Below are 112,458 nucleotides of genomic sequence, written 5' to 3'. Positions count from 1 at the left end.
CCACGCCCACGATGCGTCCGGTCGCCGTCGACACCAGGACGGTCTCGACACGCTCAGGGATGACCGACGACACCTGCAGCCCGATCACGTCGCGCCCGAGGCGATCGGTGGTCTCGCCGCGGACCGTCACCCCGCCCGCATCCGTCAGGAGGTCGAGGAGCGTCGCGTGCTGTTCGTCGTCGAGGGTCCAGTACTGCAGCAGTCCCGTGATCGCGGCCAGCAGCTCGCCCGACGACGACTCGGCCGTGACGCCGAACGGGGCCAGTGCCGCTTCCATCTCCGCCGGCGTGCTGCCGTGGAGGTTGCGCACCTCGGCGGGGAGGGCGAAATCCTCCGGTGGGGTGACGACCGTGTCGATGACCTCTCCGGGCTCGTAGGGACTCGGGTCCACGCCGTCCGGAAGATCATCCGTCCAGGAGGAGTCGGCCGCGATGATCGTGGACGTCGCCGTCTCGCCGGGGCCCCAGACGAAGTGGATGTCCTGCGGGACGATCTCCACGCGCATCTCCGTCATGTCCACGCTCCATCCCCACACGATGGTGCGCACGCTCGACTGCTGCACGACGTCGGGGAGCGCGGCCAGACGGTCGGTCGCCCTCTCGATGACGTCGGCGAGCGCGGGCGCGGGGGTGTACTGCAGCGGAGGCGGGGTGAGGGCGACGGCCCGCTGGGCGGGGCTCAGGACGCTGACGGCCACGAGCGCCGCGACGGCCAGGGCCACGGTCGCCGTGGCGATCCCGGTCCACAGCAGGCGCGGATGCCGCTGCCGTCGTGTCGGCCGGTGGGTGCCGCGGATGATGTTCTCCCGCACGGCGATGTCGGCGGCACTCGGGCGTGAGCTGCCCGCGGCGCGGGGCACCGGGTCGGCGGCGCGGAAGATCCGGTCCAGGTCGTCGTCCGAGGAGGTCATCGCGGGCCGCCTCCCTCGAGCTTCTCACGGAGCTTGGTCCGCGCCCGGGTCAGCGTCGTCCACACGGCTCCCTCGCTGGTGCGGAGCACCTCTGCGACTTCCCGTGCACTCAGGTCGTCCCAATAGGTGAGGACGACGACCTGGCGCTCGCGAGCGCTGAGCTCGGCGATGGCCGTGCGCACCGCCAACGCCTCCAGGGGGTCGAGCCCGGGCCCCGGGGCCTCCACCCCGCGCACGAGCGCCTCCCAGGCGCGCTCCTTGGAGCGGGTGCGCCGGGCACGATCACGGATCTTGTTGTCGGCGGTCCGCAGGAACCAGGTCACCGGCATGGGGTTCGACGGATCGAGCTTGCGCCAGGCGACGACGAACACCTCGGCCGTCAGCTCGTCGACTTCTTCCTGGTTGTCGACGAAGCACTCGAGATGGTGGCGCACTCGAGACCAGTGCTCGTCGAACAGGCGCCGGAACACCACGTCCTTGTGGTCACCGCCGTGTCCCGATGCCGCGGCAGCCGCGTTCGTCCTGCGCCGGCGATTCGGCACCCACGCGGCCCGCATCGACCGCTGCGTCTCCGGGGAGTGGCCGGCGAACACCAGGGGGCGGGAGTACCCGAGTCGAAACATGGGCTCCTCACTCACATGCCGGTGTCCGGTCGTTCCAGGCTATCCACGGTCACAGGCGGCGGCGAAGGGAAGGAGCGCTGGCATGCTTCCACCCTCACCCGGGATCGTCCGAGGTCCTGCGCGATCGCCTCCGCTCTTTGGGCCGGGAACCACGTTCCTTACAGACTTTCTGCGTGTCCGACCCGCGCCGTGATGAGGGCGGAAAAGCGCCGCGACCTCCGCCAATAATGGCTCTGGCCGCACGGTTCGCGGCCCGAGAGGAGCAGTTGTGGCGGCGATCGAGATCACGAACGTCCGATTCGAGGGACGCGTGCGCGGGCCGGAGGTGATCACCGCCTATAAATGGGTCTCGCGGGAGAGCGGCAGGGTCGACTGGACGGACCGGCCGACCATGATCACCTGGATCGACAACGGGAACAAGGCGTTCGTCGGGCGGGGGTACAGCCAGGTGAACGTCGCCATCGTGCGTCCCGCCGACGGGGAGCCGTATCTGCGCGCGTTCGCGGACGACGCGTGGAACAACGACCTGGAGAACCTGCCGCCGTTCTGAAGACTACGTTGGACCCCATGAACACGACCGACAGCCGCGGGAACGAGCGTCACCACGCGGTGGATCGGCTCGCGATCACGGCCATCGTGGTGTCGATCCTCGTCCTGATCGGGGGGATCACCTTCACCGTGCTCGGCCTCATCGTGGGTCGCACGGACGGACGCATCCTTCTCGGAGTCGTCCTGCTCCTCGGCGGAGCGATCGCACTCGCGTGGGGCGTCGGGCGTCTGAGGCGCCTGGCGAGCCTCACCCCCGATGCCATCATCGATCCGGGAGCGGATCCCGAGCGCTGACCGCGGCGGTCGGCGGGCTATGCGTCGGTCGGCGGGAGGAGGCCCGTCATCCGGCCTTCGCCCGTGCGGACCGCAATGGCCTCGAGATCTTCGTTCCCTTCCCAGTCCGTCGGGATCTCGATCACGCTCCGGCGCCGGAAGCGCACGATGTCGCCATTGGACACCTCCGGCTCGTCCGATGAGCGGTAGGGGTCGTCGATCACGCCGGTGAGTTCGTCGCCATCGACACCGGTGATGCGAGCGTAGGGGCTGACGATCCACCCCTTCGAGTAGTCCTCGAACTGCTGGATCTGGATTCGAACGACATGACCGGGGGAGAGAGCCTGCAGGATGGCGGGGTCGAGCAGCCATCCGGACCAGTCGCTGAGACCGTCGTCATGGGTCGGAATCTTCCATGAGCGTTCTTCCATAGGCACAGCGTAGGCCTGCGGTATCCGGATGGGCCCTGCTGCCGGGCAGCCGCGCACACAAGAAGCGCCGGTCGGGACCAGGCCCGACCGGCGCTTTCTCTCTACGAACTGTTCGCCCTGAAGAACGAACAGAACTCGCTGTGCGCGAGGGGGGACTTGAACCCCCACGTCCTTACGGACACTGGCACCTGAAGCCAGCGCGTCTACCATTCCGCCACTCGCGCGAGTGTCTTGTTCTGAAGAACTCAACTTTCCGAGGATATCACGCGATTTCACCCTCTGTTGCACACCCCTGGGAGGCGATCGGCGGCGTTCCCCCAGGACACCTGGCTACGATGTGTCTACCGGTCGGCATGCCAGAGGAGCCCAGTGGGACTACTTGACAGCTTTGAGAAGGGTCTCGAGCGCGCAGTGAACAGCGCGTTCGCGAAGACCTTCCGCAGCGGCATTCAGCCGGTGGAGATCGCTTCGGCGCTCCGGCGTGAAGCCGATACGAAGGCTGCGGTCGTGAGCCGCGACCGCATCATCGCGCCCAACAGTTACGTCGTACGTCTCAGCACCGACGATGCGGAGCGGATGCTCGGCCTCGGCGGCGCCCTCACCGACGAGCTGCACGCTCTCCTCACCAAGCACGCCAAGGCCCAGGGCTACAGCTTCGCCGGCCCGCTGTCGATCAACCTCGAAGCCGACGAGAAGGTCGCGACGGGCACCGTGCGCGTGAACTCGGGCACGGTCGAGGGCCGGGTCAGCTGGCAGGCCGTGGTCGACGTCGACGGCCGCCGCCACTCGATCTCGCGGGCGCGCACCGTCATCGGCCGCGGCACGGATGCCGACATCACGATCGCGGATGCCGGGTCGAGCCGCAAGCACGTCGAGATCCTGTGGGACGGCGAGCGCGCCATGCTGCGCGACCTCGGCTCCACCAACGGCACCAAGGTCAACGGCCAGAAGCTCCGTGAGGCCGCCCTGCCCTCCGACACGACCATCACGATCGGACGCACCGACCTGGTGTTCCGCATCGTCCCCGTGGCCAGCCCGTCGCGTCCCGCGCCTCGGGGCGACGACGCCACCCGAGCGTTCGGAGCCCTCGGTTGAGTGAACTGATCCTCCTCCTGCTCCGCATCGGGTTCCTCGTCCTGATGTGGTTCTTCGTGTTCGGCGTCGTCTACTCGCTGCGCGCCGACCTGTTCGGCGTGCGCGTGCGCAAGCTCCCGGCCGAAGCCGCGGCGGGCGTCTCCGCTCCCGCACCGGCGGCGGCCCCCGCGTCGAAGCCGGCGTCCTCCCGCCCCTCGAGCGGACCGGCCACGGTCGCGACGGCGAAGCGCCTGGTGATCACCTCGGGTCCGAAGGCCGGTCTCGAACTGCCGCTCAGCGCCGACTCGCTCACGATCGGCCGCTCCAGCGAGTCCGCCCTCGTGATCCGCGACGACTACACGTCCAGCCACCACGCCCGACTGATGCTGCGGGGCGACAGCTGGGCGATCCAGGACCTCGACTCCACGAACGGCACCTTCGTCGCAGGGCAGCGCGTGTCCGGCTCGCCCGTCGCCCTCTCGCTCGGCACGCCCATCAAGGTGGGCGCCACGACCTTCGAGCTGCGAGCCTGACGCCGGCATGGTCTTCGAGGGCTCGAGCGTCGCGATCTCCCATACCGGGAAGGTCCGCTCCAACAACCAGGACTCCGGATACTCCGGGGCGAACCTGTTCGTCGTCGCGGACGGCATGGGCGGCCACGCCGGTGGAGACGTCGCCTCGAGCATCGCCATCCAGCGCCTGGAGCCCCTCGACCAGGCGTACGCCTCCCCGGAAGACGCGCAGGCCTCGCTGCAGGCGGCCGCGACCACAGCGGCGGGCGACCTCATCCGCGCCGCGAAGGACCGCCCGGAACTCGCCGGCCTCGGCACGACCGTCAGCGCGATCATCATGGTCGACGAGTACGCGGTCATCGGCCACATCGGCGACTCCCGCATCTACCTGTACCGCGACGACGCGCTCACCCAGATCACGGCCGACCACACGTTCGTGCAGCGCCTGGTCGACTCCGGCCGCATCACTCCGGAAGAGGCCCGTTACCACCCGCGCCGCTCGGTGCTCATGCGCGTCCTCAGCGACATGGACTCCGATCCCGAGCTCGACATGTTCGTCATGCACACCCAGCCGGGCGACCGCTGGCTGCTGTGCTCCGACGGCCTTTCCGGCGTGGTCGACGAGCCGCACATCCTCAAGGCGATGCAGCTCGGGCTCGCTCCCGGCCGCACCGCGGACAACCTCCTCAAGCAGGCCCTCGACGGCGGAGCTCCCGACAACGTCACGATCGTGCTGGTCGACGTCGGCGGACAGCACCCGATCCACTCGGGCACCCCGACCATCGTCGGTTCCGCGTCGAACCCCGATGGCGTCTACGTGCCGCCGGTGCGTCCTCCGCGCGGCAACTGGCTGCACCCGGTGCGTCAGGCCGCGAACGAGCCCAGCCACTTCGAGCCCGCGCCCGAGTACCTCGAGGAGCTCATCGAAGAGGATCGCCGTCGCGCCAGGCGTCGACGTCTCGGCTGGATCGCCGGCGCCCTCGTGGTCGTCGCGATGCTCTGCGTCGCCGCGTTCGCCGCGTACAGCTGGACCCAGACGCGCTACTTCATCGGTGCCGACGACGACAGCGTCGTGATCTTCCAGGGCGTGCAGCAGAACATCGGACCGATCACCCTGTCCACCCCGATCCAGGACACCGACATCCTCCTCGCCGACCTCCCGCCCTATCAGCGCGCCTCGGTCGAGAGCACGATCACGGCACGCTCGCTGTCCGACGCGATGGCGATCGTCGACCGCCTGCGCGCGGGGGCCGAGGCGAACGCGATCCCGCAGACCCCGCTGCCGACGCCTCTCCCCACGCCGAGCGAGACCCCGACCGGGGGTGCAGGATGAGCACCGACGTGCAGGCGGACACCACCGTCATCAAGGCGCTGAAGCGTCTCCGGATGCCGCAGACCCAGCGCAACCGCGAGTTCTGGCTGCTGCTGTTCGCGTGCGCGATCAGCGGCGGAGCGCTCACTCTCGTGCAGCTGGGTGCTCTCGGCGTCATCGACCCGATGATCCTCGCGATCGGCGGCGGCCTGGCGGCCCTCGCGTTCGCCCTGCACATCGTGCTGCGCTTCGTCGCCTCCGACGCCGACCCGTTCGTGGTGCCGATCGCCACGCTGCTCACGGGCCTGGGCATCGCGATGATCTACCGCATCGACATCGCGTTCAAGAACACCGGGTGGAACGCATATTCCACCAAGCAGCTCGCCTGGACCGCGATCTCCCTCGCGGGTGCCATCGCGGTCGTGATCCTGCTGCGCAACTACCGGATCCTGTTCCGCTACACGTACATCTTCGGCCTCGCCGGAATCCTGCTGCTGCTGCTGCCGTTCGTCCCGGGTCTGCGCATCCCCGACGCCAACGCCGCCGTGTGGGTGTCGCTGGGCGGCGCCTTCGCCTTCCAGCCCGGTGAGCTCGCCAAGATCTGCCTCGCCATCTTCTTCGCCGGCTACCTGGTGCGCACCCGCGAGAGCCTCACCTCCGTCGGCAAGCGGGTCCTCGGCATCACCTGGCCGCGCATGCGCGAGCTCGGACCCGTGCTCGTCGTCTGGCTCATCTCGCTGGGCATCATCGTCTTCCAGCGCGACCTCGGCACCGGAACGCTGATCTTCGGCATGTTCGTCGCGATGCTCTATGTCGCGACCGGCAAGACGAGCTGGGTGCTCATCGGCCTCGCCCTCGTCGTCGCCGGTGTCGCCGTCGCGACCCAGATCCTCACCTACGTGCACGGCCGCTTCATCAACTGGCTGTTCCTGTTCGATGCCAACCAGGTCGACCCGGACGTCGCCGGCTACCAGCCCATGCAGGGACTGTTCGGCCTCGCGCGCGGCGGACTCATCGGCACCGGCTGGGGCCAGGGCCGCCCCGAGGTCACCCCGCTCGCCCACAGCGACTACATCATCACCAGCCTCGGCGAGGAGCTCGGGCTGATCGGCCTGTTCGCGATCCTCTGCCTGTACATGGTGTTCGTCAGCCGCGGCATGCGCATCGGCCTCGCCGGTCAGGACGACTTCGGCAAGCTGCTCGCCACCGGGCTCTCGTTCACGATCGCGCTGCAGGTCTTCATCATGGTCGGCGGCGTCACGCGACTGATCCCGCTGACCGGTCTGACCACGCCGTTCCTCGCCGCCGGTGGATCGTCCCTCGTGGCGAACTGGCTCATCGTGGCCCTGCTGCTGCGCATCTCCGACGGCGTCCGCCGCCAGCCCCGGGTGGTGATCGGCTGACATGACCAAAGAACTCCGCCGCCTCAGCATCATCATGCTGTTCATGTTCATCGCGCTGTTCGCCGCGACCAGCTGGATCCAGGTCGTCGAGGCCGACAGCCTTGCGCAGAACAGCCACAACAAGCGCACCCGTCTCGACAGCTACGAGATCCAGCGCGGATCGATCATCGTCGACGGCGCCGCGATCGCGAACTCGGTGCCCAGCGACGACCGGTACCAGTTCCAGCGCGTCTACACGGATGCGCCGATGTGGGCTCCCGTCACCGGGTACTTCAACGCCGCACTCGATTCGCGGACCGGCATCGAGCAGGCCATGAACGCCGACCTCTCCGGAACCGGCGCGAACGCCTTCCTCGGTGAGGTGGAGCGCATCCTCTCCGGCCAGCCGCAGCGCGGATACAGCGTCGAGCTGTCCCTCAGCGCCAGAGCGCAGAAGGCGGCCTACGAGGCCCTCGGCGGCCTCAAGGGCGCGGTCGTCGCGATGGACCCGAAGACCGGTCGCATCCTGGCGATGGTCTCGACCCCCGGGTTCGACACGAACCTGATGGCGACGCACGATGCGAACGCCGCGAACACCACGTTCGACCAGCTCGTCGCCGACCCGAACAAGCCCCTCTCCAACCGGGCCATCGCCGGCGACCTCAACCCTCCGGGCTCGACCTTCAAGATCGTCGTCGCCGCCGCCGCCTACGCGACCGGCGAGTGGACACCGGAGTCGACCCTGCCGAACCCGATCTCCTACACGCTCCCGCAGTCCTCCAGCCGCGTCTCCAACGCCTGGGGCGGCAAGTGCGGTCCCGGAGCCACGGTCACGATCGCCGAGGCCATCCGCCTCAGCTGCAACATCCCGATGGCCGAGCTCGCGGTCGAGCTCGGCGACGACACGATCCGCGAGATGGCGGAGAAGCTCGGCTTCAACAAGTCCTTCGAGACCCCGCTGAAGTCGACGCCGTCCAGCTACCCGCGTGCGCTCGACGACGCGCAGACCGCCCTGAGCGGATTCGGTCAGGGACAGGTCACCGCGACCCCGCTGCAGATGGCGATGGTGTCCGCCGGGATCGCGAACGACGGCGTCGTGATGAACCCCCGGATGGTGGATGCCGTGATCGGCAACGACCTGTCGGTCATCAAGGCCTTCGAGGACAGCGAGTTCGGCCGTGCGATGGAGGCCGACGTGGCCGACGACGTCACGTCGGCCATGGTCGCGAGCGTCGCTACGGGCGCGGCCCAGGGTGCAAGAATAGACGGGATCGACGTGGCCGGTAAGACGGGCACCGCAGAGAACGGAAACAGGCCGCACACGTTGTGGTTCACCGGTTTCGCACCGGCGAACGACCCCGCGGTCGCAGTAGCGGTCGTCGTCGAAGACGGCGGCGGACAGGGACAGTCAGGAAGCGGCGACACCATCGCTGCTCCGATTGCGAAGAAGGTCATAGAGGCGGTGCTGGGCAGATGAGGCCGACGCAGGGTGTGTCGTTCGGTGGTCGTTACGAGCTGCAGTCGCGTATCGCGATCGGTGGCATGGGCGAGGTGTGGGAAGCGACGGATCACGTCATCGGACGTACCGTCGCCATCAAGATCCTCAAGGACGAGTACATGGGGGACCCCGGGTTCCTCGAGCGGTTCCGCGCCGAGGCGCGGCACGCAGCTCTCGTCAACCATGAGGGCATCGCCAGCGTGTTCGACTACGGCGAGGAGAACGGCAGCGCCTATCTCGTCATGGAGCTCGTCCCCGGCGAGGCGCTCTCGACCGTGCTCGAGCGGGACGGTGCGCTGAGCGCCGACAAGACGCTCGACATCGTCGCGCAGACGGCATCCGCCCTGCAGGCCGCGCACGCCGCGGGCCTCGTGCACCGCGACATCAAGCCGGGCAACCTGCTGATCACGCCGGACGGCCGCGTCAAGATCACCGACTTCGGCATCGCCCGTATCGCCGACCAGGTCCCGCTCACCGCGACCGGTCAGGTCATGGGAACGGTGCAGTACCTGTCGCCCGAGCAGGCGTCGGGCCACCCGGCGTCGCCCGCGACCGACACCTACTCGCTCGGCATCGTCGCGTACGAGTGCCTGGCGGGCAAGCGTCCGTTCACCGGCGAGTCGCAGGTGGCCATCGCGATGGCCCAGATCAACGAGCAGCCGCCGCCGCTGCCGCCGACCGTGCCGATCCCGGTGCAGAACCTCGTCATGGCGATGATCGCCAAGAAGCCCGCCGACCGTCCCTCGTCCTCCGCGACGGTGGCTCGGGCGGCGCAGGCGCTTCGTCGTGGCGACCTGAACTCCGCGGCGATCGCCGTCCCCGCGATCGCGACCGGCGGCATCGCCGGCGACGACGACGCGACCCGGATGCTGACCGCATCCGGCGACGACGGCACCACGCGCATCCTCCCCACCACCGCACAGCTCCCCACCGAGGACGCTGCGGAGGAGGAGAAGAAGAAGAAGAAGCGCAGCCCGTGGACCTGGCCGCTGATCGCCCTGATCGTCCTGTTGGCGATCGCGCTCGGTGGCACCGTCTGGGGGATGCTCGCGAACCAGGGCAACGGGGACGCCGACGCCACGCCCAAGCAGAGCAGCTCGTCCCCGCCTCCGTCGACGCCGTCGACGCCGCCGCCGACGACACCCGAGGAGACTCGCGTCGACGTCACCGCGCTGAACCTGAACGGCATGGACTGCGGCGGCGCCACGTCGACGCTCAAGGGCGCCGGGTTCGACAGCGAGATCACCTGCGTCGACGGCGATCCGGCACCCTCGGATGCCGAGGTCGGCAAGGTCTACCGCGTCGACCCCACGGGCAACGTCGAGAAGACGCAGCCCATCACGCTCACGGTCTACGCAGCACGGACGGCCATTCCGACGCCGACCGACACCCCGACCATCACGGGCGACCCGGTCGCCGGCAGCACGGTGACCATCTCCTGGGGCACCGGATTCACCTGCCCGAGCGGCACCACGCTCTCGGGGTATGTCGTGTCGCTCCAGAACGGCACGTTCGTGTCGGGCGGTCCCAACTTCCAGCCGACGCAGCGCAACACGCAGGTGAAGGTCGGCGACACCGTGGGTCAGCAGCTCCTCGTCACCTACCAGGGCATGTGCTCCGGTGGCGACCAGCGCACCTCGGCCGCCTCGCCGCCGCTGTCCGTGACGATCGTCGCCGCGCCCGACCCGGGCGAGGGCGACGACGGTGGCGGCACCGACGGGTAGCCTTTAGTCCAGCTCAGCAGCAGTCGTTTTCCAGGGGGTAGTACGTGTCCACAGAGCCACGGGTCATCGCGGGTCGATACCGCGTCGACGAGCTCATCGGGCATGGCGGGATGGCGAAGGTCTACCGCGGGTACGACCTGACCCTGGGGCGCGAGGTCGCGATCAAGATCCTCGACCCCGAGCTCGCCCGTGACACGGCGTTCCGCACGCGCTTCCGGCTGGAGGCGCAGGCCGCTTCGCGGATGTCGCACCCGTCGATCGTCCGCGTGTTCGACGCCGGCGACCCCTCGGCCAGCGACAGCTCCTCCGACGAACCGCCGTACATCGTGATGGAGCTCGTCAAGGGCACGCTGCTCAAGGACATCATCTCGGCGGGCCCCGTGCCGGTGGCCGATGCGGTGCGCTACGTCGACGGCATCCTCGAGGCCCTCGACTACTCGCACCGCGCGGGCGTCGTGCACCGGGACATCAAGCCCGGCAACGTCATGGTGACCGACAAGGGTCAGGTCAAGGTGATGGACTTCGGCATCGCCCGAGCCGTATCCGACTCCTCCTCGACCGTGGCCGAGACCACGCAGATCATCGGCACCGCCGCGTACTTCTCGCCCGAGCAGGCGAAGGGCGAGCCGGTCGATGCCCGCGCCGACCTCTACTCGACCGGTGTGGTGCTGTACGAGCTGCTCACGGGCCGCCAGCCGTTCCGCGGAGAGTCGCCCGTCGCGGTCGCCTACCAGCACGTCAGCGAGACGCCGATCCCGCCGACCGAGGTCAACGAGGACGCCCCCGGCGCGCTCGACCCGATCGTGCTGCGCGCTCTCGCGAAGGACCCCTACCAGCGGTACTCGGATGCTGCGCACTTCCGCGCCGCACTGGACGCGGCCGTCACCGGGAACGCCCCGACGCGCAAAGAGCTCGGGGCCCTGACCAGCGAGCTCTACGGACCGAGCCCGCGCCAGGCGCAGGAGACGGCGCGTTCGCTGCGCCAGCTCAGCACCGACACCACCATGACCAGGACCCAGTCCGGCCCGCCGGTCGCCTGGATCTGGGCGGGTGTGGCACTGCTGGCCGTGCTGCTGGCCTCGGTGCTGTTCTGGGTCGTGACGATCAGCGGGCGTCCGTCCGAGATGCCCAGCACGTCCCGCGTGATCCCGAACCTCGTCAACGTCTCCTCGGAGCGCGCGCAGGACGACCTGGCGAAGCTCGACCTGGCGTCGACGATCGTCTTCGAGTCGAGCGCCGAGATCACCGAGGGGAACGTCATCAGCACCGACCCCGAGGCCGGCGTCTCGGTGGAGGAGGGCACGACGGTCACCGTCCACGTCTCCTCCGGTGTGGAGACCGCGGTGGTGCCGAAGATCGAGGGCATGACGCTCGCGGACGCGACGAAGGCACTGAAGGCCGCCGGCCTCGAACTCGGCACCGTGATCCAGCGCAACGACAAGGCCCTGCAGGCGGACACGGTGATCTCCTCGAGCGAGAAGCCCGAGTCGGAGGTGGCACCGGGCACGGTCATCAACCTCGTCGTCGCCAGCGGCAAGGTGACTCTCACCGACCTGGTCGGCTGGACGGTCGACGCCGCCACCACGAATCTCACCGATCTCGGGCTCACGCCCACGCCGGTGGAACAGGCCGACTGCCCCGCGACGGACCCGCCGACCGTGCAGTCGATGTCCGTGGCGCCGGGTGACGTCCCGATCGGTTCGCCGGTCGAGCTGCGGTTCTGCACCGGCGACTGACGCCCCTCGCAGATCCAGCCTGCGACCACCGTCAGCGGGACAGCGGGTGCAGACTCTCCGCGCGCGCCACGGCGTCGCGATCCCCGCACAGTTCCAGCCAGTTCGCCAGCAGACGGTACCCGCCTTCGGTGAGGACGCTCTCGGGGTGGAACTGCACGCCGCGCATCGGCAGGTCACGGTGTTCGAGCGCCATGACCGTCCCGTTCTCGGTCCACGCGGTCACGATCACCTCGGCGGGAAGGTCGGCGGCCGCGAGAGCCAGCGAGTGGTACCGACCGGCGTCGAACGGCGAGGGGATGCCGGCGAACAACGCCGATCCGTCATGCTCGACGGGGGAGACCATCCCGTGCATGAGCTCGGGCGCCGCGCTCACCGGAGTGCCGAAGGCCGCGCCGATGGTCTGGTGCCCGAGGCACACGCCGAGCGTCGGCATCCGCAGCCGCGCGGCGATCCGCACCGCCTCGAGAGAGACCCCGGCATCGGCGGGCGCTCCGGGGCCGGGGGAGAGCAGCAGGGCGTCGTGGTCGGCGAGCATCCGCTCGAGGTCCGCGGCGTCGAGGGCGCCCGACTCCACCAGCTCGGTTTCGGCGCCGAGTTCGTGGAGATAGCCGACGAGCGTGTGCACGAAGCTGTCGTGGTTGTCCACCACGAGGACCCGCGTCATTCGACGTCGACCTCACCCGGGGCGATGATCGGGCTCACCCACGGGAACACGTACCAGAACAGGCCGTAGAGGATCGCGGCCACGACGACCACGAGGATGAGGACGCGCAGCCACCACGGACCGGGCAGCAGGCGCCAGATTGCGGCGTACATCAGTCTTCTCCCTCGTCGGCGTGCACGATCACACGGATGGCGCGGCCGGAGGAGGCGGCGTCTCGGTCAGAGCGGTCGGGGGTCCCTCGGCGCGAGGCTGGAAGCTCTCGAACACCCCGTAGGCGACGATGCGTTCGGCGAGGGAGTAGAGGGGGGAGCAGGCGGTGAGCGTGATGTACTGCTCACCCGTCTGCTGCTCGGGCATCTGCGGCACGTCGGCGAGCACATCGGTCTGCGTCGGCTTGACGTACTCGAGCGTGCGGAAGCGGTAGGTATACCAGCCGTCGGGGGTCTCGACGACGATCGCGTCGTTCAACTGCAGCTTGTCGAGCTGGTTGAAGGGCTTGCCCCAGGTGGTGCGGTGACCGGCCATCGAGAAGTTGCCGACCTCGCCCGGCATCTTCGAGTCGGTGTAGACGCCGATCCCCTTCTGGTCGAGGGTACGGGCGCGACTCGTCCCCCCGTAGATGCCGAAGTTGTAGTCGGAGCCGAAGCGGGGGATGTGCATCTGTCCGAACCACTCCGCGTCGGCGGGTGCCGCGGGAACCGGCGGCACGTAGGTCGGGGTGCCGTCGTCGCCCTCGACGACGGGCGGAAGGTCGGGCGCCTCCGCCTGTGCGAGCTGCTGCGAGATCGCCGCACCCTCTTCGTTCTTCTGGGCGCTGATGATGATGTCGCCGATCCACATCTGCCAGGCCACGAACAGCAGGACGATCACTCCCGCGGTCAGCAGAAGCTCGCCGAGCACGCTCGCGAAGGTGGCGCGAGAACGCGGTCGTTCTCGCCGCGGGCGTCGCCCCCCAGGCACGACGGATGCAGTCATGCCGTGATCATATCCGGGAACGCTGAACGGATGCCGCTGGTCACCGGACGTCCAGGGCCCTCGCCGCCTCGTCGGATGACAGGCGACATGGGTACAATGACGGCATGGCACGTGACCGTAAGACTGAAGAACCCGCCGTCGAGCGCGCCGAAGGCGACGCCGCTCCCAACGCCGTGTGGTTCAAGCCGGTGATGATCGGCTTCATGCTCCTCGGTCTCGTCTGGATCCTGGTCTTCTACATCTCGGGCATGCAGTTCCCGATCCCGGGGCTCTCCAACTGGAACCTGGCGATCGGCCTCGGCATCGCACTGATCGGCTTCCTGATGACCACGCGCTGGCGCTGACGCCCCTCCCACCTCTCGAAGAAGGCCCTCTCGCATGGCGAGGGGGCCTTTTTCACATCTGCCCACAGGCCGTCCCCAGAGTTATCCACAGATCTCTCCACAGCCTGGGGAGAATTACACGGGTGTTATTCACAGGGGTTAACAACCCTGTTAACAACTCCGGATCAGGCCAGAAGGATCAGCGGCGGGACGAGGAAGACGACCACGAGCAACACGATCGTGAGCGCGACGAGCGACACGATCTGCCAGATCCGCTGCTCCGGTCGCTTCGTCTTGACGTAGATGAAGGCGATGAGGGCGCCGATGAGCAGGCCGCCGAGGTGCGCCTGCCACGAGATCCGTCCGCCGCCGAACACCAGGCCGTAGACGAAGTTGATGCCGAGGATCACGAGGAGCCCGGTGACGTTCGCTCCGATGTGACGGCCGACGATGAGGAGCGCCGCCATGAGTCCGAAGATCGCTCCGGAGGCGCCGACGGTCGAGGTCAGGGGCGCGAGCACCGCGACCATGACCGACCCGCCGAGACCGCTGATGAGATAGAGCGCGAGGAAGCGGGCCCTGCCGAGCATGGGCTCGAGGCTCTGGCCGAGCATCCACAGGGCGAGCATGTTGAGCGCCAGGTGGATGAAGTTGCCGTGCGCGAAGACGGCTGTCAGCAGCCGCCACGGCTCGAAGGGGAGCGGCGACAGGTTGGGGTACAGGTACGGCGACGCGAAGAACAGCTGGTCCGTGATCTGCGGGCCGATACCGGGGATCAGCTGCAGCAGTCCGATGAAGGAGGTGACGGCGAGCAGGACGTAGGTGACGATGGGCCGACCGCTGCGGGTGATCGCCATCGCACCGCCGCTGCGGCTGCCCCAGCGGCGCTCGGCCTTCTTCTGCGCGGGGGTGCGGTTCTTGCGATCCGCGTTCATGCACTCCGGGCAGATGACGCCCACGGGCGCCGGTGTCTGGCACTCGGGGCAGATGGTGCGCATGCACCGCTGGCAGAGCACGAAGCTCTGCCGATCCGGATGCCGGTAGCAGAAGTTGTCGCGATTGCTCGTGAACTCAGGCGTGGTCATCCGGATCGGCCGCAGCTGTCGTCAGGCCGCGACGATGTCGATCGACTGCAGCACGACGGGCTGGTTCGGGCGGTCGCCCGAGCCGGTCGGGACGGCCGCGATGGCGTCGACGACGGCCTTGGAGGCGTCATCGGCGACCTCGCCGAAGATGGTGTGCTTGCCCTGCAGCCACGGCGTCGGGTCGGTGGTGATGAAGAACTGCGAGCCGTTGGTGCCCTCGGGCTTGCCCGTGATGGCGTTGCGACGGAGACCGGCGTTGGCCATGGCGAGGATGTAGGGCTCGTTGAAGTTGAGCTCCATGTTGATCTCGTCGTCGAAGTTGTAGCCGGGGCCGCCGACGCCCTGTCCGAGCGGGTCGCCGCCCTGGATCATGAAGTTCGGGATGATGCGGTGGAAGATGACGTCCTTGTAGAGAGGGCCCTCGCCGGGCTTGCCGGTGGCGGGATCGGTCCACTCCTGGGTGCCGTCGGCGAGGCCGACGAAGTTCTTGACCGTCTTCGGGGCGTGGTCACCGAAGAGGTTGATGACGATGTCACCGTGGTTGGTGTGCAGGGTTGCGACATGAGAAGCGTGAGCCATGCCCTCATTCTCGCAGAGCTTCCGGTGAGTTGGCCGAGGTACGTACATCCGATCGCTCGATGACGCAAGGCCCACGCGATTCCCTCCCTGCATCCAGCCTCTCGTGGCAAGATGGGGAACCCGTACTCCAATGGACAGGAGAGCATCGTGAGCCTCAGCCGCAAGCGGAAGAAGGAACTGCGTCGTCTTCAGAACGACGCGAACCAGCTCTGGGAGAACCAGCAGGTGCTCGTCGGTCACGCCGCCGATGTCGCCCGAGAGGCGGGCCGTCAGCTCGGCAACCTCAATCGTGAGCAGGTCGTCCCGGTCATCCAGGACACGTACAACCGCCGTGTCGCCCCGGTCGTCGACCGTGGCGTGAAGATCGGCAAGCACGTCGTCGACGACAAGTTCGTCCCGATCGTGGGCGGTGTCGTCGGTTCGGCGCTCACCGCGTGGGACGTCGCCAACGCCAAGCGCCACGGTGTCGCCGTGCAGGTGCGCAAGGCGACCGCGCCGCAGAAGAAGGGTCCGGGCCTCGGCTCGGTCATCGCGATCATCCTCGGCGCTGCCGCGGCCGTCGGCGTGCTCTACGCCGCATGGCAGGCACTGCGCGCGGATGATGAGCTCTGGGTCGCGGACGACCCGCTCGCCGCACCCGACGCGTGACTCCGTCTGATCTCGCCTCCGTCACCTCGGGTGACGGAGGCGATCAGCATGCGCGGGTCCGGGAGGCCGCCGCGGCCCGCGACCTGGACATCGAGATCCGCGAACGCCCGGCGGCCGGCAGCCTGTTCGAGGCGGCCGAACTGCTCGGCATCCCACCGTCCGGCATCGTGAAGACCCTCGTGGTGAAGAGGTCGGACGACACCTACCTGTTCGCCCTCATCCCGGGCGGGCGCTCGATCTCGTGGCCGAAGTTGCGCGCACTGGTGGGCGTGAACAAGCTGCGACTGCCCGAGCCGGAGCTGGCCCTCGCGGCCACCGGCTACGAGCGGGGCACCATCGTGCCGATCGGCAGCACCACCGACTGGCCGATCTACGCCGACGAGACCATCGTCGGCCAGCGGATCGCGATGGGTGCGGGGGCCCACGGGTACAGCCTGTTCGTGGAGGCCGACGACCTCATCTCCGCCTACGGCGCCACGGTCGCCGACATCTCGGTCCCCGAGAACCGCTGACCGTCCGACCCCGTTCGTCGAGCGTGTAGCGCGGACGAGACGTCAGAGGATGCCGGCCATGCGCATGGCGATATCGACGAGCTTCACGCGCTGCAGCTCCGCCACCGCCTTGCGGGGGAACCACTCGGCCATGTCGGTCGAGCCGTCGGTCTCGAACCGGAGCTTTCCCCCGGTGACCTGGGCGCGGTAGACGATGCGCAGGGTGTGCAGCGGATCCGCCGCCTTCTGCACGCGTCGACCGGCGGGGATCACCCGCGAGTGGATGCCGAGGAGCTCGCCGACCTTCACGGTGTAGCCGGTCTCTTCGCGGAGCTCGCGGCGAACCGCATCCTCCGGCGACTCACCGGGCTCGAGCCCGCCGCCGGGCATCGTCCACGCGACGCGGCGTCCCTCGGTCCAGCGCGCCAGCAGCAGCCGTCCGTCGTCATCGGTGACGACCGCATACGCCGCGACACGCAGGTCCATGGGTCACACACTATCCGTCGCCGGAGACCGGTGATGACCGCATGTCGGAGCGCCCTTCCCGCGATCGATCACGAATCGAGAAGCACACCGGCGCCCGGCGTCCGTAGTGTGATCTTCACACCGGCACCACGTCGAGAGGACCGATCATGGCCGAGAAAGAGAAGAACTTCAGCGCCGAGGAACGCGAGGCCATGCAGGCCGCCGCGAAGGAGGCTCGCACGCGGCGTTCCCGGGCGAAGAAGTCTCCGGAAGAGCTGAGAGCCGCGGGGGAGGCCGACATCAAGGAGGCCATCGAGAAGCTCACCCCCGAGGACCAGGCGCTGTCCAACAAGCTGCACGCGCTCGTCTCGGAGGTGGCCCCCGAGCTGGTGCCGCGCACGTACTACGGCATGCCCGCGTGGGGCCGTGACGGGAAGGTGCTCTGCTTCTTCCAACCGGCCAGCAAGTTCAAGGTGCGCTACGGCACGTTCGGCTTCGAACCGATCTCGAACCTCGACGACGGCACCGTCTGGCCGACCGCCTACGCGGTCACCGACCTCACGAAGGCCGACCTGGAGTTCCTCGCCGAGCGCATCCGCGTCGCGATCAGCTGACCGCTGCGCAGAAGAGGGTGCGCGGCCACACGGGCCGCGCACCCTGCGTTCCGCCGTTGCTCAGCCGTTGATGATCTGCGGCACCGCGACCGACTTGAGCCCCTCGACCCCGAACTCGAGGCCGTAGCCCGAGGACTTGTGGCCGCCGAACGGGATCATCGGATGCACCCCGCCGTGCGAGTTGATCCACACGGTGCCGGCCTGGATGCGCGCAGCCACCTTCCGCGCCTCCTCGCGCTCGCCCCAGACGGAGGCGCCGAGCCCGACGTCGAGGCCGTTGGCGCTGGCCACCGCGTCATCCACGTCGGTGTACCGGATGATCGGGAGTGCCGGGCCGAACTGCTCCTCGTCGACGAGAGCCACCCCGTCGGTCACATCGGCGACGAGGGTGATCGGGTAGAACAGTTCCCCGAGCTCCGTCGCCGGCGCTCCACCCGTGACGATGCGGCCGCCGTTGCGCGCGGCATCCTCCACCAGGTCCCGCACGATCTCGAACTGCGCACGGTTCTGCAGCGGGCCGAGCACGTTCTGCTCCTCGAGGCCGTTACCCATCGGCGTCTGCCGCGCCACGTCTGCCAGCGCCTCGACCACCTCGTCGTAGACGGAGTCGTGCACGTAGAGCCGCTTGAGGGCCGCGCAGGTCTGGCCGGTGTTGATGAACGCGCCCCAGAACAGGTCCTGCGCGATGGCCGCGGCATCGACACCGGGCAGCACGATCCCGGCATCGTTCCCCCCGAGCTCGAGCGTGAGCCGCGCGAGGTTCTGCGCCGAGCTCTCCACGATGCGGCGTCCGGTCGCGGTCGACCCCGTGAACATGACCTTGCCGATGTCGGGGTGCGAGGCGATCCGCGCCCCCACCTCGCGGTCACCGGCCACCCCGATCAGCACATCGCGGGGGAGCACCTGGTTCATGACCTCGATGAGCGCGAGGACGCTCAGGGTCGTGTATCCGCTCGGCTTCACGACCACCGTGTTGCCCATGCGCAGTGCCGGCGCGATCTGCCAGATGCCGATCATGAGGGGCCAGTTCCACGGTCCGATCGCGCCGACCACACCGATCGCGCGGTAGTGCAGCTCGGCATGGGTCTCGCCGTCGTCGACCACGACCTCCGGCTCCAGCGGCGTCGCGGCGGCGGTGCGGAGCCAGGCCGAACAGGCCCCGACTTCGAAGCGGGCGTTCGGACCGTTGAGCGGCTTGCCCTGCTCGCGGGACAGCAGTCGTGCCAGCGGCTCGGCGTTCGCGTCGATGGCATCCGCCACACGGTGGAGCAGTGCGCTGCGTTCCGCGTGCCCGAGTGCATCCCACGCCGGCTGAGCGGCCTTGGCACGCTCGACCGCGGCGTCGAGCCCCTCGACCGTGTGCACGGGTGCTCGACCGATGGGTTCGCGCGTCGCCGCGTCGACCACTTCGCGGCCCTGTCCCTCCGGTGCGCCGACGCGCTCCAGCAGGGCGGCCTCATCCAGAACCGGGGCGATATCCGACATCACTGTCTCCTCACGATGGGTCGCACGACACGGTTCGTCGTGCAGTTCGAGTCTGTGCTCGGGAGTCGAGCGCGGTTTGTCTGCCCGTGCGGGGCGCTTGTCGGTCCGTGATCGAACCGCGCCGGGGGAGCTCGGCTCAGTGCCCTCCGCCGCGGTACGGACCGACGACCGCCAGACGGTCGAGGTGCGCGGCCATCGAGAAGTGCGGATCGATGCCGGCCTCCTCCGGCTCTGTGGCGAGACGGGCGGCCCATTCGCCGAGCACGGGCGCGAACTTGAACCCGTGCCCGGAGAGCCCGGTCACCGTGACGACCCGCGCGCTCTCGCTCACATCGACGATCGGCGTGCGATCGGGCGTGTAGGCGCAGTGGTGCACGCTGGAGCGCACCGGCTCGGGGTTCAGCGCGGGGAAGAACTCCTTCGCCTGCTGCCCGATCTTCACGAGCTCGCGCCGCGTGTACTCCCGGGGCACCTCGTCGACGTCGCGGGCGACCGGCCAGGTCGGGTTGCTGCTGGCCTTGATGGAGTAGCCGTCGAGGCTCGGTGCCCCGAAGAAGTGCACGGGGCCGACGTCGCGCAGGAAGGCCGGGAAGCGCTCCGGGAGGAAGTCGGCGATCTCCCTCGGCATGAACCAGGTCAGTCCGAGCACCTGCAGGCGCAGGAGGTCCCGCAGGCGACCGTCCAGCCGGGTGGACCACGATCCCGAGGCGAGGATCACGGTGTCGGCCCTGATCGCCTCGTCCGGGGTGCGGACCACGACGCCGCCGTGCTCCTCCTCGATCGCCAGCACCGGGGAGTTGAAACGCAGCTGCGCACCGGCGGCCTCGGCGAGATCGAGCGCGGCCATCAGCGACACCTCGGGGCGGATGCCGCCACCGTGATGGTCGAGCACCCCGACGTCGCCGTCGTGCACGTTGTGCTGCGGATGCGCGCGACGCAGCTCCTCGGTGTCGTAGAGGGTGTGCGGCAGGTCGAACTCGCGCACGGTGTCGAGCGTCGTGCGCATCTCCACACGGTCGGGCTGGGCGATCGACAACGCGCCCACCTCGAGGTACAGCTCCCGGCCCGACTGCTGCTCGAGCTCTCGCCACAGCCGCCGCGACTCCTGGAGCATCGGCACGTAGAGCCCGCCCTCGTGATACGCGGTACGGAAGACACGCGACTCCCCGGCATAGGAGCCGCGGTCGTGCACCCGGCCGTACTGCTCGATGCCGATGACCTCGACGTCGTCACGCTGCGACAACCGCCACGCGGCGAGCGCGCCGACGGCGCCCAGTCCGACGATGACGATCCGCTTCCTGACCTGCGCGCTCATGACGCCTCCTGACGACTGATGGATGGGGGACGGATGCCGGTCATGCGAGGGCCGGGGAATCCCAGAGGAGCAGCTCCGTGCCGATGCCCTCGGCCACGGCTCGGCGGTACACGACGGTTCCCCACGCGACGTCCTCCACGGGCATCCCGCCGACGGAGGAGAGGAAGATCTCGTCCTCGCTCCGGCGGCCCTCGGCCTCGCCGCTCATGATCGCCGGGAGGTTCTCGAGCGCGTCGTCGCCCACATCACCCGAGCGGATGCGATCGAGCAGGTACATGCCGTGCAATCCGATGTGCTCGTGCGCGGGGTGCGGCACCTCTTCGCTCCACGCCTCGTACAGGCCGCGGAAATCGGCGATGTGTCGAGCACCGTGGAGCAGCTCGTCGTCGATCATGATGTCGGCGGGGAGGCTCACCAGGGCACCCGGCTTGAGCCACCGCTTCTCGATCCGCACGTAGTTCGCCGACCCCGCCGGCGTGGTGGGCGCGATGGTGACCAGGTCGCTGTCCCGCACGGCCTCCTCGACGCCGTCGACGACCGTGACCGACGTGAACTGCGGATACTCGCGCCGCACCCACTCGACGAAGGAGTCGATGCTCGACCGGCTGCGACCGGCGACCTTCAGGGTGTCGAGCTCGGGGCGCACGGCCACGAAGGCCTCGAGCGTGGTCCTGTTCATCACGCCGGGCGCCACGATGCCGACGCTCCGGGCATCGGGGTTCGCGAGGTGACGGGCACCGACCCCCGGCACGGCGCCGGTGCGATAGGCGCTCAGCAGGTTGGCGGACATGTGCGCGAGCGGGGCTCCGGTGTCCTTGTCGCTCAGGGTGAGCATCAGGATCGACCGCGGGAGTCCGTGCTCGCGGTTGGCCATGTTCGACCCGTACCACTTGCATCCGGCCGTCTGGAAGGAGCCGCCGAGGTAGGCCGGCATCGCCATCATCCGGCGGTGCGGACCGTCCAGAGGCATCCCGTCATGGGTCGACTCCGCGGGGAAGGTGACCATCGCCCCGTGCGAGTTCCCCTCGGGGCCGCCCATCCGATAGTCGCCGGCGTCGACGAGACGCAGTGTCTCCTCCATCACGTCGACGCACAGGGCCATGTCCGTCACCCCCGCCGCGATCGTGTCCGGTTCGGACAGATAGCGGAACGTCAGTCGGGTGTCGGAGGTGCTCACTGGTTTCCTCTCGTCGCTTCGACCACCGGGTCGCCCAGGTGCGGGTTCTCCGGGAGCTCGGTGCCGTGGCCGATCTGGCGATACACCTCCGGCCGGGCCCGCCGCAGCCACAGCGCCCAGACGACGGCCAGGGCCGAGGGCACCAGGAGCACGGCGGGAAGGATGAAGGTCGTCGGGGTGGACTCGGCCTGACCGAGCAGCACGTCCCAGTTCAGGAGGATCAGCACCCACACGATCGCCAGGGCCACGAAGGAGATGATTGGCGCGACGAGCCTGCTCCCGGCGCCGACCTCGCGCTGATCGCGGCGGAAGAACCCGATCACCGCGACGGAGACGAGCACCAGGAGGAGCACGAGACCGAACGCGCCCAGGTTGGTGAGCCATGTGAAGAGCGTGATCACCGGGTAGGGGCCGTTCTCCGGGTTCCAGCCCTGCTCCCCGATCGCGAAGCCGACGATGACGAGGACCGCGATCGCGGACTGCAGCAGCGACCCCGCCCACGGTGCCCCGCTCTTGGTGCGGACGGTGCCCAGCACCCGGGGCAGCACGCCCTCGCGTCCGAGCGAGAACGCATACCGGGCGACCGCGTTGTGGAAGCTCACGAGGGCCGCGAACAGACTCGTGATGAAGAGGATCGACATCACATCGACCCAGATCACGCCGAGGTGCTCCGCGACGAAGTTGAAGAACAGCGGGGGACCGGCCTCCTCGGGGGAGATGCCGGCGGGGTCCGTGATCTTGCCCGGGCCGACCGCGAGGGCGAGCGCCCAGGAGGAGAGGGCGTAGAAGAGGCCCGAGACGCCGACCGCGAGGAAGGTCGCGCGCGGGATGGTGCGCTTGGGGTCCTTCGACTCCTCGCCGTAGATGGCCGCCGACTCGAACCCCATGAACGCCGCGATGCCGAAGGCGAGCACCGCTCCGACGCCGGGGACGAAGAGCGCCGACGGAGTGATGGGTGCGGCGGTGAAGCCCTCCGCGGGATTGCCGAACGCGAACAGGTCGAACACGATCACCGCGACGAACTCGAGCGCCACGAGCACGCCCAGCACCTTGGCCGAGAGGTCGACCCGATGCACGCCGAGCACCCCGACGAGCACGATCGTGAGGATCACCCACACCCACCACGGGGTCACCCAGCCGGTCTTGGACTCGATGAAGGAGCTGATCTGGAACCCGAGCATCCCGTAGATGCCGATCTGCATCGCGTTGTACGAGAGGAACGCGAGCACCGAAGCGCCGACGCCGGTCGGGCGGCCGATGCCCTGTGCGACGTAGGCGTAGAACGCTCCTGCGTTCGTGACGAACCTGCTCATGGCCGCGTAGCCGATCGCGAAGATCCCGAGGGCGACCGCCAAGACGATGTAGCCGAAGGGGATGCCGTCGACGTGCGTGACCGCGTAGGCGCTGGTGACGCCGCCGGCGAGGACCGTCAGCGGCGCGGAGGCCGCGATGATCATGAACGCGACCGCGAAGACGCCGAGACGCCGATGCTCGGCCGTTCTCGTCGTCGACGTTGTGGGTGTGGACGTCACCATGGCGCAGCTCCTTCGATGCTCGGGTATGTCCTCATACTCGCCAGGGCCGCGCGTCGTCGATTGACGGCGAGAGCAGAACACTTGTCTACGCGGGCACAGCGGCCGGATGCTAAAATGCAGCATCGTATATGATCGGCCACAGTGGGGTGAGCCTTGATGCAGAGTCTGTCGTTCCTCGACTACCGCCATGCGGTGTCCCGCGCGGTCGTCGCGCTCGATGTGACCGCGCCCGAGCAGGATCGCTTCCGCGGTGCGATCGACGCCACCGCGGCCGGCGACATCCACGTCTTCGCGATCGACGCCGACGGGCACGGCGTGCACCGCACTCCCTCCCTCATCTCCCGCGCCCCGCAGCAGTACTTCAAGTTCTCCCGCATCGAACGCGGCAGCGGACTGATCGTGCAGGACGGACGGGAGACCGCTCTCGGCAGCGGTGACATGGCGCTGTACGACACCGACCGCCCGTACTCGCTGCTGTTCGACGACGCGGTGCAGATGTCGGTCGTGATGTTCCCGAAGGTACTGCTCGACATCCCGGCGGAGGACACCAGTCGCATCACCGCCACACGGCTGAACGCCGGCGGAGCACTGGGCGCGATGGTCGGTCCGTACCTGGGCTCGCTCGCCGAGGGCGCCCATCATCTCGACAGCCGCATCGCGCGGCGGATGCTGCGGACCGCGGTCGACATGCTCAGCACGGTGCTGGAGGCGAACCTCGCCGCGACCGCCGGCCCGGTGAGCGCCCACTCCACGACGCTGACCCAAATCCTCACGTACATCGACGTGCACCTGGCCGACAGCGAGCTCTCCCCTTCGCAGATCGCGGCGGCGCACTTCATCTCGGTGCGGCACCTGCACGCGATGTTCAGCGAGCAGGGGTCGACCGTCTCGACCGTGATCCGCCGACGCCGACTGCAGCGCTGCTACGACGCGCTCATCGACCCGTATCAGGCGCACCGCTCGATCGCCGAGATCGCGATCGCCGCCGGCTTCGTCGACCCCGCGCACTTCAGCCGAGTCTTCCGCGCCCACTACGGGGTCCCTCCCCGCGCGGTACGCACGAGCTGAGCCGCATCGCAGGATCGGGGTGCCGACCGCGCACCCGCGCAGTAGCGTTGAGGCCGTGAGCACACTGCCCTTCCCCGCCTCCGTGTACGCCGCCCGCCTCACCCGCGCCGCCTCCCTCGCCGCGGACGCCGGACTCGATGCGATCGTCGTCGGTCCCGGCCCCGACCTGCAGTATCTGGTGGGCGTCGAGGGCGACACGATCGAGCGCCTCACCGCCCTCGTGATCGGCCCCGACGTCGCGCCCACGGTCGTCGTACCGCGGATGGAGCTCGCGAAGGTGCGCAGCACCGCAGTCGGCGAGCTCGGACTCGCGGTCTCCGACTGGGTCGACGGCGAGGACCCGTACGCGCTGGTCACCGCCGCCGTCGGCACGGTGTCGCGGGTCGGCGTCTCGGATGCCCTGCCCGCGCTGCACGTGATCCCGATCGGCGAACGCCTCGGTGTGCGCCTGGAGCTCGCGACCCCCGTGCTGCGCGAGGGCCGCATGATCAAGGACGCCGAGGAGATCACCGAGCTCCGCCGGGCCGGAGACGCCATCGATGCGGTGCACCGCCGCGTGCACGAATGGCTGCGGGCCGGACGCACGGAGCGCGAGGTGGCGGCCGACATCGCCGAGGCCATCGTCGCCGAGGGCCACCGCACCGTGGAGTTCGTGATCGTCGGATCCGGACCGAACGGCGCCGACCCGCACCACGAGGTCTCCGACCGGGTGATCGAAGAGGGCGATGTCGTGGTGGTCGACATCGGCGGTGCCGTGCCCAGCGGGTACAACTCCGACAGCACCCGCACCTACGTCGTCGGCACGCCCTCCCCCGCGGCCGCCGAGCGCATCGCGGTGCTCGTGCGGGCACAGCAGGCGGCGGTGGACGCCGTGCGCCCCGGGGCCACCGCGGCCGAGGTGGACGCCGCTGCTCGGAGCGTGCTCGCCGACGCAGGACTGGGCGAGGCGTTCCTGCACCGCACCGGTCACGGCATCGGGGTCTCGGTGCACGAGGAGCCCTACATTGCGCCGGGCAACGACCTCGTGCTGCGCGAGGGCATGGCGTTCAGCATCGAGCCGGGCATCTACTTCAGCGGCGAGTGGGGCGCCCGCATCGAGGACATCGTCGTGGTGACGGCCGAGGGCGGCGAGCGGCTGAACGTCGCCCCGCACGAGCTGACGTCGGTCGGCACCCGCTGACCGGCATGACGCCCGGAGCGGAGGAGCCGCCTCCGGCGAAGGCGAACCGCGCGCGGTCGGGGCGTTCGCGTCGCTCGCTGCGGCTGCTCGTCACGCTGCTCCTCGGCGCGCCCGTGGCGGTGCTCCTCATCTGGCCCCAGGCGTTCGGGGTGCAGCAGGCGTTCGGTGTCTCGCAGCTCATCGCGTTCCGCGCACCGGTCGCGCTGATCCTCGGGATCGGTGCGGCGATCTGCACGGCGGTCGCACTGTTCCCGCGTCGCTGGGGCATCGCCGCGGGCCTCGCGATCGTGCTCGGGGCGGCTTCGCTCGGGAACGCCTCCGTCCTGTTGATCCGCGGGTCCGCGAACACGCTTCCGCAGGGTGATCTCACCGTGCTCGTGTGGAACACCCAGGGCGGTGCCACGGCGCCCGACGAGGTCGCCCGCCTCGTGCTGGAGACCGGGGCCGACGTCGTCAGCCTTCCGGAGATGGATGACGAGGCGGCGGCCGAGGTCGCGCGTCTCGTGACCGCCGACGGCCACCGGATGCTGCCGCACACGACGCGGGGCGAGAGCGGCGACTCCTGGATCCCGACATCGCTGCTCATCGCGGAGGATCTCGGCGCGTACCGGATCGACGAGGCGGCAGGATCGACGCCCGGCCTGCCCAGTGGGGTGTGGCGTCCGGTCGACGGGAGCGGTCCGACCCTCGTGGCCGCGCACCCGCTCCCGCCGCTGCCCGGCACCATGGACGAATGGCGGGCAGGTCTGCGCTGGGTGGCCGCGCAGTGCGACGCTCCCGACGTGATCGCCGCCGGTGACCTCAACGCCACGGTCGACCACCTCTCCGGACTGGGGGAGGACGGAGGGCTCGTCGGACGGTGTCATGACGCGGCGACGGAGGCCGGCACCGCAGCCGCAGGAACCTGGCCGTCGACGGTGCCGACCTGGATCGCGGCGCCGATCGACCACGTGCTGGTGGGATCCGACTGGACCGTGCGCGGTGCGCGGGTCATCACCACCACTGGCCCCGGCAGCGACCACCGGGCGATCGTCGCGGTACTGGACGCGCGCTGAAGCCGGGCTTCGCCACCCGCCGCGATACCATCGCCCCATGCGCCGCCGCCGCAAGCTCTCCTCCGCCACCGCCTCTCCGGCGACCCGTGCGCGATACGCCAAGCGGCGGCAGAATCGGCTCGCCCGGGTCGACAACGATCTGACCGACACCGAGTGGTACGAACTCATGGACGCCTGGGGCGGATGCGCGTACTGCGGCGGCGAGGGCGCTGCCCTCCAACGCGACTGCATCCAGCCCATCTCCCGCGGCGGTCGGTACACGCTCGAGAACGTGGTCCCCGCCTGCGCCTCCTGCAATGCGAGCAAGCACAACGACGAGGTGACCGGGTGGCTGCGCCGCAAGAAGCTCGATGAGCGCACCTTCCTGGTCCGTCATGCCACGATCCTGCGGGAGCTCCGACCCGTCGAGTGACGGGCCGGAGCCGCCGGGTCAGCGCTGAACGCCCTCCAGCTCGTCATCCGCGATCACGGGTGACTCCTCTTCACGGAAGTCCACCACCGGGGGCTTGCGACGGAATCCTCCGGTGAGCACCGCGAGCAGGACGATTCCGATCGCCACCCAGATCGCGCCGGCGATCAGCGTGGTCGACGACAGGCTCGTCCACAGCCAGATCGTCATCCCGAGCCCGATCAGCGGGGCGACGAGGTAGGCGAAGACCGCCTTCGTCCCGCGCTTCCTCCGGTCGATCCAGTAGAGCTTGATGACCGCGGCGTTCACGAAACCGAAGGCGACGAGCGCGCCGAAGCTGATCACCGAGGCCACGATGTCGAGCGGGAGGAACAGCGCGCCGAACGCGCCGATGAGTCCCACGATGATGATCGCGATGAACGGCGTGCGGAAGCGGGGGTGGATGCGTCCGAACACGGTCCGGGGGAGCTGACCGTCTCGTCCCATCGCGAACAGGATGCGCGAGACGGACGCCTGCGACGTGATGCCCGATGCGAAGGAGCCGGCGACGTAGGCGGCCGTGAAGAACGTGAACAGCGCGGTTCCCCCGATGCGCAGCATGATGTCCTTCGCCGCGGAATCGACGTTCTCGAAGTTCGCGAAGTCGGGGAACACCAGCGAGGCCACCCACGCGGTGACGATGAAGATGAGTCCGCCGATGACCGTGGTGAGGATGATGGCGCGGGGGATCGAGCGCGTCGCGTCCTTCGCCTCCTCCGACAGGGTGGAGACCGCGTCGAAGCCGAGGAAGGCGAGGGCGAGCATGGCGGAGCCCGCGACGATCAGCCCGGGGTTCAGGCCCGGCTCGAAGAACGGCGCCAGGATGTCGACCGGATCGGCGGCTCCGGAGAGGTACGCGATCGCGGTGCCGACGAACACGACGACGAACACGATCTGCACGCCGATGAGCGCCACGTTGACGCTGGAGACGAGAGTGATGCCGATCACGTTCAGCACGGTGACCAGCAGCATCGACGCGACGACCCAGACCCACAGCGGGATGGCGGGGAACGCGGCGTTGAGGTAGGTGCCGATCATGAGGTAGTTGAGCAGCGGCAGGACGAGGTAGTCCAGCAGCAGGGTCCAGCCGGTGAGGAAGCCGAGGTGCCGGCCGAAGGTGCGCTGCGTGAACGTGTACGCCGACCCGGCCGACGGGTAGGCACGGGTCATGTTCGCGTAGCTGTAGGCGGTGAAGAGCATCGCCACGGTCGTGACCAGGTAGGCGCCGGCGATGTGGCCGTCGGTGGTCTCGGTCACGATCCCGTAGGTCGTGAAGACGGCCAGCGGCAGCATGTAGGCGAGGCCGAACAGGACCAGGCTCGGGGTGCCGAGCTTGCGGGAGAACGTACCGCCGGTGGCAGGCGTGGATGAGGGCGCGGACATGATCCTCCAGGGGTTTCTGAGCACGACTCTGTGCCCACGCGGCGAAGGCGTCGCGTGAGTGCGGACCTGGTGTCCGCCGTAGCGGGAAAGCGCTATCCGAACGATACACCCCGCCGGGATCCACGCAAGGGGAAGTTTCGGAGCCGAGGTCCGGGAGTTGTTAACAGCCTTGTTAACAGGTGTGGAGAACCCGGGCGTCGACACCGACGGGCCGCGCGGATCCGCGGCGAGGTCGTGCGGACGCCGCACCGCAGATGACCCGATCGGACGTCGCTCGCCCGGAAACGGGAGAAGCCCCCGGCATCTGCCAGGGGCTTCGTCTTCCTGTGGAGCCTAGGAGATTCGAACTCCTGACATCCTGCTTGCAAAGCAGGCGCTCTACCAACTGAGCTAAGGCCCCGTGAGGGGATTTCTTGAGTTAAGGAGTGGGGCTACCAGGACTTGAACCTGGGACCTCTTCATTATCAGTGAAGCGCTCTAACCGCCTGAGCTATAGCCCCGTCAACCTCCAAGACTTTACCGGAGAATCACGGAAAATCCGAATCGAGGGCGAGGACCCCGTGGAGCCCTCGCCCTCGACGGGGTTCAGCGTCCCGGTCGGATGGTCGCGGTGCCGGCGGAGAGGGAGACGTCGATGGTCCGTCGCGCACTCGAAGCCTCGTCGATCTTGGCGTTCAGGGTGCCGGCGCTGATGTCCTGCGTGATCGCGTACTCGACGTCGGGCACGGTCAGATCGAGCGATCCCGCGCTCACGTCGATGCTGGTCTGCGACGGCGGCGTGCCGGTCAGCTGCACCGTCAGGTCCCCCGCCGAGACACCCAGATCAGCCTGGTCGACGCCGTCGAGCAGGATGTCAGCCCGGCCGGCGCTCATCTGCACGTCGAGCTCCCTGGCGGCACCTTCCACGTCGAGCGCACCGGCGCTGACGCTGACATCGAGGATGCCGAAGTCTCCGACCACGTCGAGGCTGCCGGCGTCGAGGGTGAGGTCGGCGTCGAGCTGAGCTCCGCGCAGGCTCTCCGGCAGCGTGAGCACCGCGATCTCCTCGTCGCCGAACCAGTTGCCGAACCACCAGCCGAACACGCCCTGGGGGCTCTGGACGACCAGCTCGTCGCCGTCGCGCTCGAACGTCCAGGCCGTGCCGCGGCTGTTGGTGATCGCGAGCTCCGCCTCGTCGACGTCTCCGAACTCGACGCGCATGCTGCTCGCGTCGGCGTCGAGGTCGATGCTCTCGATGCCGTCGACGCCCACCGTCTGCACGGAGTCGGGTCGACTGGACGAGACGATGGTCCCGGCCGCGGCCGCCGCGGCCGTGCCACCGGCTCCCAGCAGGGCGAGTCCGCCCACGACGGCGGTCACGACCATGACGGCCGTGGCGCCGGAGGAGCGACGGGCACCGGTCGTGTCGGTCGGGGCCGGCTGCGGGGCTGCCGGCTGCGGGGCCGACGTCTGCGGCGGGGAAGGGGGCGGCGGGGTGAGCGGCGTGTGCTCGTTCGGGGCGCCGTTGTCGTCGGTGGTCATCGTGCCACTCCTGTCTGGCCGGTCGGCGGCGTCGGGCCACCGGTGTTCTCGATGTGGGCGAGGGCTGCGAGCACGCGGCGGTTGCCCGACTCGTCCTGCTCGAAGCCCAGCTTCTGGAAGATGGAGGTGATGTGCTTCTCGACGCTGGCCTCCGAGAGGAACAGCAGTCCGGCGATCGCCTGGTTCGACTTCCCCTCGGCGATCAGGGCGAGCACGGTGCGCTCGCGTTCGGTGAGCCGCAGCATCCGATCGTCACGGTTCCGTCGCGTCAGCAGCTGCGCGACCACCTCGGGATCGAGCACGGTCGCGCCCTCCGAGATCCGCTGCACGGAGGCGAGGAACTCGGCGACGTCGGCGACGCGATCCTTCAACAGGTAGCCGAGTGGGCCGCCCTGCGCCGCGATCAGGTCCGATGCGTACCGCTCCTCGACGTACTGCGAGAGCACGAGGAGCGCGAGCGACGGATGCGTCGACCGGAGGCCGAGCGCGGCACGGATGCCCTCGTCGGTAAAGGTCGGAGGGAGGCGCACGTCCAGGATGCACAGGTCCGGCGCGGTGTCGACGACGACGGTCTCGAGACCCTCGATGTCCGGGAGAGCGGCGACCACCTCATGGCCGGCGTCTTCGAGCAGACGGACCAGGCCCTCGCGCAGGAGGACCGAGTCCTCGCAGATCAGGATGCGCACGGTACGTTCACCTCCAGGCTGGTCGGCCCGCCCTGCGGACTGTCGAGACGGAACGTCCCGCCCGCGGCCAGGATGCGGTTCGCGATGCCGTCGAGGCCACCACCCGGCTGCACCTGCGCGCCGCCGATGCCGTTGTCCTCGACCCGCGCCCAGAGCGTGTTGCCCTCGCGGAGGCGCACGATCACTCGGGCCTCGCTGGCCCGGGAGTGCTTCGCCGCGTTGGTCAGGGACTCGGCGATCGAGAAGTAGACGGCGGCCTCGGCCTCGCGACTGCAGCGGCCGTCCATGCGTACATCGAGGTGCACGGGGATGTGCGACCGCCCGGCGAGAGCTGAGAGAGCAGCGTCGAGGCCACGGTCGTCGAGCACGGAGGCGTGGATGCCGCGGGCGAGCTGCCGCAGCTCCGTGATGGCCGCCTTGGTCGACGTGTGGGCTTCGTTGATGAGCTCCTTCGCGGCATCGGGATCGTTGTCGATCTTCTGCTGCGCGAGTCCGAGCGTCATCCCGACCGAGACGAGGCGCGGCTGGACGCCGTCGTGCAGGTCCCGTTCGATCCGCGTGCGCTCCACGTCCGCGGCACGCACCGCTCCCTCCCGCTGCGCGGTCGAGGTGCGCACCCGCTCGGTCAACTCGATCTCCTTGCTGCGGATCACGATCGCGAGCGAGAGCGTGCGGTGCAGGAGCGCGAGGCCGATCATCCCGACCACACAGGCGGCGATGCCGAGGATGCCGACCAGCGGCGCCCAGGCGACGGGGATGCCGCCGCCGCCGAACGGTCCCATCACGGATTCCGCGGCGGTGAGCGGGGCGAAGGAGATGATGATCGACCAGACCAGGCCCCAGAAGAGACGGAGCACGACGAAGCCGAGCACGGCGGCGATCGCGAAGTTGGCGACGGCGCGCCACATGCGCCCGTCGATCGCCTGACGTCCGAGAGCACGGAGCCAGCCGCCGAACCCGGGACGGTCGCGCGGCTGCAGTCGCAGCGGGGCGATCGGGGTGCGGTACAGCGAGCCGACGCGCGCCACCTCGAACCAGCCCAGCCCGTAGAACGCGTAGACCAGCCCGACGAGCAGGACGAGGCCGACGCCGGCGGCGAAGAGGAGGCCGAGGCCGGTGCCGAGGAGTCCGCCGAGCATGCCGAAGATGGCGCCACCGAGGGCGCCGACGCCTGCGAGATGCAGGATCGTGAGGAAGATGCGCAACGGCGGCTTCACCGCCGTTGCGGGAGCCGGGGTCGCAGTCTGAGTGGTCATGCTTCCAAGGTACGGCGGGGCCGTCGGGCTGGACACCGAGTCATCCGGACACTCGGCTTCGGGTTTTCCGTAATGCCTGTCACGTGATTCCCCTCCTCGGGACGCCTTTCTGCTTCACTGGGGGCATGACAGCCCATGAAGGCGAGCCGCACGGCACGGGTCTCGGTCAGCGACTGAACTGGCTGCGCGCGGGAGTGCTCGGCGCGAACGACGGCATCGTCTCGGTCGCCTCGCTCGTCGTCGGTGTCGCCGGCGCGACCACCGACAACGCCGCACTCCTCACCGCGGGCATCGCGGGACTCGTCGGCGGTGCGATCTCGATGGCACTCGGCGAATACGTCTCGGTGAGCAGCCAGCGCGACAGCGAGCGCGCCCTGATCGCGAAGGAGCGGGAGGAGCTGCGGACCATGCCGACCGCCGAGCTCGCCGAGCTGACGCAGCTCTACCGCGACCGCGGGCTCACCGAGGAGACCGCGCACCAGGTGGCGAAGGAGCTCACGGCGCACGACGCGCTCTCGGCCCACCTGGAGGTGGAGCTCGGCATCGACCAGAACGACCTGGTCAATCCCTGGCACGCCGCGATCTCGTCCGCGGTGGCCTTCACCCTCGGCGCTCTGCTTCCCCTGCTCGCCATCCTGCTGCCGCCGCCCGAATGGCGCGTGCCCGTCACCTTCGTCGCCGTGCTCCTCGCCCTGGCGGTGACCGGAGCCGTCTCGGCCCGGATCGGCGGCTCGGCCCCGGTGCGCGCCTCGATCCGCCTGGTCATCGGCGGGGCGCTCGCCCTGGCCGCGACGTGGCTGATCGGCACCCTGCTCGGCACCACCGGCGTCGTCTAGCCGCACCCCGGGAGACGACGAAGGGCGGATGCCGGAGCACCCGCCCTTCGTCGTCGTTCCGGAGAACGCTGGAGCGTCAGTTCGACATGAAGCCGACGAGCAGTCCGCCCGTCACCTTCACGGCGAGGTTGTAGATGCCCGCGACCACGGCGCCGAGCACCGTGAACACGATGAGGTTCAGGATCGCGACGACGGCCGCGAAGGCCATCACCTGCGGCAGACCGACGACCGCCGACAGCACGAACGCGTTGTCCGTGACGCTGGCGAGGAACTTCTCGGCCGTGGTCATGATGTTCGTCGCCTGCAGCACCAGGAAGATGAGGAAGAACGAGACCATCGTCACGACGGCGAGGGCGACCGCGCCGAGGAACGACAGCTTCACGGCCGACCAGAAGTCGACGTAGACCAGACGAAGTCGGACCTGCTTGCCGCTGGTCTTTCGTGTGGACTTCTTCGCCAGCTTGTCGGCAACTGTGCTCATGCGTCTGTATCCTCGGGGGTCTGTGTCGTCTGGGGGGCCTCGGTATCGGCATCCGCATCCGCCTCGTCTTCGGTGAGACCACGCTCACCGTTACGGGCGATGGCAAGGATGCGATCGGCCTCCGTCGTCCGGGCGAACACCACTCCCATGGTGTCCCGACCCTTGGCGGGGACCTCGGCCACGGCAGAGCGTACCACCTTGCCGCTGGACAGAACCACCAAGACCTCGTCGTCCTCGGCGACGATCAGACCGCCCGCGAGAGTGCCCCGATCGTCGTTCAACTTGGCGACCTTGATGCCCGTTCCCCCACGTCCCTGGACGCGGTATTCCTCCACCGCGGTGCGCTTCGCGTAGCCGCCGTCGGTGACCACGAACACGAACTTGCCCGGCGCGGCGACGGATGCCGACAGCAGGCAGTCCTCGTCGATCTTGAACTTCATGCCGCGCACGCCGGCCGTCGCACGGCCCATCGGACGCAGCGCCTCGTCGGTCGCCTCGAAGCGCACCGACATGCCGCGGCGGCTGATGAGGAGGATGTCGTCCTCCGCGTTCACGAGAAGTGCGCTGACGAGTTCGTCCTCGTCGTTCAGGCGGATCGCGATGACGCCGCCCTGACGGTTGGTGTCATACGCCTCGAGCCGGGTCTTCTTCACCAGACCCTCGCGCGTGGCGAGGACCAGGTAGTCCGCCACCCCGTAGTCGCGGATGTCGAGCACCTGAGCGATGCTCTCGTCCGGCTGCAGCGCGAGCAGGTTCGCGACGTGCATGCCCTTCGCGTCGCGACCGGCCTCCGGCACCTCATAGGTCTTCGCGCGGTACACGCGGCCCTTGTCGGTGAAGAACAGCAGCCAGTGGTGCGTCGTGGTCACGAAGAAGTGCTCGACGATGTCGTTCGCCCGCAGCTGCGCACCCTTGACGCCCTTGCCGCCGCGGTGCTGCGAGCGGTAGTTGTCGCTGCGCGTGCGCTTGATGTAGCCCTCGCGCGTGACGGTGACGACCATCTCCTCCTCGGCGATGAGGTCTTCCATCGAGACGTCGCCGTCGAAGCCGTGCAGGATGTGCGTGCGACGCTCGTCACCGAAGCGGTCGACGATGCCGGTCAGCTCCTCGCGGATGATCGTGCGCTGACGACCCTCGTCGGCGAGGATCGACTTGTAATCGGTGATCTGCGCCTCGAGCTCGTTCGCCTGGTCGATGATCCGCTGCCGCTCGAGTGCGGCGAGGCGACGCAGCTGCATCTGCAGGATCGCGTCGGCCTGGATCTCGTCGATGTCGAGGAGCTTCTGGAGTCCCTCGTTCGCATCCGCCGTGGTCTGCGACCGACGGATGAGGGCGATGACCTCGTCGAGCGCGTCGAGCGCCTTCAGGTATCCGCGCAGGATGTGCATGCGCTTCTCGGCCTCGCGCAGACGGAATTCCGTGCGACGGACGATCACGTCGATCTGGTGCGCGATCCAGTGCGTGATGAAGCCGTCGATCGCGAGGGTGCGCGGCACGCCGTCGACGATCGCGAGCATGTTCGCGCCGAAGTTCTCCTGCAGCTGCGTGTGCTTGTACAGGTTGTTCAGCACGACCTTGGCGACCGCGTCGCGCTTGAGCACGACCACGAGACGCTGACCCGTACGATCGGACGACTCGTCGCGGATGTCGGCGATGCCGGTGATCTTGCCGTCACGGGCGAGGTCGCCGATCTTCACCGCGACGTTGTCGGGGTTGACCTGGTACGGCAGCTCGGTGATGACGAGGCAGGTGCGGCCCTGGATCTCCTCGACGTTGACGACCGCGCGCATCGTGATCGAGCCGCGACCCGTGCGGTACGCCTCGTGGATGCCCTTGGTGCCGAGGATCTGCGCACCGGTCGGGAAGTCGGGGCCGGGAACGCGCTGGATCAGACCGTCGAGCAGTTCCTCGCGGGAGATCCCGGGGTTGTCGAGCGCCCAGAGAGCGGCGTCCGACACCTCGCGCAGGTTGTGCGGCGGGATGTTCGTGGCCATGCCGACCGCGATGCCGACCGAGCCGTTGACGAGCAGGTTCGGGAAGCGGGCCGGGAGGACCGTCGGTTCCTGGGTCTGACCGTCGTAGTTGTCGGTGAAGTCGACCGTGTCCTCTTCGATGTCGCGCACCATCTCGAGCGCGAGCGGGGCCATCTTGGTCTCGGTGTATCGCGGAGCGGCGGCGCCCATGTTGCCGGGGGAGCCGAAGTTGCCCTGACCGAGAGCGAGCGGATACCGCAGCGACCACGGCTGCACCAGTCGCACGAGGGCGTCGTAGATCGCCGAGTCGCCGTGCGGGTGGTACTGGCCCATGACCTCGCCCACCACACGGGCGCACTTCGAGAACGACTTGTCGGGACGGAATCCGCCGTCGTACATGCCGTAGATCACACGGCGGTGCACGGGCTTGAGTCCATCGCGGACGTCGGGGAGCGCGCGCCCCACGATGACGGCCATCGCGTAGTCGAGGTAGCTGCGCTGCATCTCCGACTGCAGGTCGACCTGATCGATCTTGCCGTGGTCGTGTTCCGGCTCGGTGCGTTCTTCGTCAGTCATCAATCAATCTCTCTGTCACACATCTGGTCTGAGCCCGCGGGGCGTCAGATGTCGAGGAAGCGGACGTCCTTGGCATTGCGCTGGATGAAGCTGCGTCGGGACTCGACGTCCTCGCCCATCAGCACGCTGAAGATCTCGTCGGCTGCGGCGGCGTCCTCGATGGTGATCTGCTGCAGGGTGCGCGTGGTGTGATCCATCGTCGTCTCCCACAGCTCCTTCGGGTTCATCTCACCGAGACCCTTGTAGCGCTGGATGCCGGCATCCTTCGGGATCCGCTTGCCGTTCTCGATGCCGTGCTTGAGCAGGGCATCCCGCTCGGCGTCGCTGAACACGTACTCGTGCGCCGAGTTCGACCACTTCAGGCGGTACAGCGGCGGCATCGCGAGGTACACGAAACCGGCCTCGATGAGACCGCGCATGTAGCGGAACAGCAGCGTGAGCAGCAGCGTGGTGATGTGCTGACCGTCGACGTCGGCATCCGCCATCAGCACGATCTTGTGATAGCGCGCCTTCTCGATGTCGAACTCTTCGCCGATGCCCGTGCCGAAGGCCTGGATCATCGCCTGGACTTCCTTGTTGCCCAGTGCCTTGTCGAGACGTGCGCGCTCGACGTTGAGGATCTTGCCTCGGAGGGCCAGGATCGCCTGCGTGTGCGGGTCGCGACCCTGCACCGCGGAACCACCGGCCGAGTCACCCTCCACGAGGAAGATCTCGCTGATGGACGGATCCTTGCTCGTGCAGTCCTTGAGCTTGTCCGGCATGGCCGCCGACTCGAAGACGCTCTTGCGGCGCGCGGTCTCCCGCGCCTTGCGGGCGGCGAGGCGGGCGGTCGCGGCGTCGATCGCCTTGCGGATGACGTTCTTCGCCTGGTTCGGGTTGCGCTCGAACCAGTCGCCGAGCTGATCGCCGACGACCTTCTGCACGAACGCCTTCGCCTCGGTGTTGCCGAGCTTCGTCTTGGTCTGACCTTCGAACTGCGGCTCACCGAGCTTGATCGAGATGACCGCGGTCAGGCCTTCGCGCACATCGTCGCCGGAGAGGTTGTCGTCCTTCTCCTTGAGGAGGTTGTTCGCACGGGCGTACTTGTTGACCAGGGTGGTCAGCGCCGCGCGGAAGCCCTCCTCATGGGTTCCCCCCTCGTGGGTGTTGATCGTGTTCGCGTAGGTGAAGACGTTCTCGGTGTACGAGGTGGTCCACTGCATCGCGACCTCGAGGGAGATCTTGCGCTCGGTGTCCTCCGATTCGAAGGCGATGATCTCGTCGTTGACGACCTCGGCGTGACGCACCTTGTTGAGGTACTCGACGTAGTCGACCAGACCGCGCTCGTAGAAGAACACGTCGCCCGGCTGCTTGGTGACGGTCGCGCCGTCCTCCTCGGCCTCGTAGGCGGAGGACTCGCGCTCGTCGCGCAGCTCGATGCGCAGCCCCTTGTTGAGGAACGCCATCTGCTGGAACCGCGTGCGGAGCGTGTCGTAGTCGAACTCGATCGTCTCCGTGAAGATCGACGCGTCCGGCCAGAACGTGATGCTCGTTCCGGTGTCTTCGGTCGCCTCGCCCTTCTCGAGCTTCTGCTGCGGGATGCCGCCGTCGGCGAAGCTGTGCCGCCAGACGAAGCCCTTCTGCTTGACCTCGACGTCGAACCGCGTCGAGAGCGCGTTCACGACGGAGGATCCGACGCCGTGCAGTCCGCCGGAGACGGCATAGGCGCCGCCGCCGAACTTTCCACCGGCGTGCAGGATCGTCAGCACGACCTCGACGGTCGACTTGTTCGGATCGGACGAGTGCGGGTCGACGGGGATGCCACGGCCGTTGTCGACCACGCGGACACCGCCGTCGGCGAGCATCGTCACGAAGATCGTGTCGGCGTAGCCGGCCAGGGCCTCATCGACGGAGTTGTCGACGATCTCGTACACCAGGTGGTGCAGACCGCGCGGACCCGTGGATCCGATGTACATACCGGGCCGCTTGCGCACGGCCTCGAGGCCTTCGAGGATCTGGATCGAATCGGCGCCGTACTCACCGGGCTGCTTCGCCTTGGGTGCAATGGTGCCCTCGGTTGCGGGGGTTCCCCCGGTGTTCGATTCCGTCTCGTCAGCAGGGGATTCAGGCGTCATCAGAGGGCATTCTCCACATCGATATCACGAACTCCCATTCTAGCGGAGTTTCGTCGGGAAATGCCGCTCAACGGCCGTGTGTGCCCCTCTGAGCGTTTCGGACCCCTTGCGTGGTGCCCTACCCGTAGGTATCGCGCGGACCCCGTCCTGGAACGGCTCTGGGACCCCATTTCCAGGAGGGAACGTCCGGTCCGATGAAGCGCAGGTTCTCCACGCCGGCGTCCGGATACCGTCGGCCGATCTCGGTGAGAATCGTCGCCCGCATGAACTGCAGGTTCTTGGCCCAGGCCGTCGAGTCGCATTTCACGGTCAGCAGACCGCGCTCCAGCGACACCGGCTCGGAGTGCTTGGCCGTGTCCGCGCCGGCCAGATCCGCCCACTGTCGGACCAGGTCTTCACGGGCGAGAGTGATCTGCCACCCGGAGTCGCGACTCAGCTTGTCGAGCACATCGCCGAGGGCGCCGGGATCCCGGCCGGGGGTGAAGGGCGCGTTGTCGTCATCGGTCGTGACCCGACGCTTGCGCTTCCAGCTCTTCGAGCTCGGCTGCAGACCGCGGAGACGGAGGTACGTGCCGACGGTCTCCGGAACGTCGGCGGCCGGGGTCGATGCGGTGTCAGTCATCGTCTCCCGGTTCCTGAGCCTGCTCGCTGGCCCGCTCGTCGCTGATCGTTCCGGCGCTGATCCGCACCACGTGGGCGTGAAGCACCTCGGGGATATCCTCCTCCACCGCCGCGGTGACCACCACCTGCTCGTATCCCGCGGTCAAGGCGGCGAGCCGCTGGCGTCGGTCGGCGTCGAGTTCGGCGAAGACGTCGTCGAGGATCAGCACCGGATCCCCGGCGGGGGACTCGCTGCGCAGAAGCTCGGCCGATGCGAGTCGGAGAGCGAGCGCCACCGACCAGGATTCGCCGTGTGAGGCATACCCCTTCACGGGGAGATCGCGGACTCGGAGCACCAGGTCGTCACGGTGCGGTCCGGTCAGGGTCAGCCCGCGGTCGATCTCATTCGACCGCTTCGCCGCCAGCGAGGCGCGGAACAGGTCGGCGATATGGGCCGGGTCGAGCATGTCGACGGGTGCGGCATCCTCGGCATCGGCTGCATCCTCGTCCTCCTCGGGATCGCTGCCGCGCACCGACAGCGCCCACTCCAGGCGAGGTCGGTGATCGGCGCCGGCGATCGCCTCGTACGCATCGGCGACCGGCTGCTGCAGATCCGCCGCCAGACGCTGTCGCGCCGTGATGATCTCCGACCCGAGCGCGACGAGCTTGTCGTCCCAGACATCGAGCGTGCTCAACCCCTCGCCACGGATGCCGCGAGCTCGTGCGGACTTCAGCAGGGCATTGCGCTGTTTGAGCACCCGGTCGTAGTCGGCGAGCACGGCCGCCATCCGCGGTGTGCGCTGGATGAGGAGCTGGTCGGAGAATCGACGACGCGCCGAGGGGTCTCCCCGCACGATCTGCAGATCCTCCGGCGCGAACAGCACGACATGCGCGTAACGCGGCAGCTCGTTCGGCTTCGACGGCGAGCCGTTGATCCGCGCCTTGTTGGAACCCTGCCGGTTGACCTGGACTTCGGCGAGGACACGACGCTCACCGTGGGAGAGGCGGGCACGGATGACCGCGAACTCCTGGCCGTCACGGACCATGGGCGCATCCGACGACACTCGGTGGGAACCGAGCGTCGCAAGGAACACGACCGCCTCCGCCAGATTCGTCTTGCCCTGCCCGTTACGCCCCACCAGAACGTTCGGGCCACGGTGGAGCGTGAGTTCAGCGGTCGCGTAATTGCGGAAATCGACCAGACTCAGGTGCTCCACAATCACGGAGTCAGCCTACCTTCGGGGTCTGACACGGAGACTTCTCTGACTTCTGTTCGTGTGGGTCGCAGGTGGCGATGCACCCTTCGCTCGCAGAGCGGGGACCCTCCCGCTTCGCGGGCCCCTCCCGATGCTCGCTCCGGGAGCACCGCCACCTGTGACAGTTCCGGAGTTCTACTAACGGCTGATCCGGGAACGTTTCAGGTATGTCCGGGAACGTTCCGGGGAGGTGGGAGGAGGAAGGTCAGCGGAGAAGGAGGTTGGGCTGAAGGAGGTACTTGAACGAGTCGAGACCGGCCTGGTCGACCGAGGTCTGGCTCGTGATCAGCACGGGGCTCAGCTTGTTGGCGTTGTCGCTCGACGTGAACGTCACGCGCACGAACTCGCTCTTCACCGCACCGAGAGCCTCGATCAGGTACTGCGGGTTCAGCCCGAGCGTCACCTCGTCGCCACCGGACAGGATCGCGTCGACCGACTCGGAGGCACGGGCGTGCTCGCTGCCGGAGGCGTCCATCGTCACGCTGTCGTGGGAGAACGTGAACCGCAGCGGAGCGGCACGGTCGAGCACCAGCGACACGCGGCGGACGGCCTCGACGAGGTCGGCGGTGTTCACGACCGCGTAGTGATCGGTCTGCTCGGGGAACAGGCGGCGGACCGGCGGGAAATTGCCCTTGATCAGCAGCGATGTCACGGTCTTGTTGCCGGCGGTGAAGGCGATGATCTCGCGGTCACCCGCTCCGGAGAACGCGACCTGGATGGTGCCGGCGTGGCCGAAGGTCTTTCCGACCTCGAGCAGCGTGCGGGCCGGGACCAGGGCCGTCGCCTCGACGGCCTCCCCGTCCCACGGCACGTCACGCAGCGAGACGCGGTAGCGGTCGGTGGCGACCAGGCTCAGGTTGTGACCCGAGACCTCGAGCTGCACACCCGTGAGCACGGGGGTGACGTCGTCACGCGACGCCGCGAACCCGACCTGCGCGATCGCCGTGCCGAAGTCATCGGCCGGAACGACGCCCGATGAGCCGCTGACCTCGGGGATCGACGGGTATTCCTCGACCGGCATGGCCGCGAGGGTGAATCGGGCGGAGCCGCAGGTGACGGTGATGCCGCCGTCTTCCTCGACCGCGATCTCGATCGGGGCGTTCGGGAGACGGCTGGCGATGTCGGAGAGAAGCCGGCCGTGGACGAGGATCGTGCCCGGAGTGTCGACGGTGGCTTCGATGGTCGTGCGAGCGGATGCCTCGTAGTCGAACGCCGAGAGCGTCAGACCGGATCCGTCGGCTTCGATGAGCACTCCGGCAAGGATCGGCTGCGGATTCCGCTGGGGAAGCAGCTTGACGACGAACGACACAGCCTCGCTGAAGACATCGCGGTTGACCTGAAACCTCACGGGTGCTCCCTTGTCGTCGAACTGTGACGCGTTGTCGTCGTCCCTGCCGGTGCAGGGCTTCCCATGCTAGCCCCACAGTCCGGCGTATCCCTACGCCGGAGTTCCTGTCATCCGTTCGCCCGGTTCTCCCCACCGTCTGGTGATCGGATCGCGCCTTGAATGACTTAACTCCTTAACGGTGTTAACAGCTGTGGATACTGTGGATAAGTCGGTGGATAGCAAGAGCGAGTAGGGAACTACACAGTTGTCAGTTGTGGAAACCCTGAGGAATCCGCGGGTTACCGGCAGGTGGGTCGATCCGGACCCCCTCGGAGTTATCCACAGGTTTGGGCGATCAGCCCACATTCGTCCCGATGGAATCCACGGTCATCCACAAGTTATCCACATGTGCATAGAGGCATCTATCCGGCAGTCAGAATCCCTGTCGGGCACACAAAAAAGTGGAGGTGGGCACCCGATCAGGTGCTCACCTCCACTTTTTCTGAAGACTCGGCGCGTCAGCGTCTTCCGAGCTGCGTGGTGATCTCGGTGACCTGGTTGTAGATGGAGCGGCGCTCCTTCATGAGCTCGCTGATCTTCTTGTACGCGTACATGACGGTCGTGTGGTCTCGGTTGCCGAACAGTTGACCGATCTTCGGGAGCGAGAGGCTGGTGCGTTCGCGGCACAGGTACATCGCGATCTGCCGTGCGGTGGCGATCTGCTGGGAACGGCTCGAGCCGTACAGGTCGTCGACGGTGAGCTTGAAGTACTGCGCGGTCGCCGTGATGATGTCGGTCGGCGAGATGATGTTGTCCTCGGCCGTGTCGATGATGTCGCGGAGCACGGTCTGCGCGAGGGAGATGTCGAGCGCGGAGCGATTCAGGCTGGCGAACGCCGACACCCGGATGAGAGCGCCCTCGAGCTCCCGGATGTTCGAGGACACCACGGTCGCGATGTACTCCAGCACCTCGTCGGGGATGTGCAGGGCCTCGCTCTGTGCCTTCTTGCGGAGGATCGCGATACGCGTCTCCAGGTCGGGCGCCTGCACGTCGGTGATCAGGCCCCACTCGAAGCGGCTGCGCATCCGATCCTCGAAGCCGGTGAGGTGCTTCGGGGCGACGTCACTGGTGATCACCACCTGCTTGTTGTGATCGTGCAGCGTGTTGAAGGTGTGGAAGAAGGCTTCCTGCGTCTCCGCACGACCCTGCAGGAACTGGATGTCGTCGATGAGGAGGATGTCGACGTCGCGGTATCGCGCCTGGAAGGCGGCGCCGCGGTTGTTCGCGATCGAGTTGATGAAGTCGTTCGTGAACTCCTCGCTCGACACGTAGCGGACCTTCACCCCTGCATAGAGGGACTGCGCGTAGTCGCCGATCGCGTGGAGGAGGTGCGTCTTGCCGAGTCCGGAGTCGCCGTAGATGAACAGCGGGTTGTACGCCTTGGCCGGCGCTTCGGCGACGGCGACCGCTGCCGCATGGGCGAAGCGGTTGGACTGACCGATGACGAAGTTGTCGAAGGTGTACTTCGGGTTCAGTCGCGATTCGTGGCGCAGCTGGGTCGGCTGCTCCATCGGCGACTCGACGCGGATCTGCTCCTGTCGTCCGAAATCGCCCACCGCGATCGGTGCGGTCGGCTGCTCGGCCAGCTCGTGGTTCACCACCACGCGATAGGAGGTGACCTCATCGCCGATGTGGGACAGCGCCTCCATGATCGGCAGCCGGAGACGCTTGTTGATCTGCGCGGCCGTGAGATCGTTCGGGACTTCGAGGTACAGGGTGGCAGCCATCACGCCCGCGGGAACGGCGAGGCTCAGGAAGCCCTGCAGTTGCGGCGTGACGCGATCGTCATCGACCAGAAGCTCCTGCACCGTGGTCCAGATGGGGACGTCGGGCTGGGCAGGTGATGACATGACGCTCCGGACGAGGAATCGAGGCGGGGCAGACGTACCGTTCCCCTGTGGATAACTTAGGATGCCACGGTAGTCACCGCGGCTGTGAACGGCAACCTGCCCTTGAAAACACGCGCGCGTGTTGCGCCTGCCGGGCGTGCCACGGTTGTGGATAATGGCTGTGCGGTTCGTGCCGGACGGCGACCACGGATGCGCGCAGATTTGCTCTGCGCGCCAGTAAGACGTACCCTAAGTCGGTTGACTTATGCCATTTTTGGCAGTTCCCCATGTCTCCGGTCGAAGTGAATCCGGTGGCAGCATTCCCGGAGTGATTCCATGAGCAAGCGCACCTTCCAGCCCAACAACCGTCGTCGCGCCAAGAAGCACGGCTTCCGTGCCCGCATGCGTACGCGTGCCGGCCGCGGCATCCTCGCTGCACGCCGCGCGAAGGGCCGCACCGAGCTCTCTGCGTAGTCCGCTGTGCTCGCCCGCCCGTATCGATTGACCCGCGGGAGCGACTACCGTCTGGTCGTTCGACGCGGCTCCCGTTGTGGCGGGGCCCGCGTCATCACCTCGATGTTGTCGACGGGCGAGAGCAGAGCCGCGAGGTTCGGATTCATCATCAGCAAGCAGGTAGGCACCGCAGTGGTGCGCAACACCGTGCGCCGGCGACTCAAAGCCGTATGCGCCGGGGCGTTGCCACGGGTTCCCGAGGGCACGGATGTCGTCATCCGTGCCCTTCCTGCGTCCGCTCTCGCCTCCTACTCGGAGCTCGAGGCGGACGTTCTTCGATGCCTCGGCCGGCTCGCACCGGCGCAGACTGCAGGATCGTCGTGACCGCGCTCCCGGCCTCGTCGATCGGCACGGCGCAGATGCACGCGCACGACCTCGTCCGCAGCATCCCGCTGATCCCGCGCAATCTGGTCCTGGGATTCCTCACGGCCTACCGCAAGGTGATCTCCCCGATGTACGGAGATGTCTGTGCGTACTACCCCAGCTGTTCCGCCTACGCTGTAGGTGCGGTGCAGCAGCACGGTGCTGCGAAGGGAGCGGCGCTCTCGGCGTGGCGCATCCTCCGCTGCAACCCCTGGACCAGCGGTGGCGTCGACGACGTCCGACCGCATGACCACTTCCGCTACGACCTGACTGCACACGGTTTCGTCGTCCCTTCCCGAAAGGACTGATCGGTGGGTCTTGACCTTCTGCTAGCCAGCTCCACTCCCAGCGACGCCCCCGCTGCCGGTGGATTCGATCTGCTCGGCACCATCCTCTGGCCGCTCAAGTGGGTCGTCGAGATGATCCTCGTCGCCTGGCACTGGCTGCTCACCGCTGTCGGTCTTCCCGCGGCATCGGGCATCACCTGGGTGCTGTCGATCGTCGGTCTCGTCATCGTCGTCCGCGCTGCGCTGATCCCTCTCTTCGTGAAGCAGATCAAGAGCCAGCGAAAGATGATGGAAATCGCTCCTGAACTGCGAAAAGTTCAGGAGAAGTACCGCGGCAAGAAGGATCAGCTGTCTCGCGAGGCCATGAGCCGCGAGACCATGGCCCTGTACAAGAAGCACGGCACGACGCCGATGTCGAGCTGTCTGCCGCTGCTTGTGCAGATGCCGATCTTCTTCTCCCTCTACAGCGTGCTCAGCGACGTCAGCAAGCATGCGCGGGACAACATCGGTGGTGTCGGACTGCTCAGCCCGGAGCTGACGAAGGAGTTCTACGACGCCAAGCTGTTCGGTGTCGCCTCCCTGCACGAGACGCTCGGCAACGCCGTCGACGCTCAGAACACGACCGCGATCATCATCCTGGTCACGCTCGTCGTCCTGATGATCGGTTCGCAGTTCTTCACGCAGCTGCAGATCATCTCGAAGAACCTGTCGCCCGAGGCCAAGACCGGCCAGGCGTACCAGATGCAGAAGATCATGCTCTACGTGCTGCCGCTGGGCTTCATCTTCTCGGGCGTCTTCTTCCCGCTCGGCGTCGTCGTGTACTGGTTCATCTCGAACCTCTGGACCATGGGACAGCAGTTCCTCGTCATCCGTGAGATGCCCACCCCGGGCTCGGAAGCGGCCAAGGCTCGCGAAGAGCGACTCGCTCGCAAGGGCAAGGCGATCGACTCGTCGGGCAAGGTCGTTCCGATGGCCGCCTACGAAGCCGAACAGCAGCGTCTGCTGGAAGAGGCCGAGAAGGCGAAGGCCGAGGCCCCCAAGCGTCAGCAGCCTGTGGGCAAGAAGCGTGCGAAGAAGAAGGGGAGCGGTTCATGAGCGAGACCATGACCGAGAACACCGAGCCCACCGTGGCTCAGCTCGAGAACGAGGGCGACGTCGCCGCGGACTACCTCGAGGAGCTTCTCGACATCGCGGATATCGATGGGGATCTGAACCTCGATGTCCGCCAGGGTCGGGCCTACGTCTCGGTGGAGGCCGAAGGCGATGCACTCGCGCTGCTCTCCGCTCCGGAGACGGTGCAGGCCTTGCAGGAACTGACCCGCCTCGCCGTGCAGAGCAAGACGGGTTCATTCTCGCGGCTGATCCTCGACATCGCGGGTTCGCGCGACACGCGTCGTCGCCAGCTCGAGACTCTGGTCGATGCCGCTGCAGCCAAGCTGGACGAGGGTTCGTCGCAGGCTTCGCTGCCCTCGATGTCGAGCTACGAGCGCAAGCTCGTACATGACATCGCCGCCGAGCGTGGACTCGTCTCCGAGTCCTACGGTGAGGGCGCTGACCGGCACACGGTCCTCCGTCGTCGTTGATGTTTCACGTGAAACATCGTCGGATCGTTTCGTCCCATGAGTGATGTCGAGGTCGAGCCGGCCATCGCCGAGGATCTCTTCGGAGATCGGATCGACGCCGCACGAGAGTTCACTGCTGCGCTCGCTCGCGAGGGTGAGGAGCGAGGTCTGATCGGACCGCTGGAACTCCCGCGGTTGTGGTCGCGACACATCCTCAACAGTGTGATCGCGGCCCCGCTCTTCCATGGTCGCGTCGCGGACATCGGTTCCGGGGCGGGTCTCCCCGGACTCGTGCTCGCGATCGCTCGTCCTGACGTCGAATGGACACTCATCGAACCGATGGAACGTCGCGTCACCTGGCTCAATGAGCAGGTGCAGGAGCTGGAGCTGACCAACGTCATCCTCTATCGTGCTCGCGCAGAAGACGTCAAGCCTACCGATGGCTTCGATGTGGTCACTGCTCGGGCCGTAAGTGCCCTGCGCACACTCATCCCGATCACGGCGCCGCTCGTGCGTGACGGGGGAGAGCTCACGCTTTTCAAAGGCATGAATGCTGCCAACGAGATCGAAGCTGCGCAGAAACAGATCAAGAAGTTCCGGCTCAGTGACGTCCGCGTCGAGGTTCTCGGCGAGGGTGTGCTCACCGAGACGACGAGGGCGGTTCGGGCAAGAGTCCGGTAGGTTCCAGAAGTCGGCGAGCGGGATGTTTCACGTGAAACATCCCGCTTTTGCTTTGTGAGAGGTCCTTGCGGTGCGGATTCGGTCGGGGTTGGGCTATCTGGATAGGGGATAGCAGTGACGATGGCCGGGCTGGTGGATGCCGTTTGCACGCCAACTCGACTGCCCGATGAGGCGCGAAGAGGTGCTCCCGGGATGCAGTACTGGGGGTTCTGGGTTTTGGTGTGCGCTGGAATCAGCATGTTTCACGTGAAACATACGGATAGCGGGGCGATGACCCCCCATCGGGTGCCCGATAGTTTCGCCCGCTTCATGCGCGTCGGCGGGGATGTATCAGGGAGCGGGAAGCGCGCTCTGGGTAGTACTCACCGCGAGACGGATTCGCTGGAGTGCAGTGTGGAGACGGGGAACGCGTGGTGTGGGGTATCCGAGGTCTCCTACTGTCTAGAATCCGCTGGTGACTTCGGCGTTGAGGCGGTTTCACCGTCGCGAATCCGCTCATGGCGTCGGTGTTGAAGCCAGAATGTGAGCAATCGACGGGGGACCAGTGGCCCTCGGCGCCCGCTTGCTCGGCGTCCAGGTACGTCGGGCACGTGTAGTTCTTTTGAGAGTGGAGGTATCTGGGCTTTTCACGAAATCTCCTCAGGTCCTATCGAGGTCAGTCCTCTTGATCCATGTGACGCAGCTCGTCCCTACCGCGTTGCCGGAAGTCGCTGCCACTCATGATCCCGATCACGTGGCGCGCTCGTCGCTTCGAACAGCGCGACCTCGCGGCGCCCAGCTTCGTCGACAACAGCGAAGCGGCGCGTCAACTGACTCGTCGCTGGCCAAGGTGGCAGGGGTACCCGGATGTTTCACGTGAAACGGATGGCTCGTTGGGCCTGTGTTGGTCATGATTCTTCGCTAGTCCCTGTTTCGGGAATGACGCGGGGCTTAATGGACGGGGATCTGGCGGGGTTGGAGCCCACGACAGTACAGCGACGGGATCAGGGGGACGACCGGGGCGAGCATCTTCTCCTCGCAAAAGAAGCTCCGTACCCTCGATCCCCTCACGCTGATCTGCTCACGCTGATCTGTCCCGCTGGTGCGTCTACGTGAGCGCCGCGCCGGAGGGGAGGGGACACGTGAACTCGTGCGGCAGAACGACGGACGAAGCGGCACCTTGCAGTGAAGAGGGCTGCGGTCGTTTGCTGTGTCGTCCCTTCGTCGCGCTTGGGTATCTGGCTTGGGTTGCTCCGGCGCCACGGCGTAGAGCTGACCAACAGGTGGTTGCCCGACCAGCGCCCTAGTGAAAAGGACCTCTCCTCGCTAGGTGGGGCTCAGGCGGCGGCGCGGGCGAGCTGCTGCATGCGCATGTGCCACCCGTCCTACATGAGTGAAGGGCGGGAAGGAGAAGGTACGCAGATGTTTCACGTGAAACGGCCGAGTCCTTGCTCGCAGGGCGCCGCTCGGACGGCCGGGCACGTCCTGCGTCCCGTGGCGCCGTACGTGCCTGTGCGCGAGAGATCGATCAGATCCGGGACCTCCACTGGGAGGTGACGAAGAGAGACGGTCGGGCCGGGGAGTGGGGGAAGGGACTGCTCCCGAGGGCGTCGCCGGTTCTGAACCTGCCCCCACAGGATCGGGCGGGCATGTTTCACGTGAAACACCGGACGAAGTCGACACTTCTATAGGCCGCGTAAGAGGAAACAGGGTGCATTCACTGTCTGCCCGCATCACGAATACCCGCGGAATTCCGCTGGAGGGGGCCATCCTGTTCGCTATCCCCATTCCGTGGCCCGCTGAGCCGTAATCCAACGTCGTCGCTTGCGATTAGAGTGGAACGCGGCCCCGAAAGGAGTGGATGTTTCACGTGAAACAATCCGAGAAGACACCGGCGAACGACTCCTTCGGGATGGACACGCCCCTGGCGCGGGAACTCGCCGACCTCTCCGCCCGAAGGCGAGCCCTCGAGGCCGCGACGGTCGAGTTCACGGGGGAGACCCGGGTTCTGACGGTGTCGAACCAGAAGGGTGGCGTGGGTAAGACCACGACCGCGGTGAACGTCGCATCGGCATTGGCCGGCCTCGGTGCCAAGGTACTGGTCATCGACCTCGACCCGCAGGGCAATGCCTCGACCGCGCTCGGCGTTCCGCACAGCGCGGACGTTCCCAGCGTGTACGACGTGCTCATCGAGGAAGTCCCCCTCGCGGAGATCGTGCAGCAGAGCCCGGAAGACCCCAACCTCTTCTGTGCACCCAGCACCATTCACCTGGCCGGCGCAGAGATCGAGCTCGTCGCCCAGGTCGCACGTGAGCATCGCCTGCGCCGAGCGCTCCTCGACTATCTCGCGGACAACCCGATGGACTTCGTCATCATCGACTGTCCGCCGTCTCTCGGGCTGCTCACGATCAACGCCTTCACGGCCGCATCGGAAGTGTTCATCCCCATTCAGTGCGAGTACTACGCACTCGAGGGTCTGAGCCAGCTGCTCGGCAGCATCCAGATGATCCAGAAGCACCTGAACCCCGCTCTCCACCTCTCCACGATCCTGCTCACCATGTTCGACGGACGAACCCGTCTCGCACAGCAGGTGGCGGATGAGGTGCGCACTCACTTCCCGGAACAGGTGCTGGAGACGGTCATCCCGCGCTCGGTCCGCGTCTCCGAGGCCCCGAGTTTCGGGCAGACCGTGATCGCCTACGATGGGCAATCCGCCGGCGCGATCGCCTACCGCGAGGCCGCTGTCGAAATCGCGTCGCGCACCGCGACGCAGAGCAAGGAGAAATGATGGCGAAGCGCACTGGACTGGGCCGGGGCATCGGTGCCCTCATCCCGACGGCGGATCAGGCTGAGCGTCCCGTCGACGTCTTCTTCCCCGGCGCGAGCCTTCGCCCGACGACTCCGGATGCGACGGTCGAGGAGAACACCGAGGGTCCAGAGCTCGAGGCGGTCCCCGGCATCCACCTGATCCAGGTCGACCCGAACGCGATCGTCCCGAACCCCCGTCAGCCGCGCACGCACTTCGATCCGGAAGACCTGGCCGAGCTCGTGCACAGCGTCCGCGAGTTCGGTGTGCTGCAGCCGGTCATCGTCCGGAAGAACACCGAGGGTGAGTACGAGCTCATCATGGGGGAGCGGCGTACGCGCGCCGCCCGCGAGGCAGGCCTCGAGGTCATCCCCGCGATCGTGCGCGACACCGCCGACGAGGATCTCCTCCGCGACGCCCTGCTCGAGAACCTCCACCGCTCCGAACTCAACCCGCTGGAAGAGGCTTCGGCCTACCAGCAGCTCCTCGAGGACTTCGGCATCACGCAGGAGGAGCTCGCCACACGGATCGGTCGCTCGCGCCCCCAGATCAGCAACACCATCCGTCTCCTGAAGCTGCCCGTTCCGGTGCAGCAGCGGGTGGCGGCCGGGGTCCTGACCGCCGGACACGCTCGCGCGATCCTCAGCCTGGAGACGCCGGAGTCCATGCAGCGTCTCGCGGACAAGGTCGTCAACGAAGACCTGTCGGTGCGGGCCACGGAGGAAGCAGCCAAGGCGCAACCCTCGGCCGGCAAGTCCGTGAAGCCGACTCCCGGGGCACGCCGTGCCTACCTGGACGAGGTCGCCGGCAAGCTCGGTGACCGGCTGAACACGCGCGTGAAGATCGCTCTCGGTGCGCGTAAAGGCCAGGTCACCATTGATTTTGCTTCGATCCAGGACCTCAATCGCATTCTCGAGGAGCTCGGCGAGAGCGGTTACGGTTCCACGAGATAACACCCCCGGGGATATACCGGTCCCTTAGACTCGCGTCATCATCGACGATGAGGGGGATGTCATGTCCAAACCAGTGGATGCCGCAGGTATCCGACGCCGCGTGATCGCGGTGAGTATCGCCGCCGCATTGGGTGGCTTCCTCTTCGGCTTCGATACCGCCGTGATCAACGGCGCTGTCGACGCCCTGGCCGGAGACGTCTCCGGATTCGACCTCGGCACCGGGCTGAAGGGCTTCGCCGTCTCGTCCGCTCTCATCGGCTGTGCGGTGGGTGCGTGGTTCGCCGGACCGGTCTCGAACAAGTACGGACGCATCCCCGTTATGGTCGTCGCGGCCGCGATGTTCTTCGTCTCCGCGATCGGATCCGGCCTCGCTTTCAGCGTGGTGGACTTGATCATCTGGCGTGTGATCGGCGGACTCGGCGTCGGCGCGGCATCCGTCATCGCCCCCGCGTACATCGCCGAGGTCTCACCGGCGGCGATCCGTGGACGACTCGGTTCCCTCCAACAGCTCGCCATCGTCACCGGTATCTTCGCCGCTCTGCTGTCCGACGCGCTGCTGGCCGGCATCGCGGGGGAGGCGGACCAGCCGCTGTGGGGGCTCACGGCCTGGCGCTGGATGTTCATGGTGGCCGCGATCCCCGCGCTGGTCTACGGCCTCATGTCACTGCGCCTTCCGGAGTCGCCACGATATCTGGTGCGCAAGGGCGAGCTGAAACGTGCGGCCGAGGTGCTCGAGACCGTCACCGGCACCGTCGACGTCCAGGGGAAGATCGACGAGATCACCGGCACGATCAACACGGAGCGCTCCGAGTCGCTGCGTGATCTGCGTGGCAACCGACTCGGCCTGAAACCGATCGTCTGGATCGGCATCCTGCTCTCGGTGTTCCAGCAGTTCGTCGGCATCAACGTGATCTTCTACTACTCGACGACGCTGTGGCAGTCCGTCGGATTCGATGAATCCAGTGCGCTCCTCACCTCCGTGATCACGTCGGTGACGAACATCGTGGTGACCATCGTCGCGATCCTGCTCGTCGACAAGATCGGACGCCGGATCATGCTGCTGGTGGGCTCGGTCGGAATGACCGTGACACTAGGACTGATGGCGCTCGCCTTCTCGTTCGGGACGCTCGACGCGCAGGGGACGGCCACGCTCCCGGACCCCTGGGCCACCGTGGCACTGATCTGCGCCAACGGGTTCGTGGTGTTCTTCGGCGCGAGCTGGGGTCCGCTGGTCTGGGTGCTCCTCGGTGAGATCTTCCCGAACTCGATCCGGGCCGGCGCTCTCGCCGTGGCCGCGGCCGCGCAGTGGGTCGCCAACTTCTTCATCTCGACGACGTTCCCGGCTTTCGCCGAGATCGGGCTCACCTTCGCGTACGGCTTCTACGCGTTCTTCGCCCTCCTGTCGTTCTTCTTCGTCTTCTTCAAGGTGCCGGAGACCAAGGGCAAGGAGCTCGAGGAGATGACCGAGAACATGAAGGTGGAGCGACGGAGGGGGCCGCAGCCGACGTAGGCTTGATGCATGACCGAGTCCGTTCAGCGTCGCGCCAGCCTGGAAGTGCTGCGCGCCGAGGCCGCCGACGAACTCGCGGTGCTCATCCAGGAGAGACTCCTCGGCGGGGAGGACCCCTGGGAGTTCATGGAGGAGCTTCCGAGCGTCGACGAGCTCGTCGTGTACCTCCTGCGCGCCGACAACATCAACGCCAACGACGGAGTGCGTCCCAACGCCGCCCGGCACTACCGTGTGCTGCGTCAGATCGCCCTAGAGTACCCGGAGCTCACCTCGGCCGTCTGGGGGCTCCTGGACGAGAAACAGCGCCACCGCCGCTGGGATCCGAGCGTCGCCGACGCCTCCTGACGTGGAACTCGCGCTCGTTCCCCACGACCCGACCTGGGCGGCGGCCTTCGAGAGCGTCGCGGCAGAGCTTCGGGAGTGCGGGAATCCGAACTGGGTCGTCGAGCACATCGGATCCACGGCGATCGCGGGGATGAGTGCGAAACCGATCATCGACGTCGCCGTGCGGATCGCGGGTGAGGACGACTTCGAGCAGCAGAAGACCGGTCTGGAAGCCGTGGGGTGGAGACTCGGAAGCGGAGTTCGAAGCCACAGGGTGATGGTTTTCGAGGAGGACGGCGTGCGCACGCGAATCGCCCACTTCTTCGAGGAGGCTGAGTGGGCTGAGGTGAACCAACGGGTACTTCGGGATTGGCTGTTGCAGCATCCGGAGGACGTCGAGCTCTACGAACGCGCGAAGCATGCCGCCCTCGCTGCCGCGCGTCTGGGAGACGACTCGTACAACGCCGGGAAGACGGCAGTGATTCAGATCATCACCGACCGTGCTCGCGCGGCTCGTGGACTGCCATCCGTTTCGGTGTCCGACAAGGACTGAGGCGAGAAGCGTCGCGCCCGCAACGTAGGGCGGAGACGAAGAAAGGGCCGCACCTCCCCGGGAGGTACGGCCCTTTCGCGTCAGAGGATCAGCCGATGAAAGCGGCGAGGTCCTTCTCGAGCGCGAACTTCGGCTTGGCGCCGATGATGGTCGTCTTGACCTCGCCGCCGTGGAAGACCTTCATCGCCGGGATCGACGTGATCTGGTACTTCATCGCCAGCTCGGGGTTCTCGTCCACGTTCAGCTTGAGGATCGTGATCTTGTCGGGGTTGTCGGCCTGGATCTCATCCAGCACCGGCGCGACCATACGACACGGACCACACCACTCGGCCCAGAAGTCCACCAGCACGGGACCGTCGGCCTGCAGAACGTCCTGCTCCCAGGTCGCCTGGCTCGTAGCCTTTGCACTCATCAGAGTTCTCCTTGATTCGAGGTTCGCCTGCTACAACAGCGGACGAGGGGAAAGTGTTCCCGATCTACGCCGTGGCGGTGAGGACCTCGGCGGCCTCCGCAGCCGGGACCTCCACGGAAGCGTCCTCAAAATCCGCGAGGAAGTGCTCCGCGTCGAGGGCGGCGATCGTGCCGGTGCCGGCCGCCGTGATGGCCTGACGGTAGGTCGGGTCGATCACGTCGCCGGCGGCGAACACACCGGGGACCGAGGTCTTCGACGAACGGCCGTCGACCCAGATGGTGCCCTCGGCGGTGAGCTCGAGCTTGTCGTGCACGAGGTGCGTGCGCGGGTCGTTGCCGATCGCGATGAACAGGCCGTCGAGCGGGAGGTCGCTGAGGGTGCCGTCGACCGTGGAGCGCAGCTGCACACCGGTCACAGAGTCGCCACCGAGCACCTCGGCGACCTCGCTGTTCCACACGAACTCGATCTTCTCGTTCGCGAACGCACGCTCCTGCATGATCTTCGAGGCGCGCAGCGTGTCCTTGCGGTGGATCACGTAGACCTTCTCAGCGAAACGGGTGAGGAACGTGGCCTCTTCCATCGCCGAGTCGCCGCCGCCGACGACCGCGATCGTCTTCTCGCGGAAGAAGAACCCGTCGCAGGTCGCGCACCAGGAGACGCCGTAGCCGGAGAGGCGCTCTTCGCCCTCGATGCCGAGCTTGCGGTATGCCGAGCCGGTCGCGTAGATGAGGGACTGGGTCTCGTGCTCCGCACCGCTGCCGAGGATGACCTTCTTGACCGGTCCGTCGAGCTGGAGCTCGGTGACGTCGTCGTAGACGACCTCCGTGCCGAACTTCTCCGCCTGCTCCTGGAACTTGGCCATGAGCTCCGGACCCTGGATGCCCTCCGGGAAGCCCGGGTAGTTCTCGACCTCGGTGGTGTTCATCAGCTCGCCACCGACCTCGACCGAGCTCGCGATGAGCAGCGGCTTGAGGTTCGCTCGGGCCGCGTAGATGGCAGCCGTGAATCCGGCGGGGCCGGAACCGATGATGATGACCTGACGCATGTGCTCTCCGTCGTAGAAACTGCGGTCGAATGACCTTCGACTGCTTCAACCCATGGTAACCGCGGGGCATTCCCTCAGCAGTGTGCGCCACCGGGCTGGGAGACGCCTCCGTGCGCGATCAGCGACCGGGGAGGAAACGGCGCACGAGCGCGCCGGCGGCCTTGAGCTCGGGTGCGCGCATGAGGGCCAGGATCGCGACGTAGACGACCACGACGACGAGGCCGATGATCGCGGTGCCGACAGCGCCGAGAACGGGACTCGAGACCATCCAGCCCTCAGCACCGCCGGCGAGCACGAGAGTGCCCCACCCGGCGAGGCCTGCGGGCACCCCGGCGACGGCGAAGCGACCGACGGCGGCCATCCAGGATCCGACCTGCAGCCCGCCGATCTTGCGGTGCAGCAGCCAGGTGGCCACCAACGTCTGCAGGACGCTCGCGATCGACTGCCCGAGTGCCACCGCGGCGGCGAGCGAGGTGAGGGGGATCACGTCGGCTTCGTACAGCGCCCACGCGGCCAGCGTGGTGAGGACGATCAGGACGCACTGGAAGATCGTGAACCAGAACGGCGTGCGGGTGTCGTCGTAGGCGTAGAAGGTGCGCTGGACGATGAACAGGATGGTGAGCGGGATCAGGCTCACGAGGTAGCAGAGCAGGACGAGAGCCGCGGACTGTGCAGCGCTCTCGGCTGTGACGCCCACCGCATCCTTCGTGAAGACGCGCGATGCCGGCACGGCGGCAGCGGCGACGGCGGCAGTGGCGGCGACGATGAAGAAGAGGAGCGTGCGGATGCTGCGCGCGATGTCCGCGCGTACCTCGCCGTCGCGTCCGGCCGCGGCATGCTCGCTGATCTGGGTGAAGTAGGGCGTTCCGATCGACAGCACGATCACCGAATAGGGGAGCATGAAGATCAACCACGCGTTCGCGGTGACGGTCGCGGAGGCTCCCGCTCCCGCCGCCTCGCTGACGATGAATCCCTGCAGGAATCCGGCGGCGAGACTCGCGAACGCCATGAGGAACGTCCACCCGGCGAGACGTCCGACGGTACCGAGACCCACGCCCCGCCAGCGGAAGTCGGGCTTGAGGGCAAGACCCGTGCGACGCCAGAACACGAGCAGCACCACGGCCTGCAGGGCGATGCCCAGCGTCGCGGTGCCTCCGAGGGTGTTGATCATCGCGGGCGTCCAGTACGCCGCGTCCGTCGAGACGGGAGCGAACACGGCGCCCAGGATGAGGAAGCCGATGATCGAGACGACGTTGTTGACGACGGGGGCCCAGGTGAATGGGCCGAAGATGCGTCGGGCGTTCAGTGCCTCGCCGAGCAGCGCGTAGAGCCCGTAGAGCAGGATCTGGGGCAGACACCAGTAGGCGAGCGCCGTGGCGAGGGCCATGATGTCGGCGCTCGCCTTGCCCGCGACCAGGTGGACCAGCCAGGGGGCTGCCGCCGTCGCGATTCCTGTGATCACGACCAGCACCACGGTCCCGAGCGTGAAGAGCTTCGAGATGAAGGCGTTGCCGCCATCCGCATCCGCGGTCGCCTTCACGATCTGCGGCACGATGACGGCGGTCAGGATGCCCACCGAGATCAGCGAGAAGACGCTGTTGGGCAGTTGATTCGCGTACGTGAAGGCGTCGGCCGGACCCGACTTGTACGACCCGATCACTCCGACCAGCACGATGCTGCGCAACAGTCCCGTGACGCGCGACACCATGGTGCCGGCGCCGATGATGGCGCTGGCGCGACCGAGACTACTCATGCTTGTCTTCGGTCGCGGTGGCCCCCGGTCGATCTTCCACGGCGTCCTCTTCCAATGCTTCGATCTGCGCCTCGACGGCGGATTCCTCGGCGGCTTCGCGACGCTTCCGACGGACGGTGCGGATGACGCCGAGCGCGATCAGCACGACCGTGATGCCGCCGAAGATGGCGAGCCCGATGGTCTCCCACTCGGCCCGGACAGCCACCCGGATGGATTCGGTGCCCTGGATCTGCACGCCCGTGGGGCTGTACAGGCTGAGCCGGAGATCGACCTCGCCACTGCCCACGCGCGCCGAGACGGGCACCTTGACGCGGGTGGTCGAGTTCGCCTGCACGTCGGTCTCGTTCATGGGCTTGACGTCGAGTCGCGCATCGGTGGGCGAGACGAAGAGCCGGACCTTGACCGGCCACGGCAGGTCATTGCGCACCGCGATCGGCAGGTCGGCGTTGGCCGTGAGCAGCTGGATGGTGCTGGACGGGGGGATGCTGACGGCGGCAAGGGTCGCGGTGGTCTGCGAGCGGTGCGCCTGGAGGTTCTCGGCGAACGCGGTCGGCGAGGTGCCCACGGCCATCGTGCGCAGGATCTTGATCCGCTCGGGACTCAGCAGCACCTGGGGGTCGGCGAGGATCGAGGAGAAGGAGGTGAGCGACGTCTCATCGGCGAGGAGGCTCTTCACGGCGGCCGCGCGGGCGGGATCGGCATCGTCGACGACGGTCGCGCTTACCGTCGGCTTCGCGCGGAGTGACGAGAGCTCGAACCCGACGGTGTCGGCCGCGGCGATGGCATCGCGCAGCGCATCGGCCGACCGACTCTCGTCGCGATCGAGGCCGATCAGCAGCGGGGCGCCCGGCGTCCGCGACTGCGCCAGCGAGAGACGGCCGGCGGCAGCGGCGAGGAGTCGCTGGCGATCGAGAGTGTTGGTCTCGGCGGCGACATCCGACAGGGTCGCGGAGGACGGGGCGTCGGTGACGAGGAGATCGTGACCGCCGGCCTTGGCGTGCGCGGCGCTCTTCCCACCGACGGAGGACGAGGAGACGATCGTGGTCGTGTCCTCTCCGAGGTATCCCGCGAAGGCGACGAGATCCTTCTGCGTGAGACTGTCGTCGGGCCAGAGGACGTTCGGCAGGGCGCCGTCGATCGCCGTGAGCTCCTCATCGTCGGGGAGGGCCGGCGAATCGGTGGGCTCCGGCGTCGGACCCGGCGTCGCGTCGGCGGCACCGGTCGGCGGGACCGTGGCCGGTGTCTGCGGGAAGTTCGCGGCGTTGAGGAACGGGGCGAACGTCGTCGGCTGGAGGAGCTCGGGCAGACCCGCCTGGGCCTGTGCCGCGGCATCCGCATCACCGAACTGCAGGGCGAACCGGGTGTTCGGGAGGTCGTCGAGGCGAGAGAGCCACTGCTTGGCGCTCTCCGGAGCGGAGGTGCCGAGCACGCGGATCGCGGCGGGGATGGACGGGTCGATGGCGAGCACCGCGGTGGTCCCCGCGACGCCGTCGAGCTGCGCGGTCAGCGCCCCTTCCGGCCCCGTGAGCGTGTTGAGCTCGTCGGCCGTGAGCAGCGATCCGCCCTCGGGGGTCGCGGTGATCGGGACGAGAACCCCGATCTGCGCCGTCCCGGTGCGGGGCACGACGAGGACGCTCGTCGCCGTCGCGGTCCCGGCATCCTCGCTGTCGTCGGCACCGCCGACCGTCGTGCCCGTGAGCTCGGCGCGCAGCGGGTACACGCCGGGGGAGAGAGTGCCGAGCGTGTTCTCCGACACGAAGACCGTGATCGTCGCCGACTCCCCGGCCTGGATCGCGTCGGTCTCATCGGCGCCGATCGCCGCGAACCTGCCCGCTGCCTCACCGTCGTCGAGCCAGGCCGACAGCGCCTCATCGTCCGTCAACGGCGTGCGGTTGAGCTCGACCTGGACCTGACCGCCGGACAGAGGCGACTCCGTGTCGTTCTCCACCGTGAGCACAGCCGTGGTCGACGACCCGGGGGTGACGATGCCGCGGAGACCCGCCGACACGTGGAGTTCCACGCTCTGCTCGTCGTCGGACGAGGACTGATCCGCCGCGAACGCCGAGCCCGGAGCGGCGAGGGCGCAGCCGCCCAGGACGATCGCGAAAACCGCGGTCCTGCCTGCGAGCCGTCGCAGGCGCGCACGGAGGCCGGTATCGGGGGTGGTCGCGGTCATGAAGGTCTTCCTCGAACGCCCGGAAAGGAGGCTGCTCGTGAGTACTGACCTAGCGATTCTAGGAGGCCCGGGGCAGGAGAACCCTGAAGACGCGTAGAGTGACGGCCGTGTCCGTCGCCCCCGCACCCGTCCCCGACCCGCTCCGCAGTGCCGCTCTCGCCGCCGACCTCGACGCGGCGGACCTCCGCTCCGAGCCCCTCCGGCGGCTGTGGGGCGAGGAGGCGGACGATGCCCTCGCCCGCGGGATGCGGGAGCCGATGCTGCGTGCGATCGCCGGAGACGACGGTGTGCTCGCCACGCTCGGGCGGCTTCTCGTGCTGGGGATGCCGCAAGCACGCGGACCCGTCGCGGACGCCCTGCCGCAGCTCGGAGTGGACGGGCTCGTCGCGCTCGGTCTCGCGATCGCCGACGCGGACACCGTGACGCCCACGGCCCTGCTGCGCCCGCAGTCGTTCGTCGACGCGGACGGCGTCGGGGAGTGGTGGATCGCGAGCGACCTCGACGAGGTGGCGCTCGACGGCGCGCTGCCGCCCGATCACGTGCTCGGCGTCGGAGGAGCATCCCGCACGCTCGCCGAGACCATCGTGCCGATCGAGGTCGATCGCGCGCTCGACCTCGGCACCGGATGCGGCATCCAGGCCCTTCTCGTCGCGCGCAGGGCGGGCACCGTCGTCGCCACCGACATCTCGGCCCGCGCTCTCGCCTTCGCGGAGCTCAACGCCCGCCTCAACGGGGTGGCGAACATCGAGTTCCGGCACGGCAGCATGTTCGAGCCGGTCGCGGGCGAGGCGTTCGATCTCATCGTCTCCAACCCGCCGTTCGTGATCACGCCGCGGGTGGAGGGCGTGCCCGCGTACGAGTACCGCGACGGCGGGCTGGTGGGCGATGCCCTGGTCGAGCAGTTCGTCCGCTCCGCGCCGGCCTTCCTCACGCAGAACGGCATCGCGCAGCTGCTCGGGAACTGGGAGTCCCGGGCCGGAGTCTCCGGGCTCGCACGACTGGAAGCCTGGGTGCCGGCCGAGCTCGACCTCTGGGTGATCGAACGCGAGGAGCTCTCGCCCCTCGGCTACGCGGAACTGTGGATCCGGGACGGAGGCACGACGCCCCGCGACCCCTCCTTCACGCCGCTGCTCACCGCCTGGCTGGACGACTTCGCAGCGCGCGCGGTCACCTCGATCGGCTTCGGCTACGTCCTGATGCGCCGAGGGACATCGGGCCTGCCCCTGCGCCGCACGGAGCGCCTCGCCCAGCACGTGTCGAACGTGGGCGCCGCGCTGGGCACGGGGCTCGTCGCGCACGATGCCCTCGCAGAAGGGATGCCCGCGACCCTGGTCGTGGCGGCCGACGTCACCGAAGCACGGCACCTCCTCCCCGGCAACGACGACCCGAGCGTGATCGAGCTGCGACAGGGCGGGGGCTTCAGCCGCACGGTCGCCGTCGACCCGGCGCTCGCCGGATTCGTCGGCGCCTGCGACGGAGAGCTCACCGTGGTGCAGATCGCCGCCGCGCTGGCCGAGCTCTTCGAGGTGTCCCTGCCCGACCTCTGGGCGGAGCTCGAGCCCCGCATCCGGTCGCTCGTGCTGGACGGCATCCTGGTGCCCGAGGAATAGAGAAGCGATCCATGCGTTGGAATAGATCATGAAGGCTTTCGGATTCCTCTCGTTCGGGCACTACGCCGACGTTCCCGGTTCGGCGACCCGCACGGCGGGCGACATGTTGAAGCAGACGATCGAGATCGCCGAAGGGGCCGACGAGATCGGTGTGAACGGCGCCTCGGTGCGCGTGCACCACTGGGCCCGCCAGGCGGCATCTCCCATGCCCCTCCTCTCCGCGATGGCCGCGCGCACGAAGCGCATCGAGGTCGGGACCGGTGTGATCGACATGCGGTACGAGAACCCCTTCCAGTTCGCGGAGGAGGCGGCCGCCCTCGACCTGATCGCCGACGGCCGCATCGCCCTCGGCGTGAGCCGTGGGTCACCCGAGACGGCGCTGCGCGGCTATGAGACGTTCGGCTACGTCGACGAGGAGGACACCGAGCGCGGCAGTGTGCTGGCGCGCGAGAAGTTCGACCTGTTCCTGCGTGCGATCGACGGCGAGGGCATCGCCCCCGGGGATCCGCGGATGGTGGGCGCCGGTCGCTACCTGCAGATCGAGCCGCAGTCTCCGACGCTCCGCGACCACATCTGGTGGGGATCCGGATCTCGTGCCACGGCCGAGGAGACCGGGCGCAAGGGTCTCAACATGATGAGCTCGACGCTCGTGACCGAGGCGACCGGACAGCCGTTCCACGAGCTGCAGCGCGAGCAGATCGAGCTGTTCCGCTCCGCCTACAAGGCCGCCGGACACACCGGTCGGCCGCGGGTATCGGTCAGCCGCAGCGTGTTCCCGCTCGTGTCCGACATGGACCGCGCGTACTTCGGGCTGCGCAGCGAGGAGAACGCCGACCAGATCGGCATCATCGACGGGTTCCGCTCCACGTTCGGCAAGACGTATGCCGCGGAGCCCGACGTGCTGATCGCGCAGCTGAAGCAGGATGAGGCCGTGATGGCCGCCGACACCCTCCTGCTCACGATCCCGAACCAGCTCGGACCGGAGTACAACCTGCACGTCCTGGAGGCCTTCGCCACGCACGTGGCTCCGGCACTCGGATGGAAGCCGAACACGGAGGGCCCGGTCCAGGGCGATCCCGTCTGAGGTCGTGAGCGCCGAACGCCTTCCTGCGCCCGGGGGATCCGCAGGTCGGCGAACGGCGCTCTTGACATCGGGCGGAGGGAGCGCGGACGCTGGGGACGGCCCGTCGCTCGACGGGGCAATCCCGCGCAGTCTCCGGAGGCACCCATGACCCGTGTTCGCGTCGATCTCAACATCTCGCTCGACGGCTTCGCCACGACCACGGATCAGACGCCGGAGAACCCGTTCGGCGAGGACTGGGCGCGCCTCACGGCCGCATACACCGCGACGCGCACCTTCCACGAGCGCGTCTTCCACGACACCAGCGGCGCGGGCACCACCGGGGTGGACGAGAAGTACGCCGCCCACTACTTCGAGAACATCGGCGCCGAGATCATGGGCGCCGGGATGTTCGGACTCCACGCCAACCCGGACGACCCGGACTGGCGCGGCTGGTGGGGAGACGAGCCGCCGTTCCACGCGCCGGTCTTCGTCCTCACCCACACCCCGCGTCCCTCGATCGAGTTCGCGAACGGCACGAGCTTCCATTTCCTCTCCGTGTCGCCGGAAGAGGCCCTCCGCCTGGCCGTCGAGGCCGCGGGCGGACAGGACGTGCGCGTGGGAGGCGGCGCGACGACCGTGCGCGAGTACCTGCGCGCGGGTCTCGTCGACGAGCTGCACGTCGGCATCACGCCGATTCTGATCGGCAGCGGCATCCGCCTGTGGGACGACCTCCGCGGGCTCGAGAACGGGTACCGGGCGACCTCGGAGGTCGCCGAGTCCGGCGTGGTCCACGTCACGTTCTCACGCGAGGGCTGACGGGGCGGGACCCCGCGATCTGGAAGGCTGGAGGGATGCGTATCCGTCCGTTCCAGCCCGAAGACACCGAGCCCGTCATCGCTCTCTGGGAGGCGGCAGGACTCACCCGACCCTGGAACGATCCGCGAAAGGACATCGCGCGGAAGGCGACGGTGCAGCCCGAGCTCTTCGTGGTGGCGGAAGACGACTCCGGACGCATCCTCGGTTCCGTCATGGCCGGATACGACGGGCACCGCGGCTGGATGAACTTCCTCGCCACGCAGCCGGATTCGCGGGGGCTGGGGGTCGGCCGCGACCTCGTGGCGCACGTCGAGGCGGAGCTCCGCGCGCGCGGTTGCCCGAAGGTCTCGCTCCAGGTCCGCACCGCCAACGCGCAGGTCGTCGACTTCTACCGGCGGCTGGGGTACGAGGTCGATGACACGATCGCGCTGGGCAAGCGGCTGATCTCCGACGAGTAGTCGCAGCAAACATTCACTTTTCGATCGTCCGGTATACCAGTACGCTGACCGCATGCGCCTGCGTCGCAGCGGAATCCTCGTCGCAACCCTCGCCCTCGTCGCCGTGATGGTGGGGACGACACCCGCTGCCGCTGCCACGACGACGTCCTGGGCGAGCTGGCAGGCGCTCGCCGGCACGGGCGGTGCGTACACGACGACGGTGCAGATCGCGGCTCAGCCCGCGCTCACCGCGACGATGACGAGCGACTCGCGGTCCGGCCAGGTGGGCGTGATCTCCGGTGCCTCGACGTGGCTGTCCGCGGGGACGCCCATCGGTGCCAAGTACGGCTCCAGCAGGGACCAGGGATACCTGAACCTGCGACCCAAGGCGGACAACGCGACGAGCCCGTCCACGACGACCTACTCGTTCGCCGCACCGACCCCGACGTCCGGATGGGCCTTCGCGCTCGGCGACATCGACTCCGACAGCGTGCGCATCCGCGCCGTGGCCCCCGACGGGCACGTGCTCGACGCGAGCGAGATCGGCCTCAGGGACCGGTTCAACTACTGCGCCCCGGCGGTGGTGGGAAAGCCGTCCTGTACCGGTGCCGTGGACGACGTCCCCACGTGGGACGCTGCTACCCTGACGCTGACCGGCAATGCCGCGGCGGCCGACACGAGCGGGTCCGCGGCCTGGTTCGAACCGTCCACCCCGATCAGCTCGCTGAGCTTCATCTTCACCCGTCGCGCGGGCTTCCCCGTCTACCAGACCTGGTTCGCCTCGATCTCCCGCGACATCACGGGAGTGGTCGCCGACCAGGCCACGGGACCGCTGCCCGGCGTCGCGCTGTCGCTCACGGACGGCAACGGCACGGTCGTCGCGACCACGACGACGGCCGTCGACGGCAGCTACTCGTTCCCGAGCTTCGTGGCGACGGACGGCTACTCGGTGCGCGTCGAACCGCCCGACGGCAAGATCGCGGTGGGCGCCACGACCGCGGCCGTCGACCTCACGACCGTCGACGGCGTCGCGGACTTCACGGTGCGCGACATCGTCCCCGTCGCCGTCTCCGGCCAGGTGACGGACACCACGGGCGCACCGATCGCCGGAGTGACCGTCACGATCGACGGCAACACGACGACCACCGACGCGAACGGTCGCTATCTGTTCGACGAGGTGGCGGTCGGAACGCACACGGCCACGATCACGACGCCGACGGGGTACACGATCGCCGTGCAACCGCCGCCGTTCTCCGTGCCGGAGGAGAGCGAGGTGCCGATCACGGACGTCGATTTCCAGCTCGCCGAGAACCCGGATCTGAGCGGCGTCGTGCGCTCGAACGGCGCGGGCGTGCCCGGTGTGACGGTGACGGCGGTCGGACCGGGAGGAGTGACCCTCACGCGGGTCACCGACGCCTCCGGTGCCTACACCTTCCCGGGACTGGTCTCCGGATCCTACGAGATCACGATGAGCACACCGGCGGGATACGTCGCCACCACCCCGGTGGTCCGCGATGAGCAGGTGGACGCGGTCGACGTCGCCGACGTGGACTTCGAGCTCGCGCGTCTCGGCGCGATCGACGGCACGGTCCGCGACGACGACGGAGCACCCGTCGCCGGCGTGGTGGTCGAAGTGACCGGACCCGGCGCCCCGCAGCAGCTCACCTCGGATGCGGACGGCAGCTACGGGCTGGGGGCGCTGCCCCCCGGCACCTACACCCTCACCGTCGTGCCCCCGACCGGAACCTCCGTCGTCGGCGCCGCGACCCGTACGGTCGTGATCACCGCAGCCGGTGAGGCGGTTCCGGAGCAGGACTTCACCCTCGCCGCCGATGTCATCGTGACGCCGACACCCACCCCCACGCCGACGCCGACACCCACGCCTTCGACGGGCGGCGGGAACGGCTCCCTGCCCACGACCGGACTCGGACCCGAGACGTTCGCCTGGGCGGCCGGGGGTGCGGCCGTGCTCGTCCTCGGCGCGACCCTCCTGATCCTCGGTCGCCGGCGCTCGCGGCGCTGAGACGCGGGCCGGTCAGCTGCTCTTCGGAGGGCCGAACAGCTCCTCACCGTGCTCGTGCAGCAGCCGGTAGGCGTCGGCGAACGTCTCGGGGTCGCGCTCCCCGGGCTTGCCGTAGCGCGCGAGGAGCAGTCCGAGCAGGCCGCGTGCCGGCGGGGTGAGCGGCTTGAGGTGATCTTCCTCGTTCGGCTGCGGCGTCCCGTCCTCGGGGTTCGGCGGCGTGTACGCGGGGGTCGTGACCGGCCAGTCCGCGGGATGCCGTGGACGATCCAGGTTCACGACGTTGTAGAGGGTGTTCGCCGAGGCGTCGCGGTCGTTGAGCGGCTTCAGGCCGTGCAGGCGGGAGAGCGTCGCGGTGACGGAGCCGTGGTGCATCTCGTCGTGGATGATCGACCCGCGTCTCGTGTACGCCGACACGGCGATGGCCGGGACGCGGCATCCGAGTCGATCGAAGGTGAAGCCCATCTCGCCGGCCTTCGTGTCCGGGGTGGGTTTCGTCGCCGCGGGCGGTGGCACGTGGTCGTAGCATCCGCCGTGCTCGTCGAACGTGATGAGCAGGAGGGTGTTCACGGCGTTCGACCCCTGAGGTGACGCGCTCGTGCGCACGGCCTCGTAGATGTCATGGATGAGTCGGTCCCCGGCGCGCACATCCGAGATCGCGCTGTCGAACACCTCTCGTCCCGCGACATCGCTCGCGCGGGGTGCGCCGAACGGGGGATGGAAGTCGTTGTGGTCGTAGACCATCCGCGGCTCGATGAACGCGTACGCCGGGAGGGTGCCGTTCTTCGCGTCGGCGTAGAAGTCCTCCATGGTTCCGAAGTGGTCGGTGCGCCAGTACTTCTCGAGCACCGCGGCATGCAGCATCCCCGTGAACGAGACGAGCTGGAGCTTGTCGATGTAGACCTTCCAGCTCACGTGCTTGTCCTCGAGCCGATTGAACACCGTCGGTGCCGCGGGCGCATCGATCCACTTGTCGTAGCCGCCGCCCGCCTGATTCGTCACGAAGCCGTGCGAGGTGGACGCATGGAAGAACGAGCGGTTGCAGAACGTCTGCGACGGGACACCGGCGTACCAGTGGTCGAACACCGCGAACTCGGCGGCGAGCGTCGACAGCACGGGGAGCATCTCGGGCGAGAACGAGCCCATGATGTGCTTGGCCTCGTCGACGCTCGGGTCGGTGCCCTTGCGCAGACGGCGGAAGTTGATGATGTAGTCCTGGAGGAAGCCCGACATCGTGGCCTTCTCGCCGTGCGCCGGGGCGTTGAACGGCGCCGTCATCTGGTCGACGAAGAGGTCGGCGTTGGTCTTCGGGTCCACCGTGCCGAAGATCTGCGTGTTGACGTGCGGGTACTCCTCCCCGGGATCCGGGTCGGGGAGGCTCATGATCCGATCGGTGTCGCCCTCGTAGACGTGCGCCTCGATCACCGTGCCGTCGGAGGCCGCGTTGCTGTGCTTTCCGAACGCCAGTCCCTCGAACGTCTCCCCGTCCGGCAGATTCTCCTTGGAGTACAGATAGCCGAGGAGGTTGTCGAAGGAGCGGTTCTCGCCCATCACGACGACGAGGTGGTCGAAGCCCGGCTCGCTGCGCGGAGTGAGAGCGGCGAACGGATCGGGGGCGTCCGCGAAGCCGTCGCGCGCACCTCCCGCGACGGACGCTCCGATCGCCGCACCACCGGCCCCGCCGACGACCGCGCCCGCAAGCGCCGCACCGCCGATCTTGAAGAAGCCTCGGCGAGACGTGTCGGAAACCGCAGGGGAGGAGGAGTCGTCATCGGCCACGAGGCGATCCTATGACCGCGTCGCTTCTGGGCGGGGATGTCATCCCACGAGCTCCTCCCGGTGATCCCGGGGGTTCAGGGGTTTCAGGAGCCCTTGCCAGAAGACCCGGTGCTGGCCGTGGTCGGAGAAGAGAGCGGGCAGCACGGGATCCGCGCTCATGCCACGCATCGCGATGTCGTCGAGAGAACTCACGACGTCGAGGACGGAGCGAGGTTCGAATTGCCCCGTGATCCGCTTGGCTTTGGCACGGACGTTGCTCGGAGTAGGACCGGCATCGATGACCGAATGGTTCCAAAGTCGGCTGTGATGTGCGCAACGATTGCGCAGGTAGACAAGGGCACGGACACGGTTGGCGAAACCCGCGTGTGCCACTCCGAGGCTTGCCGCCACAGCTCCGGCGAGCGACCCGCGGGCTCCTCTTTCGATGGCTTTGGACAGCGTTCCGAATGACCACGCTTCGACGGCCGACCAGACCGGAAGCTCGTCGAATCGTGAGTCGACGGTCTCCCCGACTCGGAAGCGAAGGATGTGACGCTCTTTGCTTCGCGCGATGTCTCGGATGCAGGACTCGACGGTCGGTTCTCCGCCGATATCGAGGTAGAAGTCTCTCTGGAGGTACTGACCGTAGGCGCCGCAGAGGTTCGCGATGACATGCGCCGTGTGGCTGCGCAACATCAGTTCTACGCGCGTCAACTGACGGGTGAGCTGCGAGCGCACCTGCTCGTCCGCGTCGTAGACCGCCCGGATCTCCTCGAACGTGGTCCCTGGCTGATAGCGATCATCGCCATGGTGCGGTGCCCTCTGGAAGTATCGTGCGTACCCCGAGAACCTGTAGTAATTCTCGGCTCTGAGGAAAGCTCGCGCCGCCGTCCAGTCGGACGCCGCGAGCTCACGCGTCGTGAGAAGCACGATCTGTTGATCCCAAGACAGAGGCGCCTTCGAGATCATGACTCTTCACTCCCCAGTAAAGAAAAGGCCCCTCCCATTTGAGCATCGTGGAGAGGCTTGGGAGGGGGTCGATTGATTCCAGTCTAGACGACCGGGTCTTCTTCGATCCGGTTGTCCACAGGGCGATCTCATACGAGAGTGCAGCGATGTGCACCACTTCGTTCCATCGTGGTCGTGTCCAGCGCAATACACGCGCACCGGACACGACCGCGGTGTCAGGCGGCGGCGATCCAGAGCACCGCGCCGTCGCGCCAGCCGAGACCGGCGGTGCCCTCGGGGATCGGCTCCTCGTGCCGCGGGCGGACGACGCGCATCCGCTTGCCGGCGAGCTCGACGATATAGACGATGTCGGCGCCGCGGTACACGTGGGTGACGACCTCGACGCTCATGGGAGCATCGGCGCCGACGACGGGCGACAGCCGCAGGTCTTCCTGACGGAGCACGACCTCTCCGGCGCCGTCCGGACCCGCACCGGTCATCGGCACCTGGATGGCGGTGCCGTCGAGCGTCGCGACCGCGCCGGAGCGGGTCGCCGGCAGCAGGTTGGCCGCGCCGATGAAGTCGGCCGCGAAGGGGGTGCGCGGTGCGCCGTAGAGCTCCGCCGGTGCACCCTCCTGCTCGATCACGCCGCCGTTCATGAGGACGATGCGGTCGGAGAGGCTCATCGCCTCCTCCTGGTCGTGCGTCACGAACACCGTGGTGAGCCCGAGCGTGCGGTGCAGCTCCTTCAGCTCGACCTGCATGTCCTCACGCAGCCGCGCGTCGAGGTTCGACAGCGGCTCGTCGAGCAGGAGCACGCGGGGCTCGAACGCGATGGCGCGGGCCAGGGCGACGCGCTGCTGCTGTCCGCCCGACAGCTGTGCCGGCATCCGATCGGCGAGGTGGCCCATCTGCACGCGCTCCAGGGCGCGCACGGCCAGCTCCTTCTGCTCGGCCTTCGACTTCTCGCCCGACATCCGCAGACCGAAGCGCACGTTCTCGACCACGCTCATGTGCGGGAAGAGCGCGTAGCTCTGGAACATCATGCCGAGGTGGCGCTTCTCGGGCGGGAGCTTGGTCACGTCCTGACCCGCGATCTCGATCGTGCCGCCGCTCGGCGACTCGAGCCCCGCGATGCAGCGGAGCAGCGTGGTCTTGCCGCAGCCCGAGGGGCCGAGCAGGGAGACGAACTCCCCGGACTGCATCGAGAGGTCGATGCCCTTGAGCACCTGGGTCCCCTTGAAGTCCTTGGTGAGAGCAGTGATGGTGAGTGTTGTCATCAGACGAACAACCTTCCCAGGCCGATGATGCGTTCGAGCACGATCATGAGGACGACGGTGAGCAGGACCATGAGGGTCGAGACGGCCGCCACGGTGGGCGACGTGCTGAACTCCAGCTGGCCGTAGATGGCGATGGGCAACGTCTCGAGCTGCGGGGTGCGCAGGAAGAGGGCGATGACCGCATCGTCGAACGAGATGTTGAAGGCGAAGAACGCGCCGGCGGCGATGCCGGGGCGGGCGATGGGGAGCACGACCAGGCGGTAGCGGTTCCAGGTGCTGGCACCCAGGGTGCGCGCCGCCTCCTCCGTGAAGTGGTCGGCCCTGGTCATGACGCCCGTGACGGTGCGCATCACGTAGGGGATCGCGATCACCACGTGGATGGCGATCAGGACTCCGACATTGGGGGCGCCGATCGTGAGCGACGCGATGGACAGGGCGCCGATCGCGAGGATGATCGTGGGGATCGTCAGCGGCGACATCAGCAGGGCCTGGATGGCCGCGCCTCCCGGAACCTTGAACCGGGTGAGGGCGAGAGCGGCCGCCGTGCCGATGGCCGCGGCCACGATGGCGACCGTCACACCGACGAGGAGGCTCAGACGGAACGGTTCGAGGTAGGTGTCGGACGTGAGCGCCTCGACGTACCAGTCGAGCGTGAAGCCCTGGCCGGGGAACGTGAGGAAGCGGTTCTCGCCGACGGAGGCGCCGGCGACGACCATGAGCGGCACGAGCATGTACAGCGTCACGACGACGCCGAGGACGATGGCGAGGACCCTGCCGAGGATCGGAACGGAACGGACCATGGTCACACCTTCTGCTTCCCGAGTCGGGACGTCGCCGCGAGCACCAGCATGACGCCGGCGAACAGCAGCACGGCCTGAGCGGCGGCGAACGACCAGTCGAGGTTGGTGGTCGCGTCGACGTAGATCGTCTGGGCGAACACCGGGATCTGGGCCCCGCCGATGAAGCGGGGAGTGATGAACGAGCTCACCGACAGGACGAACACGAGCGAGGCGCCGGCGACGATGCCGGGGATCGCGAGGGGGAGGACGACGTGCCACAGCGTGCGCCAGAACCCGGCGCCCAGCGTGCGGGACGCCTCTTCCAGCTGCGGCCGGATGCCGGAGATGACGCCGAGGATGCTGAGGACCGCGAACGGCAGGAGAACCTGCACCATCGCGATCACGACACCGGTCTCGGTACCGAGGAAGCCCTGGGCGCCGCCGACGAGGAACTCGGCGCCGGGGATCTTCATCAGGAGTCCGGACGGGCCCATCAGGACCACCCAGCCGAAGGTGCGGACCACGACGCTCGTCATGAGCGGCAGGATCACCACGATCAGGAGGAAGGAGCGGGCCTTCGATCCGGCGCGGGCCATCACGTAGGAGAGGGGGATGGCGATGATCAGGGTGATCACGGTCTGGATCACCCCCAGGCGGAGCGAGCGCAGCGCCGCCTGGAGGTGATATTCACTCGAGAAGAGTCGGGTGAAGTTGTCGAGGCTGAACCCGCCTGCCGACGATTGCACGCTCATGAGGAGCATGCCTGCCACCGGGGTCACGAAGGCGAGCGCGAGCAGCACGATCGCCGGCAGGAGCAGGAGCCAGGGCTCCCTACGGGTTCGAACACTCATTTGGTGATCAGCGCATTCCACTCATCGGTCCAGGACTGCCGCGAAGCCGCGACATCGCCCGGAGCGTAGACGACGACCGAGTCCAGCTCGTCACCCGTCAGCACCGCGTCCGCGGCGTCGTCGGAGAGCTCGGTCTTGGTGTTGACCGGCGAGTACCGCATGTTCTCCGCGAACACGGCCTGCGCTTCGGGACGCAGTTCGAAATCGACGAAGAGCTTGGCGAGCTCCGGGTTGTCCCGGCCCTCGACCACGTTCGCGGTGATGAGAGAGGCGGTGACGCCCTCTTCCGGGACGATGAACTCTACCGGAAGGCCCGCGTCCTGCAGCGTGCCGGCGTAGTCCATCGCGTACGGTGCGAGCCACGTGTCGCGCTGGGCGAACGCGGTCTGCAGGTCGGGCGAGGTCGGGACGACGATCGCGTCACCCGAGGAGGCCAGCGCACCGAGGTCGGCGATCGCCTTCGACGGGTCGTCGATGCCGCCGCCGAGTGCGTCGGCGACGCGGAGCATCGAGAGCACGCCGTAGGTGTTCGAGAAGTCCGTGAGCGCGACGTGGCCCGCGTAGGCGTCGTCGAACAGGTCCAGCCACGAGGTGGGGGCCGGAGCATCCGCCTCGGTGTTGTAGACGAGTCCGATCGGCGCGAGCTGGATGACCGGTCCCTCGCCCCGCTCGAGCCCCGCGGTCGCGAGGTCGATCAGGTCGCCGGACTCGGACAGCTCGTCGGCCTTGATGGGCGCGATGAGGCCGTCCTTCGCCGCGGTGAACTCCTGTCCGCCGGAGAAGTGCACGACGTCGATCTGCGGGCTCGCCTTCTGGGCGGTGACCTGCGCGAGGGCGTCGGCGCTGTACAGCGTGATCAGCTCGACCTTGGCGCCGGTCTCCTCCTCGAAGGGATCGACGACGGCCTCGATGAAGGCCTTTTCCCAGTCGCCGCCGAACGAGGTGACGACGATGGTCTCGCCGGCGAACTCCTTGTCGCCGGACGATGCGCTGTCGTCACCGGCCGAGCAGCCGGCGAGGACGAGGGCGCCGGTGGCGATGAGCGCTCCGGTGGTGAGGATTCTTCGGGTATTCATGCACTGCTCCTTCGGGATGGGTCCAGCACGGGGGGTAGAGACGCCTAGACCAGGCGTCCGATGGTGAGCTGCTTCGCTCCGTCGATACGGATCGCGGCGCTCTCCTGAGCGAATTCCGCGAGTCCTTCGGTGATGCCGGCCCAGATGTTGACGGGTGTCCATCCGAGCGGGCCGAGAATACGGGCACCACGATCGTAGAAGACTCCGATCTCGTACCACTCGAACGGCAGTCCGCCCATCTGCATCGGGCGCTGCCAGTACCACTGCAGGTCACCGGGTGCGGGCACGACCTGCTGGTTCTCCGCGGGCACGGCCTCGGGGTCGAAGTTCTGCGCCTCCTCGGGAAGCCCGACCATCACCTCGGGGCCGGCGTACATCGCGTGCATGGCCTGCATGGTGACCGGCTTCTCCAGCGCACCCCACATGGCCTCGCAGGTGCGAGGGGCGAGGTCCTCGAACAGGGTGGCGACGGCGCGGACGCCGTTCTCGTACTCGAGGAAGACCTGCTTGGTCATCGTGTTCCTTTCTCCGCAGCGGGGTGTTCCGCTGCTCGTTCACGGGCGGCCGAGACGAACGCCGCGAACAGCGGCATCTCCTCTGCGGCCTCATCGGGGTCGATCATCTTCTCGGGGTGCCACTGCACCGCCCAGAAGGGCCAGTCGCCGTCGGCTTCGACGGCTTCGACGATCCCGTCCGGAGCCCAGGCGACCGGGTGCAGGCCGGGGGCGGGGACGTCGATCGACTGGTGATGGATGGTGTTCACGGTCCGCTGCCGGGTGCCGTAGAGGGCGGCGAGACGACTGCCCTCGGCGATCGTGATCGGGTGTCGCGCGGCGAGCTGCTGGTCGGCAGCGCGCACGGGTTCGTGGTGCTCCGTGTGGGGGATGTCGACGAGGAGAGACCCTCCGAAGGCGATGTTGCTGACCTGGAGCCCGCGGCAGATCGCCAGCACGGGCAGACCGCGCTCCCGGGCACCGAGCGCGAGCGCGATCTCGAAGCCGTCGCGGGCGGGGTCGTAGGTCTTCCCCTCCTGGGGGTCGGCGCCGTAGTGCGAGGGGTGCACGTCTTCCCCGCCGGAGAGGACGAGCCCGTCGAGGCGGTCGAGCACCTCGTCGACGCCCGCGGTCGGCGGCAGCAGCACGACGGCTCCCCCCGCGGCCTCGACCGGTGCGGTGTACTCCGTGCCCAGGCTGTGGGCGGGGCGGCCGTTGCCGAGGTCGGTGTCGATGAAGCGACGCCAGGTGGTGACGCCGATGAACGGGCGGGTCACGAGAGCTCGATCCAGGTGGTCTTCAGATCGGTGAACTTCTCCAGGGCGTGCAGACTCTTGTCGCGACCGAAGCCCGAACCCTTGACCCCGCCGAAGGGGATCGTCATGTCGCCCTCCTCGAAGCAGTTGACCCACACGACGCCGGCGCGGAGGCGTCGCGACAGGGTGTGCACGGCGTTGAGGTCGGTGCTCCAGAGCGCGGCCGCGAGACCGAACTCGGTGCCGTTGGCGATCTCGAGCGCGTCGTCCACGTCGTCGTAGGCGATGACGGAGAGCACGGGTCCGAAGACCTCGCGCTGCGCCACTTCGTGCCGGGGCGTGACGCCGAGCACGACGGGGGCGAAGTAGCTGCCGCCGTCGACGGCGTGGAAGCGGTCCGCGCTGCCGGCCACGAGCCGGCCGCCCTCGGCTTCCGCGCGTTCGACGAAACCGGCGATGCCCGCGAGCTGCTTCTCGCTCACGATCGCACCCATCGAGGTGCCCACGGCGAACGGATCGGCGGGGAGGCTCGTGCGTGCGACCTCGGCGGCGATCTCCAGTGCGCGGTCGTACTGGGAGCGGGGGACGAGCAGGCGCGAGGATGCCGTGCACATCTGGCCCTGGTTGTAGAAGCAGCCGTCGGCCGTGGCGCGGACCGCACGCTCGAGGTCGGCATCCGGCAGCACCAGGCTGGCCGTCTTGCCGCCGAGCTCGGGCCAGACGCGCTTGCCGTTCGAGGCGGCCGAGTAGCCGAGGAACATCCGGCCGACCTCGGGGGATCCGGTGAAGGTGACGACATCGACGTCGTGGTGCTCGCCGAGCGCGCGGCCGGCGACCTGTCCCGTGCCGGGGGTGACGTTGAGCACCCCGGCGGGGATGCCGGCCTCGACGGCGAGCTCCGCGAGGCGGAGGGCCGAGAACGTGGTGTGCTCGGCAGGCTTGAGGACGACACTGTTGCCGACCGCGAGGGCGGGAGCGAGCTTCCAGGCGGTCATCGTCAGCGGGAAGTTCCAGGGCACGACGGCGGCGACGACACCGGCGGGCTCGCGGGTCACGAGCGCCAGGCTCCCCGGAGCCGTGACCGGCATCTCGTCGAGCACCTTGTCGGCGGCCTCGCCGTACCAGCGGAAGCAGTTCACGACGGCACGGAGCTCGGTCTGCAGCGCCTCGCGTACCGGCTTGCCCATCTCGAGCGAGATCGTGAGCGCGAGTTCCTCGGCGTTGTCGTGGATCTTCTGGGCGAAGGCGATCAGCAGCTGTCCGCGCTCGCGGGGGGCGATGCGCGACCAGGCGCCGGAGTCGAACGCGGCGCGTGCCGAGCGGACGGCCCGGTCGACGTCTGCGGCCGACGCGGCCGCGATCTGCGGGAGCACACGACCGTCTCGCGGGCTCACGGGTGCCAGGGGCTCGGCCGAGCCCTCCTCCCACGCGCCGTCGATGAACATGCGCGTGCGCAGGGACAGGGTCGCAGCGCGATCCGCCCAGTCGTCTCCAGTAGCCGTGAACACGGTCGTCCTCTCCAGGGGTGATGGCCCTGGAGAGGATACTCGCCCTATTTCGCCACTAGGTCAAGCTGTCACGAACGATCTCGCCATTTCGTTACATGCCAGTAACAGAATCGGACTACAACCGAATTGCGCCGGTGGGCATGTCGTTGGCCAGCGCCTCGGGTGCCTCGTCGACGATGAGCGAGCCGCGCAGCACGGGAGTGATGACCACCAGCGACTCCACGACCTCGAGGCCGTCGTGACCGGCGACCGCGGGCCCGGTGAGGAACTCGTAGAACTCGTCCGCGTCCTTGACGAGGACGTTCGCGAGCAGCTGCGACGTGCCGGTCGTCGCGGCGATGAACTTCACCTCGGGGGCGGCCGCGAGTGCCGCGCCGACCTTCTCCAGTCGGGCCATCGGCACCCGCAGCCACACGAGGGCCTCGAGCCCGAGGCCGAAGAGCCGCGGCACGACCTCGGTGCGCGGGTGCATCAGGCCGCGGCGGCTGAGGGAGTCCATCCGCCGACGGGTGGTCGTGACGTTCAGGCCCAGCGATCGGGCGAGCTGGGCCACCGGCATCCGTCCGTCCTTCAGCAGCAGCCGGATGAGAGCCTCCTCGTCCTCGCTCAGTGAATCCGCCGGGTCGACCTCGGAGCCGGACGACTCGTCGAGCTGACGCGCCTGCTCGTCGGTGAGCACGCCCGCGCGCCAGTCATGGCCCGAGCGGAAGAACTTCAGAACGGTCGTGACGTTGATCGAGTCGATGCCCTCGAGCTCGGGGAAGTCGGTGAAGAGCAGTTCGCGGATCGAGGCGTCGTCGTGGGGGAGCAGCATGCCCGCGATGTCGCTGCTGCCCTCCAGCACCGAGACCGAGGAGGCGTCGGCCCGACGCGCCAGCGTGCGCGCGACGTGCCACAGCGCGTGGGGTTCGGTGGTGATGCGGAACAGCACCGCGCGGGCATGCAGCACGCGGGCAGGATCGACGTACGTGGACACGCGCACGAGTCCGCGGTCGAGCAGTCGCTGGCCCCGTCGGGCCACGGTGCGCTCGGGGAGGTCGACCACGCGGGCGATCTCTCCCCACGACGCGCGGCCGTTCACCTGCAGGGCCGCGGCGACGATCCGATCGGTCTCGTCGGCCATCACATCGTTCGCGGGCACGGGTTCTCCTTCACCGGGGACGGACTCGGGTGAAGGTTATCCCAGTCCGGGGATGCCCCGAGGTGCCGGGCCCGGCCCGGACGGAGACAGATCGTGCGCCCGGTGGTGTGTCTAGGGGAGACACGCCGCGCACACGCACGTCCGTCCGGGTTTCGGCACGGGCGCACCCGCGCAGCGCGACGGAGGGCGCCGCCGAGGCCGAAGCCCCGACGACACCCTCGTGCGGACCAGGCGGGCTACTCCGCCTCGGTCGCCTCCACCGTGGCGTGCTGGCGACGACGGCGCATCGCGAACAGGCCGAGGCCGGCCGCGAGCAGCACGACCGCCGCGACGATGTACGGCATGCTGTCGGCACCGGTCGTGGCGAGATCGCCGTCCGACACACCGCCCGAGCCGTCACCCGGAGCGACCACGCCACCGCCGGGCGCCGCCGTGACGGTGATCGCGGCGGTGACCTCGGTGCCGTCCGGGAGGATCACGGCGAGTGTGTGCGCACCGGCGGGGGTGTTCGCCGGGATCGTGACCGTGCGCTGGAAGGAGCCATCCGCCGTGACGGTGACCGTGCCCAGCTGCACCGGGTCGGAGCGCAGCTCGAGCCGCAGCTCAGCGCCCTCCGCGAAGCCGCTGCCCGACACCGTGACCGTGCCGCCGGCCTTCACGGATGCCGCGCCCAGCTCGATCTCGGCCGGGACCTCGGGCTCCGGAGTGACCGGGGGAGTGACGCCCTTCTCGGTGACCCACTTCTCGCCGGCGTCCGACTTCGTCACGGTGAACGTGTCGTAGACGGCGCCGACGGGGAGGTCGGTCGTGGCGCCCGGCTGCTTCTCCGCGAGGTACGAGCGGTAGACCAGCTGGTTCTTCGAGACGTCGATGACCTGGTAGGTCGTCACGCCCTGGCCGCGCAGCACCTGGGTGGCGCCGTTGTTGGTCCAGACGTTCTTCTCGGGGGTCTCCAGGTCGTAGTGCTTCGCGCCCGAGTTCGACACGACGTAGACCGGGCCGGTGGTGATTCCGGGGGTATCGGTGGCATCGGTGTTCACGTAGCCGCGGGCGTAGGTGTGGTCGTGACCCATGAGCACCAGGTCGATGTCGTTGCGCTGGAAGACCGGCAGCCATTCGGCGCGCAGCACCGGCTCGTCACGACCCTCGGATGCCGAGAACACCGGCTGGTGGAACGTGACGACGTTCCACTTCGACGGGCTGTTCTGCAGGAGCAGGTCGAGCCATGCCGCCTGGAAGCGCGTCCACAGCACGCCGATCTGCGACGACGGGCACTCCGCACCGGTGCAGGAGGGGAGTCCGGCCGGGGTGAGGAAGGTCGTGTCGCGGGTCGCGTTCAGGGTGATGAAGCGCACGCCCTGGTAGTCGGTGTAGTACGCGGTCTCGGCGGCGAACGAGCTCCAGTGGTCGAAGAACGCGCGGTACTGCTGCGCGACGGCGGAGTCGCCCTTGGCCAGGTCGGCCAGCTCGCCGATCGAGCTCGTGGACGGGTTGTTGTGCGGGTACTCGAACGCGGCCTTCCAGGCGGTGAGCAGCTTGTCGCCGGAGTACTCGTGGTTGCCGGGGGCGGCCATGACGTTGGTGCGCACGGCCGAGTCCTTCATGCCCTTGAACCAGTTGACCCACTCGTTCTCGTTGCTCGACGTGTTGATCAGGTCGCCCGCGTGCACGGAGCCGATCGACCGGGGTGCGTTGGCCTCGGCCTGCTTCACGACGCTCGGCCACGTGGTGTCGAGGCCGATCTGGGCGTCGCCGTAGTAGATGAACTGGAAGTCGGTCGCCTTCGGGTCCGCCGTGCGGAACGAGAACCAGTCGCTCCAGCTGCCGGGGAGACCCACGCGGTACCGGTACTCGGTCGCGGCGGTCAGCCCCGTGACGGTCGCCGAGAAGTGCTTGTTCGGGTTGCCGTTCACGACGCCCGCGTCGTAGGCGTCGACCGTACGGGTGTCGCCACCGGCGGGCGGGGCGATCTCGACCTGACCGACCGTGTGCGAGGCATCGCCGGCGAGCCACGAGAACGACTGCGAGACCGCAGGCTGCTCGGTCGGGGTGAGGATGACGCGGGTCGGCGCGGCGACCACGGGGGTGCCGGGATCCGACGCCTTGACGAGGGTGAGCGACGACATGTCGAAGTAGATGTCGGAGCTCGTCTCGCGGTCCTGGAACAGCGACACCGCGATGGTGTTCGTGCCGTCGTGCAGCAGCTCGCCCTCGGCGCTGAACGTGCTCGTGAGCGGGTCGCCGTTGGAGTCGCCCGCGTATTCGACGTTCTTGGTGTCGGTGATGCGGCCGTCGACGTAGCGCGCGACCTCCTCGCCGTTGATCCAGACGATGATCGCGTCGTCGTAGGTGATCGTGCTCTGCAGGGCGGCGACCTGTTCGGCCACGCCCGCCTCGAGCTCGAACGTCGTGCGGAAGAAGTAGGTCGGCACGGTCGGGGCCTTGGTGCCGTCGAGGTAGTGGTTGAGCAGCGTCTTCGGGGTGTGCGGGCCGACCGGGGCGAGCTTTCCGCCCTTCGCGCCGAACGAGCCGGGAGCGGTCTTCCACGCGGCGTCGTCGAAGGCGGGCAGCGTCCAGTCGCGCAGGGCGGCGGGCGCGGGAGACGGGTCGGAGCCGTCGTCGAGGTAGTGCCAGGCGGTCTCGCCGGTGATCAGCGAACCCGTCGGGACCTCGGGATCGGGTGCGGCGAGGGCCGCGGGGGCGACGACGGCGCCGCCGAGCAGGGCGAGGAGCGCGACGGACGTCAGTCCGTGACGCCGCCACCGCACCGCAGGGGTGGGGGAGGTCATGTCAGTCCTTTGTGAGGTGGGGGTTTCCGTGCTCAGCCGCACGGGGCCCATCCAGCCCATCGAAGCGGGATGACCGGGGCCTGACCTCCGGGCGACCGGGAGGTGAACGGCTGTCGCGACACGCGCCGCACCCACGTCCGGCCGCGGTTGCGCGCACCCCGGCGGCTGATTCGAAGCCGATATCTTGGCGCCGCGGAACCGAGCGCCTGTGATCGATCGGTGCGCGCCTTCGATATCGTCCGCGGAGCGGGCAACCAGGGAGGGGTGTGTCATGGCGGACCGGGATGACAGGAGAGGGTTCGGAGGGGTGCTGCATCGTCTCTTCGCATCGACCGTCGAAGCACCGGCGGAGGTGAGGAGCGACCCCGTCCGTGGCGAGGCCGTGGTCGCGGCGGAGACGAAGTACGCTCGCTCCCTTCGACGGGCTGTCGGTGTGGCGGCGCTCGTCGGCTCCCTCCTGGTGGGCGTGCAGGTGCTCTTGGCGTGGTTGACGAGGACGGCTGCCGAAGCCCAGCAGACGGCCGTCTCGGTGGTCTCCCCGGCGACGCTCGACGGGCAGCAGGGAGGTGCCGCACTGCTGCTTCTGCTCCCCTCGTCGATCGCCCTCCAGGTTCTCCTCCGGATGCCCCGGGACCACGAGAACGTCGAGCCGGAGGATGCCGTCGCGCATCGGCAGTTCTGGGGACGCATGGCGGCGGTGGTGGCGATGGCATCCGCATTCGTCGCCCTCTCGACCTTCGTGAACGCGGCCGTCGCCAACGTCACCGTGAACTCTCTCGATGTGGTGGAGATGTTCGGCGTCCCCGCCGGCGCAGTGCTGGCGCTGCTGATCGCTGCGGATGCGGCGACCCAGGCGGACCTCGAAGCAGTGAGGCTGAGCCTCGCCTCGACGCGGACCGCGGAGGCGATCGAACGGACGCGCGCGGCGGTGTCGCGCATACCGGGCCGGGCAGACCAATCCCCGAAGCGGTCCCTCGTCATCCAGGGGGTCGTTGCCGGCGTCGTGGTGATCGGCGCCGGGTCGGCTCTCGTCCACGGGATGATCGGGCACGCGGGGTTGACGGCCGCGTACGCGTTCTTCGCCACGGCGCTGTCGGTGTTCGCGTTGGGCACCGCCGCCCAGATGATCCCCTCCGTGCTCCAGGCGAAGATCCTGGACACGGTGATCGTGCTGGTGCCGCCGGCGCTGGTCACGGTCGTCGTCGTGCTCGAGGGCGCCACCACGGCGATGCGGTTCGCCAGCGGGGAGGATCAGAGCCGGTACCTCACCGGGCTGACGTATGGGCTGCTGATCGCGCTTCCGCCGGTCATGATCGTCGCGGCGCTCGTGTTGCCTCGCGGCCGAGGACGAGTCTCGTCCCCGCTGTTCGCCGTCGCACGATCGAGCCTCCTGGCTCAGATAGCGCGGTTGGAGAAGGTCGAAACGCGGGGGGAATCGGATCCGTGGCGGGTGTTCGCGGCGCTGGCGATCCTCGCGAGCCCGTTGCCGCCCGTGGCGCTGGTGCTCGCGGTCATCGCGACCTGGCAGCGTCGTCAGAGCACGGATCGGCGACGCCCGCTCATCGTCGGGGCGTGGGTCGTGGCGGGGACGGTGGCGGTGATCGAGATCGTCGCGGTCGTGACGCTTCCGATCTACGGACAGGCTCTGGGGTGGTTCGCGGCGCAGTAGCGCGGGGCGACCGCGCCGGAACCACCCGGATGCGCCCACCCGCCCCGGTACGCTGGAAACCATGCTCAACATGGCCGACGGCCTCGCCCGTCTCGGCGCGCTCGCCGAGAATCCGGTCGTCCGCACCCTCTCCGCGTCGTTCGCCGAGGCGGGGTTCGACCTCGCCGTGGTCGGCGGTCCGGTGCGCGACGCGCTGCTGGGGCGGGAGACGCACGACCTCGACTTCACGACGAACGCCTCGCCCGATGACATCCTGAAGATCGTCACGCCGGTCTCGACCGCGCAGTGGGACATCGGCCGCGCGTTCGGCACCATCGGCGCCCGCGTGCAGGGTGAGCAGGTGGAGATCACGACCTACCGCGCCGACAGCTACGACGGCGTGACCCGCAAGCCGACCGTCGAGTTCGGCGACACGATCGACGGCGACCTCGTGCGTCGCGACTTCACGGTCAACTCCATGGCCCTGCAGGTGCCCGCCGTGAAGCTCGTCGACCCGACCGGCGGCGTGGAAGACCTCGTCGCGGGAGTGCTGCGCACCCCCGCCGACCCTCGCGTCTCGTTCGGAGACGACCCGCTGCGGATGCTGCGCGCGGCGCGCTTCAGCGCCCAGCTCGGGTTCCGCATCGACGACGCCACGGCCGAGGCGATCACCGAGCTGCGCGAGACCCTGAAGATCGTGAGCCCGGAGCGCATCCAGTCCGAGCTCGTGCGTCTCATGCAGACCGACGACCCGGTGCGCGGCATCCGGGCTCTGGTCGACACCGGATTGATCGACGAGTTCCTGCCCGAGGTGACCGAGCTGCGCCTCGAGGTCGACGAGCATCATCACCACAAGGACGTCTACGAGCACTCCCTGACCGTGCTCAGCCAGGCCATCGAGCTCGAGCACTCCCGGCACCCCGGCGCCGCGCCCGACGTGCCGCTCCGCATCGCCGCCCTCCTGCACGACATCGGCAAGCCGCGCACCCGCAAGCTCGAGGCCGGGGGCGTGGTCACCTTCCACCACCACGACGTCGTCGGCTCGCGCATGGCGCGCAAACGGCTGCAGGCCCTCCGGTTCGACACCGATACGACAGACGCCGTCGCGACGCTCATCGAACTGCACCTGCGCTTCTTCGGCTATGCCGAGGGGGCCTGGACGGATGCCGCGGTGCGGCGCTATGTGCGCGACGCGGGCGACCTGCTGGAGCGCCTGCACATCCTCACCCGTGCCGACGTGACCACCCGGAACAAGCGCAAGGCCGGCCGCCTCGCGGGCGCATACGACGACATCGAGTCGCGCATCGCCACGCTGCGCGAGCAGGAGGAACTCGACTCGATCCGTCCGGAGATCGACGGCAACCGCATCCAGGAGGTGCTCGGCATCACGCCGGGGCGCGAGGTCGGAGAGGCGTACAAGTTCCTGCTCGATCTGCGTCTCGACGAGGGCGTGCTCGGGCCCGAGGTCGCGGAGCAGCGCCTTCGGGAGTGGTGGGCCGCGCGCGGCTGACCTCCCTCAGCGCAGCTCGGGGACGATGATCTCGACCTCATCGGCCACGAGCTCGAAGTCCTTCGGGTCGAAGGTGAGGAGCGCGGCGCCGAGGGCATAGGCGTGCCCGGCCAGCATGAGGTCCTTGCTCCGAGCGTGCGTGGGACGGGTCCGGATCACCTCGGAGGCAAGACGCGCGTATCCGTCCGCGGCGGCCTGATCGAACGGGAGCCAGTCGGCTTCGAGGAGTGAGGAGAGGCGCATCAGTTCGTTGCGGCGACGGCGGCGGAGAACCGGATCCGTCGCGCGCTCGACCCCGAGCTGCAGTTCGGCGTAGGCGATGGCGCTCAGAGCCACGTCGTCCGGGGGCAACCGCACCGTGTCGAGCTGGATCAGCACGTTCGTGTCAAGAAGGATCACGGCTCTCCCACGGGTCGCGGAACGTGTCGAGGAAGAAGGGGTCCTGCCTGTCCGCCTCCAGCTCTTCCGCCCATTCCCGTCGCAGCCTGGCCTGTTCCGGGGTCGACGGGTTCGCGTCGACTCTCGCCATGATCTCGCTCGATGGGACCGACCACCGACGCGGACGTGCCATGCGCTGCGCGAGGTCGGCTTCGAGCCCGCTGCCACCGTTCCGGGCCAGTCTCGTCAACACGTCGCGCACCTCCGCCTCCATGGACCGGGAGTTGCGTCGGGCACGCTCCTTCAGCGCGTCGACGACATCGTCGCCGAGATTCCGAATGGTCACGGTCGCCATGTTCACCCTCCTGACAGCAGAATGCTAGCACCCGCGTCTCTCGTCGTCGCCCCCTGGCGTCGGCGCTCGAGCTCGGTGAACACGACACCGGATTCGTAGGCGACCGTCTCGACGAGGTCGAACCGCTCGGGGCGGTACGGGCGGTCGCCGAACAGCGGGATGCCCGAGCCGAACAGCAGAGGCTGCCGCTTGAGGATGAGGCGGTCGATCTCGTCGGCCACGGTCGCGGACAGAGCGCCGCCCCCGCAGAGCCAGATCGCGCCGCCCTCCTCCTGCTTCAGTCGACGAACCACGGTCACCGGGTCTTCCGCCGTGACCTCCAGGCTCTCGGCCTCCGCGGTCCTCGTGCGGCTGAACACGATCTGACGCAGGTGCGCGTACGGGCTCGGTAGGCCGCCCACGCGGTAGGTGTTCCATCCCATCAGCACCGTGTCGAAGACCTCGCGCGTCTGCGGGATGCCGAGCGCCTCGGCGGCGACGGTGGGGAGGGTGTCGGCGAAGCGGGCGTTGATCCCGGCCATGTGATCTCCCTCGACGAGGAACGCGTCGAACTCGCCGTTCGGGCCGGCGATGTAGCCGTCGAGGGTGACGGCCGCGTAGTACACGAGCTCTCGCATGATTCTCCAATCACTACAGCTGTCGCAGTTAGAGTACAACAGGCGTAGTGATTGCGCTAGGGTTCCCTCATGGTCAAGAACGACTCCCGCCGGCGGACGATCGCGGATGCCGGCCTCACGGTCCTCGCCCGAGAGGGATCGCGGGGCCTCACACACCGCGCGGTCGACATCGCCGCGCAGGTTCCGACCGGGACGACCTCGAACTACTTCCGCAGTCGCGATGCCCTCATCGAGGGACTCGTCGAGCGCATCGGGGAACGCCTCGCACCGACCCCGGACGACCTGGAGCGGCGTGCGCCGGCGACCCCGGGCCGCGCGCTCTTCGCCGACTACATCCGCGACATCGTGCGGCGGCTGACCGAGGATCGGGACGTGACGCTCGCGCTGTTCGAGCTGCGACTCGAGAGTGCGCGGCGTCCGGAGGTCGCCGCGGTGCTGGGTGCCTGGCAGCGCGCCGGCTTCGACGGCGACGTGGCCTTCAACACCGCGGCGGGCCTTCCCGGCGGTCGGCGTGAGATCGCCCTGTTCCACTATGCGATCGACGGACTGCTGCTCGACAGGCTCACCACGCCGATCGATCCGGATACCTCCACCGACGAGGTGATCGACGACCTCGTCGCCGGGCTCATCCGCTGACACGGTGGGGTGTTCCCTCCGAGGCGCGCTGCTCGTACACTGAGGCAACGCACGCTCTCGACGATCGGAGACCGCTGTGTCTGCGCCGTGGCAGGTATCTCGCGAGTCCCTCCCCCCGACCTCGCGACTTCTCATCGAGCGTGCGCATGAGGAGCTGCTCGCCGGCAACCTCGACGACCGGCGACTGCAGGAGGTGCGGCCCCTCGTCCGCGAGTCGTGGGAGCGGTCCTGGCGCGGTCGCGTCGGCCCCGAGGGTGCCCCGCCGCTCGAACTGGTCAGCGACGAGCTCGAGGCCTACCGGCTCGCCCATCCGCTCGCCTCGGTCATGGACATGATCCGCGCGCTGCTGCTGCCGGGCGAGGCGGAGGACACCGGAGTGATCATCGCGGTCGGCGACCAGGCCGGCCGCCTGCTGTGGATCGAGGGCGACGATCAGCTGCGCTCGCTCACCGACGGCATGGGCTTCGTCGCCGGGGCGAACTGGTCGGAGGAAGCCGTCGGCACGAGCGCGCCCGGAACCGCACTCGCTCTCGGCCAGTCGGTGCAGATCCGCGGCGCGGAGCACTACAACCGCCTCGTGCATCCGTGGTCGTGCACCGCCGCTCCGGTTCGCGACCCGGAGACGAAGCGGGTGCTCGGTGTCATCGACATCACCGGTGGGCCGGAGGTCGTCTCGCTGCAGGCGCGGCTGCTGGTGGATGCGACGGCCCGCGCTGTCGAGTCGGAGCTGATGGTGGCCCGTCTGCGCGCGCGGAGCGAGGAACCGCGACTCCGAGCGACCACGCCGAAGGCACGCGCTCTCACGACCGCCCGCGCGACCCTGCATGTGCTCGGTCGCGACCGGGCGCGGTTGGAGACCGAGTCCGCGCACGGCGAGTCGATGATCGAACTCAGCGCACGGCACGCGGCGATCCTGCTGATGCTCGCCGTGCATCGTCAGGGCCTCTCGGCCGAGCGCCTCTGCGAGCTCGTGTACGGCTCCGGGGTCTCGCCCGACACCCTGCGCCCGGAGATGGTCCGTCTGCGCAAGGTGCTCGAACGCTCCGCGCCCGATCTGGTGCCCGACTCCCGTCCCTATCGCCTTCCCGTTCCCCTCGACACGGATGCGCACGACGTGCTGTCCCTGCTCGATCGCGGTGCTCACCGGGTCGCGCTCACCGCGTATCGGGGACCGGTGCTGCCGGAGTCGACGTCGCCGGGCGTGGAGGAGTTCCGCGAGTCGGTGCGATCGGCGCTGCGAGAGGCGATGCTGTCCGAAGCGAGCCTCGATGTCCTGCTCGCCTACGCCGAGATCCCCGAGGGGCAGGGCGATGCCGAAGCCCTCCGCCTCGCACTGGAGATGCTCCCCGCCCGGTCACCGAAGCGCGCAGGCCTCGTCGCGCGGATCGAGCGCCTCGAGACCGACTGAGGGATGCAACCGGGCGCAACGTTGCGCATCGGGGCGCAACCCCGCGAGACCTACCTTCGGAGGACAGCCGTGAACCGAAGCGCGGCCCGTCGAAGGAGACCCCCATGAGCATCGTCGAAGAAGACGTGTCCCTCGCCTACGCCGCTCCCGGTCAGCCGGGTGCCCTCGCGAACTACCGTCCGCGGTACGGCCACTACATCGGCGGCGAGTTCGTCGACCCCGTGAAGGGCCAGTACTTCGAGAACGTGAGCCCCGTCAACGGCAAGCCCTTCACCGAGGTCGGCCGCGGCACCAGCGAAGACATCGATCGCGCGGTCGACGTCGCCTGGCAGGCGTTCGCGGGCTGGGGCAAGACCAGCCCGGCCGAGCGGTCCGTGATCCTCAACCGCATCGCCGACCGCATCGAGCAGCACCTCGAGGAGATCGCCGTCGCCGAGACGTGGGAGAACGGCAAGCCGGTGCGCGAGACCCTGGCAGCTGACATCCCCCTCGCGGTCGACCACTTCCGCTACTTCGCCGGCGTGCTGCGGGCGCAGGAGGGCGGGATCAGCCAGCTCGACGAGAACACCGTGGCGTATCACTTCCACGAGCCGCTCGGGGTGGTCGGACAGATCATCCCGTGGAACTTCCCCATCCTCATGGCCGTCTGGAAGCTGGCGCCCGCGCTCGCCGCGGGAAACTGCGTCGTCATCAAGCCGGCCGAACAGACCCCGGCGTCGCTCCTCTTCCTGTTCGACATCATCGGGGACCTGCTGCCCGCCGGCGTCGTGAACATCGTCAACGGATTCGGCATCGAGGCGGGCGCTCCGCTCGCGCAGCACAAGCGCATCCGCAAGGTCGCCTTCACGGGCGAGACCACGACCGGACGACTGATCATGCAGTACGCCTCGCAGAACCTCATCCCGGTCACGCTGGAGCTCGGAGGCAAGAGCCCGAATGTGTTCTTCGAAGACGTCGCGCGCTCGACCAGCGACCCGTTCTACGACAAGGCGCTCGAGGGCTTCACGATGTTCGCGCTCAACCAGGGGGAGGTGTGCACGTGTCCGTCGCGGGCGCTCATCCAGCGGTCGATCTACGACGGCTTCCTGGCCGACGGGCTGGAGCGGGTCGGCAAGGTCGTGCAGGGCAACCCGCTGGATCCCGCCACCATGATCGGCGCGCAGGCGTCGAACGACCAGCTGGAGAAGATCCTCAGCTACATCGACATCGGCAAGCAGGGCGGTGCGCGACTGCTCACCGGCGGCGAGCGGGTGGATCTCGGCGGCGACCTCAGCGACGGATTCTACGTCGCGCCGACCGTGTTCGAGGGCACGAACGACATGCGCATCTTCCAGGAGGAGATCTTCGGCCCGGTGCTGTCGGTCACCTCGTTCGACGGCTTCGACGACGCGATCTCCATCGCGAACGACACCCTGTACGGGCTGGGTGCGGGGGTGTGGAGCCGGAGCGGCGACACGGCCTACCGTGCGGGCCGGGCGATCGAGGCCGGACGTGTGTGGACGAACACCTACCACCAGTACCCGGCGCACGCGGCGTTCGGCGGATACAAGCAGTCGGGCGTCGGGCGGGAGAACCACAAGATGATGCTCGACCACTACCAGCAGACCAAGAACCTCCTGGTCTCCTACGCGGAAGGCCCGATGGGCTTCTTCTGATCCGCACTCTCCGGGCGGACGCTCCCCGCGTCCGCCCGGACCCGTCCCCGGAAGGACGAACCATGGTCAGCATCGGCACCTACCAGCGGGTCGACGTGACGGATGCCGCGGCGTCCCTCGTGCGCGAGCTGACCCGGCAGCACGGACCGCTCATGTTCCACCAGTCGGGCGGGTGCTGCGACGGCTCATCGCCCATGTGCTATCCCCTCGGCATGTTCCTCACCGGACCCGGGGACGTGCTCCTGGGCGGACTCGACGTCGGCCTGGAGGCGCCGGTCGAGGTGTACATGTCGGAGTCGCAGTTCGAGTACTGGAAGTACACGCACCTGACCATCGACGTGGTGCCGGGGCGAGGCGCGGGGTTCTCCGTCGAGGGTCCGACGGGGATGCGGTTCCTGATCCGGTCGCGGATGCTGAACGACGCGGAGCTGGAGTACTTCGGCCTCCGTCGCTGACGTCGTTCGCGGGCCGCGGCCTCGGTGTCTCCCTCCTGCAGCATGCGACGCTCAGGGCTCTCGACGCGGCCGAGACCATCGGCATCCACGCGGTCCTGGTTCACGCGATCAACGACGATGTGGTGCCGTTCTACGAGCGGTGCGGATTCACGGCGTTTCCCGGCGCGCGGCGCACGCTGTACCTGCTGACGAAGGATGCGCGCGCAACGCTCGTGCGGTGAGCGGATGCCGGCGCTCCGGATTCAGTGACCCGACGCGACCTCGCTGAGGACCGCAGCGCGCAGCCAGGTCGCGTAGTGGTCGGACGTCCAGCCGGACTGGGCGACGAGCTGCTGGTAGCTCTCGGGCGAGAGCAGGAAGGACAGTGCCGCGGCGGCGGCGGCCTCGTCGATCCCGGCCCCCGCGATCCCCCGCCGGAGCAGCTCGGACACCAGGCGGCGATAGTCCGCGCGGCGGTGCTCGAGGATCCGCCCGAGCGCCTCGTCGACCACGGGGTCGGACAGCGCGGCCCCGAGGAGCACGGTCCACAGGCCGTGTCCGCGCGCGTTCGCGGTGGTGATCTGGGTGAGCACCGCGTCGAGGAAGGCGTCGTCCGGGAGGTCGAGCACGCCGGCCGCGACCTCGGTGTCGGTGAGGGACTCGGCGGCCTCCGATCCCGAGAACGTCACCTCGAACGCCGCGATCAGCAGCTCGGCCTTCGAGGCCGTGGTCTTGACGGTCTCGGCGGAGACCCCCGCTTCACGCGCGATCGCGGCGATCGTGGTCGCCTGATAGCCCTGTGACGCGAACAGGGCGGCGGATGCGGAGACGATCCGGGCCCGTGTCTCCTGGGCCTGACGGGCGCGCAGTTCGGATCGGTAGGCGCGAGGAGCTGCCTCAACCATTGACTTTCCTATCGGGGTGATGAATACTACGACGGTACATTCAATCTTAGGGAAAGAACCGTCCATGTCCAGCTACCTCATCACCTGCACGCCCGCACACGGCCACGTCGTGCCGCTGTTGCAGATCGCCCGCCACCTGCTGTCCCGCGGTCACGACGTGAGCTTCCTCACCAGCAGCCGCTACGCCGAGCGCGTCGAGTCGACCGGGGCGCGCTTCCTTCCGCTCCCCGCCGACGCCGATGTCGATCTCGACGACGCGGACGGAGCCTTCCCCGAGCGCGTGGGGCTCACCGGACCCGCGGCGCTGCGCTTCGACATGAGCAACCTCTTCGTGCGGCCCGGCGCCGCGCAGCTCGCCGCCGTCCGCGCGGAGCTGGAGGCCCGCCCGGTCGATGCCGTGCTCACCGAGCCGCTGTTCGTCGGCGGTGCCCTCCTGCAGCTGCTGCCCGCGCACGAACGACCGCCCGTGGTCGTGCTCGGCATCTTCCCCCTCGGCGCCCGCAGCAGGGACACGGCGCCGTTCGGGCTCGGGGTCCCGCCCCTGCCGGGGCCGATCGGCCGCCTGCGGAACTCGGTTCTGCGCACCGTCGCGGAGCGCGCGATCTTCGGCGGCATCCAGAAGGAAGCCGACGCGATGGCGCGACGCGAGGTGGGGCGCGACCTCGGCGGGTTCGTGCTCGACTGGGCCGGCCGGGCGGACGCCTACGTGCAGTTCACCGTGCCCGAGTTCGAGTACCCGCGTGCCGATCTTCCGGCGACCGTGCACTTCGCCGGGCCGCTGCCCCCTTCGCCCTCCGACCCCGCGGTGCCGACGTGGTGGTCCGATCTCGACGGCACCCGTCCTGTGGTGCACGTGACGCAGGGCACCATCGCCAACTCCGACTTCGGGCAGCTCGTCGTCCCGACGATCGCGGCGCTCGCGGCATCCGACGCCCTCGTCGTCGTGTCGACCGGCGGACGGTCGGTCGATGCGCTCGCCGGGAAGCTGCCGGACAACGTCCGCGTCGCCGAGTACCTCCCCTACGACAAGCTCCTGCCGCTCGTCGACGTGCTCGTCACCAACGGCGGCTACGGCGGCGTGCAGCAGGGCCTCGCCCATGGCATCCCGCTCGTGGTCGCGGGGCAGACCGAGGACAAGGTCGAGGTCTGCGCCCGGGTCGGATGGTCGGGTGCGGGCGTGAACCTGCGCACGAGCACCGCCACCCCGGCCCAGGTGGCACGCGCCGTGCATCTCGTGCGGTCCGACCCGTCGTTCCGCGCGAACGCCCAGCGGATCGGTGCGGCCATGCGCGACGCGGACGCCTGGCGGTCGCTCGACCGTGCGCTCGACCAGCTCGTGGAGCGATGGGGCATCCTCCGCAGCGGTGCTCGGCGCTGAGGCCGTGCGCGAAAGCGCATTCCCCTGCATGGATGCAACGTGATGCAACCCCATCCGGTATACCATTCTCGTATACGCCCAGCAGCGTCAGTCCCCAGCTGACCGCGGGCGGGACGGCACAGCCGTCATGCGGAGGGAGAGTCGATCTTCTTTCGATCCCGAGGGGGGATGGGGTGGGAGTTCGGTCCCCAGCCGACACCCACCCCCACACTCGGGTCCGCGTCAGTTGATCCGGCTCAGGATCCAGAACGCGACGAAGCCGATCACGATGATGATCGGCAGCCAGGTGCCTCCGCGCTTCAGCCGTCGTCCCTGCGGCGCCACGCCGGGCGGCGGCGTGAGCAGCCCCACCGGGGGTGCGAAGGGGAGCGCGGCGCTCGGCGACATCGCCGGCACCGCCACGCCCGCGTTCTCGGCGACGAGCCGCTCGTCACGCCAGCGTGCCCACTGGTCGAGCTTCGTCAGGAGGGCGCCGACCGCGCCGAACAGCCAGGCCCAGGTCGCCGGGTCCAGCGTCGATGCCTTGCGCTGCGTGTACAGGAACAGCCAGTCGTCGACGATCTCCACGTCGAGCTCGGCCGCGTTGTCGATGAACCGCGCCATGATGTCCGGCGTGAACAGGTACAGGGCGTCCCGCTCGTATCCGGCGGGACAGTACAGCGTGAAGTGCTGATCGAAGTCGCCCTCGAGCGACAGCCGCTGCGCCTTCTGGAACGACGCCGGCAGGTTCGAGCCGAAGCCGTTGTTGCCCTTCGCATCGAGCACGATGTTCGGCAGCGGCACGTCGAGCTTCACGGCGACGTACCCCCAGCGGTAGGTCGTGGAGTTCTTCCCCGACTGCACCGTGTACTGGTAGTTGCCGAACTCGACGAAGCGGGGCCGCGACCCCCGGACCAGATCCGTCGACTGGCGTGACCGGCCGAGGCTGAAGATCATGCCGGGCAGGGGCGGGTCGACGACCTTCGGCTCGTACGTCATGCCGTTCGCCTGTGCGAAGCGGTGCAGCCGGTACCGGGTCGCCTGTGCGTTGCGCACCCCGAGCCAGATCATCACCCCCACCGCCGCGAGGAGGAGGGCGATGAGCACCAGCGGGATCGCCGCCGACGCCGCGGAGTCGCCGAAGGATGCGAGACTCACGAACAGGGTCACCAGGATCGGGAGCAGGACGACCGCCGCGATCGCCACCGCGACGATGCCGATGATCGTGGAGGCCGACATCGAGGTCGACTGCCGGGAACGCAGCTCTGCCGCGAAGGCGCGCACCGCTGCCGCATCGACCGGTTCGGTGAGGGGGCGGGCGTCGAACGTCTGCGGCGACGTCACCGGTTCACCGTGTCGCCGCCCCAGGTCAGGTCGGCCCCCTCCGGGATCGGGAACGCCTCCAGGCGGTCGTCCGCGCAGAGCGCCGCGATCAGGGCGGGGGAGCCGGACACGATCGTCGAGTCGTAGTCGACCTCGCTCACCATCACCCAGGCGCGGTCCTCCGGCCAGAGGATGCTCGGACTCTGCGCCGCCGGCGGGAGGCCGTGCTCCTCGGCGGGACGGTCGCGCCACGGGACATGCAGCACCCAATCCGGATCGGCGAAGGCACGGGGCGCCGCGGAGAACAGCACGTGCGATCTCCCCGGAAGCTCGAACCGGGGTCCTTCGGAGATCTCCCGCGAGAGGATGCCCTCCTGCCAGGTGGGCTTGCGGAACGCGTTGTTGAACGGATCGTGCACGCTGCGGTCGAGCATCGCCTGATGGTTCGGGTCGTCGGAGAAGGTCAGGAAGCCGCGCGAGGGCGTGTGGCCGAAGAAGCCGACCAGACCGCCGCGACCCTCCCAGAGCGCGGCCACGCCGGCATCCGGCGTCTCCGTGTGCGCGATGAGGTGCGAGGCGATCGTCGTCAGGAGCTCGGGCTCGACCTCGCCGTCGTTCGGGGCGAGGAACTCACGACCGTCGGGGGCGATCCGCGAGCCCCAGTCGGCATCTTCCGGAGTACGTACGATCCGCTGCCACTGCGCCAGCGGATGCAGGACGGTGCCGAAGACCTCTGCGGTCTGCGCCCACGTCACCGGATCGGCGACGAGCTGATCGAAGAGTGCGCTCCGCTCCTTGTCCGAAACCCGCTCCCACTCGTCGGATGTCGGGATCGCACGCCCCCGCAGGGACCGGACGATCGCCGGATGCAGGATGCGTGCGTAGGCGGGGAAGCCTCGCGGGACGACGCCGTGCATGGTCTCGTAGCTCTCGTCGATCCGCTCGCGCAGCCACGTCCCCGTCGAGGGATCAGATATCCACTCCATGCCCCCACGCTACCCAACACGGTCGTCTCCGCCGTGCGTGGACATCGATCCGCAGGATGGCCTCCTAGGCTGTCGACGTGAAGTCCGACACCGTGCCCCCGTCCGCCTTCGCGTGGGCGATCGCCCGCATCGTCGTCGGAGCCGCGGTCATCGGCGTCCTCGGGTACGGCTACACGCTGCGCCTCGAGGCGGGCGACGGGAATCCGTTCGACTACTTCGGCTACTTCACCAACCAGACGAGTCTGCTCGCCGCCCTCCTCCTGGTCGTGACGGGGGCGGTCGTGGTCGCGGGTCGTGGGGTGTCCCGCGCACTCATCCTGCTGCGGGGAATCGCGACGGCCTACCTGATCGTCGTGGCGGTGGTCTACAACGTCCTCGTGCCGGGCACAGGATCGGCTCCGCCCTGGATGAGCGCCCTCCTCCATGCGATCTTCCCGGTGCTGTTCGCCCTGGACTGGCTCTTGAGCCGTGACCGTGCGCGTCTTCCCTGGAGTCGGCTGTGGCTGCTCCTGCCGTATCCGATCCTGTGGCTCGCCGTCGTGCTCATGCGCGGCGCGACCGACGGATGGGTGCCCTACGGATTCCTCCTCCCCGAACGTGGGATCACGTCGCTGCTCCTCCACATCGCCGGGCTGCTCGCCGCAATCCTGGCGGCAGGGGCACTGGTCTGGGCGGCGAGCCGGTTGCGCGGTGCACGGACGGACGCCGTCGCGCCGACCGTCCACGCGTCGACCGGCCACGCCCCGGAGTTCCCGATCCGCACCGCGCGCCTGCTCCTGCGCCCGATCGTGCTCGCGGATGCCGAGGCGATGCACGCGTACAAGTCCGATCCGGATGCGGTGCGCTACGTGCCGTACGAGCCGCTGACCCTCGCCGACGTCGAGCGGCGCATCGCCACGACCTGGGCGAACACGCGGTTCGCGCAGGAGGGCGACGCGGTCTCCCTGGCGGTGGAGGACCGCGAGACCGGAGCGCTCCTCGGCGACGTGGTGCTGTTCTGGCGCAGCGAGACCGACCGCGCCGGTGAGGTGGGCTACATCTTCGACCCCCGGGCCGGCGGGCGCGGCTATGCGACCGAGGCGGTGGCAGCGCTGCTCGCCCTCGGCTTCGACGGCCTGGGACTGCACCGGATCGTCGCGCGCATCGACGACCGCAACACGTCGTCCGCGCGAGTCGTCGAGCGGCTCGGCTTCCGGCGCGAGGCACGGCTCGTGGAGAGCGAGTGGTTCAAGGGGGAGTGGACCACGCTCCTCGTGTACGCGCTCCTCGAGGACGAGTGGCGCCTGGGCTCCGGCGCTACTGCTTGAGCATCGCCACCGCGAGCTTGTGCTCGTCGTCGATCAGGTGCGAGTGATCGTCGTCGCCGAGGTCGATGCGCACCCACTGGAGGGTTCCGGTGAATGCGTTCCCGGCCGCCGGATAGTCGGGTGAGACCGGGGAGGCCAGATCGCAGCCGACGTCGACCGTCTCGTCGAACGTGAACTGGAACGGGATCGTCTTCTGCACGCGCCCCTCACCGATCCTGTCCTCGCCGACGTACAGCGTGACGGTGCCGCCCTTGGCGAGTCCACCGCCGTCATACGCGAAGTGCGCGCGGAGCTCCTGCTCCCCGGCGGGGATCGGACTGTCGGAGCGGACGATGTCGACGTCGATGCCGAGCAGGTTGTAGGCGAAGGCCAGATGCCCGTCCTTCGCGTAGAACGACCAGCCGCCGTAGGCTCCGCCCTGCGCGATCAGCACGCCCTCCGCACCGGTATCCGGCACCGAGACCTGCGCGGTGACCGTCCACGACTTGTTCTTGATGTTGATCGTGGTGTTCTCGCTGAGCCGCCTCATGCCGGGATAGAACTTCTGCGTGTCGCTGAGCGAGAGGACGGGCCGACCGGCGAGATCGGGATTGAAGCGCTCGGCGGTGCGGATGTCGAGCGGCAGCACGTTGAAACGCGCGGCCTGGATGAGGAAGAGCTGCTGCAGGTGGGCGAGCTTCTCCGGCTCCTGCGCGGCGAGGTCGTTCGACTGCGTCCAGTCCTCCTCGACGTTGTAGAGCTCCCAGACGTCGTCGTCGAGACCGTGGTCGGAGCCGAGCCAGGGGTCCTTGTGCTTCGCCACCGCGGTCCAGCCCTTGTGATAGATCGCACGGTTGCCGACCATCTCGAAGTACTGGGTGACGTGTCGCTCCTCGGCGGCGGCATCCGCGAACGTGTAGTTCATCGGCGTGCCCTCGTACGGGCGCTGGGTCACGCCGTTGACGGTCGTCGGCTCCGGGATGCCGGCGGCCTCGAGCACGGTCGGCGCGACGTCGATCACGTGCGAGAACTGATTGCGGATGCCGCCCTTCTCGACCCCGCCGTTCGGCCAGCTGACGATCGTGCCGTTGCGGGTGCCGCCCCAGTGGCTGGCCACCTGCTTGGTCCACTGGTACGGGGTGTCCATCGCGTGCGCCCAGCCCACCGCGTAGTGGTTGTAGGAGCGGGGAGTGCCGATGTCGTCGATGTGATCGACGACGTACTGCTCGGTCTCGATGTCGTTCATGTGGTTGATCGTGAAGCCCTCGTTCGTCGTGCCGTGCATCGACCCCTCCGCACTCGCACCGTTGTCGCCGATGATCACGTAGACGAGGGTGTCGTCGAGGATGCCGAGCTCCTCGTACGCGTCGAGCAGGCGGCCGACGTGGTGGTCGGCGTAGGACAGGAATCCCGCGTACACCTCCATCTGTCGCGCGAGGGCGGGCTTGATGAGGTCGCTCATGTCATCCCACGCGGGGATGCCGGCGCTGCGCTCGGTGAGGACGGCATCCGGCGGGATGACGCCGAGCTCGAGCTGGCGGGCGAAGGTCTCCTTGCGGATCTCATCCCAGCCCTGGTCGAACTCGCCCTTGTACCGGTCCGCCCACTCAGCGGGAACGTGGTGCGGGGCGTGGGTGGCGCCGGGCGCGAAGTAGGTGAACGCGGGCACGTCGGGGGCGAGCATCTTCTGCTCCCGCGTCCACGCGATCGCCTTGTCGGTCATGTCGCCCATGAAGTGATAGCCGTCTTCGGGAGTGCCCCAGGGTTCCACCGGAGTGGTGTTCTCGTAGAGCGCGGGGTACCACTGGTTGGTCTCGCCGCCGATGAAGCCGTAGAAATACTCGAAGCCGTTGCCCGGAGAGGGCCAGCCGTCGAACGGTCCGATCGCGCTCGCCTGCCACACCGGGACTTCGTGGCACTTGCCGAACTGGGCGGTGTTGTAGCCGTTGAGCTTGAGCGTCTCGGCGAGCGGGGCGCAGCTGTTGGGCCGCAGCGAGCTGTATCCGGGCGCCGAGGTCGCGATCTCGGTGATGCCGCCCATGCCCACGGTGTGGTGGTTGCGCCCGCTGAGCAGCGCCGCTCTCGTCGGCGAGCACAGCGCCGTGGTGTGGAAGCGCGTGTACTTCAGGCCCGCGGCGGCGACACGTTCGAAGTTGGGCGTGTGCACGGGGCCGCCGAACGCACTCGACGCGCCGAACCCGGTGTCGTCGATGAGCACGACGAGGACGTTGGGGGCACCCTTCGGCGGGCGCACGGGGGTAATCGGCGGGAACGCCGTGTCGGGGTCGGTCGCGTCGAAGGTCACCGTGCCGGAGTACGCCAGGTCGGGGATCGGAAGGCTGGAACGCTGGGGCTCGGTCATGCTCACTCCTCGGAATCGCGGCGCGACGTCAGGGCGCCTCCTGCGGCACAGCGTAGGCACGCTTCCGCGGTCGGGGATGGCCTCGTTCACCTGTTCCGGGTGATCCTCGGCGGGGCCGCGAGCCCCTGCGGCAGGAACCCGGTCGCATCCGGGCTGCGACGCCATCCCGCATAATCGAGGATGTGACTGCGACAGCAACCCTCCCCTCCCTCCATGGCCGCCGCTTCCGGATGATCTCGTCCACGACCTCGGCGGTCGACCCCGAATCGCCCAGCATCTTCGAGTACTTCGAGCGCGACGGCGCGATCTGGGGCGGATACGAGGGCGACACGGTCACCTTCGGCAAGTTCGTCGGCACGCGCACCGGCGACACGATCTGGGTGTCCTTCGTACACGTGCTCGTCGCCGACGGATCGGTCGTGACGGGTGACGGCGAGAGCGAGCTGGAACTCGCCGAGGACGGCGGCATCCGCCTGGTCGAGCACTACGAGATGCACGGCCTCCCGCAGCTCAGCGTGTGCGAGGAGATCGCGGTCTGACGGCGTTTCGTCTCGCTTCGCTCGCTCAACGACCGCGACCGGTCGTTGAGCGAACGAAGCGCAGCGACCGAGACGGAACGCTCAGCGGGGCGGCAGGGCGTCGCGGCCGGGTGAGGCCGGCGTCCAGCGCGTCATCCCGAGCGGGATCTCCGTGCTGCGCTCCGGCAGATCGGCCGGCAGCAGATAGGGCCGGCGGATCACCTCGTCGAGCACGACGACGCTGACGACCGTGCGCACCTCGGGCAGCTGGGCGATGACCCCGGTGGAGAACTCGTGCACGCCGCTGACGTCGACGGCACGGATGAGCAGCATCGCGTCGTGCTCCCCGGTGGTGATGGCGCACCACTCCACGTCGGGCATCTCCAGCACGCGCTCCCGGAACGAGGTCCACGCCTGGGGCATCACCGTGACGAACACGAGCGCCCCGATCGAGAGCCCCGCCTTCGCCTGATCCACCCGGGCGCTGAAGCCCGTGATCACGCCGTCATGGACCAGCGACTCGACCCGCGTGTAGGCGTTCGCCCGCGAGATCCCGACCCGATCCGCGAGGGCGGCGATCGAGACACGACCGTTATCCCGGAGCACTTCGAGGATTCTGTATGCGGTCTCGTCCAAAGGGGCGGCACTTCGTCCAGAATGCTTCGACGGTTCCGCATCCTTGCTGGACATATTGCTCTCCACATCCGAGGTTCTGGACAGAGCGTGTCGGTGTGACCCGCACTTGCTGGACACATCGTCGCATATGATGCGAATCTGATCCACGGTCGTCCACATCGGTGGCGACTCACCCGAATGTACTCCTCGCCTTTGGAGGCCCTCATGTCGTCACGCCGTATCACGCCGGTCATCGCGCTCGGAGCCGTCGCGCTCCTGGCGCTCGCAGGTTGCTCGGGAGGGAACTCGGCAGGCAACGGCGAGCAGTCCTCCGGCTCCGACTCCCTCGTCATCGACACCGCGTTCTCGATCGAGACCACCGACCCGGGTCACACCTACGACCCGACCGGCAACATGATCGCGAAGGCCCTGTACGAGACCCTCGTCGACTTCGAGGGCTCCGACGTCTCCACCCCTGTCCCCGGACTCGCATCGTGGGAGCAGAACGACGAGGCGACCGAGTTCACCTTCACGCTCGAGGGCGACCGCGTCTTCTCCGACGGCTCGCCGATCGAGGCGAAAGACGTCGTCTTCTCGCTCCAGCGCATCCAGGGCATGGCCGACGCCAAGCCGAACTTCCTCCTCGGCGGCCTCACCATCACCGAGGTCGACGACAAGACCATCCAGTTCACCTCGGAGACCCCGCTGCTCCAGCTGCCGGCGATCCTCGCGAACCCGGCGCTCGGCATCGTCAACTCCGACGTCGTGATCGAGAACGGCGGGACCACCGACGGCACGGACACGGCGCAGAAGTTCCTCGACGGCGCATCCGCGGGCTCCGGACCCTTCGTGCTCGACACGCTCGACCTCAGCTCGCAGGTCGTGCTGACGAAGAACGACGAGTACAACGGCGACGAGGAGTCGGCCTACAAGCGCGTCGTCGTGCGCAACGTCTCGGAGAGCGCCACTCAGCTCGCCAACCTCAAGGGCGGCGACTCGATGGTCGCGATGGACCTCAACGGCGACCAGGTCGCCGGTCTCGGCGACGACATCACGGTCGACTCCGTCCCGTCCGGTCAGACGATCTTCCTGCTGCTGAACCAGTCCGAGGCCGTCGCCGGAGAGCTGGCGAACGTCAAGATCGCCGAGGCGATCCGCTACTCGCTCGACTACGACGCGCTGCTCGAGCTCGCCGGTGCCGGCTCCGTGCAGGCGACCGGCGTCATCCCGCCCGGATTCGAAGGCGCACTCGACGGCGGTGTGAAGCAGGACCTCGCCAAGGCGAAGGCCGCGCTCGCCGAGGCCGGGTACACCGGTCAGACGCTGAAGCTGCAGTTCCCGAACGACTACCCGGTCGGCGGCGTGGAGTTCACCCCGCTCGCCGAGCGCATCCAGGCGCAGCTCGAGGACGCCGGCATCACGGTCGACCTCGCTCCCGCCCCGTTCGCGACCGAGCTCGACTCCTACGTCAACGGCACCGAGGGCTTCGGTCTGTGGTTCTGGGGCCCGGACTACGCGGACTCCGCGAACTTCCTCCCCTTCGGCCCGGGTCTGAAGGTCGGCCTCCGCGCCGGCTGGGCCGCCGAGGCCAACCCGGAGATCGCCGGCATCGCCGCGGGGGCTGCCGCCGCGACCGACGCCGACCAGCGCACGGCCGCCTTCACCGAGTTCGCCGAGGCGATGCAGGCCGAGGGTCCGTTCGTCCCGCTGATCGTCCCCGGTCGCAACATCTCCTCCGCGGACAGCGTGAAGGGTGCGGTGTACAACTCCGTCTGGGAGATGGACATCGCCGAGATCACGCCGGCCAGCTGAACGGACATCCCATGACGACAGTGGCGGTGCAGAGGCAGGCGCAGCGGCGCCGATCGCCTCTGATCGGATACCTGCTGCGGCGGGCCGGCACCTCCCTGCTCCTGTTGGTGGGCGTGACGATCGTCACGTTCGCGCTCACCAACCTGGTGCCGGGAGACCCGGTCTCGGCCGCACTCGGTGAGGGTGCGTCGCAGAACCCGGCGACCCGTGACGCCTTCATCAAGGAGCACGGTCTCGACCAGCCACTGTTCGTGCAGTACTTCATCTACATGGGGAACCTGCTCCGCGGGGACCTCGGCACGTCGCTGGTGACCGGACGCCCGGTCACCAGCGACCTCGCCACCGCGGTGCCCGCGACCATCGAGATCGCCATCGGCGCCATCATCGTGAGCCTCGCGGTCAGCATCGTGCTCGGCACCCTCGCCGCGTACCGTCGCGGACTCGTCACCGACCAGGTGATCCGCGTGGTCACGCTCGTCGGACTGAGCGTGCCGACGTTCTGGCTGGCGCTGGTCAGCTTCTACGTCTTCTTCCTGGAGCTGCGCATCGCGCCGGGCTCCGGACGCATCTCGCCGTCGATCACGCCACCGCCGCGTGTGACCGGCCTCTACACGGTCGACTACCTCCTGAACGGCGACGGCGTCGGCTTCTTCGACGCCCTCGCGCACCTGGCTCTTCCCGTGATGGTGCTCTCGCTCGTGACGATCGGCCTGCTGACCCGCTTCATCCGCACGTCCGTGCTCGAGGTCCTCGGCAGCGACTACGTGCGGGCCGCCCGGGCCAAGGGGCTCCCGGCCATGCGCGTGATCCTCGATTACGTGCTGCGCGGCGCCTCGCTCCCGATCCTCACGGTGGTCGGTGTCGCGTTCGGCGCCCTGCTCTCCGGCACCGTGCTCGTCGAGTCGGTGTTCGCCTGGCCCGGCCTCGGCACGTACGCCTACAACTCGGCCGCGAACCTCGACCTCCCCGGCATCATGGGGGTCGGTCTCGTGGTCGGCATCATCTACCTCCTCATCAACTTCATCGTCGACCTCCTCTACGGCGTGCTCGACCCGAGAGTGAGGATCGCATGAGCCGCATCGCCGCCGCCTCCCCGGCAGGGCGCTTCCGCTTCCGCTGGCCCCGTGCCTGGCGCACCCCGCTCGGCATCATCGGCACCGTCATCGCCGGCGCCTGGGTCATCGTGGCCTTCACGGCGCAGTGGTGGGTCCCGTACCCGCCCAACGCCCAGGTGCTCCCGCGTCTGCAGGCGCCCGGCATCGACACGTTCCTCGGCACCGACGGCAACGGGCGCGACATCTTCTCCCGCCTGATGACGGGTGCGACCGTGAGCCTGCCGCTCGCGCTCATGCTCGTGATCGCCGCGATGATCATCGGCACGCTGATCGGCGCACTCGCCGGATACTTCGGCGGCTGGGTCGACGAGACGCTCATGCGCATCACCGACCTGTTCATGGCCTTCCCGACCGTGATCCTCGCCATGGTGGTCGCCGCCTCGCTCGGACCGTCGCTGTTCAACGCGGTGATCGCCGCGATCGTGGTGTCGTGGCCGCAGTACTCCCGCGTCACACGCAGCATCGTCCTCGGACTCCGCGGACAGAACTACGTGATCGCCGGACGCCTGCTCGGACACTCGCCCGCGCGCACGCTGTTCGTCGACATCCTCCCGAACATCGCCGGCCCGGTGCTGGTGCTGGCGACGCTCGACATCGGCGCGGCGATCCTGCTCCTCTCCGGGCTCTCCTTCCTCGGCCTCGGCGCACAGCCGCCCACGGCCGAGTGGGGCTCGATGATCTCGGGCGCGATGCAGAACTTCGACGCCTGGTGGCTCGGGGTGTTCCCGGGTCTCGCGATCCTGACCGTGGTGCTGGCGTTCAACTTCCTCGGCGACGCGATGCGCGACGTGCTCGACCCGACGGCCGAGATCACGCACGAGAAGGCCGCCGAGCACAAGGCCTCTGCGACGGGAGTGGCCGCATGACCGGGCAGGGAGCCTCCGTGCTCAGCATCCGCGACCTGACGATCGACATCGGACGGCCCCTCGTGAAGGGCGTGTCGCTCGAGCTCGAGGCCGGGCGCATCCACGGCCTCGCCGGCGAATCGGGATCGGGCAAGACGCTCACCTCGCTCGCCGTGCTCGGACTGCTGCCGCGCCAGGCGCGCACCGGCGGATCGATCTCCCTGTCGGGGGAGGAGCTCGTCGGTCTGAAGCGCCGCGCGCTCAACCGGGTCCGCGGCAAGCGGATCGCCATGGTGTTCCAGGACCCGTCGGCCTCGCTGCACCCGCAGCTGCCGGTCGGGCGTCAGCTCACCGACCACATGCGCGTGCACCTCGGACTCAAGGGCGCGGCGGCGCGGGAACGAGCGGTCGAGCTGCTCGAGACCGTGCAGGTGCCGAACCCCGCCGAGGCTCTCAAGCGCTACCCGCACCAGTTCTCGGGTGGCCAGCGTCAGCGCATCGCCATCGCGTGCGCTCTCGCGTGCGACCCCGAAGTGCTGCTGGCCGACGAACCCACGACCGCCCTCGACGTCACGGTGCAGGCCGGCATCCTGAAGCTGCTGCGCGACCTCGCGATCGAGCGGAACCTCGCCGTGCTGCTCGTGACGCACGACCTGGGCGTGATGAGCGCGATCGCCGACCGGGTGGCCGTCATGAAGGACGGTCGGATCGTGGAGCTCGCCGACCGCGCGACCCTGTTCCGCGATCCGCAGCACGACTATACGCGCATGCTGCTCGCGGCCCTGCCGGGTTCGCGCATCGACGAGGCACCGGAAGGGCAGGCCGCTGATGAGTGAGGTCGCCGTCCTCGACGCGCACGACGTGGTCGTGCGCTATCCCGGGAGCCCGCCGGTCATCGCCGTGAACGGCGTGTCGATCAGCGTCGCGGCGGGGGAGACCGTCGCGCTCGTGGGCGAGTCCGGCAGCGGCAAGTCCAGCCTCGCCCGGGCCGTCGTCGGCATCGAGAAGATCGCCGGGGGCACGGTGCGGTTCCGCGATGCTCCCGTGTCGCCGCTCGGCATCCGCCGCCGCTCGATCGCTCTCACCGGCATCCAGATGGTGTTCCAGGACCCGGCGACCTCTCTCAACCCGCGACGCCGCGTCGGCGACCAGATCGCCGACGGCATCGCCACCGCCCGCGCTCGTGGTGCCGAAGGGTCGACCGTGGACGAATGGCTCGAGCGCGTCGGGCTGCCCACGAACGTGAGCACCCGCTTCCCGCACCAGTTCTCCGGTGGACAGAAGCAGCGCATCGCGATCGCCAGGGCACTGGCCGCGCGGCCGTCGCTCCTGGTCGCCGACGAGCCGATCTCGGCACTCGACGCCTCGACGCAGACGAGTGTCGCCGGCCTGATGCGCGACCTGGTGGCGGAGTCGGGCGCGGGGATGCTGTTCATCTCGCACGACCTCGCCGTGGTCCGTCGCATCGCCGACCGCACGTTCGTGATGTTCGGCGGGCGCGTGCTCGAGTCCGGACCGACCGATCAGCTCTGGGCCGCGCCGCAGCATCCGTACACGCAGGCGCTGCTGGCCGCGATCCCGGAGCCCGACGGCGCCGGACGCATCCCCGCCGCCCCCTCGGTCGACGACCGGACGGTGTGGGCGGAGATCCCGCCCGTCATGTACTGACGCCGCATACGACACCGCTTCTGCGGACAGAACGGCGGGCCGGGGGATCACCCCCGGCCCGCCGTGTCCGCTTCCGCTCAGAGCGGTGCGACGATGTCCTGCTTCTTGTCCCACTCGGTGATCTCGAGCACGACCTCCACCGACTGCCCCTCGACGGACGCGGTGCTGGTCGACGCCAGGTTGACGTAGTCGGGCGTGACCTCGAAGAGGACCTCGATCGAGGTGCCCTGCTGCTCGATGGTCCCGTTCAGGAGGAACACCTTCTGGCCGAGGCGCTCGCCCGTGCCGGTCACGGTGAACTCGCCGGAGAGGGCCTCTGCGGCCGTGGCCGGGTCCATCGACGTGAGGTCCGCGGCGCTGGTGCTGAGCGCGGCGATGACCGGGTCGCTCGACTTCGGGTCGGCGGGCTGCCAGTCGCTCGTCGCGGACTTCACCCACACGTCGTCACCGATGGCGATCACCGAACCGGCCGGCGAGAGCGACTCGACCGCCTTCTCGGACGGGTTGAAGCGCGACGTCGAGTCGATGCCCATGATGCTGGTCTTCGCCGCGTAGCCGGCCGTGTCCGCCATCGCGTCCGCGATGCAGGCGCCGAGCTCGGAGCCGTCGACGGTCGCGCCCTCCTTGAGCTCGGGGCAGTCCGTCTTCGGCGCTTCCGCCTCCTGCGATGCACCGTTGCCGGTCTTGGCGTCGGTGGCGGTGTCGGTTCCGCCTCCGGCACAGCCGGTGAGCAGAACGGCGGCGGCGAGAATCACGCCGACCCCCCATTTGTTGACGCGCATGGCGTCCCCCCTCTGGTCGGATGCCCGGTGACGATCACCGGGCACTGCCATCCAGCATGCCAAACCATCGCGGGCTGCTGCCATCACGCCCGGTGCGGCGGAGGGCTCGTTCGCGACTCCGGCCTGAGTCCGCTAGACTGTCGAGGTTGTCTGCCCTCCGGCGTCCATTCGGGATTCTCGGGGCGGGCACGTGCACACACCCTCCTGCTCCCGGGAAAGTCCCGAGAGCCGTTCTAGTCCGAAGGAGGTGGGTAAGTGACGCACCAGTACGAACTCATGGTCATTCTGACCCCCGAGATCGACGAGCGCACGGTCGCCCCGACGCTCGACAAGTTCCTGAAGGTCATCACCAACGATGGTGGCTCGATTGACAAGGTCGACATCTGGGGCAAGCGCCGTCTGGCTTACGAGATCCAGAAGAAGACCGAGGGCATCTACGCCGTCGTCAACTTCACCGCGACGAGCGAGGCCACGCAGGAGCTCGACCGTCAGCTGAAGCTGAACGAGCAGATCATGCGCACCAAGGTCCTCCGTTCGGAAGAGGCTCAGGCGATGGTCGCTTCGGAGGCCAAGCGCTCCGAAGAGAAGGCTGCTCGCAAGGCCGCCAAGGCTGCGAAGGCCTGACGTCCATGGCCGGCGAAACCGTCATCACCGTGGTGGGAAACCTCACGGCCGACCCCGAGCTGCGCTACACGCAGAACGGGCTGCCGGTGGCGAACTTCACCATCGCATCGACGCCTCGGAACTTCGACCGCGCCGCGAATGAGTGGAAGGACGGCGAAGCGCTGTTCCTCCGTGCATCCGTGTGGCGCGAGTTCGCCGAGCACGTGGCGGGTTCGCTGACGAAGGGCATGCGCGTCATCGCGCAGGGCCGTCTGCGTCAGCGCTCCTACCAGGACCGCGAGGGCAACCAGCGCACCGCGATCGAGCTGGAGGTCGACGAGATCGGCCCCTCGCTCCGGTACGCGACCGCGCAGGTCACCCGTGCGGCCTCGACCGGCGGTGCCGGCGGCGGCGGACAGTCGCGCCCCGCGCAGCAGCAGGTGTCGGAGGAGCCGTGGTCCACGCCCGGCTCGTCGACCAGCGCGGATGCCTGGAGCACTCCGGGCAGCTTCGGCGACGACACCCCGTTCTGAACAACTTCTGGATCCGGCCCGCACGGCCGGCATCCGCTCATCACTAAGGAAAAACAATGGCTGGAAAGTCGAGCGGCGACCGCCGCAAGCCGCGGAAGGGCGCGAAGAACGCCGCTCCCGCGAAGTCCATCCGGGTCGGTGTCATCGATTACAAGGATGTCGCCACCCTCCGCAAGTTCGTCTCGGAGCGCGGCAAGATCCGCGCCCGTCGTATCACCGGTGTCTCGGTGCAGGAGCAGCGTCTGATCGCCACGGCGATCAAGAACGCGCGCGAAATGGCGCTCCTGCCCTACGCTGGCGCCGGCCGGTAAGGGGTATCGAGATGGCAAAGCTGATTCTCACGAACGAGGTCGCCGGGCTCGGTAGCGCCGGTGACGTGGTCGAGGTCAAGAACGGGTACGCCCGCAACTTCCTCATCCCGCAGGGCTTCGCTACGGCGTGGACCCGCGGTGGCGAAAAGCAGGTCGCATCGATCCAGGCCGCGCGTCAGGCACGCGCGATCCACGATCGTGACGACGCTGTCGCACTGAAGAACGCTCTCGAGGGCACGAAGGTGCGCCTCACGGTCAAGGCCGGCAAGGAGGGTCGTCTCTTCGGCTCGGTCAAGACGGACCACGTCGCGGATGCTGTCGCAGCCGCCGGCCTGGGCTCGATCGACAAGCGCAAGGTGCACATCACGTCGCCCATCAAGGTGACCGGTGAGCACGAGGCGACCGTGCGTCTGCACGACGACGTCACCGCAGTCATCACGCTGCAGGTCGTCGCCGCCAAGTAAGGCACGTCGAGAACGCCCCCTGTCCTCCGGGACAGGGGGCGTTCTGCATTCCTCGGCGTGATCGACCCGCGCTCACGCGGCTCCGCCGTGCACCGGTCTGGCGTTCGCCGGAGGCTCGCCGACCTCGTCGACCGTGTGACCGGTGCAGGCGATCGCGGTCACGTCGGCGCGCTCGACCCGCGACACGGTGAACCAGCGCATGGCGTCCCGCAGTCGGCACCACCCGACCAGGTACCACCGGCCGTTCGTGGAGGCGAACAGCACAGGTTCGACGTCGCGGGTGGTGGTGCTCCCGTCTCCCGCGGTGTAGCGGATGCGGACGACGCGCTGCTCGGCCATCGCCTCCTCCAGCGCCGACCTGATCGCGCGTGAGGCAGAGGGTGGCGCATCGACCCAGACGCGGTGGGCCAGCTCATCGGCGCGTGCGCGGGTTCGGGGATCGAGCACGTCGAGGATCTTCCGGACGCCGGCTGTCGCCGAGTCGGCGTACGGAGCATCGGCCGCCGCTGCCACCGCCGCCAGGAGCGCCACGGCCTGCGCGGGGGACAGGCTGACAGGAGGCAGGGTCGCGCCGACCGCCAGTCCATAGCCGCCGCCCGGACCCGGGCGCGACCAGAGCGGTGCGCCGCTGCGCTCGAGCGCCGCCAGGTCGCGTTTGACGGTGCGTACGGAGACCTCGAACTCCCGGGCGAGGCGCCCGGCGGACGTGCCCCGCGATCCGCTGCGGCGCAGCATCTCGGATAGGGCGTGGAGGCGCTCGGCGCGCTTCATCGAATCGCCGTCCCAGAATTCATGACATAAATAGTGACACACACCTGCCCGGAGCGGGGAGGAGGCTGGTGCCATGACACAGACGACGAGCAGTCCGACCATCCTCTTCATCGCCGGCCACTGGCTGGGGGCCTGGGCGTGGGACGAGGTCCTCGAACACCTGGGCACCGACCGCTCTCGTCCGGTCGCGGTGACGCTGGCGGGTCTCGACGCGAACGATCCCGAGCGCGCGACGAGGAGTCTCGACGATCAGGCCGCCGGGATCCTCGACGTCATGGCTCGGCTCGGTGTCTCTGAGGAGCAGCCCGCGATCATCGTCGCGCACAGTGGGGCGAACGCCCCCGTCAGTCTCGTCCTCGATCGGCACCCCGAACTGATCGGTCGAGTGGTGTGGGTCGACTCCGGACCGGTCGCGACCGGCAGCGTCTTCGCTCCCGACCTTCCGGAGGAGGTGGAGGAGCTTCCGCTCCCGCCCTTCGAGGTGCTCGCGCAGCAGGCGAGCCTGGAGGGCCTGAGCCCAGAGACGCTCGAGCGCTTCCGTGAGCGGGCCATCCCCGAGCCCGGTCCCGTGCTGCGTCAGCCCGTCGAGCTCGTGAACGATCGGCGCCGCACGATCCCGACCACACTGGTGTGCTGCTCGATCGAGAGTGCGCAGGTGCTCGAACTGGCGCGTGCCGGACACGCCATGTTCGCCGAGGTCGCGACGCTCGATCACCTCGACGTCGTCGACCTCCCCACGGGGCACTGGCCGATGTGGAGCCGGCCGCGCGAACTCGCGACCCTGATCCAGGCTGCGGCCTCGGGCGCATCATCGGTGCTCCGCGAATAGGCTTGTGGCATGCCGTTGCCTGAGGAGCTCGTCGCGCGCATCGAGCGCACCGTGGCCCTGTACGGCGCCGGTCACCCCGTCTCCGCCGCGGAGATCCGCGAGCGGTCGTCTGCCATCGGACTGCTGCCCGACGAGGACTATGTCGAGTTCGTGAGCCGTTGGGGCGGTTGCTTCGTCGGGGTGCCCGTCCACGGATGGGGCAACGCGTCCCTTCTTGGAAGCGAGACCTGTGTGGACCTCACGATGCGGAGCCGAGCGGACTACGGGGATCTCGTCGATGGTCTCGTGATCGCGGATGACGGCGCGGGCAATCCGATCTGGATCTCCCCGAACGGACCGGTGTATCTCATCGATCACAACAACGGCTTCGAGGTCGTGCAGCTCGCCGGCAGCTTCCGCGCGCTGCTCGACGACAACGTGCCGAGCTGAGCACGACGCCGACCGCGACCCGGCGATCCCGGCCGCTTCGGCACGATCCCGGGGTTGTCCGGTCACGATCGACGCGGCGATAGGTTGGGAGTCATGACGCGCCACTACTCGTTCGAAAACCAGGGCGTCTTCTTCACGATCGCCATGGTCGCGTATCTGTTCTGCGGCTTCCAGATCCTCGGCCACATGGGTTCGACGACGTCGATGTTCTCCGGCCCCGAAGCCGAGGCGGGGCTGAAGCTCTGGAACGGCGTGATCGCGATCGTCGCGGTCGTCCAGGGGGTCCTGGGCGGCCTCTCGATCGCGGATCAGGCCAGGGCGCGGGAGTGGCCGCTGGTGTTCTCGATCCTGAATGTGCTGGTCGGTCTGGGATTCATCGTGTTCTACCTCGGATTCCTGATCGCGCAGCTGATCCACGGATAGCCCCGCGCGAGCCGTTCGGCCGGCGTCAGGAAGGGGCCCGGACGAATCTGCTCCCGATGCCCTGTCCCCCGAAATGCCTACAGACAAGCGTCGGCGCCCGCGAAATGCTCGAAGCGGACCCGTCCCCGCTTCCGGCCGTTCGAGCCGCGCTTCCGATCACGAGACCTTGGGTATGACTACTCCCCTCCAGACACCGCACTCCTCGCCGTACGCTCCGCTGGTCGGCGCGAGCCCCGTCGCAGCGGTGCGAAGGTTCTTCGGACGGGCCTTCCACCTTCGCGGGCGGGCCAGCCTGAGTGAGTACTGGTGGTGGACGCTCATCCACATCCTGGTCAGTTCAGCTCTGGGGTGGCTCGTCGCCCCGACGGACGGCACTCTCGAACTGAGGATCGGCCCGGTCGGAGCCTGGGGGGCGTTCGATTTCGCCGTCTTCTCTCAGGAGCCGGCGGCGTTCGTCGAGACGCCCCCGATCGTTGCGACCCTCGCGGTGGTCTGGTCCGTCCTCACCTTCATCCCCGCGATCACCCTCGCGGTGAGGCGCCTCCACGACTCCGACTGCACAGGGTCATGGCTCCTCCTCCTGCTGCTCGGTCCGTTGGGCTCCGTCATCCTGCTCCTCATGATGGCCAGAGCTTCGCGCGCGGCCGGCGCTCAGTTCGACGGACCGATCAATGAGGAGGACGAGTCCGCGTCCCCGGACAGAACGCGCGACACGGCGGGTCTCGCCGACACGCCCTAGGGGGCCTCCTTCACGGCATCCTCCTCGATGTCGAAGACACCCGTCGAGGCCTCGGAAGCGGCGGCGCGTCGCTCCTCGCGTCGGATCCGACGCTCGGCGCGCCGGGCGATCCGGCGATCTCGGCGGCGTTCCACGAGCGTGTACAGCACCGGGACCAGGACGAGCGTGAGCAGCGTCGACGACACGAGGCCGCCGATCACGACGATGGCCAGCGGCTTCGAGATGAACACCCCGCCGCCCGTGAGTCCGAGCGACATCGGGATCAGCGCGAACACCGTCGCCGCAGCCGTCATCAGGATCGGGCGCAGGCGCAGACGCGTGCCGTGCTCCACCGCCTCGTCGAGCGTCGCGCCGGCCTCGCGCAGACGGTTCACGAGGTCCATGAGGACGATCGCGTTCGTGACCACGATGCCGATGAGCATCAGCAGGCCGATCAGTGCCGGCAGGCCCATCGGAGTCTCGGTGAGCAGGAGGCCCAGGATCGCACCGGTCGCCGCGAAGGGGATCGAGATGAGCAGCACGAGCGGCCCGCGGAAGTTGCGGAACGTCGCGACCATCACCAGGAGCACGAGGACGATGGCGCCGAGCATGGCGAGGCCGAGCTGACCGAAGGCCTCGTCCTGCTGCGCCGTCGCGCCGCCCTGTTCGAAGGTCACTCCCGCCGGCAGGTCCGTCTCGGCGATCGCACGATCGATCGCGAGGCTCGCCGCCGAGAGCGCACCGTCCTTCGGGGTCACGGTCAGGGTCACCTGGCGCTCGCCGTCGGCACGCGTGATCGTCGGGGCCGTGAGCTCCTCCTCGACCGTCGCGATCGCCGAGAGCGGGATCGCCTTCCCGGTGACCTCGGTCGCCGCCTTCTGCTCGGCCCGGGCCGCCTCGGCCTCGGCCTGCTGGGTCGCCGCATCGGACCGCGCCTGGCGAAGCGCCGTGATCTGCTCGTCCGCACCGGCGATGCCGGACTGCGCAGCGGCGATCGCGCCCTGCAGTGAGGCGACCTGCTCGGCCCGCTCCTCCTGGGCCCGGCGCATCGCCTCCGCGTCGGGGTCCAGCGGGTCCTCGGGGACGATGGGGGCGGCGGCGAGAGCCGCCAGCTGCTTGTTCAGGGCGCCGACCTGGGCGGAGAGCTCGGAGCGCTGCCTGCCCGCCGCGTCGATCTGCGAGTTGAGCTCGTTCTCCGCCTCGATCCGGGCATCCTCCGCCTTCGCCTCGGCCTTCGCCTCCAGGGCCTCGGCGGCGGCCTTCTGCGCCGCTGCGGTCTGCTGCGGCGTGATCGGGAGCACGATCTCGCCGAGCTTGTCGGCGGTGCGCTCCGCACCCGGCGTGCGCACGACGATGTCGCGCTCCTGACCGTCGAACATGAGGGTGCCGACGGTCGAGCCCGCGAGCGCTTCCTGCACGGCCTTGGCGATCGTCGCGCGGTCGAAGCCGAGGCGCGTGGCGAGGGGCTCGTCGACCTGCACGCGCAGCACGGGCTGCTCACCCGCGAGCTCGCTCTTCACGGAGCGCACACCGTCCGCGTCGGCGAGCTGCTCCTCGAGCAGATCGCTCGCGGTGCGGAGGGCCTCGGGGTCGTTGCCCGCGATCTGCAGGGCGATGCCGTCACCGGCGCCCCCGACGAACGCGTCCTGGGACGCCAGCTCGATCTCGCCGCTGTCGGGCAGCGCATCGAGCGCATCCCGCACCTGCGACTCGACCTCCGCGACATCGGAGTCCTTCGCCAGCTGCAGGTCGTAGGTGATGGCGGTCGGTGTGCCCGGCATCGGGATCGGGATCGACGTGATGACGTCGGAGATGCCGGTGATGCCGCCGAGCGCCTTCTCCACGGGCTCCGCGGACGCGACGAGATCCCCCACCGCTTCCTTCGGGGGAGTCTGGACGACCTGCAGGCTCTCCTGCCCGGACGATCCGAGGAAGTCCGTCTGGATGAACGGCGTCATCCCCAGCGTCGCGACGAGCAGCAGACCCGACACGACGAGGGTGATCACCGGATGCCGACGCGTGGCGTTCAGCGTCGGCATGAACGTCCGCTGCAGGCGGTCCGGGGCGCTGTGGATCTCGTCCAGCTCGGACGGCTCCGCCTGCGGACGCGTGTCTTCGACCGGCGGCGAGAGGACGGCGGTCGCGGCGGTCGCGGCGGTCGCGGAGGTCGCAGTGTTCGCGGAGGTCGCGGTCGACGTAGAGGACGACGTCGCGGGGAGCGCGGCCTCGGTCGACTCGGCATCGTCCGCCAGGGCGGGAGCGGCATCGTCCGGGACGGCGGGAGCGGCGTCGTCGGCAGCGGCCGGGCGGTGCGCCGGCGCGTTCTTCAGGAACCAGGACGCGAGGACCGGAACGATCGTGAGCGAGACGACGAGGGAGGCGAGCAGGGCGATCGACACCGTCACCGCGAACGGGCGGAACAGCTGACCGGCGATGCCCGACACGAAGGCGATGGGCAGGAAGACCGCGACCGTCGTGAGCGTGGACGCGGTGATCGCGCCCGCGACCTGCCGGACCGAGGCGACCACGCCCTCGGTCGTGAGCGGACCGTCGCCGCGACGTCTGCTGATGTTCTCGATCACCACGATCGAGTCGTCGACGACGCGTCCGATCGCGATGGTCAGGGCCCCGAGGGTCAGGATGTTGAGCGAGTTGCCGCTCCACCACAGGCCGACGAGCGTGATGAGCAGCGACAGCGGGATCGACACGGCCGCGATGACCGTCGAGCGCCAGGACCGCAGGAAGGCGAGGATCACGAGCACCGCGAAGATCAGGCCGAGCCCGCCCTCGACGGACAGGTCGTGGATGGACTGCTCGATGTAGGGCGCCTGGTCGAACAGCGTCACGAACTCGGCGTCGAGGGTCGGAGCGAGCCGGTCGAGCTCCGCGTTCACACCGTGCGAGATGTCGACCACGTTGGCGCCCTGCGACGGGGTGACCTGCAGCGTGAGCGAGGGGTTCCCGTTGACGCGCGAGATGGTCTCCGCCGGCACGGTCTCGATCGAGACGTCGGCGAAGTCGGCGACCGTGACGGCACCGTCCGGAGTGGGCACGGAGAGGGTCTGGATGTCCTCCAGGGTCACCAGGCGCGAACCCACCGTGACCGAGATCGGGCCCTCGGGGGACTTCGCCTGCCCGGCGGGGAGCGCCGCCCCGTGCGCCTGGAGGATCGGTCCGAGCGCCGACGGCTCCACCTTCAGGCGGGTCACGTCGGCCGGGCGGAGGTCGATCGTGATGCGCTGCGTCTCCTGGCCCGCGAGCTCCACATCACGCACTCCGGGTACGCCCTGCAGCGCCGGGACGACCGTCTGCTGGAGCGCCTCGCCGAACGCCTCCTGGTCGCCGCTGCTCCCGGCGCTCAGCACCATCGCGGGCAGGTCACCGGCACCGCCGGAGGCGACCTGGACCTCGGTGCCGGACGGGAAGCCCTGCTTCATCGAGTCGGTCGCGCTGCGGATCGTGCGCAGCGTCTCCTCATCGTCCTCGCCGAAGGTCCACTGGACGAGGATCTGTGCGGATCCGCTCGACGTCGAGGACGTGACGCTCGTCACACCGGGCACGGCGCGGACCGCCTGCTCGAGAGGCTCGGTGACGCTGCTCGACATCTCCTCGGGTGCGAGACCCTGCGACTGCGCGGTCACGTAGGCCGTGGGCACCTGCATCGACGGCATCAGCTCCTGCTTGAGCGAACCCATCGCCACGAGGCCGAGCACGACGATCGCGAGTGTCGCGAGCGAGAGGATGAGGCGGTTCTTGAGGCTGCTGCGCGTGAGGAACGACATGGAGCGGTGAGGTGCTTTCGGCTGGGGCGCGGCAGCACGCGAGGAGCGAGCGCGCGGCGCGGAAGCCGCCGGGATCGGCCGGACCTCGTCGTCCTGTGCCGGATCCGTGGGTCCCGGCGCAGTCCGATGAGATGCGACTGAGCTCCGACGACACGATCGACGCTTCCGAGCCTGCCGGGTCGAGCGCGCCCGGTCATCCTCCCGCGGGCTGATCCCTCTCCACCCGCGGGTGGACACCTGCCGGATCGATGGCCGCGCGGTGCGTCCTGAGCGGAGAGCACCCGCCCACGGCGCACGCGTGCGACCCCGGACATAGACCTTCGTCGAGAAGACTGACCGAAGGTGCACAGACCTTCGCCGTAATGAGTCGGCCCGGCCCTGCGTCTCTCCAGTGGGAGACGTTCGGGCCGATCCGCGGCCTGGACCGGAGGGCGGAGGACCATGGACGATCGAGGGGGAGTGGAGGAGCTCTTCGAGGAGCTCGAGAGCGCGTGCGGGGGCACGGTGAAGACCGTCACGAAGCGGGTGGCGGAGCTGACGGGCCTCGACATCGAGATCGAGCTCCTCGAGGAGTGCGACTGGGCGTCCGTGGCGAGGGGCACGCTCGTGAGCGATGATCACGCGCGGATCCCGCTGCGGAAGTCCGATCCTCGTTGGTACCGGCTCCACGTCGTGAGCCATGAGCTCGCGCACCTGCTGTGCGGGCACTCGCGGTGCGAGAGCCTGCCCATGACCTTCGAAGACCTGCACACCCGTGCGGGCGTGAGCGTGCTCGCGGGGGCGAGCGCGCCCGGAGGAGCGGCCGCGCCGTCGGGTGGGATGCTCGCGGGGCCGCGGTCCGATCAGCAGCAGCCCGAGCAGCAGGAGGCCGAGGCGGAGCGGCTCTCTCGTCGCCTGAGTGGGCTTCTCCTCGTCCCGCGTTTCGCGGACGCCGGTGCGCTCTTCGGCTGAGCCCATGCGGTCACTCGCGTCCCTCGGCGATGCACGTCCGATGCGCTGAATAGACTGACGCTCCCGGGCCGCATCGGCGCTGCGGGGGAGGAGACGCCATGGGGAAGCGCAAGACACCGGAGCAACTGGCAGACGAGGAGCGCCGCTATCGGCTGGCGCGCGGCGCGCACACCCCGGAGGAGTTCGAGCAGCTCGTCACCGATCCCCATCAGGCGATCCGTGCCGCCGCGGCGCACAATCCGGATGCCGACGAGGCGGCGCTCGCCCGCTTCGCTCATGACCGGTTCTGGGGAGTGCGGATCGAGGTCGCCCATCACCCGAATGCCACCAGGGAGATCCTGCTCGGCCTGCTCGAACCCCACCCGCCCCGGCGCGGCGTGGTGCATCACGCCGCCAGGGAGCGCCTGATCGCCGAGGGCGTCGTCTTCGATGAGGACGGTCTGCCCGTCGTCGACTGACGCCGCGGCCGTGAACGCCTCATCGGGGATCGGCGCGATCGGGGTCGCGGCCGCGGCACGCAGGGCGGTGCGGGCGCGACGGATGCCCCGTGGTGGGGTGACCACGGGGCATCCGCCCTCTGCGCCGACGTCGAGCGACGGTGAGCTGGGGCTACGATCCCGTCGGGGTGGGGAACGACGCGGCGCACCGGTGGCGCGGGATCTCCTCCCCCGAGGATGACCGCACCACCGGCGCCTTCACTACGCCGTCAGCCGACGACGTCGCAGGAGTCCTGCGGCTCCGAGGAGGAGCAGGACTCCGGCGAGGGTGATCAGGCCCGCAGGCGAGCTCCCGCCGGTCATGGCGAGACCCTCCGCCTGGCCGGTGGTCGCCGCGCCCGAGGCGGTGGCGCCACCGGTCGAGGTGCCGGGGGTCGTGCCGGGGTCGGTCCCCGGGTCGGTTCCAGGATCCGTTCCGGGATCCGTTCCCGGGTCCGTGCCGGGGTCGGTGCCCGGGTCCGTTCCGGGGTCGGTTCCCGGGTTCGTTCCGGGGTCGGTCACCGTGCTCTCGCCGACGACGGAGATGGCGTTCCCCCCGATCGTGATCGGCAGGTTGATCGGCAGCGCCAGCTGGGTGCCGCCGAGGATGCCGTCGGTTCCGGTGGTGGTGGTGCCTCCGGTCGCGGGTGCGGTCGGTGCGGTGGTTCCCCCGGTCCCGGTG

General features: G+C 68.6%; 108 protein-coding genes, 3 tRNA genes and 1 pseudogene (1 of these 112 running past the window's edge). 58 read left to right on the top strand and 54 right to left on the bottom strand.

The annotated features are described in order from the left end of the window. Positions 1-910, bottom strand: the 5' portion of a protein-coding gene (locus AC07VM_RS07535) for a hypothetical protein (RefSeq protein ID WP_494910554.1). The gene continues 80 nt to the left of window position 1, outside the view; only the first 910 of its 990 coding nucleotides appear in the window; it begins with the start codon at positions 908-910; its stop codon lies beyond the left edge, outside the window. Beyond that, positions 907-1,533: an RNA polymerase sigma factor gene (locus AC07VM_RS07530; protein ID WP_494910553.1), complete on the bottom strand. Its 627-nt coding sequence runs from the start codon at positions 1,531-1,533 to the stop codon at positions 907-909. The genes AC07VM_RS07535 and AC07VM_RS07530 overlap by 4 nt, the downstream gene beginning before the upstream one ends. 268 nt (positions 1,534-1,801) lie before the next feature. Here AC07VM_RS07530 and AC07VM_RS07525 point away from each other — a divergent pair, with 268 nt between their 5' ends. Further along, entirely contained in the window at positions 1,802-2,083 is a 282-nt protein-coding gene (locus AC07VM_RS07525; protein ID WP_267416609.1) for a DUF3892 domain-containing protein, read from the top strand. A gap of 17 nt (positions 2,084-2,100) precedes the next feature. Next, entirely contained in the window at positions 2,101-2,376 is a 276-nt protein-coding gene (locus AC07VM_RS07520) for a hypothetical protein (RefSeq protein ID WP_494910552.1), read from the top strand. Between the two features lie 17 nt (positions 2,377-2,393). Here AC07VM_RS07520 and AC07VM_RS07515 read toward each other — a convergent pair whose 3' ends face one another. Beyond that, on the bottom strand, positions 2,394-2,786 hold the full coding sequence (locus AC07VM_RS07515) for a hypothetical protein (protein WP_494910551.1): 393 nt from the start codon (positions 2,784-2,786) through the stop codon (positions 2,394-2,396). Positions 2,787-2,927: 141 nt separating this feature from the next. Beyond that, positions 2,928-3,010 (bottom strand) — tRNA-Leu (locus tag AC07VM_RS07510). A 145-nt stretch (positions 3,011-3,155) separates the two neighbouring features. On the opposite strand from AC07VM_RS07510, the gene AC07VM_RS07505 reads away from it, so the two are divergent. From AC07VM_RS07505 to pknB, 7 genes are read left to right on the top strand one after another with little or no spacing between them, the layout of a single operon-like run. Next, positions 3,156-3,881, top strand: coding sequence for an FHA domain-containing protein (locus AC07VM_RS07505; protein ID WP_267416606.1), 726 nt, complete (start codon positions 3,156-3,158; stop codon positions 3,879-3,881). Beyond that, the gene (locus AC07VM_RS07500; protein ID WP_267416605.1) at positions 3,878-4,393 is read left to right on the top strand and encodes an FHA domain-containing protein FhaB/FipA; all 516 of its coding nucleotides are present in this window, start codon (positions 3,878-3,880) and stop codon (positions 4,391-4,393) included. Before AC07VM_RS07505 ends, AC07VM_RS07500 begins: the two co-directional genes overlap by 4 nt. Positions 4,394-4,400: 7 nt before the next feature. Then, on the top strand, positions 4,401-5,705 hold the full coding sequence (locus AC07VM_RS07495; protein WP_267416604.1) for a PP2C family protein-serine/threonine phosphatase: 1,305 nt from the start codon (positions 4,401-4,403) through the stop codon (positions 5,703-5,705). After that, entirely contained in the window at positions 5,702-7,087 is a 1,386-nt protein-coding gene (locus tag AC07VM_RS07490; RefSeq protein ID WP_267416603.1) for an FtsW/RodA/SpoVE family cell cycle protein, read from the top strand. Before AC07VM_RS07495 ends, AC07VM_RS07490 begins: the two co-directional genes overlap by 4 nt. 1 nt (position 7,088) lies before the next feature. Then, positions 7,089-8,543: a peptidoglycan D,D-transpeptidase FtsI family protein gene (locus AC07VM_RS07485; RefSeq protein ID WP_267416602.1), complete on the top strand. Its 1,455-nt coding sequence runs from the start codon at positions 7,089-7,091 to the stop codon at positions 8,541-8,543. Further along, the gene (locus AC07VM_RS07480; protein ID WP_494910550.1) at positions 8,540-10,288 is read left to right on the top strand and encodes a protein kinase domain-containing protein; all 1,749 of its coding nucleotides are present in this window, start codon (positions 8,540-8,542) and stop codon (positions 10,286-10,288) included. Before AC07VM_RS07485 ends, AC07VM_RS07480 begins: the two co-directional genes overlap by 4 nt. A 44-nt stretch (positions 10,289-10,332) precedes the next feature. After that, on the top strand, positions 10,333-12,024 hold the full coding sequence (gene pknB / locus AC07VM_RS07475; protein WP_267416599.1) for a Stk1 family PASTA domain-containing Ser/Thr kinase: 1,692 nt from the start codon (positions 10,333-10,335) through the stop codon (positions 12,022-12,024). A 31-nt stretch (positions 12,025-12,055) separates the two neighbouring features. Here the strand turns inward: pknB and AC07VM_RS07470 are convergent, their stop codons facing one another. The 3 genes from AC07VM_RS07470 to AC07VM_RS07460 are packed head-to-tail and all read right to left on the bottom strand — an operon-like array spanning position 12,056 to position 13,663. Continuing rightward, on the bottom strand, positions 12,056-12,688 hold the full coding sequence (locus tag AC07VM_RS07470) for an anthranilate synthase component II (protein WP_494910549.1): 633 nt from the start codon (positions 12,686-12,688) through the stop codon (positions 12,056-12,058). Then, a complete protein-coding gene (locus AC07VM_RS07465) occupies positions 12,685-12,840 on the bottom strand; it encodes a hypothetical protein (RefSeq protein ID WP_267416597.1) in 156 nt (51 codons plus the stop codon). The genes AC07VM_RS07470 and AC07VM_RS07465 overlap by 4 nt, the downstream gene beginning before the upstream one ends. Before the next feature lie 28 nt (positions 12,841-12,868). Continuing rightward, on the bottom strand, positions 12,869-13,663 hold the full coding sequence (locus tag AC07VM_RS07460) for a class E sortase (protein ID WP_416383327.1): 795 nt from the start codon (positions 13,661-13,663) through the stop codon (positions 12,869-12,871). Between the two features lie 104 nt (positions 13,664-13,767). Between AC07VM_RS07460 and AC07VM_RS07455 the strand changes: the two genes are divergently transcribed. Then, positions 13,768-14,007 (top strand): cell division protein CrgA, encoded by a 240-nt coding sequence (locus AC07VM_RS07455; protein WP_267416595.1) that lies wholly within the window; start codon positions 13,768-13,770, stop codon positions 14,005-14,007. A gap of 164 nt (positions 14,008-14,171) precedes the next feature. Here the strand turns inward: AC07VM_RS07455 and AC07VM_RS07450 are convergent, their stop codons facing one another. Continuing rightward, entirely contained in the window at positions 14,172-15,071 is a 900-nt protein-coding gene (locus AC07VM_RS07450) for a rhomboid family intramembrane serine protease (RefSeq protein ID WP_494910548.1), read from the bottom strand. 21 nt (positions 15,072-15,092) lie between these two features. Beyond that, positions 15,093-15,650 carry a peptidylprolyl isomerase gene (locus tag AC07VM_RS07445; protein ID WP_267416593.1) on the bottom strand — a complete coding sequence of 186 codons (558 nt, stop codon included), beginning with the start codon at positions 15,648-15,650 and terminating at the stop codon, positions 15,093-15,095. A 147-nt stretch (positions 15,651-15,797) separates the two neighbouring features. Between AC07VM_RS07445 and AC07VM_RS07440 the strand changes: the two genes are divergently transcribed. Together AC07VM_RS07440 and AC07VM_RS07435 are read left to right on the top strand one after the other, a co-directional pair. Next, on the top strand, positions 15,798-16,298 hold the full coding sequence (locus tag AC07VM_RS07440) for a DNA helicase (protein ID WP_267416592.1): 501 nt from the start codon (positions 15,798-15,800) through the stop codon (positions 16,296-16,298). A gap of 89 nt (positions 16,299-16,387) precedes the next feature. Then, positions 16,388-16,810 carry an aminoacyl-tRNA deacylase gene (locus tag AC07VM_RS07435; RefSeq protein ID WP_267418613.1) on the top strand — a complete coding sequence of 141 codons (423 nt, stop codon included), beginning with the start codon at positions 16,388-16,390 and terminating at the stop codon, positions 16,808-16,810. A gap of 42 nt (positions 16,811-16,852) precedes the next feature. Here AC07VM_RS07435 and AC07VM_RS07430 read toward each other — a convergent pair whose 3' ends face one another. Continuing rightward, complete coding sequence (locus tag AC07VM_RS07430) at positions 16,853-17,275, bottom strand: NUDIX hydrolase (RefSeq protein ID WP_267416591.1); 423 nt, start codon at positions 17,273-17,275, stop codon at positions 16,853-16,855. A gap of 146 nt (positions 17,276-17,421) precedes the next feature. On the opposite strand from AC07VM_RS07430, the gene AC07VM_RS07425 reads away from it, so the two are divergent. Next, entirely contained in the window at positions 17,422-17,868 is a 447-nt protein-coding gene (locus AC07VM_RS07425; protein ID WP_091028115.1) for a DUF1801 domain-containing protein, read from the top strand. A 60-nt stretch (positions 17,869-17,928) separates the two neighbouring features. Here the strand turns inward: AC07VM_RS07425 and AC07VM_RS07420 are convergent, their stop codons facing one another. From AC07VM_RS07420 to AC07VM_RS07405, 4 genes are all read right to left on the bottom strand, one after another. After that, complete coding sequence (locus tag AC07VM_RS07420) at positions 17,929-19,353, bottom strand: aldehyde dehydrogenase family protein (protein ID WP_494910547.1); 1,425 nt, start codon at positions 19,351-19,353, stop codon at positions 17,929-17,931. A 136-nt stretch (positions 19,354-19,489) separates the two neighbouring features. Beyond that, positions 19,490-20,668: an N-methyl-L-tryptophan oxidase gene (gene solA, locus AC07VM_RS07415; RefSeq protein WP_494910546.1), complete on the bottom strand. Its 1,179-nt coding sequence runs from the start codon at positions 20,666-20,668 to the stop codon at positions 19,490-19,492. Positions 20,669-20,708: 40 nt separating this feature from the next. Continuing rightward, positions 20,709-21,845 carry a tyramine oxidase subunit B gene (locus tag AC07VM_RS07410; RefSeq protein WP_494910545.1) on the bottom strand — a complete coding sequence of 379 codons (1,137 nt, stop codon included), beginning with the start codon at positions 21,843-21,845 and terminating at the stop codon, positions 20,709-20,711. Next, on the bottom strand, positions 21,842-23,380 hold the full coding sequence (locus AC07VM_RS07405; protein ID WP_267416586.1) for an APC family permease: 1,539 nt from the start codon (positions 23,378-23,380) through the stop codon (positions 21,842-21,844). Before AC07VM_RS07405 ends, AC07VM_RS07410 begins: the two co-directional genes overlap by 4 nt. A 156-nt stretch (positions 23,381-23,536) precedes the next feature. Between AC07VM_RS07405 and AC07VM_RS07400 the strand changes: the two genes are divergently transcribed. From AC07VM_RS07400 to AC07VM_RS07385, 4 genes are read left to right on the top strand one after another with little or no spacing between them, the layout of a single operon-like run. Beyond that, the gene (locus tag AC07VM_RS07400) at positions 23,537-24,448 is read left to right on the top strand and encodes an AraC-like ligand-binding domain-containing protein (protein ID WP_494910544.1); all 912 of its coding nucleotides are present in this window, start codon (positions 23,537-23,539) and stop codon (positions 24,446-24,448) included. Positions 24,449-24,503: 55 nt separating this feature from the next. Then, positions 24,504-25,628: a M24 family metallopeptidase gene (locus tag AC07VM_RS07395; RefSeq protein WP_494910543.1), complete on the top strand. Its 1,125-nt coding sequence runs from the start codon at positions 24,504-24,506 to the stop codon at positions 25,626-25,628. Between the two features lie 5 nt (positions 25,629-25,633). Further along, positions 25,634-26,683 carry an endonuclease/exonuclease/phosphatase family protein gene (locus tag AC07VM_RS07390; protein ID WP_494910542.1) on the top strand — a complete coding sequence of 350 codons (1,050 nt, stop codon included), beginning with the start codon at positions 25,634-25,636 and terminating at the stop codon, positions 26,681-26,683. A gap of 37 nt (positions 26,684-26,720) precedes the next feature. Continuing rightward, positions 26,721-27,095, top strand: coding sequence for an HNH endonuclease (locus tag AC07VM_RS07385; RefSeq protein ID WP_494910541.1), 375 nt, complete (start codon positions 26,721-26,723; stop codon positions 27,093-27,095). Between the two features lie 18 nt (positions 27,096-27,113). On the opposite strand, the gene AC07VM_RS07380 is transcribed toward AC07VM_RS07385, so the two are convergent. The 6 genes from AC07VM_RS07380 to AC07VM_RS07355 form a co-directional block, all read right to left on the bottom strand. After that, complete coding sequence (locus tag AC07VM_RS07380) at positions 27,114-28,514, bottom strand: APC family permease (RefSeq protein WP_494910540.1); 1,401 nt, start codon at positions 28,512-28,514, stop codon at positions 27,114-27,116. A 327-nt stretch (positions 28,515-28,841) separates the two neighbouring features. After that, positions 28,842-28,914: transfer RNA gene (locus AC07VM_RS07375), tRNA-Ala, on the bottom strand. Positions 28,915-28,940: 26 nt separating this feature from the next. Next, positions 28,941-29,014 (bottom strand) — tRNA-Ile (locus tag AC07VM_RS07370). 85 nt (positions 29,015-29,099) lie between these two features. Next, positions 29,100-30,035, bottom strand: coding sequence for a PCI domain-containing protein (locus AC07VM_RS07365; RefSeq protein WP_494910539.1), 936 nt, complete (start codon positions 30,033-30,035; stop codon positions 29,100-29,102). Next, on the bottom strand, positions 30,032-30,721 hold the full coding sequence (locus tag AC07VM_RS07360; protein ID WP_267416578.1) for a LuxR C-terminal-related transcriptional regulator: 690 nt from the start codon (positions 30,719-30,721) through the stop codon (positions 30,032-30,034). The genes AC07VM_RS07365 and AC07VM_RS07360 overlap by 4 nt, the downstream gene beginning before the upstream one ends. After that, the gene (locus tag AC07VM_RS07355; protein WP_494910538.1) at positions 30,709-31,977 is read right to left on the bottom strand and encodes a sensor histidine kinase; all 1,269 of its coding nucleotides are present in this window, start codon (positions 31,975-31,977) and stop codon (positions 30,709-30,711) included. The genes AC07VM_RS07360 and AC07VM_RS07355 overlap by 13 nt, the downstream gene beginning before the upstream one ends. A 125-nt stretch (positions 31,978-32,102) precedes the next feature. On the opposite strand from AC07VM_RS07355, the gene AC07VM_RS07350 reads away from it, so the two are divergent. Continuing rightward, positions 32,103-32,813 carry a VIT1/CCC1 transporter family protein gene (locus AC07VM_RS07350; RefSeq protein WP_267416576.1) on the top strand — a complete coding sequence of 237 codons (711 nt, stop codon included), beginning with the start codon at positions 32,103-32,105 and terminating at the stop codon, positions 32,811-32,813. Positions 32,814-32,889: 76 nt separating this feature from the next. Here the strand turns inward: AC07VM_RS07350 and AC07VM_RS07345 are convergent, their stop codons facing one another. The 7 genes from AC07VM_RS07345 to dnaA form a co-directional block, all read right to left on the bottom strand. Then, positions 32,890-33,294, bottom strand: a complete 405-nt coding sequence (locus AC07VM_RS07345) for a DUF3566 domain-containing protein (RefSeq protein WP_267416575.1) — start codon at positions 33,292-33,294, stop codon at positions 32,890-32,892. Continuing rightward, positions 33,291-35,843, bottom strand: a complete 2,553-nt coding sequence (gyrA, locus tag AC07VM_RS07340; RefSeq protein ID WP_267416574.1) for a DNA gyrase subunit A — start codon at positions 35,841-35,843, stop codon at positions 33,291-33,293. The genes AC07VM_RS07345 and gyrA overlap by 4 nt, the downstream gene beginning before the upstream one ends. A gap of 44 nt (positions 35,844-35,887) precedes the next feature. Continuing rightward, complete coding sequence (gene gyrB, locus AC07VM_RS07335) at positions 35,888-37,957, bottom strand: DNA topoisomerase (ATP-hydrolyzing) subunit B (RefSeq protein WP_494910537.1); 2,070 nt, start codon at positions 37,955-37,957, stop codon at positions 35,888-35,890. A 118-nt stretch (positions 37,958-38,075) separates the two neighbouring features. Then, positions 38,076-38,579: a DciA family protein gene (locus AC07VM_RS07330; RefSeq protein ID WP_494910536.1), complete on the bottom strand. Its 504-nt coding sequence runs from the start codon at positions 38,577-38,579 to the stop codon at positions 38,076-38,078. Beyond that, positions 38,572-39,780 carry a DNA replication/repair protein RecF gene (recF, locus tag AC07VM_RS07325; protein WP_267416571.1) on the bottom strand — a complete coding sequence of 403 codons (1,209 nt, stop codon included), beginning with the start codon at positions 39,778-39,780 and terminating at the stop codon, positions 38,572-38,574. Before recF ends, AC07VM_RS07330 begins: the two co-directional genes overlap by 8 nt. 238 nt (positions 39,781-40,018) lie before the next feature. Beyond that, the gene (dnaN, locus tag AC07VM_RS07320; RefSeq protein WP_267416570.1) at positions 40,019-41,161 is read right to left on the bottom strand and encodes a DNA polymerase III subunit beta; all 1,143 of its coding nucleotides are present in this window, start codon (positions 41,159-41,161) and stop codon (positions 40,019-40,021) included. Positions 41,162-41,658: 497 nt separating this feature from the next. Next, entirely contained in the window at positions 41,659-42,927 is a 1,269-nt protein-coding gene (dnaA, locus tag AC07VM_RS07315) for a chromosomal replication initiator protein DnaA (RefSeq protein WP_416383353.1), read from the bottom strand. 438 nt (positions 42,928-43,365) lie between these two features. Here dnaA and rpmH point away from each other — a divergent pair, with 438 nt between their 5' ends. The 11 genes and pseudogenes from rpmH to AC07VM_RS07260 all read left to right on the top strand — a co-directional run bounded on the left by rpmH (position 43,366) and on the right by AC07VM_RS07260 (position 52,560). Then, the gene (rpmH, locus tag AC07VM_RS07310) at positions 43,366-43,503 is read left to right on the top strand and encodes a 50S ribosomal protein L34 (RefSeq protein ID WP_013584598.1); all 138 of its coding nucleotides are present in this window, start codon (positions 43,366-43,368) and stop codon (positions 43,501-43,503) included. Positions 43,504-43,509: 6 nt separating this feature from the next. After that, positions 43,510-43,866: a ribonuclease P protein component gene (gene rnpA / locus AC07VM_RS07305; RefSeq protein ID WP_267416567.1), complete on the top strand. Its 357-nt coding sequence runs from the start codon at positions 43,510-43,512 to the stop codon at positions 43,864-43,866. Next, positions 43,863-44,213: a membrane protein insertion efficiency factor YidD gene (gene yidD, locus AC07VM_RS07300; protein ID WP_494910535.1), complete on the top strand. Its 351-nt coding sequence runs from the start codon at positions 43,863-43,865 to the stop codon at positions 44,211-44,213. The genes rnpA and yidD overlap by 4 nt, the downstream gene beginning before the upstream one ends. A gap of 3 nt (positions 44,214-44,216) precedes the next feature. Then, a complete protein-coding gene (gene yidC / locus AC07VM_RS07295; protein ID WP_494910534.1) occupies positions 44,217-45,287 on the top strand; it encodes a membrane protein insertase YidC in 1,071 nt (356 codons plus the stop codon). Then, entirely contained in the window at positions 45,284-45,775 is a 492-nt protein-coding gene (locus AC07VM_RS07290; protein ID WP_267416564.1) for a Jag family protein, read from the top strand. The genes yidC and AC07VM_RS07290 overlap by 4 nt, the downstream gene beginning before the upstream one ends. Further along, a pseudogene (gene rsmG / locus AC07VM_RS07285) lies at positions 45,693-46,435 on the top strand (16S rRNA (guanine(527)-N(7))-methyltransferase RsmG). The gene AC07VM_RS07290 and the pseudogene rsmG overlap by 83 nt, the downstream one beginning before the upstream one ends. A gap of 1,840 nt (positions 46,436-48,275) precedes the next feature. After that, positions 48,276-49,202 (top strand): ParA family protein, encoded by a 927-nt coding sequence (locus AC07VM_RS07280; protein ID WP_267416562.1) that lies wholly within the window; start codon positions 48,276-48,278, stop codon positions 49,200-49,202. Beyond that, positions 49,202-50,173, top strand: a complete 972-nt coding sequence (locus AC07VM_RS07275) for a ParB/RepB/Spo0J family partition protein (RefSeq protein ID WP_494910533.1) — start codon at positions 49,202-49,204, stop codon at positions 50,171-50,173. The genes AC07VM_RS07280 and AC07VM_RS07275 overlap by 1 nt, the downstream gene beginning before the upstream one ends. A 61-nt stretch (positions 50,174-50,234) precedes the next feature. Further along, on the top strand, positions 50,235-51,683 hold the full coding sequence (locus AC07VM_RS07270) for a sugar porter family MFS transporter (protein WP_494910532.1): 1,449 nt from the start codon (positions 50,235-50,237) through the stop codon (positions 51,681-51,683). Between the two features lie 9 nt (positions 51,684-51,692). Further along, positions 51,693-52,028: a hypothetical protein gene (locus AC07VM_RS07265; RefSeq protein WP_017829903.1), complete on the top strand. Its 336-nt coding sequence runs from the start codon at positions 51,693-51,695 to the stop codon at positions 52,026-52,028. 1 nt (position 52,029) lies between these two features. Next, complete coding sequence (locus tag AC07VM_RS07260; RefSeq protein ID WP_494910531.1) at positions 52,030-52,560, top strand: GrpB family protein; 531 nt, start codon at positions 52,030-52,032, stop codon at positions 52,558-52,560. An 88-nt stretch (positions 52,561-52,648) separates the two neighbouring features. Here the strand turns inward: AC07VM_RS07260 and trxA are convergent, their stop codons facing one another. The 4 genes from trxA to AC07VM_RS07240 form a co-directional block, all read right to left on the bottom strand. Continuing rightward, complete coding sequence (gene trxA / locus AC07VM_RS07255; RefSeq protein WP_021201395.1) at positions 52,649-52,972, bottom strand: thioredoxin; 324 nt, start codon at positions 52,970-52,972, stop codon at positions 52,649-52,651. Positions 52,973-53,036: 64 nt separating this feature from the next. Next, positions 53,037-54,017 carry a thioredoxin-disulfide reductase gene (gene trxB, locus AC07VM_RS07250; RefSeq protein ID WP_267416555.1) on the bottom strand — a complete coding sequence of 327 codons (981 nt, stop codon included), beginning with the start codon at positions 54,015-54,017 and terminating at the stop codon, positions 53,037-53,039. 118 nt (positions 54,018-54,135) lie between these two features. After that, complete coding sequence (gene murJ / locus AC07VM_RS07245) at positions 54,136-55,770, bottom strand: murein biosynthesis integral membrane protein MurJ (protein WP_494910530.1); 1,635 nt, start codon at positions 55,768-55,770, stop codon at positions 54,136-54,138. Beyond that, complete coding sequence (locus tag AC07VM_RS07240; protein ID WP_494910529.1) at positions 55,763-57,946, bottom strand: DUF6049 family protein; 2,184 nt, start codon at positions 57,944-57,946, stop codon at positions 55,763-55,765. Before AC07VM_RS07240 ends, murJ begins: the two co-directional genes overlap by 8 nt. A 98-nt stretch (positions 57,947-58,044) precedes the next feature. Here AC07VM_RS07240 and AC07VM_RS07235 point away from each other — a divergent pair, with 98 nt between their 5' ends. The 5 genes from AC07VM_RS07235 to AC07VM_RS07215 all read left to right on the top strand — a co-directional run bounded on the left by AC07VM_RS07235 (position 58,045) and on the right by AC07VM_RS07215 (position 63,895). Next, positions 58,045-59,556, top strand: a complete 1,512-nt coding sequence (locus tag AC07VM_RS07235) for a class I SAM-dependent methyltransferase (protein WP_494910528.1) — start codon at positions 58,045-58,047, stop codon at positions 59,554-59,556. Between the two features lie 28 nt (positions 59,557-59,584). Beyond that, positions 59,585-60,640, top strand: a complete 1,056-nt coding sequence (locus AC07VM_RS07230) for an LLM class flavin-dependent oxidoreductase (protein WP_267416551.1) — start codon at positions 59,585-59,587, stop codon at positions 60,638-60,640. Between the two features lie 144 nt (positions 60,641-60,784). After that, on the top strand, positions 60,785-61,435 hold the full coding sequence (locus AC07VM_RS07225; protein ID WP_494910527.1) for a dihydrofolate reductase family protein: 651 nt from the start codon (positions 60,785-60,787) through the stop codon (positions 61,433-61,435). Positions 61,436-61,470: 35 nt separating this feature from the next. Beyond that, the gene (locus AC07VM_RS07220) at positions 61,471-61,893 is read left to right on the top strand and encodes a GNAT family acetyltransferase (protein ID WP_267416549.1); all 423 of its coding nucleotides are present in this window, start codon (positions 61,471-61,473) and stop codon (positions 61,891-61,893) included. Positions 61,894-61,945: 52 nt separating this feature from the next. After that, the gene (locus AC07VM_RS07215) at positions 61,946-63,895 is read left to right on the top strand and encodes an MSCRAMM family protein (protein WP_494910526.1); all 1,950 of its coding nucleotides are present in this window, start codon (positions 61,946-61,948) and stop codon (positions 63,893-63,895) included. A gap of 12 nt (positions 63,896-63,907) precedes the next feature. Here the strand turns inward: AC07VM_RS07215 and AC07VM_RS07210 are convergent, their stop codons facing one another. The 11 genes from AC07VM_RS07210 to AC07VM_RS07160 form a co-directional block, all read right to left on the bottom strand. After that, the gene (locus tag AC07VM_RS07210) at positions 63,908-65,671 is read right to left on the bottom strand and encodes an alkaline phosphatase family protein (RefSeq protein ID WP_494910525.1); all 1,764 of its coding nucleotides are present in this window, start codon (positions 65,669-65,671) and stop codon (positions 63,908-63,910) included. A 39-nt stretch (positions 65,672-65,710) separates the two neighbouring features. Then, entirely contained in the window at positions 65,711-66,619 is a 909-nt protein-coding gene (locus tag AC07VM_RS07205; RefSeq protein WP_494910524.1) for an Abi family protein, read from the bottom strand. Between the two features lie 215 nt (positions 66,620-66,834). Continuing rightward, positions 66,835-67,878, bottom strand: a complete 1,044-nt coding sequence (locus AC07VM_RS07200) for an ABC transporter ATP-binding protein (protein ID WP_494910523.1) — start codon at positions 67,876-67,878, stop codon at positions 66,835-66,837. Next, entirely contained in the window at positions 67,878-68,678 is an 801-nt protein-coding gene (locus tag AC07VM_RS07195; RefSeq protein WP_267416545.1) for an ABC transporter permease, read from the bottom strand. Before AC07VM_RS07195 ends, AC07VM_RS07200 begins: the two co-directional genes overlap by 1 nt. Before the next feature lie 2 nt (positions 68,679-68,680). Next, positions 68,681-69,508 (bottom strand): ABC transporter permease, encoded by an 828-nt coding sequence (locus tag AC07VM_RS07190; protein ID WP_494910522.1) that lies wholly within the window; start codon positions 69,506-69,508, stop codon positions 68,681-68,683. Then, positions 69,505-70,584: an ABC transporter substrate-binding protein gene (locus AC07VM_RS07185; protein ID WP_267416543.1), complete on the bottom strand. Its 1,080-nt coding sequence runs from the start codon at positions 70,582-70,584 to the stop codon at positions 69,505-69,507. Before AC07VM_RS07185 ends, AC07VM_RS07190 begins: the two co-directional genes overlap by 4 nt. A gap of 44 nt (positions 70,585-70,628) precedes the next feature. After that, a complete protein-coding gene (locus AC07VM_RS07180; protein ID WP_025102846.1) occupies positions 70,629-71,099 on the bottom strand; it encodes a DUF3830 family protein in 471 nt (156 codons plus the stop codon). After that, positions 71,096-71,854: a gamma-glutamyl-gamma-aminobutyrate hydrolase family protein gene (locus tag AC07VM_RS07175; protein ID WP_494910521.1), complete on the bottom strand. Its 759-nt coding sequence runs from the start codon at positions 71,852-71,854 to the stop codon at positions 71,096-71,098. Before AC07VM_RS07175 ends, AC07VM_RS07180 begins: the two co-directional genes overlap by 4 nt. Further along, positions 71,851-73,341, bottom strand: a complete 1,491-nt coding sequence (locus AC07VM_RS07170) for an aldehyde dehydrogenase family protein (RefSeq protein ID WP_494910520.1) — start codon at positions 73,339-73,341, stop codon at positions 71,851-71,853. Before AC07VM_RS07170 ends, AC07VM_RS07175 begins: the two co-directional genes overlap by 4 nt. A gap of 115 nt (positions 73,342-73,456) precedes the next feature. After that, positions 73,457-74,482: an Lrp/AsnC family transcriptional regulator gene (locus tag AC07VM_RS07165; protein ID WP_267416538.1), complete on the bottom strand. Its 1,026-nt coding sequence runs from the start codon at positions 74,480-74,482 to the stop codon at positions 73,457-73,459. Positions 74,483-74,718: 236 nt separating this feature from the next. Continuing rightward, positions 74,719-77,271 (bottom strand): fibronectin type III domain-containing protein, encoded by a 2,553-nt coding sequence (locus AC07VM_RS07160; protein WP_494910519.1) that lies wholly within the window; start codon positions 77,269-77,271, stop codon positions 74,719-74,721. Positions 77,272-77,578: 307 nt separating this feature from the next. Between AC07VM_RS07160 and AC07VM_RS07155 the strand changes: the two genes are divergently transcribed. Together AC07VM_RS07155 and AC07VM_RS07150 are read left to right on the top strand one after the other, a co-directional pair. Next, a complete protein-coding gene (locus tag AC07VM_RS07155) occupies positions 77,579-78,940 on the top strand; it encodes a hypothetical protein (protein WP_494910518.1) in 1,362 nt (453 codons plus the stop codon). Positions 78,941-79,001: 61 nt separating this feature from the next. Next, entirely contained in the window at positions 79,002-80,429 is a 1,428-nt protein-coding gene (locus tag AC07VM_RS07150; protein WP_267416534.1) for a CCA tRNA nucleotidyltransferase, read from the top strand. 6 nt (positions 80,430-80,435) lie between these two features. Here AC07VM_RS07150 and AC07VM_RS07145 read toward each other — a convergent pair whose 3' ends face one another. Genes AC07VM_RS07145 through AC07VM_RS07135 form a run of 3 tightly spaced genes read right to left on the bottom strand, consistent with a single transcriptional unit; the run spans position 80,436 to position 81,779 of the window. Beyond that, positions 80,436-80,828, bottom strand: a complete 393-nt coding sequence (locus AC07VM_RS07145; RefSeq protein ID WP_494910517.1) for a PIN domain-containing protein — start codon at positions 80,826-80,828, stop codon at positions 80,436-80,438. Continuing rightward, positions 80,815-81,153 (bottom strand): FitA-like ribbon-helix-helix domain-containing protein, encoded by a 339-nt coding sequence (locus AC07VM_RS07140; RefSeq protein WP_267416532.1) that lies wholly within the window; start codon positions 81,151-81,153, stop codon positions 80,815-80,817. The genes AC07VM_RS07145 and AC07VM_RS07140 overlap by 14 nt, the downstream gene beginning before the upstream one ends. Before the next feature lie 11 nt (positions 81,154-81,164). Further along, on the bottom strand, positions 81,165-81,779 hold the full coding sequence (locus tag AC07VM_RS07135; protein ID WP_494910516.1) for a dihydrofolate reductase family protein: 615 nt from the start codon (positions 81,777-81,779) through the stop codon (positions 81,165-81,167). Between the two features lie 69 nt (positions 81,780-81,848). Here AC07VM_RS07135 and AC07VM_RS07130 point away from each other — a divergent pair, with 69 nt between their 5' ends. From AC07VM_RS07130 to AC07VM_RS07115, 4 genes are all read left to right on the top strand, one after another. Next, positions 81,849-82,415 (top strand): TetR/AcrR family transcriptional regulator, encoded by a 567-nt coding sequence (locus AC07VM_RS07130; RefSeq protein ID WP_494910515.1) that lies wholly within the window; start codon positions 81,849-81,851, stop codon positions 82,413-82,415. A gap of 76 nt (positions 82,416-82,491) precedes the next feature. Next, positions 82,492-83,823, top strand: coding sequence for an AfsR/SARP family transcriptional regulator (locus AC07VM_RS07125; protein ID WP_494910514.1), 1,332 nt, complete (start codon positions 82,492-82,494; stop codon positions 83,821-83,823). 104 nt (positions 83,824-83,927) lie between these two features. Further along, entirely contained in the window at positions 83,928-85,478 is a 1,551-nt protein-coding gene (gene exaC / locus AC07VM_RS07120; RefSeq protein WP_267416528.1) for an acetaldehyde dehydrogenase ExaC, read from the top strand. 62 nt (positions 85,479-85,540) lie between these two features. Next, on the top strand, positions 85,541-85,933 hold the full coding sequence (locus AC07VM_RS07115) for a DUF779 domain-containing protein (RefSeq protein ID WP_494910513.1): 393 nt from the start codon (positions 85,541-85,543) through the stop codon (positions 85,931-85,933). Positions 85,934-86,175: 242 nt separating this feature from the next. Here the strand turns inward: AC07VM_RS07115 and AC07VM_RS07110 are convergent, their stop codons facing one another. Further along, the gene (locus AC07VM_RS07110; protein ID WP_494910512.1) at positions 86,176-86,817 is read right to left on the bottom strand and encodes a TetR/AcrR family transcriptional regulator; all 642 of its coding nucleotides are present in this window, start codon (positions 86,815-86,817) and stop codon (positions 86,176-86,178) included. Positions 86,818-86,881: 64 nt separating this feature from the next. Here AC07VM_RS07110 and AC07VM_RS07105 point away from each other — a divergent pair, with 64 nt between their 5' ends. Beyond that, positions 86,882-88,195, top strand: coding sequence for a glycosyltransferase (locus AC07VM_RS07105; RefSeq protein ID WP_494910511.1), 1,314 nt, complete (start codon positions 86,882-86,884; stop codon positions 88,193-88,195). A gap of 222 nt (positions 88,196-88,417) precedes the next feature. Here the strand turns inward: AC07VM_RS07105 and AC07VM_RS07100 are convergent, their stop codons facing one another. Both AC07VM_RS07100 and AC07VM_RS07095 read right to left on the bottom strand, forming a co-directional pair. Next, positions 88,418-89,518 carry a hypothetical protein gene (locus AC07VM_RS07100; RefSeq protein ID WP_494910510.1) on the bottom strand — a complete coding sequence of 367 codons (1,101 nt, stop codon included), beginning with the start codon at positions 89,516-89,518 and terminating at the stop codon, positions 88,418-88,420. Beyond that, the gene (locus tag AC07VM_RS07095) at positions 89,515-90,483 is read right to left on the bottom strand and encodes a hypothetical protein (RefSeq protein ID WP_267416521.1); all 969 of its coding nucleotides are present in this window, start codon (positions 90,481-90,483) and stop codon (positions 89,515-89,517) included. Before AC07VM_RS07095 ends, AC07VM_RS07100 begins: the two co-directional genes overlap by 4 nt. A gap of 77 nt (positions 90,484-90,560) precedes the next feature. On the opposite strand from AC07VM_RS07095, the gene AC07VM_RS07090 reads away from it, so the two are divergent. Then, positions 90,561-91,790, top strand: coding sequence for a GNAT family N-acetyltransferase (locus AC07VM_RS07090; RefSeq protein ID WP_494910509.1), 1,230 nt, complete (start codon positions 90,561-90,563; stop codon positions 91,788-91,790). On the opposite strand, the gene AC07VM_RS07085 is transcribed toward AC07VM_RS07090, so the two are convergent. Next, entirely contained in the window at positions 91,780-94,131 is a 2,352-nt protein-coding gene (locus AC07VM_RS07085; protein WP_494910508.1) for a sulfatase-like hydrolase/transferase, read from the bottom strand. The genes AC07VM_RS07090 and AC07VM_RS07085 overlap by 11 nt on opposite strands. A 182-nt stretch (positions 94,132-94,313) precedes the next feature. Between AC07VM_RS07085 and AC07VM_RS07080 the strand changes: the two genes are divergently transcribed. Next, on the top strand, positions 94,314-94,670 hold the full coding sequence (locus AC07VM_RS07080) for an avidin-fold protein (protein WP_267416518.1): 357 nt from the start codon (positions 94,314-94,316) through the stop codon (positions 94,668-94,670). Positions 94,671-94,751: 81 nt separating this feature from the next. On the opposite strand, the gene AC07VM_RS07075 is transcribed toward AC07VM_RS07080, so the two are convergent. Next, the gene (locus tag AC07VM_RS07075) at positions 94,752-95,339 is read right to left on the bottom strand and encodes an Lrp/AsnC family transcriptional regulator (protein ID WP_494910507.1); all 588 of its coding nucleotides are present in this window, start codon (positions 95,337-95,339) and stop codon (positions 94,752-94,754) included. A gap of 150 nt (positions 95,340-95,489) precedes the next feature. Here AC07VM_RS07075 and AC07VM_RS07070 point away from each other — a divergent pair, with 150 nt between their 5' ends. Genes AC07VM_RS07070 through AC07VM_RS07050 form a run of 5 tightly spaced genes read left to right on the top strand, consistent with a single transcriptional unit; the run spans position 95,490 to position 100,704 of the window. Continuing rightward, positions 95,490-97,076, top strand: coding sequence for an ABC transporter substrate-binding protein (locus AC07VM_RS07070; protein ID WP_494910506.1), 1,587 nt, complete (start codon positions 95,490-95,492; stop codon positions 97,074-97,076). A gap of 11 nt (positions 97,077-97,087) precedes the next feature. Continuing rightward, positions 97,088-98,149: an ABC transporter permease gene (locus AC07VM_RS07065; RefSeq protein WP_267416515.1), complete on the top strand. Its 1,062-nt coding sequence runs from the start codon at positions 97,088-97,090 to the stop codon at positions 98,147-98,149. Next, a complete protein-coding gene (locus AC07VM_RS07060) occupies positions 98,146-99,057 on the top strand; it encodes an ABC transporter permease (protein ID WP_267416514.1) in 912 nt (303 codons plus the stop codon). The genes AC07VM_RS07065 and AC07VM_RS07060 overlap by 4 nt, the downstream gene beginning before the upstream one ends. Further along, positions 99,054-99,872, top strand: coding sequence for an ABC transporter ATP-binding protein (locus tag AC07VM_RS07055; RefSeq protein ID WP_267416513.1), 819 nt, complete (start codon positions 99,054-99,056; stop codon positions 99,870-99,872). Before AC07VM_RS07060 ends, AC07VM_RS07055 begins: the two co-directional genes overlap by 4 nt. Continuing rightward, entirely contained in the window at positions 99,865-100,704 is an 840-nt protein-coding gene (locus AC07VM_RS07050) for an ABC transporter ATP-binding protein (RefSeq protein WP_494910505.1), read from the top strand. Before AC07VM_RS07055 ends, AC07VM_RS07050 begins: the two co-directional genes overlap by 8 nt. A 77-nt stretch (positions 100,705-100,781) precedes the next feature. On the opposite strand, the gene AC07VM_RS07045 is transcribed toward AC07VM_RS07050, so the two are convergent. Beyond that, positions 100,782-101,486, bottom strand: a complete 705-nt coding sequence (locus AC07VM_RS07045; protein ID WP_267416510.1) for a hypothetical protein — start codon at positions 101,484-101,486, stop codon at positions 100,782-100,784. Between the two features lie 255 nt (positions 101,487-101,741). Between AC07VM_RS07045 and rpsF the strand changes: the two genes are divergently transcribed. From rpsF to rplI, 4 genes are read left to right on the top strand one after another with little or no spacing between them, the layout of a single operon-like run. Further along, positions 101,742-102,110 (top strand): 30S ribosomal protein S6, encoded by a 369-nt coding sequence (rpsF, locus tag AC07VM_RS07040; RefSeq protein ID WP_017829852.1) that lies wholly within the window; start codon positions 101,742-101,744, stop codon positions 102,108-102,110. A gap of 5 nt (positions 102,111-102,115) precedes the next feature. After that, the gene (locus AC07VM_RS07035; RefSeq protein ID WP_494910504.1) at positions 102,116-102,622 is read left to right on the top strand and encodes a single-stranded DNA-binding protein; all 507 of its coding nucleotides are present in this window, start codon (positions 102,116-102,118) and stop codon (positions 102,620-102,622) included. A 56-nt stretch (positions 102,623-102,678) separates the two neighbouring features. After that, on the top strand, positions 102,679-102,933 hold the full coding sequence (rpsR, locus tag AC07VM_RS07030) for a 30S ribosomal protein S18 (RefSeq protein WP_017203799.1): 255 nt from the start codon (positions 102,679-102,681) through the stop codon (positions 102,931-102,933). An 11-nt stretch (positions 102,934-102,944) separates the two neighbouring features. After that, the gene (gene rplI / locus AC07VM_RS07025) at positions 102,945-103,397 is read left to right on the top strand and encodes a 50S ribosomal protein L9 (protein ID WP_017829849.1); all 453 of its coding nucleotides are present in this window, start codon (positions 102,945-102,947) and stop codon (positions 103,395-103,397) included. Between the two features lie 72 nt (positions 103,398-103,469). On the opposite strand, the gene AC07VM_RS07020 is transcribed toward rplI, so the two are convergent. Continuing rightward, positions 103,470-104,168 (bottom strand): helix-turn-helix transcriptional regulator, encoded by a 699-nt coding sequence (locus tag AC07VM_RS07020; RefSeq protein ID WP_494910503.1) that lies wholly within the window; start codon positions 104,166-104,168, stop codon positions 103,470-103,472. 73 nt (positions 104,169-104,241) lie between these two features. Between AC07VM_RS07020 and AC07VM_RS07015 the strand changes: the two genes are divergently transcribed. The 4 genes from AC07VM_RS07015 (at position 104,242) to AC07VM_RS07000 (ending at position 106,588) form a co-directional block, all read left to right on the top strand. Continuing rightward, the gene (locus tag AC07VM_RS07015; protein WP_494910502.1) at positions 104,242-104,997 is read left to right on the top strand and encodes an alpha/beta fold hydrolase; all 756 of its coding nucleotides are present in this window, start codon (positions 104,242-104,244) and stop codon (positions 104,995-104,997) included. A gap of 9 nt (positions 104,998-105,006) precedes the next feature. Next, on the top strand, positions 105,007-105,426 hold the full coding sequence (locus AC07VM_RS07010) for an SMI1/KNR4 family protein (RefSeq protein WP_494910501.1): 420 nt from the start codon (positions 105,007-105,009) through the stop codon (positions 105,424-105,426). A gap of 93 nt (positions 105,427-105,519) precedes the next feature. Then, the gene (locus AC07VM_RS07005; RefSeq protein WP_494910500.1) at positions 105,520-105,849 is read left to right on the top strand and encodes a hypothetical protein; all 330 of its coding nucleotides are present in this window, start codon (positions 105,520-105,522) and stop codon (positions 105,847-105,849) included. Positions 105,850-106,021: 172 nt separating this feature from the next. Then, positions 106,022-106,588 (top strand): DUF805 domain-containing protein, encoded by a 567-nt coding sequence (locus tag AC07VM_RS07000; protein WP_494910499.1) that lies wholly within the window; start codon positions 106,022-106,024, stop codon positions 106,586-106,588. Here the strand turns inward: AC07VM_RS07000 and AC07VM_RS06995 are convergent. Beyond that, positions 106,585-110,349 (bottom strand): efflux RND transporter permease subunit, encoded by a 3,765-nt coding sequence (locus tag AC07VM_RS06995; RefSeq protein WP_494910498.1) that lies wholly within the window; start codon positions 110,347-110,349, stop codon positions 106,585-106,587. The two genes, AC07VM_RS07000 and AC07VM_RS06995, sit on opposite strands and share 4 nt — an antisense overlap. A gap of 441 nt (positions 110,350-110,790) precedes the next feature. Between AC07VM_RS06995 and AC07VM_RS06990 the strand changes: the two genes are divergently transcribed. Continuing rightward, positions 110,791-111,300 carry a hypothetical protein gene (locus tag AC07VM_RS06990; RefSeq protein ID WP_494910497.1) on the top strand — a complete coding sequence of 170 codons (510 nt, stop codon included), beginning with the start codon at positions 110,791-110,793 and terminating at the stop codon, positions 111,298-111,300. 98 nt (positions 111,301-111,398) lie between these two features. Beyond that, complete coding sequence (locus AC07VM_RS06985) at positions 111,399-111,758, top strand: hypothetical protein (protein WP_494910496.1); 360 nt, start codon at positions 111,399-111,401, stop codon at positions 111,756-111,758. A 240-nt stretch (positions 111,759-111,998) separates the two neighbouring features. On the opposite strand, the gene AC07VM_RS06980 is transcribed toward AC07VM_RS06985, so the two are convergent. Beyond that, positions 111,999-112,458 (bottom strand): chaplin family protein (locus AC07VM_RS06980; RefSeq protein ID WP_494910495.1); only part of this gene is annotated, 460 nt, incomplete at its 5' end.

The sequence above is a fragment of the Microbacterium sp. GW821-FHT01D02 genome (assembly GCF_059422585.1).
This window is presented reverse-complemented; position numbering and strand designations above follow the sequence as displayed.

Bases quoted from the DNA above. Each gene is read 5' to 3' on its own strand.
- AC07VM_RS07075 (WP_494910507.1), bottom strand. From the start codon at position 95,339: ATGTCCAGCAAGGATGCGGAACCGTCGAAGCATTCTGGACGAAGTGCC.
- AC07VM_RS07470 (WP_494910549.1), bottom strand. From the start codon at position 12,688: ATGACGCGGGTCCTCGTGGTGGACAACCACGACAGCTTCGTGCACACG.
- AC07VM_RS07400 (WP_494910544.1), top strand. From the start codon at position 23,537: ATGCAGAGTCTGTCGTTCCTCGACTACCGCCATGCGGTGTCCCGCGCG.
- AC07VM_RS07070 (WP_494910506.1), top strand. From the start codon at position 95,490: ATGTCGTCACGCCGTATCACGCCGGTCATCGCGCTCGGAGCCGTCGCG.
- AC07VM_RS07215 (WP_494910526.1), top strand. From the start codon at position 61,946: ATGCGCCTGCGTCGCAGCGGAATCCTCGTCGCAACCCTCGCCCTCGTC.
- AC07VM_RS07105 (WP_494910511.1), top strand. From the start codon at position 86,882: ATGTCCAGCTACCTCATCACCTGCACGCCCGCACACGGCCACGTCGTG.
- AC07VM_RS07350 (WP_267416576.1), top strand. From the start codon at position 32,103: ATGACAGCCCATGAAGGCGAGCCGCACGGCACGGGTCTCGGTCAGCGA.
- AC07VM_RS07280 (WP_267416562.1), top strand. From the start codon at position 48,276: ATGTTTCACGTGAAACAATCCGAGAAGACACCGGCGAACGACTCCTTC.
- solA (WP_494910546.1), bottom strand. From the start codon at position 20,668: ATGAGCGCGCAGGTCAGGAAGCGGATCGTCATCGTCGGACTGGGCGCC.
- AC07VM_RS07355 (WP_494910538.1), bottom strand. From the start codon at position 31,977: ATGACCACTCAGACTGCGACCCCGGCTCCCGCAACGGCGGTGAAGCCG.
- AC07VM_RS07390 (WP_494910542.1), top strand. From the start codon at position 25,634: ATGACGCCCGGAGCGGAGGAGCCGCCTCCGGCGAAGGCGAACCGCGCG.
- AC07VM_RS07520 (WP_494910552.1), top strand. From the start codon at position 2,101: ATGAACACGACCGACAGCCGCGGGAACGAGCGTCACCACGCGGTGGAT.
- AC07VM_RS07460 (WP_416383327.1), bottom strand. From the start codon at position 13,663: ATGACTGCATCCGTCGTGCCTGGGGGGCGACGCCCGCGGCGAGAACGA.
- AC07VM_RS07270 (WP_494910532.1), top strand. From the start codon at position 50,235: ATGTCCAAACCAGTGGATGCCGCAGGTATCCGACGCCGCGTGATCGCG.
- AC07VM_RS06985 (WP_494910496.1), top strand. From the start codon at position 111,399: ATGGGGAAGCGCAAGACACCGGAGCAACTGGCAGACGAGGAGCGCCGC.
- AC07VM_RS07275 (WP_494910533.1), top strand. From the start codon at position 49,202: ATGGCGAAGCGCACTGGACTGGGCCGGGGCATCGGTGCCCTCATCCCG.
- AC07VM_RS07185 (WP_267416543.1), bottom strand. From the start codon at position 70,584: ATGAATACCCGAAGAATCCTCACCACCGGAGCGCTCATCGCCACCGGC.
- AC07VM_RS07095 (WP_267416521.1), bottom strand. From the start codon at position 90,483: ATGGAGTGGATATCTGATCCCTCGACGGGGACGTGGCTGCGCGAGCGG.
- gyrA (WP_267416574.1), bottom strand. From the start codon at position 35,843: ATGACTGACGAAGAACGCACCGAGCCGGAACACGACCACGGCAAGATC.
- AC07VM_RS07115 (WP_494910513.1), top strand. From the start codon at position 85,541: ATGGTCAGCATCGGCACCTACCAGCGGGTCGACGTGACGGATGCCGCG.
- AC07VM_RS07085 (WP_494910508.1), bottom strand. From the start codon at position 94,131: ATGACCGAGCCCCAGCGTTCCAGCCTTCCGATCCCCGACCTGGCGTAC.
- AC07VM_RS07005 (WP_494910500.1), top strand. From the start codon at position 105,520: ATGACGCGCCACTACTCGTTCGAAAACCAGGGCGTCTTCTTCACGATC.
- AC07VM_RS07290 (WP_267416564.1), top strand. From the start codon at position 45,284: ATGAGCGAGACCATGACCGAGAACACCGAGCCCACCGTGGCTCAGCTC.
- AC07VM_RS07365 (WP_494910539.1), bottom strand. From the start codon at position 30,035: ATGACCACCGACGACAACGGCGCCCCGAACGAGCACACGCCGCTCACC.
- trxB (WP_267416555.1), bottom strand. From the start codon at position 54,017: ATGCGTCAGGTCATCATCATCGGTTCCGGCCCCGCCGGATTCACGGCT.
- AC07VM_RS07425 (WP_091028115.1), top strand. From the start codon at position 17,422: ATGGCCGAGAAAGAGAAGAACTTCAGCGCCGAGGAACGCGAGGCCATG.
- AC07VM_RS07060 (WP_267416514.1), top strand. From the start codon at position 98,146: ATGAGCCGCATCGCCGCCGCCTCCCCGGCAGGGCGCTTCCGCTTCCGC.
- AC07VM_RS07110 (WP_494910512.1), bottom strand. From the start codon at position 86,817: ATGGTTGAGGCAGCTCCTCGCGCCTACCGATCCGAACTGCGCGCCCGT.
- AC07VM_RS07200 (WP_494910523.1), bottom strand. From the start codon at position 67,878: ATGACAACACTCACCATCACTGCTCTCACCAAGGACTTCAAGGGGACC.
- AC07VM_RS07455 (WP_267416595.1), top strand. From the start codon at position 13,768: ATGGCACGTGACCGTAAGACTGAAGAACCCGCCGTCGAGCGCGCCGAA.
- exaC (WP_267416528.1), top strand. From the start codon at position 83,928: ATGAGCATCGTCGAAGAAGACGTGTCCCTCGCCTACGCCGCTCCCGGT.
- rpmH (WP_013584598.1), top strand. From the start codon at position 43,366: ATGAGCAAGCGCACCTTCCAGCCCAACAACCGTCGTCGCGCCAAGAAG.
- AC07VM_RS07050 (WP_494910505.1), top strand. From the start codon at position 99,865: ATGAGTGAGGTCGCCGTCCTCGACGCGCACGACGTGGTCGTGCGCTAT.
- AC07VM_RS07450 (WP_494910548.1), bottom strand. From the start codon at position 15,071: ATGACCACGCCTGAGTTCACGAGCAATCGCGACAACTTCTGCTACCGG.
- AC07VM_RS07010 (WP_494910501.1), top strand. From the start codon at position 105,007: ATGCCGTTGCCTGAGGAGCTCGTCGCGCGCATCGAGCGCACCGTGGCC.
- AC07VM_RS07405 (WP_267416586.1), bottom strand. From the start codon at position 23,380: ATGGTGACGTCCACACCCACAACGTCGACGACGAGAACGGCCGAGCAT.
- AC07VM_RS07445 (WP_267416593.1), bottom strand. From the start codon at position 15,650: ATGGCTCACGCTTCTCATGTCGCAACCCTGCACACCAACCACGGTGAC.
- AC07VM_RS07150 (WP_267416534.1), top strand. From the start codon at position 79,002: ATGCTCAACATGGCCGACGGCCTCGCCCGTCTCGGCGCGCTCGCCGAG.
- AC07VM_RS07265 (WP_017829903.1), top strand. From the start codon at position 51,693: ATGACCGAGTCCGTTCAGCGTCGCGCCAGCCTGGAAGTGCTGCGCGCC.
- AC07VM_RS07045 (WP_267416510.1), bottom strand. From the start codon at position 101,486: ATGCGCGTCAACAAATGGGGGGTCGGCGTGATTCTCGCCGCCGCCGTT.
- AC07VM_RS07035 (WP_494910504.1), top strand. From the start codon at position 102,116: ATGGCCGGCGAAACCGTCATCACCGTGGTGGGAAACCTCACGGCCGAC.
- AC07VM_RS07225 (WP_494910527.1), top strand. From the start codon at position 60,785: ATGACCCGTGTTCGCGTCGATCTCAACATCTCGCTCGACGGCTTCGCC.
- AC07VM_RS07190 (WP_494910522.1), bottom strand. From the start codon at position 69,508: ATGAGTGTTCGAACCCGTAGGGAGCCCTGGCTCCTGCTCCTGCCGGCG.
- dnaA (WP_416383353.1), bottom strand. From the start codon at position 42,927: ATGGCTGCCACCCTGTACCTCGAAGTCCCGAACGATCTCACGGCCGCG.
- trxA (WP_021201395.1), bottom strand. From the start codon at position 52,972: ATGAGTGCAAAGGCTACGAGCCAGGCGACCTGGGAGCAGGACGTTCTG.
- AC07VM_RS07240 (WP_494910529.1), bottom strand. From the start codon at position 57,946: ATGACCGCGACCACCCCCGATACCGGCCTCCGTGCGCGCCTGCGACGG.
- AC07VM_RS07230 (WP_267416551.1), top strand. From the start codon at position 59,585: ATGAAGGCTTTCGGATTCCTCTCGTTCGGGCACTACGCCGACGTTCCC.
- AC07VM_RS07020 (WP_494910503.1), bottom strand. From the start codon at position 104,168: ATGAAGCGCGCCGAGCGCCTCCACGCCCTATCCGAGATGCTGCGCCGC.
- AC07VM_RS07055 (WP_267416513.1), top strand. From the start codon at position 99,054: ATGACCGGGCAGGGAGCCTCCGTGCTCAGCATCCGCGACCTGACGATC.
- AC07VM_RS07015 (WP_494910502.1), top strand. From the start codon at position 104,242: ATGACACAGACGACGAGCAGTCCGACCATCCTCTTCATCGCCGGCCAC.
- AC07VM_RS07160 (WP_494910519.1), bottom strand. From the start codon at position 77,271: ATGACCTCCCCCACCCCTGCGGTGCGGTGGCGGCGTCACGGACTGACG.
- rpsR (WP_017203799.1), top strand. From the start codon at position 102,679: ATGGCTGGAAAGTCGAGCGGCGACCGCCGCAAGCCGCGGAAGGGCGCG.
- AC07VM_RS07330 (WP_494910536.1), bottom strand. From the start codon at position 38,579: ATGACTGACACCGCATCGACCCCGGCCGCCGACGTTCCGGAGACCGTC.
- AC07VM_RS07495 (WP_267416604.1), top strand. From the start codon at position 4,401: ATGGTCTTCGAGGGCTCGAGCGTCGCGATCTCCCATACCGGGAAGGTC.
- rplI (WP_017829849.1), top strand. From the start codon at position 102,945: ATGGCAAAGCTGATTCTCACGAACGAGGTCGCCGGGCTCGGTAGCGCC.
- AC07VM_RS07485 (WP_267416602.1), top strand. From the start codon at position 7,089: ATGACCAAAGAACTCCGCCGCCTCAGCATCATCATGCTGTTCATGTTC.
- AC07VM_RS07130 (WP_494910515.1), top strand. From the start codon at position 81,849: ATGGTCAAGAACGACTCCCGCCGGCGGACGATCGCGGATGCCGGCCTC.
- AC07VM_RS07515 (WP_494910551.1), bottom strand. From the start codon at position 2,786: ATGGAAGAACGCTCATGGAAGATTCCGACCCATGACGACGGTCTCAGC.
- AC07VM_RS07385 (WP_494910541.1), top strand. From the start codon at position 26,721: ATGCGCCGCCGCCGCAAGCTCTCCTCCGCCACCGCCTCTCCGGCGACC.
- AC07VM_RS07490 (WP_267416603.1), top strand. From the start codon at position 5,702: ATGAGCACCGACGTGCAGGCGGACACCACCGTCATCAAGGCGCTGAAG.
- AC07VM_RS06995 (WP_494910498.1), bottom strand. From the start codon at position 110,349: ATGTCGTTCCTCACGCGCAGCAGCCTCAAGAACCGCCTCATCCTCTCG.
- AC07VM_RS07345 (WP_267416575.1), bottom strand. From the start codon at position 33,294: ATGAGCACAGTTGCCGACAAGCTGGCGAAGAAGTCCACACGAAAGACC.
- AC07VM_RS07180 (WP_025102846.1), bottom strand. From the start codon at position 71,099: ATGACCAAGCAGGTCTTCCTCGAGTACGAGAACGGCGTCCGCGCCGTC.
- AC07VM_RS07220 (WP_267416549.1), top strand. From the start codon at position 61,471: ATGCGTATCCGTCCGTTCCAGCCCGAAGACACCGAGCCCGTCATCGCT.
- AC07VM_RS07000 (WP_494910499.1), top strand. From the start codon at position 106,022: ATGACTACTCCCCTCCAGACACCGCACTCCTCGCCGTACGCTCCGCTG.
- AC07VM_RS06990 (WP_494910497.1), top strand. From the start codon at position 110,791: ATGGACGATCGAGGGGGAGTGGAGGAGCTCTTCGAGGAGCTCGAGAGC.
- murJ (WP_494910530.1), bottom strand. From the start codon at position 55,770: ATGAGTAGTCTCGGTCGCGCCAGCGCCATCATCGGCGCCGGCACCATG.
- AC07VM_RS07065 (WP_267416515.1), top strand. From the start codon at position 97,088: ATGACGACAGTGGCGGTGCAGAGGCAGGCGCAGCGGCGCCGATCGCCT.
- AC07VM_RS07380 (WP_494910540.1), bottom strand. From the start codon at position 28,514: ATGTCCGCGCCCTCATCCACGCCTGCCACCGGCGGTACGTTCTCCCGC.
- AC07VM_RS07480 (WP_494910550.1), top strand. From the start codon at position 8,540: ATGAGGCCGACGCAGGGTGTGTCGTTCGGTGGTCGTTACGAGCTGCAG.
- AC07VM_RS07430 (WP_267416591.1), bottom strand. From the start codon at position 17,275: ATGGACCTGCGTGTCGCGGCGTATGCGGTCGTCACCGATGACGACGGA.
- gyrB (WP_494910537.1), bottom strand. From the start codon at position 37,957: ATGACGCCTGAATCCCCTGCTGACGAGACGGAATCGAACACCGGGGGA.
- AC07VM_RS07205 (WP_494910524.1), bottom strand. From the start codon at position 66,619: ATGATCTCGAAGGCGCCTCTGTCTTGGGATCAACAGATCGTGCTTCTC.
- AC07VM_RS07135 (WP_494910516.1), bottom strand. From the start codon at position 81,779: ATGCGAGAGCTCGTGTACTACGCGGCCGTCACCCTCGACGGCTACATC.
- AC07VM_RS07530 (WP_494910553.1), bottom strand. From the start codon at position 1,533: ATGTTTCGACTCGGGTACTCCCGCCCCCTGGTGTTCGCCGGCCACTCC.
- AC07VM_RS07465 (WP_267416597.1), bottom strand. From the start codon at position 12,840: ATGTACGCCGCAATCTGGCGCCTGCTGCCCGGTCCGTGGTGGCTGCGC.
- AC07VM_RS07420 (WP_494910547.1), bottom strand. From the start codon at position 19,353: ATGTCGGATATCGCCCCGGTTCTGGATGAGGCCGCCCTGCTGGAGCGC.
- AC07VM_RS07195 (WP_267416545.1), bottom strand. From the start codon at position 68,678: ATGGTCCGTTCCGTTCCGATCCTCGGCAGGGTCCTCGCCATCGTCCTC.